The sequence below is a fragment of the Pararhizobium sp. genome (genome assembly GCF_965279435.1).
Lineage (GTDB): Bacteria > Pseudomonadota > Alphaproteobacteria > Rhizobiales > Rhizobiaceae > Pararhizobium.
This window is the reverse complement of record NZ_CBDIHY010000003.1, coordinates 1485172-1595833: the sequence shown is the minus strand read 5'-3', so window position 1 is coordinate 1595833 and position 110662 is coordinate 1485172. Positions and strand designations below refer to the sequence as shown.

General features: G+C 60.0%; 115 protein-coding genes, 1 tRNA gene and 2 pseudogenes (2 of these 118 running past the window's edge). 61 read left to right on the top strand and 57 right to left on the bottom strand.

Annotation, left to right across the window (positions count from 1 at the left end):
- The 5 genes from ACQY8Q_RS13200 to ACQY8Q_RS13180 all read left to right on the top strand — a co-directional run.
- Window positions 1-64 carry the final stretch of a TIGR02300 family protein gene (locus ACQY8Q_RS13200; protein ID WP_113246277.1) on the top strand. Its footprint begins 326 nt before the window's first position, so the window shows 64 of its 390 coding nt (coding positions 327-390); the start codon falls outside the window, past its left edge; it ends in the stop codon at window positions 62-64.
- A 656-nt stretch (window positions 65-720) separates the two neighbouring features.
- A complete protein-coding gene (locus ACQY8Q_RS13195; protein WP_428429777.1) occupies window positions 721-2010 on the top strand; it encodes a DUF882 domain-containing protein in 1290 nt (429 codons plus the stop codon).
- A gap of 352 nt (window positions 2011-2362) precedes the next feature.
- Window positions 2363-2438 (top strand) — tRNA-Ala (locus ACQY8Q_RS13190).
- 100 nt (window positions 2439-2538) lie between these two features.
- Window positions 2539-2793, top strand: a complete 255-nt coding sequence (locus ACQY8Q_RS13185) for a hypothetical protein (RefSeq protein WP_428426984.1) — start codon at window positions 2539-2541, stop codon at window positions 2791-2793.
- Window positions 2794-2950: 157 nt separating this feature from the next.
- Window positions 2951-3730, top strand: a complete 780-nt coding sequence (locus tag ACQY8Q_RS13180) for an SDR family oxidoreductase (protein ID WP_428426983.1) — start codon at window positions 2951-2953, stop codon at window positions 3728-3730.
- A gap of 65 nt (window positions 3731-3795) precedes the next feature.
- Here the strand turns inward: ACQY8Q_RS13180 and ACQY8Q_RS13175 are convergent, their stop codons facing one another.
- Window positions 3796-4122, bottom strand: a complete 327-nt coding sequence (locus tag ACQY8Q_RS13175; protein WP_428426982.1) for a DUF6894 family protein — start codon at window positions 4120-4122, stop codon at window positions 3796-3798.
- 78 nt (window positions 4123-4200) lie between these two features.
- Between ACQY8Q_RS13175 and ACQY8Q_RS13170 the strand changes: the two genes are divergently transcribed.
- Complete coding sequence (locus ACQY8Q_RS13170) at window positions 4201-4920, top strand: Crp/Fnr family transcriptional regulator (RefSeq protein ID WP_428426981.1); 720 nt, start codon at window positions 4201-4203, stop codon at window positions 4918-4920.
- Between the two features lie 16 nt (window positions 4921-4936).
- Here the strand turns inward: ACQY8Q_RS13170 and ACQY8Q_RS13165 are convergent, their stop codons facing one another.
- Genes ACQY8Q_RS13165 through tauA form a run of 3 tightly spaced genes read right to left on the bottom strand, consistent with a single transcriptional unit; the run spans window position 4937 to window position 7639 of the window.
- Window positions 4937-5779 carry an ABC transporter permease subunit gene (locus ACQY8Q_RS13165; RefSeq protein WP_428426980.1) on the bottom strand — a complete coding sequence of 281 codons (843 nt, stop codon included), beginning with the start codon at window positions 5777-5779 and terminating at the stop codon, window positions 4937-4939.
- Window positions 5776-6573: a taurine ABC transporter ATP-binding protein gene (locus ACQY8Q_RS13160; RefSeq protein ID WP_428426979.1), complete on the bottom strand. Its 798-nt coding sequence runs from the start codon at window positions 6571-6573 to the stop codon at window positions 5776-5778. Before ACQY8Q_RS13160 ends, ACQY8Q_RS13165 begins: the two co-directional genes overlap by 4 nt.
- Window positions 6574-6628: 55 nt before the next feature.
- A complete protein-coding gene (gene tauA / locus ACQY8Q_RS13155) occupies window positions 6629-7639 on the bottom strand; it encodes a taurine ABC transporter substrate-binding protein (protein ID WP_428426978.1) in 1011 nt (336 codons plus the stop codon).
- A gap of 218 nt (window positions 7640-7857) precedes the next feature.
- Between tauA and ACQY8Q_RS13150 the strand changes: the two genes are divergently transcribed.
- Window positions 7858-9225, top strand: a complete 1368-nt coding sequence (locus tag ACQY8Q_RS13150) for an LLM class flavin-dependent oxidoreductase (protein WP_428426977.1) — start codon at window positions 7858-7860, stop codon at window positions 9223-9225.
- Window positions 9226-9229: 4 nt separating this feature from the next.
- Here the strand turns inward: ACQY8Q_RS13150 and ACQY8Q_RS13145 are convergent, their stop codons facing one another.
- The 3 genes from ACQY8Q_RS13145 to ACQY8Q_RS13135 form a co-directional block, all read right to left on the bottom strand.
- Window positions 9230-9883 carry a methionine ABC transporter permease gene (locus ACQY8Q_RS13145; RefSeq protein ID WP_428426976.1) on the bottom strand — a complete coding sequence of 218 codons (654 nt, stop codon included), beginning with the start codon at window positions 9881-9883 and terminating at the stop codon, window positions 9230-9232.
- Complete coding sequence (locus ACQY8Q_RS13140) at window positions 9864-10943, bottom strand: methionine ABC transporter ATP-binding protein (RefSeq protein WP_428426975.1); 1080 nt, start codon at window positions 10941-10943, stop codon at window positions 9864-9866. Before ACQY8Q_RS13140 ends, ACQY8Q_RS13145 begins: the two co-directional genes overlap by 20 nt.
- Before the next feature lie 143 nt (window positions 10944-11086).
- The gene (locus ACQY8Q_RS13135; protein ID WP_428426974.1) at window positions 11087-11920 is read right to left on the bottom strand and encodes a MetQ/NlpA family lipoprotein; all 834 of its coding nucleotides are present in this window, start codon (window positions 11918-11920) and stop codon (window positions 11087-11089) included.
- A gap of 268 nt (window positions 11921-12188) precedes the next feature.
- On the opposite strand from ACQY8Q_RS13135, the gene ACQY8Q_RS13130 reads away from it, so the two are divergent.
- A complete protein-coding gene (locus ACQY8Q_RS13130; RefSeq protein ID WP_428426973.1) occupies window positions 12189-12617 on the top strand; it encodes an OsmC family protein in 429 nt (142 codons plus the stop codon).
- Window positions 12618-12629: 12 nt separating this feature from the next.
- Here ACQY8Q_RS13130 and ACQY8Q_RS13125 read toward each other — a convergent pair whose 3' ends face one another.
- Window positions 12630-13217, bottom strand: coding sequence for a DUF1349 domain-containing protein (locus tag ACQY8Q_RS13125; protein ID WP_428426972.1), 588 nt, complete (start codon window positions 13215-13217; stop codon window positions 12630-12632).
- 194 nt (window positions 13218-13411) lie between these two features.
- Between ACQY8Q_RS13125 and ACQY8Q_RS13120 the strand changes: the two genes are divergently transcribed.
- Genes ACQY8Q_RS13120 through ACQY8Q_RS13110 form a run of 3 tightly spaced genes read left to right on the top strand, consistent with a single transcriptional unit; the run spans window position 13412 to window position 16545 of the window.
- The gene (locus ACQY8Q_RS13120) at window positions 13412-14719 is read left to right on the top strand and encodes a UDP-glucose dehydrogenase family protein (protein WP_428426971.1); all 1308 of its coding nucleotides are present in this window, start codon (window positions 13412-13414) and stop codon (window positions 14717-14719) included.
- A 37-nt stretch (window positions 14720-14756) separates the two neighbouring features.
- A complete protein-coding gene (locus tag ACQY8Q_RS13115) occupies window positions 14757-15788 on the top strand; it encodes an NAD-dependent epimerase (protein ID WP_428426970.1) in 1032 nt (343 codons plus the stop codon).
- Window positions 15769-16545, top strand: coding sequence for a metallophosphoesterase (locus ACQY8Q_RS13110; RefSeq protein ID WP_428426969.1), 777 nt, complete (start codon window positions 15769-15771; stop codon window positions 16543-16545). The genes ACQY8Q_RS13115 and ACQY8Q_RS13110 overlap by 20 nt, the downstream gene beginning before the upstream one ends.
- 23 nt (window positions 16546-16568) lie before the next feature.
- On the opposite strand, the gene ACQY8Q_RS13105 is transcribed toward ACQY8Q_RS13110, so the two are convergent.
- Window positions 16569-17729 carry a fumarylacetoacetate hydrolase family protein gene (locus ACQY8Q_RS13105; RefSeq protein WP_428426968.1) on the bottom strand — a complete coding sequence of 387 codons (1161 nt, stop codon included), beginning with the start codon at window positions 17727-17729 and terminating at the stop codon, window positions 16569-16571.
- Window positions 17730-17985: 256 nt separating this feature from the next.
- Between ACQY8Q_RS13105 and ACQY8Q_RS13100 the strand changes: the two genes are divergently transcribed.
- The 3 genes from ACQY8Q_RS13100 to ACQY8Q_RS13090 all read left to right on the top strand — a co-directional run bounded on the left by ACQY8Q_RS13100 (window position 17986) and on the right by ACQY8Q_RS13090 (window position 20845).
- Window positions 17986-19173: a TMEM43 family protein gene (locus ACQY8Q_RS13100; protein WP_428426967.1), complete on the top strand. Its 1188-nt coding sequence runs from the start codon at window positions 17986-17988 to the stop codon at window positions 19171-19173.
- Window positions 19174-19326: 153 nt separating this feature from the next.
- The gene (locus tag ACQY8Q_RS13095) at window positions 19327-20115 is read left to right on the top strand and encodes a YdcF family protein (RefSeq protein WP_428426966.1); all 789 of its coding nucleotides are present in this window, start codon (window positions 19327-19329) and stop codon (window positions 20113-20115) included.
- Window positions 20116-20209: 94 nt separating this feature from the next.
- The gene (locus tag ACQY8Q_RS13090) at window positions 20210-20845 is read left to right on the top strand and encodes a trimeric intracellular cation channel family protein (RefSeq protein WP_428426965.1); all 636 of its coding nucleotides are present in this window, start codon (window positions 20210-20212) and stop codon (window positions 20843-20845) included.
- Window positions 20846-20878: 33 nt separating this feature from the next.
- Here the strand turns inward: ACQY8Q_RS13090 and irrA are convergent, their stop codons facing one another.
- Window positions 20879-21298, bottom strand: a complete 420-nt coding sequence (irrA, locus tag ACQY8Q_RS13085; RefSeq protein WP_113245451.1) for an iron response transcriptional regulator IrrA — start codon at window positions 21296-21298, stop codon at window positions 20879-20881.
- A 320-nt stretch (window positions 21299-21618) separates the two neighbouring features.
- Here irrA and fabA point away from each other — a divergent pair, with 320 nt between their 5' ends.
- The 4 genes from fabA (at window position 21619) to htpG (ending at window position 26204) form a co-directional block, all read left to right on the top strand.
- Window positions 21619-22134 carry a 3-hydroxyacyl-[acyl-carrier-protein] dehydratase FabA gene (gene fabA, locus ACQY8Q_RS13080; protein WP_428426964.1) on the top strand — a complete coding sequence of 172 codons (516 nt, stop codon included), beginning with the start codon at window positions 21619-21621 and terminating at the stop codon, window positions 22132-22134.
- Window positions 22135-22181: 47 nt separating this feature from the next.
- A complete protein-coding gene (gene fabB, locus ACQY8Q_RS13075; protein WP_428426963.1) occupies window positions 22182-23405 on the top strand; it encodes a beta-ketoacyl-ACP synthase I in 1224 nt (407 codons plus the stop codon).
- Between the two features lie 4 nt (window positions 23406-23409).
- Window positions 23410-24216, top strand: coding sequence for an enoyl-ACP reductase FabI (gene fabI, locus ACQY8Q_RS13070; RefSeq protein ID WP_428426962.1), 807 nt, complete (start codon window positions 23410-23412; stop codon window positions 24214-24216).
- 101 nt (window positions 24217-24317) lie between these two features.
- Window positions 24318-26204, top strand: coding sequence for a molecular chaperone HtpG (gene htpG / locus ACQY8Q_RS13065; RefSeq protein ID WP_428426961.1), 1887 nt, complete (start codon window positions 24318-24320; stop codon window positions 26202-26204).
- A 25-nt stretch (window positions 26205-26229) separates the two neighbouring features.
- Here htpG and ACQY8Q_RS13060 read toward each other — a convergent pair whose 3' ends face one another.
- The 9 genes from ACQY8Q_RS13060 to rbfA form a co-directional block, all read right to left on the bottom strand.
- Window positions 26230-26469 carry a hypothetical protein gene (locus ACQY8Q_RS13060; protein ID WP_428426960.1) on the bottom strand — a complete coding sequence of 80 codons (240 nt, stop codon included), beginning with the start codon at window positions 26467-26469 and terminating at the stop codon, window positions 26230-26232.
- A gap of 97 nt (window positions 26470-26566) precedes the next feature.
- Window positions 26567-27583: a class I SAM-dependent methyltransferase gene (locus ACQY8Q_RS13055; protein ID WP_428426959.1), complete on the bottom strand. Its 1017-nt coding sequence runs from the start codon at window positions 27581-27583 to the stop codon at window positions 26567-26569.
- A gap of 167 nt (window positions 27584-27750) precedes the next feature.
- A complete protein-coding gene (gene pnp / locus ACQY8Q_RS13050) occupies window positions 27751-29883 on the bottom strand; it encodes a polyribonucleotide nucleotidyltransferase (RefSeq protein WP_428426958.1) in 2133 nt (710 codons plus the stop codon).
- 364 nt (window positions 29884-30247) lie between these two features.
- Window positions 30248-30517, bottom strand: a complete 270-nt coding sequence (gene rpsO / locus ACQY8Q_RS13045; protein ID WP_113245459.1) for a 30S ribosomal protein S15 — start codon at window positions 30515-30517, stop codon at window positions 30248-30250.
- Between the two features lie 178 nt (window positions 30518-30695).
- Window positions 30696-31028: an SH3 domain-containing protein gene (locus ACQY8Q_RS13040; RefSeq protein WP_428426957.1), complete on the bottom strand. Its 333-nt coding sequence runs from the start codon at window positions 31026-31028 to the stop codon at window positions 30696-30698.
- A 35-nt stretch (window positions 31029-31063) separates the two neighbouring features.
- Window positions 31064-32773, bottom strand: coding sequence for a sensor histidine kinase (locus tag ACQY8Q_RS13035; protein WP_428426956.1), 1710 nt, complete (start codon window positions 32771-32773; stop codon window positions 31064-31066).
- Window positions 32774-32951: 178 nt separating this feature from the next.
- Window positions 32952-33887: a tRNA pseudouridine(55) synthase TruB gene (truB, locus tag ACQY8Q_RS13030; RefSeq protein ID WP_428426955.1), complete on the bottom strand. Its 936-nt coding sequence runs from the start codon at window positions 33885-33887 to the stop codon at window positions 32952-32954.
- Window positions 33888-33890: 3 nt separating this feature from the next.
- A complete protein-coding gene (locus ACQY8Q_RS13025; RefSeq protein ID WP_428426954.1) occupies window positions 33891-34346 on the bottom strand; it encodes a hypothetical protein in 456 nt (151 codons plus the stop codon).
- On the bottom strand, window positions 34346-34750 hold the full coding sequence (gene rbfA / locus ACQY8Q_RS13020; protein WP_113245463.1) for a 30S ribosome-binding factor RbfA: 405 nt from the start codon (window positions 34748-34750) through the stop codon (window positions 34346-34348). Before rbfA ends, ACQY8Q_RS13025 begins: the two co-directional genes overlap by 1 nt.
- Before the next feature lie 188 nt (window positions 34751-34938).
- On the opposite strand from rbfA, the gene ACQY8Q_RS13015 reads away from it, so the two are divergent.
- The 4 genes from ACQY8Q_RS13015 to fdhA all read left to right on the top strand — a co-directional run bounded on the left by ACQY8Q_RS13015 (window position 34939) and on the right by fdhA (window position 38614).
- Window positions 34939-35691, top strand: coding sequence for a type 1 glutamine amidotransferase (locus ACQY8Q_RS13015; RefSeq protein ID WP_428426953.1), 753 nt, complete (start codon window positions 34939-34941; stop codon window positions 35689-35691).
- A 133-nt stretch (window positions 35692-35824) separates the two neighbouring features.
- Window positions 35825-36580, top strand: a complete 756-nt coding sequence (locus ACQY8Q_RS13010) for a pentapeptide repeat-containing protein (protein ID WP_428426952.1) — start codon at window positions 35825-35827, stop codon at window positions 36578-36580.
- A 115-nt stretch (window positions 36581-36695) separates the two neighbouring features.
- Entirely contained in the window at window positions 36696-37151 is a 456-nt protein-coding gene (locus ACQY8Q_RS13005; RefSeq protein WP_428426951.1) for a GFA family protein, read from the top strand.
- Between the two features lie 272 nt (window positions 37152-37423).
- Window positions 37424-38614: a formaldehyde dehydrogenase, glutathione-independent gene (gene fdhA / locus ACQY8Q_RS13000; RefSeq protein WP_428426950.1), complete on the top strand. Its 1191-nt coding sequence runs from the start codon at window positions 37424-37426 to the stop codon at window positions 38612-38614.
- A 78-nt stretch (window positions 38615-38692) separates the two neighbouring features.
- Here the strand turns inward: fdhA and ACQY8Q_RS12995 are convergent, their stop codons facing one another.
- From ACQY8Q_RS12995 to ACQY8Q_RS12975, 5 genes are all read right to left on the bottom strand, one after another.
- A complete protein-coding gene (locus tag ACQY8Q_RS12995) occupies window positions 38693-38992 on the bottom strand; it encodes a CcdB family protein (RefSeq protein WP_428426949.1) in 300 nt (99 codons plus the stop codon).
- Window positions 38992-39222 carry a type II toxin-antitoxin system CcdA family antitoxin gene (locus tag ACQY8Q_RS12990; protein ID WP_428429776.1) on the bottom strand — a complete coding sequence of 77 codons (231 nt, stop codon included), beginning with the start codon at window positions 39220-39222 and terminating at the stop codon, window positions 38992-38994. The genes ACQY8Q_RS12995 and ACQY8Q_RS12990 overlap by 1 nt, the downstream gene beginning before the upstream one ends.
- A gap of 57 nt (window positions 39223-39279) precedes the next feature.
- Window positions 39280-41106, bottom strand: coding sequence for a translation elongation factor 4 (gene lepA / locus ACQY8Q_RS12985; protein WP_428426948.1), 1827 nt, complete (start codon window positions 41104-41106; stop codon window positions 39280-39282).
- Window positions 41107-41241: 135 nt separating this feature from the next.
- Window positions 41242-42768, bottom strand: a complete 1527-nt coding sequence (locus ACQY8Q_RS12980) for an MJ1477/TM1410 family putative glycoside hydrolase (protein WP_428429775.1) — start codon at window positions 42766-42768, stop codon at window positions 41242-41244.
- A 123-nt stretch (window positions 42769-42891) separates the two neighbouring features.
- Entirely contained in the window at window positions 42892-44166 is a 1275-nt protein-coding gene (locus ACQY8Q_RS12975) for an MFS transporter (RefSeq protein WP_428426947.1), read from the bottom strand.
- A 217-nt stretch (window positions 44167-44383) separates the two neighbouring features.
- Here ACQY8Q_RS12975 and ACQY8Q_RS12970 point away from each other — a divergent pair, with 217 nt between their 5' ends.
- The 3 genes from ACQY8Q_RS12970 (at window position 44384) to ACQY8Q_RS12960 (ending at window position 46031) form a co-directional block, all read left to right on the top strand.
- Window positions 44384-44959, top strand: coding sequence for a helix-turn-helix domain-containing protein (locus tag ACQY8Q_RS12970; RefSeq protein ID WP_428426946.1), 576 nt, complete (start codon window positions 44384-44386; stop codon window positions 44957-44959).
- Between the two features lie 5 nt (window positions 44960-44964).
- Entirely contained in the window at window positions 44965-45495 is a 531-nt protein-coding gene (locus ACQY8Q_RS12965; RefSeq protein WP_428426945.1) for an N-acetyltransferase family protein, read from the top strand.
- A gap of 158 nt (window positions 45496-45653) precedes the next feature.
- Window positions 45654-46031, top strand: coding sequence for a hypothetical protein (locus tag ACQY8Q_RS12960; protein ID WP_428426944.1), 378 nt, complete (start codon window positions 45654-45656; stop codon window positions 46029-46031).
- A gap of 57 nt (window positions 46032-46088) precedes the next feature.
- On the opposite strand, the gene ACQY8Q_RS12955 is transcribed toward ACQY8Q_RS12960, so the two are convergent.
- Together ACQY8Q_RS12955 and ACQY8Q_RS12950 are read right to left on the bottom strand one after the other, a co-directional pair.
- Window positions 46089-46799: an anti-sigma factor gene (locus ACQY8Q_RS12955; RefSeq protein WP_428426943.1), complete on the bottom strand. Its 711-nt coding sequence runs from the start codon at window positions 46797-46799 to the stop codon at window positions 46089-46091.
- On the bottom strand, window positions 46796-47347 hold the full coding sequence (locus ACQY8Q_RS12950; protein ID WP_428426942.1) for a sigma-70 family RNA polymerase sigma factor: 552 nt from the start codon (window positions 47345-47347) through the stop codon (window positions 46796-46798). Before ACQY8Q_RS12950 ends, ACQY8Q_RS12955 begins: the two co-directional genes overlap by 4 nt.
- A 241-nt stretch (window positions 47348-47588) precedes the next feature.
- Between ACQY8Q_RS12950 and ACQY8Q_RS12945 the strand changes: the two genes are divergently transcribed.
- The 3 genes from ACQY8Q_RS12945 to ACQY8Q_RS12935 all read left to right on the top strand — a co-directional run bounded on the left by ACQY8Q_RS12945 (window position 47589) and on the right by ACQY8Q_RS12935 (window position 50511).
- Window positions 47589-48377: a DUF4394 domain-containing protein gene (locus ACQY8Q_RS12945; protein ID WP_428426941.1), complete on the top strand. Its 789-nt coding sequence runs from the start codon at window positions 47589-47591 to the stop codon at window positions 48375-48377.
- Window positions 48378-48560: 183 nt separating this feature from the next.
- Complete coding sequence (locus ACQY8Q_RS12940; protein WP_428426940.1) at window positions 48561-49226, top strand: OmpA family protein; 666 nt, start codon at window positions 48561-48563, stop codon at window positions 49224-49226.
- Between the two features lie 187 nt (window positions 49227-49413).
- Window positions 49414-50511, top strand: a complete 1098-nt coding sequence (locus tag ACQY8Q_RS12935) for a helix-turn-helix transcriptional regulator (protein ID WP_428426939.1) — start codon at window positions 49414-49416, stop codon at window positions 50509-50511.
- On the opposite strand, the gene ACQY8Q_RS12930 is transcribed toward ACQY8Q_RS12935, so the two are convergent.
- Together ACQY8Q_RS12930 and epmA are read right to left on the bottom strand one after the other, a co-directional pair.
- Window positions 50508-51578, bottom strand: coding sequence for a lysine-2,3-aminomutase-like protein (locus ACQY8Q_RS12930; RefSeq protein ID WP_428426938.1), 1071 nt, complete (start codon window positions 51576-51578; stop codon window positions 50508-50510). The genes ACQY8Q_RS12935 and ACQY8Q_RS12930 overlap by 4 nt on opposite strands.
- On the bottom strand, window positions 51575-52645 hold the full coding sequence (gene epmA, locus ACQY8Q_RS12925) for an EF-P lysine aminoacylase EpmA (RefSeq protein WP_428426937.1): 1071 nt from the start codon (window positions 52643-52645) through the stop codon (window positions 51575-51577). The genes ACQY8Q_RS12930 and epmA overlap by 4 nt, the downstream gene beginning before the upstream one ends.
- 201 nt (window positions 52646-52846) lie before the next feature.
- Between epmA and efp the strand changes: the two genes are divergently transcribed.
- Window positions 52847-53416 carry an elongation factor P gene (gene efp / locus ACQY8Q_RS12920; RefSeq protein WP_428426936.1) on the top strand — a complete coding sequence of 190 codons (570 nt, stop codon included), beginning with the start codon at window positions 52847-52849 and terminating at the stop codon, window positions 53414-53416.
- 70 nt (window positions 53417-53486) lie between these two features.
- Here efp and ACQY8Q_RS12915 read toward each other — a convergent pair whose 3' ends face one another.
- Entirely contained in the window at window positions 53487-53816 is a 330-nt protein-coding gene (locus ACQY8Q_RS12915; RefSeq protein WP_428426935.1) for a hypothetical protein, read from the bottom strand.
- 21 nt (window positions 53817-53837) lie between these two features.
- Window positions 53838-54089, bottom strand: coding sequence for a GlsB/YeaQ/YmgE family stress response membrane protein (locus ACQY8Q_RS12910; protein WP_113314651.1), 252 nt, complete (start codon window positions 54087-54089; stop codon window positions 53838-53840).
- Between the two features lie 191 nt (window positions 54090-54280).
- On the opposite strand from ACQY8Q_RS12910, the gene ACQY8Q_RS12905 reads away from it, so the two are divergent.
- Together ACQY8Q_RS12905 and ACQY8Q_RS12900 are read left to right on the top strand one after the other, a co-directional pair.
- Window positions 54281-55180 (top strand): EamA family transporter, encoded by a 900-nt coding sequence (locus ACQY8Q_RS12905; protein ID WP_428426934.1) that lies wholly within the window; start codon window positions 54281-54283, stop codon window positions 55178-55180.
- Between the two features lie 85 nt (window positions 55181-55265).
- Window positions 55266-56507 (top strand): class I SAM-dependent methyltransferase, encoded by a 1242-nt coding sequence (locus ACQY8Q_RS12900; RefSeq protein WP_428426933.1) that lies wholly within the window; start codon window positions 55266-55268, stop codon window positions 56505-56507.
- Here the strand turns inward: ACQY8Q_RS12900 and ACQY8Q_RS12895 are convergent.
- A complete protein-coding gene (locus tag ACQY8Q_RS12895; protein ID WP_428426932.1) occupies window positions 56497-57318 on the bottom strand; it encodes a lipo-like protein in 822 nt (273 codons plus the stop codon). The two genes, ACQY8Q_RS12900 and ACQY8Q_RS12895, sit on opposite strands and share 11 nt — an antisense overlap.
- A 149-nt stretch (window positions 57319-57467) precedes the next feature.
- On the opposite strand from ACQY8Q_RS12895, the gene mbfA reads away from it, so the two are divergent.
- Window positions 57468-58451 (top strand): iron exporter MbfA, encoded by a 984-nt coding sequence (mbfA, locus tag ACQY8Q_RS12890; RefSeq protein WP_428426931.1) that lies wholly within the window; start codon window positions 57468-57470, stop codon window positions 58449-58451.
- Window positions 58452-58547: 96 nt separating this feature from the next.
- Window positions 58548-59393, top strand: coding sequence for a hypothetical protein (locus ACQY8Q_RS12885; RefSeq protein ID WP_428426930.1), 846 nt, complete (start codon window positions 58548-58550; stop codon window positions 59391-59393).
- 42 nt (window positions 59394-59435) lie between these two features.
- On the opposite strand, the pseudogene ACQY8Q_RS12880 reads toward ACQY8Q_RS12885, so the two are convergent.
- A pseudogene (locus ACQY8Q_RS12880) lies at window positions 59436-59626 on the bottom strand (transglutaminase-like cysteine peptidase); the annotation flags it as partial.
- Between ACQY8Q_RS12880 and ACQY8Q_RS12875 the strand changes: the two are divergent.
- Together ACQY8Q_RS12875 and ACQY8Q_RS12870 are read left to right on the top strand one after the other, a co-directional pair.
- A pseudogene (locus ACQY8Q_RS12875) lies at window positions 59615-59766 on the top strand (rubrerythrin family protein); the annotation flags it as partial. The pseudogenes ACQY8Q_RS12880 and ACQY8Q_RS12875 overlap by 12 nt on opposite strands.
- Before the next feature lie 141 nt (window positions 59767-59907).
- Complete coding sequence (locus tag ACQY8Q_RS12870; protein ID WP_428426929.1) at window positions 59908-60300, top strand: glyoxalase superfamily protein; 393 nt, start codon at window positions 59908-59910, stop codon at window positions 60298-60300.
- A 66-nt stretch (window positions 60301-60366) separates the two neighbouring features.
- On the opposite strand, the gene ACQY8Q_RS12865 is transcribed toward ACQY8Q_RS12870, so the two are convergent.
- Together ACQY8Q_RS12865 and ACQY8Q_RS12860 are read right to left on the bottom strand one after the other, a co-directional pair.
- Window positions 60367-60990, bottom strand: a complete 624-nt coding sequence (locus tag ACQY8Q_RS12865; RefSeq protein WP_428426928.1) for a transglutaminase-like cysteine peptidase — start codon at window positions 60988-60990, stop codon at window positions 60367-60369.
- A gap of 224 nt (window positions 60991-61214) precedes the next feature.
- Entirely contained in the window at window positions 61215-62018 is an 804-nt protein-coding gene (locus ACQY8Q_RS12860; protein ID WP_428426927.1) for an alpha/beta hydrolase, read from the bottom strand.
- A 216-nt stretch (window positions 62019-62234) separates the two neighbouring features.
- Here ACQY8Q_RS12860 and infC point away from each other — a divergent pair, with 216 nt between their 5' ends.
- From infC to ACQY8Q_RS12825, 7 genes are all read left to right on the top strand, one after another.
- Entirely contained in the window at window positions 62235-62771 is a 537-nt protein-coding gene (gene infC, locus ACQY8Q_RS12855; RefSeq protein WP_113245492.1) for a translation initiation factor IF-3, read from the top strand.
- Between the two features lie 223 nt (window positions 62772-62994).
- Window positions 62995-63198: a 50S ribosomal protein L35 gene (rpmI, locus tag ACQY8Q_RS12850; protein WP_112644609.1), complete on the top strand. Its 204-nt coding sequence runs from the start codon at window positions 62995-62997 to the stop codon at window positions 63196-63198.
- A 36-nt stretch (window positions 63199-63234) separates the two neighbouring features.
- The gene (rplT, locus tag ACQY8Q_RS12845) at window positions 63235-63639 is read left to right on the top strand and encodes a 50S ribosomal protein L20 (RefSeq protein WP_113245493.1); all 405 of its coding nucleotides are present in this window, start codon (window positions 63235-63237) and stop codon (window positions 63637-63639) included.
- Window positions 63640-63745: 106 nt separating this feature from the next.
- Window positions 63746-64831: a phenylalanine--tRNA ligase subunit alpha gene (gene pheS, locus ACQY8Q_RS12840; RefSeq protein WP_428426926.1), complete on the top strand. Its 1086-nt coding sequence runs from the start codon at window positions 63746-63748 to the stop codon at window positions 64829-64831.
- Window positions 64832-64908: 77 nt separating this feature from the next.
- The gene (pheT, locus tag ACQY8Q_RS12835; protein ID WP_428426925.1) at window positions 64909-67335 is read left to right on the top strand and encodes a phenylalanine--tRNA ligase subunit beta; all 2427 of its coding nucleotides are present in this window, start codon (window positions 64909-64911) and stop codon (window positions 67333-67335) included.
- A gap of 209 nt (window positions 67336-67544) precedes the next feature.
- On the top strand, window positions 67545-67991 hold the full coding sequence (locus ACQY8Q_RS12830) for a hypothetical protein (RefSeq protein ID WP_428426924.1): 447 nt from the start codon (window positions 67545-67547) through the stop codon (window positions 67989-67991).
- A gap of 323 nt (window positions 67992-68314) precedes the next feature.
- The gene (locus ACQY8Q_RS12825) at window positions 68315-69505 is read left to right on the top strand and encodes a TCR/Tet family MFS transporter (protein ID WP_428426923.1); all 1191 of its coding nucleotides are present in this window, start codon (window positions 68315-68317) and stop codon (window positions 69503-69505) included.
- Window positions 69506-70189: 684 nt separating this feature from the next.
- Here ACQY8Q_RS12825 and ACQY8Q_RS12820 read toward each other — a convergent pair.
- On the bottom strand, window positions 70190-70549 hold the full coding sequence (locus ACQY8Q_RS12820; RefSeq protein ID WP_428426922.1) for a nuclear transport factor 2 family protein: 360 nt from the start codon (window positions 70547-70549) through the stop codon (window positions 70190-70192).
- A gap of 150 nt (window positions 70550-70699) precedes the next feature.
- On the opposite strand from ACQY8Q_RS12820, the gene ACQY8Q_RS12815 reads away from it, so the two are divergent.
- Window positions 70700-71317, top strand: a complete 618-nt coding sequence (locus ACQY8Q_RS12815) for a hypothetical protein (protein WP_428426921.1) — start codon at window positions 70700-70702, stop codon at window positions 71315-71317.
- Here ACQY8Q_RS12815 and ACQY8Q_RS12810 read toward each other — a convergent pair.
- Together ACQY8Q_RS12810 and ACQY8Q_RS12805 are read right to left on the bottom strand one after the other, a co-directional pair.
- A complete protein-coding gene (locus ACQY8Q_RS12810) occupies window positions 71314-71757 on the bottom strand; it encodes an N-acetyltransferase family protein (RefSeq protein ID WP_428426920.1) in 444 nt (147 codons plus the stop codon). The two genes, ACQY8Q_RS12815 and ACQY8Q_RS12810, sit on opposite strands and share 4 nt — an antisense overlap.
- 19 nt (window positions 71758-71776) lie before the next feature.
- Window positions 71777-72721 carry an aldo/keto reductase gene (locus tag ACQY8Q_RS12805; RefSeq protein WP_428426919.1) on the bottom strand — a complete coding sequence of 315 codons (945 nt, stop codon included), beginning with the start codon at window positions 72719-72721 and terminating at the stop codon, window positions 71777-71779.
- A 173-nt stretch (window positions 72722-72894) separates the two neighbouring features.
- Here ACQY8Q_RS12805 and ACQY8Q_RS12800 point away from each other — a divergent pair, with 173 nt between their 5' ends.
- Entirely contained in the window at window positions 72895-73881 is a 987-nt protein-coding gene (locus tag ACQY8Q_RS12800) for a Gfo/Idh/MocA family protein (RefSeq protein WP_428426918.1), read from the top strand.
- A gap of 77 nt (window positions 73882-73958) precedes the next feature.
- On the opposite strand, the gene ACQY8Q_RS12795 is transcribed toward ACQY8Q_RS12800, so the two are convergent.
- On the bottom strand, window positions 73959-74189 hold the full coding sequence (locus ACQY8Q_RS12795; RefSeq protein WP_428426917.1) for a hypothetical protein: 231 nt from the start codon (window positions 74187-74189) through the stop codon (window positions 73959-73961).
- 187 nt (window positions 74190-74376) lie between these two features.
- Here ACQY8Q_RS12795 and xseA point away from each other — a divergent pair, with 187 nt between their 5' ends.
- The 4 genes from xseA (at window position 74377) to ACQY8Q_RS12775 (ending at window position 77855) form a co-directional block, all read left to right on the top strand.
- The gene (gene xseA / locus ACQY8Q_RS12790; RefSeq protein ID WP_428426916.1) at window positions 74377-75969 is read left to right on the top strand and encodes an exodeoxyribonuclease VII large subunit; all 1593 of its coding nucleotides are present in this window, start codon (window positions 74377-74379) and stop codon (window positions 75967-75969) included.
- A 1-nt stretch (window position 75970) separates the two neighbouring features.
- The gene (locus ACQY8Q_RS12785) at window positions 75971-76561 is read left to right on the top strand and encodes an NAD(P)H-dependent oxidoreductase (RefSeq protein ID WP_428426915.1); all 591 of its coding nucleotides are present in this window, start codon (window positions 75971-75973) and stop codon (window positions 76559-76561) included.
- A gap of 82 nt (window positions 76562-76643) precedes the next feature.
- Window positions 76644-76994: a MarR family winged helix-turn-helix transcriptional regulator gene (locus tag ACQY8Q_RS12780; RefSeq protein WP_037103841.1), complete on the top strand. Its 351-nt coding sequence runs from the start codon at window positions 76644-76646 to the stop codon at window positions 76992-76994.
- A 6-nt stretch (window positions 76995-77000) separates the two neighbouring features.
- Window positions 77001-77855 (top strand): NlpC/P60 family protein, encoded by an 855-nt coding sequence (locus tag ACQY8Q_RS12775; protein WP_428426914.1) that lies wholly within the window; start codon window positions 77001-77003, stop codon window positions 77853-77855.
- On the opposite strand, the gene ACQY8Q_RS12770 is transcribed toward ACQY8Q_RS12775, so the two are convergent.
- From ACQY8Q_RS12770 to ACQY8Q_RS12750, 5 genes are all read right to left on the bottom strand, one after another.
- A complete protein-coding gene (locus ACQY8Q_RS12770; RefSeq protein ID WP_428426913.1) occupies window positions 77856-78815 on the bottom strand; it encodes a 2-hydroxyacid dehydrogenase in 960 nt (319 codons plus the stop codon).
- Window positions 78816-78825: 10 nt separating this feature from the next.
- Window positions 78826-80454 (bottom strand): ABC transporter ATP-binding protein, encoded by a 1629-nt coding sequence (locus tag ACQY8Q_RS12765; protein WP_428426912.1) that lies wholly within the window; start codon window positions 80452-80454, stop codon window positions 78826-78828.
- Between the two features lie 8 nt (window positions 80455-80462).
- Window positions 80463-81617 (bottom strand): ABC transporter permease, encoded by a 1155-nt coding sequence (locus ACQY8Q_RS12760; protein ID WP_428426911.1) that lies wholly within the window; start codon window positions 81615-81617, stop codon window positions 80463-80465.
- Window positions 81617-82702: a microcin C ABC transporter permease YejB gene (locus ACQY8Q_RS12755; protein ID WP_113313275.1), complete on the bottom strand. Its 1086-nt coding sequence runs from the start codon at window positions 82700-82702 to the stop codon at window positions 81617-81619. Before ACQY8Q_RS12755 ends, ACQY8Q_RS12760 begins: the two co-directional genes overlap by 1 nt.
- 179 nt (window positions 82703-82881) lie before the next feature.
- Window positions 82882-84678 carry an extracellular solute-binding protein gene (locus ACQY8Q_RS12750; protein WP_428429774.1) on the bottom strand — a complete coding sequence of 599 codons (1797 nt, stop codon included), beginning with the start codon at window positions 84676-84678 and terminating at the stop codon, window positions 82882-82884.
- A 262-nt stretch (window positions 84679-84940) separates the two neighbouring features.
- On the opposite strand from ACQY8Q_RS12750, the gene mepA reads away from it, so the two are divergent.
- The 6 genes from mepA to ACQY8Q_RS12720 all read left to right on the top strand — a co-directional run bounded on the left by mepA (window position 84941) and on the right by ACQY8Q_RS12720 (window position 90981).
- Window positions 84941-86005, top strand: a complete 1065-nt coding sequence (mepA, locus tag ACQY8Q_RS12745) for a penicillin-insensitive murein endopeptidase (protein WP_428426910.1) — start codon at window positions 84941-84943, stop codon at window positions 86003-86005.
- 114 nt (window positions 86006-86119) lie between these two features.
- On the top strand, window positions 86120-86500 hold the full coding sequence (locus ACQY8Q_RS12740; RefSeq protein ID WP_428426909.1) for a methylglyoxal synthase: 381 nt from the start codon (window positions 86120-86122) through the stop codon (window positions 86498-86500).
- A gap of 49 nt (window positions 86501-86549) precedes the next feature.
- Entirely contained in the window at window positions 86550-87575 is a 1026-nt protein-coding gene (locus ACQY8Q_RS12735) for a glucokinase (RefSeq protein ID WP_428426908.1), read from the top strand.
- A gap of 101 nt (window positions 87576-87676) precedes the next feature.
- Entirely contained in the window at window positions 87677-89482 is a 1806-nt protein-coding gene (locus ACQY8Q_RS12730) for an ABC transporter ATP-binding protein (RefSeq protein WP_428426907.1), read from the top strand.
- A 17-nt stretch (window positions 89483-89499) separates the two neighbouring features.
- A complete protein-coding gene (gene dapB, locus ACQY8Q_RS12725; RefSeq protein ID WP_428426906.1) occupies window positions 89500-90318 on the top strand; it encodes a 4-hydroxy-tetrahydrodipicolinate reductase in 819 nt (272 codons plus the stop codon).
- A gap of 27 nt (window positions 90319-90345) precedes the next feature.
- The gene (locus ACQY8Q_RS12720; RefSeq protein ID WP_060637854.1) at window positions 90346-90981 is read left to right on the top strand and encodes a 2,3-bisphosphoglycerate-dependent phosphoglycerate mutase; all 636 of its coding nucleotides are present in this window, start codon (window positions 90346-90348) and stop codon (window positions 90979-90981) included.
- A gap of 55 nt (window positions 90982-91036) precedes the next feature.
- On the opposite strand, the gene ACQY8Q_RS12715 is transcribed toward ACQY8Q_RS12720, so the two are convergent.
- Window positions 91037-91909 carry a methylated-DNA--[protein]-cysteine S-methyltransferase gene (locus ACQY8Q_RS12715; protein WP_428426905.1) on the bottom strand — a complete coding sequence of 291 codons (873 nt, stop codon included), beginning with the start codon at window positions 91907-91909 and terminating at the stop codon, window positions 91037-91039.
- Between the two features lie 64 nt (window positions 91910-91973).
- Window positions 91974-92471 carry a DUF2244 domain-containing protein gene (locus tag ACQY8Q_RS12710; protein WP_428426904.1) on the bottom strand — a complete coding sequence of 166 codons (498 nt, stop codon included), beginning with the start codon at window positions 92469-92471 and terminating at the stop codon, window positions 91974-91976.
- Window positions 92472-92493: 22 nt separating this feature from the next.
- On the opposite strand from ACQY8Q_RS12710, the gene nth reads away from it, so the two are divergent.
- Window positions 92494-93258, top strand: coding sequence for an endonuclease III (gene nth / locus ACQY8Q_RS12705; protein ID WP_428426903.1), 765 nt, complete (start codon window positions 92494-92496; stop codon window positions 93256-93258).
- Here the strand turns inward: nth and ACQY8Q_RS12700 are convergent.
- Window positions 93251-93829, bottom strand: a complete 579-nt coding sequence (locus ACQY8Q_RS12700) for a TetR/AcrR family transcriptional regulator (RefSeq protein ID WP_428426902.1) — start codon at window positions 93827-93829, stop codon at window positions 93251-93253. The two genes, nth and ACQY8Q_RS12700, sit on opposite strands and share 8 nt — an antisense overlap.
- Before the next feature lie 82 nt (window positions 93830-93911).
- Here ACQY8Q_RS12700 and ACQY8Q_RS12695 point away from each other — a divergent pair, with 82 nt between their 5' ends.
- The gene (locus ACQY8Q_RS12695) at window positions 93912-94337 is read left to right on the top strand and encodes a VOC family protein (protein ID WP_428426901.1); all 426 of its coding nucleotides are present in this window, start codon (window positions 93912-93914) and stop codon (window positions 94335-94337) included.
- Window positions 94338-94343: 6 nt separating this feature from the next.
- Here the strand turns inward: ACQY8Q_RS12695 and ACQY8Q_RS12690 are convergent, their stop codons facing one another.
- Window positions 94344-95510, bottom strand: a complete 1167-nt coding sequence (locus ACQY8Q_RS12690; RefSeq protein ID WP_428429773.1) for an MFS transporter — start codon at window positions 95508-95510, stop codon at window positions 94344-94346.
- A gap of 117 nt (window positions 95511-95627) precedes the next feature.
- Complete coding sequence (locus ACQY8Q_RS12685) at window positions 95628-96230, bottom strand: TetR/AcrR family transcriptional regulator (protein WP_428426900.1); 603 nt, start codon at window positions 96228-96230, stop codon at window positions 95628-95630.
- Window positions 96231-96389: 159 nt separating this feature from the next.
- Here ACQY8Q_RS12685 and ACQY8Q_RS12680 point away from each other — a divergent pair, with 159 nt between their 5' ends.
- Entirely contained in the window at window positions 96390-97382 is a 993-nt protein-coding gene (locus ACQY8Q_RS12680; RefSeq protein ID WP_428426899.1) for an adenosine kinase, read from the top strand.
- A gap of 21 nt (window positions 97383-97403) precedes the next feature.
- Here ACQY8Q_RS12680 and ACQY8Q_RS12675 read toward each other — a convergent pair whose 3' ends face one another.
- A complete protein-coding gene (locus ACQY8Q_RS12675) occupies window positions 97404-97943 on the bottom strand; it encodes an SH3 domain-containing protein (protein WP_428426898.1) in 540 nt (179 codons plus the stop codon).
- A gap of 197 nt (window positions 97944-98140) precedes the next feature.
- Between ACQY8Q_RS12675 and ACQY8Q_RS12670 the strand changes: the two genes are divergently transcribed.
- A complete protein-coding gene (locus tag ACQY8Q_RS12670; RefSeq protein ID WP_428426897.1) occupies window positions 98141-99145 on the top strand; it encodes a 2-hydroxyacid dehydrogenase in 1005 nt (334 codons plus the stop codon).
- 4 nt (window positions 99146-99149) lie between these two features.
- On the opposite strand, the gene ACQY8Q_RS12665 is transcribed toward ACQY8Q_RS12670, so the two are convergent.
- Genes ACQY8Q_RS12665 through recF form a run of 3 tightly spaced genes read right to left on the bottom strand, consistent with a single transcriptional unit; the run spans window position 99150 to window position 101515 of the window.
- Window positions 99150-99620, bottom strand: coding sequence for a GNAT family N-acetyltransferase (locus ACQY8Q_RS12665; RefSeq protein ID WP_428426896.1), 471 nt, complete (start codon window positions 99618-99620; stop codon window positions 99150-99152).
- A complete protein-coding gene (moeB, locus tag ACQY8Q_RS12660) occupies window positions 99617-100378 on the bottom strand; it encodes a molybdopterin-synthase adenylyltransferase MoeB (protein ID WP_428426895.1) in 762 nt (253 codons plus the stop codon). Before moeB ends, ACQY8Q_RS12665 begins: the two co-directional genes overlap by 4 nt.
- Window positions 100379-100390: 12 nt before the next feature.
- On the bottom strand, window positions 100391-101515 hold the full coding sequence (gene recF / locus ACQY8Q_RS12655) for a DNA replication/repair protein RecF (RefSeq protein ID WP_428426894.1): 1125 nt from the start codon (window positions 101513-101515) through the stop codon (window positions 100391-100393).
- Window positions 101516-101741: 226 nt separating this feature from the next.
- Between recF and ACQY8Q_RS12650 the strand changes: the two genes are divergently transcribed.
- The 3 genes from ACQY8Q_RS12650 to ACQY8Q_RS12640 are packed head-to-tail and all read left to right on the top strand — an operon-like array spanning window position 101742 to window position 104948.
- The gene (locus tag ACQY8Q_RS12650) at window positions 101742-102203 is read left to right on the top strand and encodes a MarR family winged helix-turn-helix transcriptional regulator (RefSeq protein WP_428426893.1); all 462 of its coding nucleotides are present in this window, start codon (window positions 101742-101744) and stop codon (window positions 102201-102203) included.
- Window positions 102196-103401 (top strand): HlyD family secretion protein, encoded by a 1206-nt coding sequence (locus tag ACQY8Q_RS12645; RefSeq protein WP_428426892.1) that lies wholly within the window; start codon window positions 102196-102198, stop codon window positions 103399-103401. The genes ACQY8Q_RS12650 and ACQY8Q_RS12645 overlap by 8 nt, the downstream gene beginning before the upstream one ends.
- Window positions 103402-103406: 5 nt before the next feature.
- Complete coding sequence (locus ACQY8Q_RS12640; protein ID WP_428426891.1) at window positions 103407-104948, top strand: DHA2 family efflux MFS transporter permease subunit; 1542 nt, start codon at window positions 103407-103409, stop codon at window positions 104946-104948.
- A gap of 6 nt (window positions 104949-104954) precedes the next feature.
- Here the strand turns inward: ACQY8Q_RS12640 and ACQY8Q_RS12635 are convergent, their stop codons facing one another.
- From ACQY8Q_RS12635 to ACQY8Q_RS12615, 5 genes are all read right to left on the bottom strand, one after another.
- Window positions 104955-105674 (bottom strand): glutathione S-transferase, encoded by a 720-nt coding sequence (locus ACQY8Q_RS12635; protein WP_428426890.1) that lies wholly within the window; start codon window positions 105672-105674, stop codon window positions 104955-104957.
- Window positions 105675-105803: 129 nt separating this feature from the next.
- On the bottom strand, window positions 105804-106934 hold the full coding sequence (gene dnaJ / locus ACQY8Q_RS12630; protein WP_428426889.1) for a molecular chaperone DnaJ: 1131 nt from the start codon (window positions 106932-106934) through the stop codon (window positions 105804-105806).
- A gap of 338 nt (window positions 106935-107272) precedes the next feature.
- Window positions 107273-107707, bottom strand: coding sequence for an IS200/IS605 family transposase (tnpA, locus tag ACQY8Q_RS12625; protein WP_428426888.1), 435 nt, complete (start codon window positions 107705-107707; stop codon window positions 107273-107275).
- Window positions 107708-107877: 170 nt separating this feature from the next.
- Window positions 107878-109800 (bottom strand): molecular chaperone DnaK, encoded by a 1923-nt coding sequence (gene dnaK, locus ACQY8Q_RS12620; RefSeq protein WP_428426887.1) that lies wholly within the window; start codon window positions 109798-109800, stop codon window positions 107878-107880.
- A 316-nt stretch (window positions 109801-110116) separates the two neighbouring features.
- A protein-coding gene (locus tag ACQY8Q_RS12615) for a transglycosylase domain-containing protein (RefSeq protein ID WP_428426886.1) crosses the window boundary here: on the bottom strand, window positions 110117-110662 show its 3' portion. Its footprint extends 1698 nt past the window's final position; 546 of the gene's 2244 nt are visible here — the last part of the coding sequence; its start codon lies off the right edge, out of view; it ends in the stop codon at window positions 110117-110119.

Genomic DNA, 110662 nt, shown 5'->3' with positions numbered 1-110662 from the left:
TGAAGACGATGAGGACGGCCTGTCCGACCTGATCGGCGTATCGGACGACGACGACGAGGTCTAAGTTCAAGACCTGATCAACCGGCTGATTAAGATACCCATATGTCTCAAACTCTCGATAGAGGGAGTTTGAGACAGCCGGATTATTATGACTGATGATGAGCAAGCGCCTTTGCGCTCCTCGTTCGGACCGCGCATATGCCGATACCGTCATCTCCAGCGATAAAGCGGATACGGCCCCTCCCCCTGATCCAAATCACAAAAGTATCCTTGACGCGGTTCCGCCGCATCAAGAACTGGCGACGTGTCGCGATATGAGAAGCTCGGGATTAACACCCGGCAATTTTCGGGACGAGCGTCACCAAAACGAACTCCGATCGGTCCATCGCAGCGGGTGGGCTTCGCCTGCAGCATCAACCCGCCAAGCAGCGCTGCGCGATTACCGCGTCCGGCAGATTCGATGATCCGTTGCGCCAGATAGCCCCGAGTCCGTCCGGGAAACATAGATTGGTCAAATGCGAAATATTGAATCGTACGCGATCATCAACCGCTTGTTAGGATTTTGTTGACCATAATTCATGCCGGAGGCCGCATTGAACGCGGCCATTCCGAAGTGTTTGAGTCGATCAACCTGAGTCGAGGTTTGTAGTGTCAGCGTATGTACCGGACAAGAGTTCAGTCGGATATGTGGTCAATCGGGCGGCTGCACTGTTCTCCGAGATGGTACGCAACGCCACGCGGCTGGCCATGACGACCCTCTTTACGCTGATCGCGGTCCTTGGATCCGCAGTCACCGCCGCCGCGGAGGATCGCGCGCTGAAACTGTATTTCACCCACACGGGCGAAAGAGCCACGATCACCTACAAGCGCAACGGACGGTTCGACCCGAAGGGAATGGACAAGATCAACCGGTTCCTGCGTGACTGGCGGCGAAATGAACCGGCCCGCATGGATCCCCGCCTGCTTGACCTGGTGTGGGAGGTTTACGACCGCAGCGGCGCAAACGGCTATATCCACATCGTCTCTGCCTACCGGTCCCCGGCTACCAATAGCATGTTGCGGTCCCGCTCGCGTACCACAGGCGTCGCCAAGAACAGCCAGCATACGCTCGGCAAGGCCATGGATTTCTTTATTCCCGGCGTCAAGCTTTCGACAGTGCGTGCGCTTGCGATGCAGATGCAAGTTGGCGGCGTTGGGTATTACCCTACTTCGGGATCTCCGTTCGTCCACCTCGATGTCGGTAATGTCCGTGCCTGGCCCCGCATGTCACGCAAGGAGCTCGCGCGGATATTCCCGCACGGGCGCACGATGCATCTCGCAGCCGACGGCAGTTCGCTACCTGGCTATACACAGGCGGTGGCGGACTACAAGAAACGCGTCAGCCCCGCCTCGATCAGGGTCGCCAGCACGGCGCGGCAAGACAATAACGCAAAATCGCCTGCGGAAGCGTCGCGTGCGGATGGCGAACGGCGCGGCGTGCTGACAGCGCTCTATTCTGCGCCTCGAAGCAAAGCCCTGGATGCCCTGGCCGTGCAGACGGTTCCCGGCGGCCGCGTTGAAAAACAGCCATTCACGGATCTTTCCTCCTATACTGTTCCCATACCGTCAATACGGCCAGCCATTGCGACCGCCAGCACTCCGTCGCTGGACACGATCGAGACGGCTTCGATCGGACCTATCACCGCACTTCCAGCGATCGAAACACCCATTGCCTTGCAAGGCTCTGCCGGATTCGAGCCGTTCGCGACAGCGCACGCGACCTTGAAGACACGCATGGAAATAATCGGGTCCCTGCCAATGACCGGATCCTGGAAACGGGGAGCGGACTTCGGAGCGATCTCCGGCAAGTCGTTGATGACATGGGCGCTGCATTCCCCCGGCGATGTCATCGGCATGAGAGCCCCGCGCGTTTCAAGGCAAACGCTTCAGGTGACAGCCGGCGAAATCATCCCGATCGCCGATGCAAGAACGTTTAACACTGACCGCTTTGGGGTTGCTCCCGAAGGTTGATCGTGTCTGCACTTTAAAACCAGGTTCAGAGTGCGGCGCGTGTCCCTTTGCAACGTACACGCCCGCTCCGGGATATCGGATCAATTTCCCGGCAACGTGTTACACCGCAGAGATTGTAACCTTGTGGGCCTGAATAAGGCCCCCCCTAAACCTCACAGAATTCAAACAATTGGCGCCCGCGCCGGGTTTTCAACCTTCCTGCGGACGCCGGGTTCCGGGTTCACCGAATAAAAACGCAGCCCTTTGTCTTTTTCGGCTTGCCATCTTGAAAAAGCAGAAGTATGAAGCCGCCAACCGACTGGACAAACTGTTCGGACGGCGTTCCCGGAACCGGCTTTGCCGGACCCAAAATGGGGCTATAGCTCAGCTGGGAGAGCGCTTGCATGGCATGCAAGAGGTCAGCGGTTCGATCCCGCTTAGCTCCACCAAATTTTTCCAATCCCGCTTTTATAGTTTCCGCCTGATGTCAGTTGCCGATCAACGGGCCGCGCGATAGAGCTTGTTTGGGAACCAGCAAGGGGCATGTCGATGACCGATACACAATTTCAAAAAGGGCCTTCGACCTGGCGCATCGTTCTTGCTGCCATATTGGACTTCCTCACCGCATTTTTTGTATTGGGCTATCTCGTAGCTTCAATTTTTGGCGGGAAGACCGAGGAGGGTTTCAATCTCCAGGGTGGCCCGGCATTCCTGATGTTTGCGCTCGTCGTTGCCTATTTCGTGGTCTTTAACAAGTTCCTCGGCGGCACGATCTGGAAACGTATTTTGCGGGCGCAGCGCTGAACGACGGCTGTTATTGCCCAGGGCTCGCCGGCGGCGCCCCCAAGGTTAGTCGTGCTCCATTTTAGACGATCTCAATGAATATCCACACCCATTGACTATGCTCGCACGAGCCTATCCAACATTGCTTTTACAAGAGTAAGGCAATGAGGAGCAGATCATGGATCTCGGGATCAACGGCAAGCGGGCGCTCGTTCTCGGTGGCAGCAAGGGGCTTGGGCGCGGAATTGCCGGGGCGTTGGCGGCCGAGGGCGCCATTGTCGCTCTGACAGGGCGTGACCAGCAGGCAGCAGCGCTGGCGGCCACGCAAATCAGTGCTTCGGCCAGAGGCCTGGCGCTTGACCTTGCGGACGCTGGCGCCATCGATCCATTTCTTGACAGGCTTGCAGCTGAGTTCGGTGATATCGACATTCTCGTGCTGAACGGAGGCGGTCCGCCGCCGAGCCTTGCTTCGGAGATCGATCCGGCATTCTGGCGCGCCCAGTTCGATACGATGGTGCTGGCCGGCATGCGCATCGCCAACCGGTTGCTGCCCCCCATGCGGCAGAACGGCTGGGGCCGCATCATGGCCGTGGCATCCACCAGCATTCGCGAGCCCATCCCCGGCCTCACCGCCTCCAACGCCCTTCGTAGTGCCGTTGCCGGCTGGCTGAAGACGCTGGCGGGCGAAGTGGCAGCCGAAGGCGTTACCGTCAACATGCTTCTACCCGGGCGGCTGGCGACGGACAGAACGCTGAGCTTTGACAGGATGGACGCCGAAAGCGAAGGATTGAGCCTCGAGACCGTTGCCGCCCGCAGCCAGTCGGACATTCCGGTCGGCCGCTATGGCACTCCGGCCGAGTTCGGGGCGGCAGCGGCGTTTCTGGCCAGCCGTCAGGCCGGCTACATCACCGGTGTCGCGCTGCCGATCGACGGTGGCCTCAGCCGGGCAATGTTGTAGCCGCCCTTACCCCGCAGACACGGCATCGCCGTCCATTTCACGGATGGCCGGCGATGCCGATGCCCCTAATCGCCGATCTCATCCTCGAACCATGAGTTGCTGAAGGTCAGATTGGCCATTGAAACAGCTCTGCCTTTGTCATCGCGAACCACAACGGATATCGCGCCGTTTGGCTGCTCGCCAATTTCGTCCTGGACGACATCCAATAGAATCCTCGTAACTTCCCGCGTCACGCTTTCGCGGGTCGAAAGCTCCAACCCGTCTTCATCGCGGGTTGCGCCGTCGCCATTGTGCAGATCGAAAAAGTAACGGCTCGCCATTTTGATATCCCTTGAACGTTCAAAGAATTCGCAGAAATGAAAATAGTTCCTGAAATCAACAGGATTCGTCATTCATGTGTCAATGTTAAATGAGCCCCGGCCGTTTGTGGGATAGGTGGAGAGCCCATCCCTCACACGGCATGCCGCACATTGATCGATTCCCTCCTCCTCAATCTTCAAAGCCATGATGTGGTGTTGCCTCACGAGGTGGCGTTGCTCAGGAACCTGATTTGGCGCGACCGGCGCTTCAAGGTCGACGAGGAGATCGTGGTCGAGGGATCGCGGCCGGGCTACAGCACGCTGCTGATCGACGGCTTTGCGGCGCGCTATAAATTCCTGTCAGGCGGCACCCGCCAGATCACCGCCCTGCACATTGCCGGGGATTTCGTCGATCTGCATGCGTTTCTCCTGAAAACCATGGACCACGGCATCGTTGCGATGTCGCAATGCCATGTGGCGTTCGTCGAGCACGGCGACCTCAAGGCCATCACCGAAACCCAACCGCATCTCAGCCGCCTGCTTTGGCTGGACACGCTGGTGGATGGTGCCATCCACCGCGAATGGATCGTGGCCATGGGACGGCGTTCGAAGAAAGCCCATCTCGCCCATCTGGTCTGCGAGCTGTTCATGCGGCTGCAGGTGGTCGGGCGAACGACCGGCTACAATTTCCATTTTCCGTTGACGCAGGTGGAACTGGCCGATGTGCTGGGCATATCGCTGGTGCACCTCAACAAGACCCTGCAGATCCTGCGCAAGGCCGAGCTTCTCACCTGGATCGGTCAGATGATCACCATTCTCGACTGGACACGCCTGCAGGAACTGGCGCAGTTCGACCCGACCTATCTCAGCCAGACAGTCGAGCCCCGTTAGCGGAATTACATCGCTATCAGCGGTGCGCAGCCCAAGGCACGAACCAGCGTTCCAGCAAGCGCGCCAGGATTTCGAACAGGAACGCGATCGCGGCAATGACGATGATGCCGGCAATGACGATGTCGGTGACGAGGAATTGTGCTGCCGACTGGATCATGAAGCCGAGGCCGCGGCTTGCCGCCACCAGTTCAGCTGCCACCAGCGTCGACCAGCCGGCACCGAGTGCGATGCGGGTTCCGGTCAAGATCGACGGGATGGTGCTCGGCAGGATCACCTGCAGCAGGATTTGTAGCCGGCTCGCACCGAACGATCGGGCAGCATTGATGAAATCGGCCGGTGCGGATTTGACGCCGGCCGCCGTCGACAGGATGATCGGCGGCAACATGGCGAGCGAAATGACGGTGATCTTCGAGGCTTCTCCAATGCCGATCCAGATGATGATCAGCGGCAGATAGGCCAGTGGCGGCAGCGGCCGCAGGAATTCAACGATCGGATCGAGGATGCCCTTGCCGATGCGGCTGGTACCGATGGCAAGGCCAGCCGGGATACCGATGACGATGGCGGCGGCAAGGGCTGCGAAAATGCGCAGCAGGCTGGCCAGCGTATGTTCGGCCAGCGTCGAATCGACGAAACCGTTGATCGCGACGGAATAGATCGCCTTCAGCACGATCAGAGGCGACGGCAGGAAGAGCGGCGACACGACGCCATAGGCCGAGGCAAGGCTCCAGGCTGCGATGATTACAACGATGGTTGCCAGCGACACCGGCAGGGTGCCGAGGCTGCGCTTCGGCTTCTGCGCTTCGATCACAGCAGGCGCAGCCGGGGCAACGGGTGCAATGGTGCCGATATTGATGGTCATGCCGCTTCCTCCTCGCTATCCGCATAGATGAGCCCGGTCAGGCCATCGTGAAGGCGGCGGTATTCCGGTGAATCCTTGATATCCTGCAGGGATTTTCCACTCAGCAGCTGCCTGCCGAAGCTTGCCGGGATATCGGCGACGATGCGGCCCGGGTTGGGCGCCAGCACGACGACACGGGTGGCGAGCAGTATGGCCTCCTCGATACTATGGGTGATCAAAAGCGCTCCGGTCTTGCTGTCTGACCAGACCTTGAGCAGGAATTGCTGCAGGCGGGTGCGGGTCAGCGCATCGAGTGCGCCGAGCGGCTCGTCGAGCAGCAGGAAACGCGGCTGAGACGCAAGCGCGCGGGCAATGCCGACACGCTGGCGCATGCCGCCCGACAGCTCCCAGATATTCTTGGCACCAGCATTGTCCAGACCGACTTTGGCAAGCAGTTCATCGGCCAGCAGCCGTCGTTCGCCCTTGGCGACCCCCTTGAGCTTCAGCGGAAAGGCGACATTGTCGCGGGTATTGAGCCAGGGATAGAGGGCATCGTCCTGGAAGACGACCGCACGATCGGCGGCCGGGCCGATGATATCGACACCATCCACAGAGACGCGGCCGGACGTGGGCTTCAGGAAGCCGGCGGCAAGATTGAGCAGGCTGGTCTTGCCGGAGCCGGAGCGGCCGATGACCGCAATAAACTCATCCGAGGCGAGATGCAGCGTCACGCCATCAAGCACCAGCCGCGTCTGGCGGCTGTCGCGATCGGCCGGAAACGCCAGGGATACGGATTGCAGCGACAGGACGCTCATGATCACACCGTTGGTTTGCGGCGCTGGAATCCCGTCGGGCTCCAGCGCCTGTTTTTTAGAGACCAGCCTTGGCGGCTTCGACGACCCAGCGTGACGAGACGTAAGGCGCATAGTCCGGAAGAACCGCCGGAATCTTGCCCTGCTCCAACAGGAAGGCTGAGGTTTCCGCCACTGCCTTTGCCGTACCACCGCCGAGCAGATCGGCACCGGCCTGCTCTTCCAGCGTCGGGAAATGATAACCCTTCAGGAGAGCCGGAACTTCCTCGACCTTGGCGCCGGTCAGCTTGGCGATCTTTGCGGCTTCCGGCGAGGCGGCATTCCAGCTGTCCGGATTGGCAAGGTAGGCGGCATAGGCCTTGCCGGTCACCTGAACGAAGCCGGTGACGACGTCCGGATGCTCTTCGGCAAACTTCTTGCTGACGATCCAGGCATCGAAGGTCGGACCGCCCCATGAAGCAACGTCTGCGGAGGTCGCCAGCACGCTACCCGTTTTCTTAAGCTCGGACAGAACCGGATCCCAGACGTAAGCGCCATCGATATCGCCGCGCTCCCAGGCGGCTGCGATTTCCGGCGGCCGCAGGTTGAGAATTTCGACCGACTTCGGATCGACCTTCCAGTGCTTCAGCGCCGTCAGCAGGCTGTAATGGGCGGTGGAGACGAACGGTGTGGCGATCTTCTTGCCGGCAAGACCTTCGGGCTTGTCGATGCCTTTGACGGCCAGCGCTTCGGCTTCCGAGATCAGGCCGACGACGAAGATCGTCTCGATCGGAATTTCGCGACTGGCAGCGGCGGCCAGCGGCGAGGAGCCGACATAGCCGATATCGAGCGAACCGGAAGCGATCGCGGTGATCACATCGGCACCGCTGTCGAATTTCTGCCAGTTGATCTTGGCGCCGGTAACCTTTTCATATGTCCCGTCGGCCTGCGGCACACGTGACGGCTCGACGATCGGCTGGTAGCCGATATTGACGTTGACGTCGGCGGCGTAGGAGAAATTGCTCTGCGTTGTGAAAGCGAGAACGGCTAAGGTGGCGGTTCCCAAAAGGCGGCGTCGGTTGATTGTCATGTCCCTCTCCCGGCAATGGTTCAATGGCATTCCGCGCCGAAGGCTCCGGTGGAATGATGACTAATCATTGTAAAAATCATAGAATTTATAGAGATAAAAAATTCCCGGATTCGCGATGCTTTCGTAATGTGAATCTAAATTAACGAAGGACTTGGGTCTTTTCGCCGGAATGGTACAAAACAGAGAAAAACGCGACCGAAAGACAGGGAAACGGCAGGATGAAGACAATGCAGATCTACGCCTTCGACATGAACTGCGTCGGCCATATCAATCACGGCCTGTGGACGCATCCGCGCGACCAGTCGATGCGCTATACCGATCTCGACTACTGGACGGATCTGGCTATCACCGCCGAACGCGGCAAACTGGACGGGCTGTTCCTGGCCGATATTGTCGGCGTTTACGATGTCTACAAGGGCAGTCCGGCCACAACGATCCAGACCGGCGCGCAAATCCCGGTCAACGATCCGCTCATCCCGATTTCAGCCATGGCGCATGTCACCAAACATCTGGGCTTCGGCGTTACCGTCAACACGACCTACGAGCCGCCATTTCTACTGGCGCGGCGCATGTCGACGCTGGACCACCTGACCAAGGGGCGGATCGGCTGGAACATCGTCACCGGCTATCTCGACAGCGCCGCCCGCAGCATGGGTATGGAACGGCAGCCGGACCATGACGCCCGCTACGATGCAGCGGAAGAGTATCTCGAGGTGCTCTACAAGCTCTGGGAAGGCAGCTGGGACGACGACGCGGTGCTGCGCGACAAGACGGGTCGGATATTTGCCGATCCCTCCAGGGTGCGGGCCGTGAGGCATGACGGGCGCTACCACAAGATGGAGGGCATCCATCTCAGCGAGCCCTCGCCACAGCGCACGCCACTGTTGTTTCAGGCCGGCGCTTCGGCGCGGGGGCAGGACTTTGCCGGCAAACATGCGGAATGCGTGTTCATCGCCAGTGCAACGCCGCAAGCCGCCGGGCCGATCGTCGAAGGCTTGCGCCGGAAGGCAGAGGAATTCGGCCGTGGCCGCGATGCCTTGCGCATCCTCAATCTGTTGACCGTCGTCGTCGGGCGGACGGAGAAGGAAGCGCAGGACAAACTGGAAGATTATCGCCGCCACGCCAGCATCGAAGCCTCATTGGCGCACTATTCCAGCTCCATAGGCATCGATCTATCCAAATATGGGCTGGATGAGCCGATCGAGCAATTGACCACCAATGCCAACCAGTCGGCTCTTGCGGCCATCACCAAGCAGGCGGCAAAGCCCGTAACGGTGCGGCAGATCACCGAGCAGATGCTGCTGGGCAGCCGGATGAAGCCGGTGGTCGGCTCGCCGGAACAGATTGCCGATCACCTGCAGATGTGGATCGAGCAGGCCGGTATTGATGGCTTTAACCTCGCCCGGACTGTGACACCGGAGAGTCTTGCGGATTTCGTCGATCTCGTCGTGCCGGTGTTGCAGGAACGCGGACTGTTTAAGGCGGACTATGCTGAAGGACCGCTGCGGCAGAAACTGTTCGGCGGCGAAAATGGAAGGCTTGACGCCTCCCATCCCGCTGCCGCGTTCCGGTATCGGAAATCCTAGCCGGCTATTTGTGATCCAGCCTGGCGACGAGGCGGTCGCCAAGCCATTGGATGCCGCAGACCAGAATGATCAGCACGATCACCACGGCGATCATCACCGTCGTTTCGAACCGCTGATAGCCATAGCGGATGGCGAGATCGCCGAGACCGCCAGCGCCGATGGCGCCGGCCATGGCCGAGGCACCGACCAGGGTCACCAGCGTTACCGTGAAGCCGGAGATGATGCCCGGCAGGGCTTCCGGCACCAGCACTTCGCGGATGATCGTCCAGCGATTGCCGCCCATGGCGCGCACCGCATCGATCAGGCCACGATCGACCTCACGCAACGACACTTCGGCAATGCGGGCATAGTAGGGGGTGGCGGCAATTGCCAGCGGCACGATGGCAGCCCAGGTGCCGAGCGCTGTGCCGACGATCAGCCGCGTCAACGGGATCAGCGCGACGAGCAGGATGATGAAAGGAACGGAACGGAAGCCGTTGACGATGGCGCCGAGCACGCTGTTCAACCACGGCTTCTCGGCGATGCCGCCACGGGCGGTGGCAACGAGCGCCAGACCCAGCGGCAGGCCGGCAACCAGCGAGATGATGCCGGAGGCGCCAGTCATCAGGATGGTTTCCCAGAGCGAGCGGACAAGCAGTTCAAGCATGATTGGTGTCATAACCAAGCACCTCCACCCGCGCACCGCGAGCTTTTAGAAAATTCTGGACCTGTTCCGGCAATGCGGCGTCGCGTGTGGGAACGGCAATGAAGAACCGCGCCACGGGCTGGTCCTGGATGTGATCGATACCGCCGTGCACGAGGCGGAAGGATTGTGGCAGCGCTTGCGACAGATCGGCAAACAGCGCGCCTTGGGCTGCAGGTCCTGCCATATCGATGCTGAGGATCTGCTCGGATCCAGCCACCGGCGACAGCCGCGCAGCGATAGTGTCCGGCAGTTGCGGGCGGATACCGCTCAGCAGGCTTTGAGTGATCGGCGCCTGCGGATCGGCAAACACCGACCAGACCTGGCCCTCCTCGACGATGCGGCCGGCATCGATGACGGCGACCCGATCGGCGACGCTGCGCACCACTTCCATTTCGTGGGTGATCAAAAGGATGGTCAGGCCGAGCTTTCGGTTGATGTCCTTCAACAACGCCAGGATCGAGCGGGTCGTTTCTGGATCAAGCGCCGAGGTGGCTTCGTCGGACAAGAGCAACGCAGGCCTTGCGGCAAGAGCGCGGGCGATGCCGACGCGCTGCTTCTGACCGCCAGACAAGGACGAGGGATAGGCTTTCGCCTTGTCGGAGAGCCCGACGAGATCCAGCAGTTCCGCAGCGCGCTTCAGGCGCTCGGCCTTGCCGAGGCCTTCGATCTTCAGCGGCAAGGCAACGTTTTCCTCGACAGTCTTTGCCGACAGAAGATTGAAGTGCTGGAAGATCATGCCGATGCGGCGGCGCAGGGGCTGCAGGTCCTTTTCGCTCAGGCCGGTGATGTTGCGGCCCTCGATATGGATTTCGCCACTATCGGTCTGTTCCAGACCGTTCAGGCACCGGATCAGCGTCGACTTGCCGGCACCGCTACGGCCGATAATGCCGAGAATTTCGCCCTTGCGCACCGTCAACGATACCCCATCCAGGGCAGGCGTCGTGCCGAAGCGCCGCTTGACGTCCGTCAGCCGGACGACCTCATCGGCCAGCGGCGGTACCGCGATCGCAGACGCGGAAACAACAGAATTCATGCCTTGTCCTTCGTTGGGTTTTCGGCGTTGGGTTTTCGACGTTTGGTTTCGGGCGTCTCTATAACGCCCAAGGCGGCCCTGGCAAATCAATGCCAGAGCCGCCCGGTTTAGCGTACCCCTTCTCTCAAAGGTACGAAAGTTGATCAGTAGGCGCTGATGCCGGTACCCTTGTAGACCTTGTCGAACTCGGCCTTGACTGCGTCGTTCTGGTAGGAAGAGACCAGCGTCTTTACCCAAGCTTCATTCTCGCTGCCGGACTTCACAGCAATGAAGTTGCGGTAAGGGTTGTTGTCGACCGGTTCCTGGGCGATACGGTCTTCTGCCGACAGGCCGCTCTTCAGGGCCCAATCGGTGTTGACGACGGCGGCATCCAGATCTTCGATCGCGCGGCCGACGACGCCGGCGTCAAGTTCCTTGATTTCGACCTTCTTCGGATTTTCAACGATGTCGGTGATCGTTGCCAGGATGCCGGTGCCGTCCTTCAGCTTGATGATGCCTTCGTTCTGCAGCACGCGCAGCGCACGGCCTTCGTTCGACGGATCGTTCGGCACGCCGATCACGGCGCCTTCCGGCAGCTCGGCGATGGTCTTGAACTTCTTGGTGTAGAGGCCGATCGGCCAGACGCCGGTATAACCGACATTGACGATGTGATAGCCGTGCTGCTTGATCTGGTTGTCGAGATAAGGCTGGTGCTGGAAGGCGTTGGCATCGACTTCGCCGCGCTCGAGCGCCTCGTTCGGCTGGGTATAATCGTTGAAAACGATGGTTTCGATGGTCAGACCCTGCTTTGCAGCCTCTGCCGTGACAACGCGCCAGACATCTTCGTCCTCGCCGCTGATGATGCCGACCTTGATCGACTTGTCTTCGGCAAAGCTTGCGGACGGCGCGGCAAAGCCAGCGATCGCAGCGGCGGAAACGGCAAGAGCGGTCAGGGCCGCGCGGCGCGAGAGTGTGTGAAAGATGGTCTTTTTGGTCATTGTCAGTCCCGTCCTGTCAAATGAGGCGAAACGCCCCGGTGTGGAACGGTTATCGCAAAATCGGATGCACTGGGCGAAGCACGAACGCCTCTTATCGGGTGATGGCCGGGAAAACTCTTGCGGATGTCCGGCTATTTATGGACACAAATTTCCATAAAATCCGTAGACTAATTATTCCGGCAGGTTTTATTGGTCGCGGAAGCCAAAAAGGCTTCCAACACAGAAAATTGCATATCAAATGTGCTGCATGTGATTTTAGGAGAGCAAAATGGCGGAATTAACGACAAAAACCAGGCCGACAGGCGCAACCGCTGTTCTCGCCCGGCAGGGATTTCCGCAAGTGACATCTGCGACCGGCGGTGAAATCCAGATCGTCACCGGTCCGTCGCAGCCCGGCTTCAACCCGCTTGACCTGCTCTACGCATCGCTGTCGGCTTGTCTTGCGATGAGCGCCAGAATTGCCGCCAGCCGGATGGGACTGCTCGACCAGCTGAGCGAAATTCGCGCCGATGTGACTGGCGAAAAGGCAAGCGAGGGCCTGTCGCGGGTGGCGAAATTCAATGTCGTCCTGACGATCCGGGGAGATATCCATGAGGAAGCAAGACATGCGATTGCGCAGGCGGCTGAGGACGAAATATGCACGGTCAGCAACACGCTTCGTGGTGGAGCAGACTTTTCAATGACTGTTCGCGATTAGAGAGACCGCGATCTAGTCGTGGTCCACATCATGAAGAGTGCGGCTGATCGGTGCGCCGACGGCGATATCGCTGAACCTCGCTTCGAACCCGCCGCGCTCCGGCGAGCATGCGGTGATCCCGAACTCTGCATCCTCAGCTGAAAACGGGCAAAGCCGCGCCATTTGCCATGGCGCGCTCTGGTCGAACCGGAATTGAACGCGCACGGCAGTGTCATGACGCGTCAGCCGCACGAAAAGCGGCGCGGCGGGTGAAATGCCGGGCAGCGGAATCACCGACCAGTCCGACACGCCGCGGGTGACAACGACGCTGAAATGCATCAGGCCATCGGTATATTCTATGCCGCACTTGATCCAGTTGCGCTCGTCCAGCCGCAGCATCAGTCCGGCCTGGTCATAGAGAGTTTCGTAGGCGCCGGTGATTGTCGCAGAGCCGGTGAAATCACCGGTAACCGGACGCAGATAGGCATGACCGCTATCACGGTGGAAGCCGTAGAAAGTTTCCTGCCAAAAATCCGTTTTCGCATCGGTTTTCAGCGACAGCCCGGAAGCGTCACCGTCCCAGACAGCCGGTTCGTTGTGCCAGCGAAATACCTCGGCCACGTCTGCATTCCCTCCGCATATCGCTCCGTCTTGGCGGCAATCTAGCCATCTGCGACCGGCTGGCAAGCCCGGCGGGCGGGTGGCATGTCACAACCGGCATTGGCAAGGGGCGTCTGTTTGACTATGGATTTCGCCACGTGCGCATGTGACGCCGGGCCGTGATGTGCCTGTATGATGACTTTCTGGAGTTTGCCATGAAAATAACGATGATCGGTGCCGGTTATGTCGGTCTAGTCTCCGGTGTTTGTTTTGCCGATTTCGGCCATGACGTTGCCTGCATCGACAAGGACGCGGGCAAGATCGAGGCGCTGCTGGCCGGCCGCATTCCGATCTTCGAGCCGGGCCTCGAGCAGCTGGTCGCCGACAATGTCAAGGATGGGCGGCTGCGCTTCACCACCGATCTCGCCACCAGCGTTGCGCAGAGCGACGTGATCTTCATCGCCGTCGGCACACCGTCACGCCGTGGCGATGGCCATGCAGACCTGTCCTACGTCTACGATGCAGCTCGCGAGATTGCCGCGCACGTAACCGGCTTTACCGTCATCGTTACCAAGTCGACCGTTCCGGTCGGCACCGGCGACGAGGTTGAGCGGATCATGCGCGAAACCAACCCGGACGCAGATATCGCGGTGGTCTCCAATCCGGAATTCCTGCGCGAGGGTGCCGCCATCGACGATTTCAAGCGGCCCGACCGTATCGTCATCGGGCTGAACGACGAGCGCGCCCGGGGCGTGATGACTGAGGTCTACCGGCCGCTCTATCTCAACCAGTCGCCGCTGCTCTTCACCACGCGCCGCACCTCCGAGCTGATCAAATACGCCGGCAATGCCTTCCTCGCCATGAAGATCACCTTCATCAACGAGATGGCGGATCTGTGCGAAAAGGTCGGCGCCAATGTGCAGGAAGTCGCGCGCGGCATCGGCCTCGACGGCCGGATCGGTGGGAAATTCCTGCATGCCGGTCCGGGCTATGGCGGTTCGTGTTTTCCGAAGGACACGCTGGCGCTGGTCAAGACTGCCCAGGACCATGACAGCCCGGTGCGGTTGATCGAGACCGTGGTCTCGGTCAACGACAACCGCAAGCGCGCCATGGGCCGCAAGGTGATCGCGGCTGCCGGTGGCGACGTACGCGGCAGGAAGGTTGCGGTGCTCGGCCTCACCTTCAAGCCGAATACCGACGACATGCGCGACAGTCCGGCCATTGCCGTCATCCAGGCGCTGACCGATGCCGGCGCCATCGTCACCGGCTACGATCCGGAGGGCATGGAAAATGCAAAGCAGGTGATCAACGGCATCACCTATGCCGACAATCCCTACAAAGCGGCCGAAGGCGCGGATGCGCTGGTAATCGTCACCGAATGGAACGAATTCCGGGCGCTGAACCTCGACCGCCTGAAGACCTTGATGAACACGCCGATCCTCGTTGACCTCAGGAACATCTATCAGTCCGGCGAGGTCACCAAGCACGGCTTCGCGTATACTAGCATTGGCCGTCCGGAATAGTTGGTTCCACGGCGGACAAGACAGGCAAGGAGCCCGCATGCGCTATCTGATCACGGGAACGGCAGGGTTCATCGGGTTTCACCTGGCCAAGCGGCTGCTGGACGACGGGCACTTCGTGACCGGCTTTGATGGCATGACACCCTATTACGATGTCCGCCTGAAAGAGCGGCGCCATGCGATCCTGGCCCGGTCCAACGGCTTTAGGGCGGTGATCGGCATGCTGGAGGACAAGGCGGCGCTGGAACGGGCGGCCGAGATCGGTGAACCCGACGTCATCGTCCATCTCGCCGCCCAGGCAGGCGTACGCTACAGCCTTGAAAACCCCAAGGCCTACATCGATTCCAATCTGATCGGCTCCTGGAACATGCTGGAATTGGCCAAGGCCGTACAGCCCAAGCATCTGCTGATCGCCTCGACCTCCTCGATCTATGGCGCCAACGAGAAAATTCCGTTTGCCGAGACCGACCGGGCCGACGAACCGATGACGCTTTATGCCGCCACCAAGAAGTCTGGCGAGCTGATGGCGCACAGCTACGCGCATCTCTATGGCGTACCGACGACCGCCTTCCGCTTCTTCACGGTCTACGGCCCGTGGGGGCGACCGGACATGGCGCTGTTCAAATTCGTCAATTGCATCCTCAACGGTCGGCCGATCGAGGTCTACGGCGAAGGCCACATGAGCCGTGACTTCACCTATATCGACGATCTCATCGAAGGCATCGTCCGGTTGATGGGCGTGGTCCCGGGAGAACACAATCGCGTCGAAGAGATCGATACGCTGTCGCATCATGCCCCGTTCCGGGTGGTCAATGTCGGCGGTGGACAGCCGGTCGAGCTGATGCATTTTGTCGAGACGGTCGAAGCTGCCGTCGGGCGTCCGGCCGTCCGGACCATGCTGCCGATGCAGCAGGGCGATGTTCCCAGAACCTTCGCGGCACCCGATCTTCTCCACCGCCTTACCGGCTTCACGCCGTCCATTTCAGTGGAAGAGGGCGTGCGCCGCTTCGTCGAATGGTATCGCGCCGACATGGTGGCGACAGGGGCACCTGATGATCCGCAGCATCCTTGATTTCCTGCGCGACGGCACTCAAACGCCATCGCCGAAACAACGACGGAAGCTGTTCTTCGACACGGCTCCGGACCATATCTATGCCGTCGGCGATGTGCACGGTTACGACGATACGCTGGGCAGGCTCGAAGACCTGATCGTTGCCGATGGCGCCAGGCGCGCCGGCACCAAATGGCTGGTCATGCTCGGCGATTATGTCGATCGCGGGCCGAAATCCTCCGCAGTGCTCACCCGGCTGACGACCCGGCCGCTCGTTGGCATCCGCCGCATCTGCCTGACCGGCAATCACGAGGCGGTCATGCTCGATTTTCTCGGCAATCCCTCTGCAGATCACCACTGGTTGAGATTGGGCGGCCTGGAGACACTGTCTTCATACGGGCTGAACAGGCTTCCCGCCGGCCGCGAGGAGCAAAAAACGCTGTTGCGGTCTCTCATCCCCGTCGCACATGTCGCCTTCCTCGAATCCCTGCCGTCGATGCTGCAGGTCCCCGGCTATTGCTTTGTCCATGCCGGCTTGAAAAAGGGCGTTGCGCCCGCCGACCAGAAGGATGCAGACCTTTTGTGGCTGCGACCGGTGGCCTCTGACAATACCGCGGTAACCAACGGTTTCGTCACCGTGCATGGCCATACACCGGTGGCACGGGCGGAGATCGGTGGTCAGCGTATCAATGTCGATACCGGCATCTACATGAGCGGCGTCCTGTCGGCCGTGCGTCTTTCCCGCCGCGAGCCACCGGAAATCATCCAGAGCCGCTGAGCGCACTCATCGAACCATACAGATCAGAGCAAACCACGCGCAGCCAGATTGCGCATCAGGGCCGAAGGGCCGAACGTCCAGGGCGGGCATTCGGTCGAGAGCCGCACCGTGTTGGTCAGCGATCCCAGCTCGGCATTCGAAATCGTCACGACATCGCCGATCTTGTGGGTGAACCCCTGCCCCGGTGCGTCGCGGTCCTCGACCGGCGCAAACAGGGTGCCCATGAACAGCACGAGGCCATCGGGATACTGATGATGGCGGCCAATGGTCTGCGAGACCAGATCGAGCGGATCGCGGCTGATTTCCCGCATCGTGCTTGCCCCCTTCAGAACGAACCCGTCTGGACCGCTGATGGTCAGCGACAGGTCAGCCCGGCGTACATCGTCGATCGAATAGGTATCGTCAAACAGACGGATGAATGGACCGATGGCGGATGAGGCGTTGTTGTCCTTGGCCTTGCCGAGCAGCAGGGCTGAGCGCCCCTCGACATCGCGCAGATTGACGTCGTTGCCGAGCGTCGCCCCCTTGACGCGGCCCTGGCTATCGACGGCCAGCACGATCTCCGGCTCGGGATTGTTCCATTTCGAGATCGGATGCAGCCCGACCGACGCGCCCCATCCGACCGAGGCCAAAACCTGCGCCTTGGAAAATACCTCCGCATCCGGGCCGATGCCGACTTCCAGATATTGAGACCAGACGCCGACCTCGATCAGCGCCGCTTTCACCTTGGCCGCTTCCGGCGATCCGGCCTTCAGGTCACGCAGGCTATCGCCGATAATGGCAGTGACACGCTCGCGCATCGTTTCGGCCAGAGCCGGGTTTCCTGCAGCCTTTTCCTCGATGACCCGCTCGATCATCGACCGGGCGAAGGTCACGCCGCAGGCCTTGACCGCCTGCAGGTCGCAAGGCGCGAGCAGATGGATACTCGAGAGATCACCGGCAGCCTCCACTCTTGAGGCTGTCATGACAGCCTCAAGAGTGGACAGCCGTTCACCCTGACGGCCCGAAAGAAACCCGATGGGGTCGTCGAGTTCCAAAAGGTCGCGCATCGTCGGCACCTCTTTCGAGGTGATATCGATGAGATCGCCACCGCGCAAAACCACCAGCGCTGGACCCGCAACATCGGGCCGCCAGACGCGCCCGACGAATGTTCCCGTTCCAAACACCTCGTTGGCCGATGTCATGCCCCGTCCCTCCCGTACCAAGATCACGGCGGCAAGATACAAGCCGCTGGATTACGGACAAGGTGCGAAATGGAAAAACAACGCTGCTTGCAGGGAATGAATGCCGCGAAATTTTCGCGAAAGCCCCAAAGAGTGTTCACCGCAGGGTGCGATCGCTATATTTAATTTTACTGATTTTCTGCTAGCACCTGTTTCAGCGAATAAGCGTGTCGAACCAACCGTTAGACGGATGGGCACCAGCAGAGGGATGAGGGGCATGAGCTTTACGGAAACAACTACAAGATCGTGGTTTTCAAAACTGAAAAGTGGTCTTGCCGGACTGGTGATCGGCCCGATCCTGGTGATTGGGATGATCTGGCTGTTGTCATGGAACGAAGGCCGTTCCGTCCAGACCTATCGTGCTCTGGTGGAAGGTGCCGGCATCGTCGTTTCGATCGATAACGGCAGCGTAGACCCGGCCAATGAAGGCAAGCTCGTTCATGTGTCCGGCCCGGTCAAGCCGGATGGCACGCCCGAGGATCCGATGCTGGGCGTCTCGGCGGAAGGTGCTGCCGGGCTCAACCGCCAGGTCGAGATGTATCAGTGGATCGAAGATAGCAGCAGCGAGACGAAGAAGACGCTTGGCGGCGGCGAAGAAACCGTCACCACCTATAGCTACAAGAAGGAATGGCGCCCGCGCCCGGTCGATTCCTCCGATTTCAAGCAGAGCGACCAGCACCAGAACCCCGAGATGCCGATCGAGGGTGATCGCTTCACCGTTGCAACGGCAACGCTCGGCGCCTTTACTGTCGATGGCAAGGCTGTTGCCAATCTCGGCACGGAAAGCCCGGTCAAGCTCTCACCCGATGTCATCAATCAAGTCACCGCTGCGATCGGTTCCGACAAGCCGATCAATGCCAATGGCACCACAATCTACGTGTCGCAGAACCGGCAGACCCCGGCCATCGGCGACCTGCGCATCAGCTTCAGCCGCGAAGACATTGCCGAAGCCAGCTTTGTCGGTGCCCAGAAGGGCACAAACATCACACGCGACTACAAGACCTCGAACGGCCAAAACGTATTCCTCAGCGCCGCCGGAAAGGTTGACGCGCCGCAGATGTTCGATGCTGCCCAGAGCGAGAATACCCTGATCACATGGCTTATTCGCGGCGGCGGGTTGCTCGGCATGTTCATCGGCTTTGCCATGATGCTGTCGATCCTTGGTATTATCGCCGACGTCATTCCGTTTGTCGGCTCGATCGTCGGCTTCGGCACCTCGGTCATCGCGATCATCCTGACGCTTATCCTCGGACCACTGGTCATCGCCATCGCCTGGATCGCCTACCGGCCGGTGCTGGCCATCGCCATCATCGCCGCCGGCGTCCTGCTTGCGGTCGGACTGATCTATCTGAGGCGCAACAAGACGGTTGCCGTTCAAGTGCCAACGACGCTCGGCCGGGCCTGAAAGCCCGGACCACCCGCATCAACAAAGACCCGTGGCGGATAAACCGCCACGGGTCTTTCTGTCTGCATTTGACTGCATTGGCGAATACCGCCTTGGACTGATAGGTTCGCCCTCCCCGATCAAACACCTCTGAAAGAGACGGTAGCAGGCCTCATGTTTCTCGCATCAAAACTGTTCTGGCTGCTTGCCCAGCCGCTATCTCTGGTCTTCATTCTCCTGGTGCTGAGTTTCTTTTTTGCAGCCGGCGGCTTCCGGCGGCTGTACCGGTTTTTGTCCGGACTTGCCGCTACCCTGCTTTTCCTCACCCTCTTCACCAGCACCGGCACCGTGACGCTTCAGGTGCTGGAAAACCGCATTCCAAAGCCTGCAGGCCTGCCGGCTGATCTCTCCTGCATCATCATCCTTGGTGGAGCGTTCGAAAACGAGGTGATCGCCAAGCGGGGCGGTATCGAGCTCAATCAGGCGGCGGACCGCTTCGTCGAAGCACTGAAACTGGCGCAATCGTATCCGGCCGCGCGCATTCTGGTCTCCGGCGGTGACGGCTCGTTCAGCGGGCGATATGACGGCGACGCGCAGGCATCCGAAACCTTCTTCTCGACCTTCGGCATCGCTCCAGAGCGGCTGATCCGCGAAGACCAGTCACGCACCACCTTCGAGAATGCGGCCAATACGAAGCAGCTGCTGGAAGCGAACGGGTTGTCGAACTGCGCCCTTGTCACCTCGGCCTTCCATATGCCGCGCTCCGTCGGGCTGTTTCGTAAGCTCGGCATTGCCGTGACGCCATGGCCGGTGGATTATCGCACCAGCGGCGATGCACCCCTTCGCCTCGATTTCAGCCAGCCTTCCTTGAACGCGCAGCTGACGACAACGGCGATGCGCGAATGGACAGGCCTGCTCGCCTATTTCATCAGCGGCCGCACGCACGTTCTCTTTCCGCAATAGCCAACGATACGCTTTAAGACCCGCCGTTGACGCGACCACGTCATTGTGGTCCTTCTCGATTTTTGGCGGGCTCGATTTTCTGGCGGGGGGAAAAATGCCGATCCTGGAAATTCTCGACTATGCGGGGGTAGCGGTTTTCGCCGCGACCGGGGCGCTGTCGGCCTCGCGCAAGCAGCTGGATATTATCGGCTATATCTTCCTGGCTTCGGTCACCGGCATTGGCGGCGGCACGTTGCGCGATGTCATCCTTGGTGCGACGCCGGTTTTCTGGGTGACCAATCCGATCTACCTGCTCGTCTGCGGCTGCATGGGCCTTCTGGTCTTCTTCTCGGCCCATATGATGGAATCGCGCTACAAGTTTCTCGTCTGGCTCGATGCCATCGGGCTCTCGGCCTATAGCGTCATGGGCGCTGCCAAGGGGTTGGCTGCGACCGGCTCGCCGATCGTCGCCCTTGTCACCGGCATGCTCACCGCGACATTCGGCGGCATCCTGCGCGACCTGCTGACGGGGGAGCAATCGGTCCTGCTGCGTCCGGAAATCTATGTCACGGCTGCGCTTGTCGGCGCAGGTGTCTTTACAAGCGCCACCTGGTTCGGAGCCTCGCTGCTGATTGCCTCAACACTTGGCGTACTCACAGCCTTTGCGGTGCGCGGTGGTGCATTGCGATATGGCTGGACACTGCCGACCGGAGATCCCCGGCCCGGCCGTCATCCCGACGACGTCATGTAACGTCGTTGATGACGTGATGTAGAGAAGAGAAAATCAGCCGCGTTTGCGGCGCAGGCGGATGATCACGTCGACATGGGCGATTTCCATGCCCTCGGGCGGCTCGGGCAGATTGCCGATCGTCAGGCTGCTGACCGGAATATCGAGCACCTCGTTATGGCCTTCGACGAAGAAGTGATGATGGTCGGATACGTTGGTGTCGAAATAAGTCTTGGCGCTTTCCACGGCCAGAACACGGATCATGCCAGCTTCAGTAAACTGGTGCAGCGTGTTGTAGACAGTTGCCAGCGACACCGGAACACCAGCCGTCACGGCTTCTTCGTGCAGTTCCTCGACCGTCAGGTGGCGATCGCCCTTGGCAAAGATCAGGTCCGCAAGCGCCATGCGCTGGCGCGTCGGCCTGAGACCGGAGCGGCGCAGGCGTTCTTCCGAACAGATCTCGATGGCAGTCGTCATACGGACGGATCCAGATTTCCAAGCTATTGCAGAACACACTTACAGAGCCGATATAACTTTTGCCGAGAATGCTTTCAATAGTGAGCAAGCTCGCTGAAGGCATCAAGACGGTAAAAACCGCCTGATTCTTGGGGCAAAAGGCAATTATCTCTGGCTGTTGCAGCAGCCATCATGTATGCGACGGCGGAAATAGGCCTTGTGCTTGGCCAGACAGGAATATGCGAAACGACGCGCTTGGCTCATGCCGGAGCTTCAATTCGCACCCATCTTGCTCTAAACCAAGTCAACCAAAAACGGATCTAGCGGGGAAACCACAGTTCATGACGACCAGACAATCCAGCTTCAATTATGAAGAGATCCTGAAATGCGGTCGCGGCGAACTGTTTGGCCCGGGCAACGCCCAGCTGCCCCTGCCTCCGATGCTGATGGTTCACCGCATCACCGACATTTCGGAAACTGGCGGCACCTTCGACAAGGGTTACATCCGCGCCGAATATGACGTGCGTCCTGATGACTGGTATTTCCCATGCCACTTCCAGGGCAATCCGATCATGCCGGGCTGCCTTGGCCTTGACGGCATGTGGCAGCTGACGGGCTTCTTCCTCGGCTGGCTCGGCGAACCTGGGCGCGGCATGGCGCTTTCCACCGGCGAAGTGAAGTTCAAGGGCATGATCCGCCCGGAAACGAAGCTCCTTGAGTACGGCATCGACTTCAAGCGCGTCATGCGCGGCCGCCTCGTACTCGGCACCGCCGACGGCTGGCTGAAGGCCGATGGCGAAACCATCTATCAGGCAACCGACCTTCGCGTCGGCCTGTCGAAAGAAAAAGCTGCCTGAACTGCGGCATAGCCGCACTCAGCTCGATTAAAGAAGAGGTCATCCACATGAGACGGGTTGTTGTCACGGGTCTGGGCATTGTTTCCTCAATCGGAAACGATGCACAGGAAGTCACCACGTCGCTGCGTGAAGCAAAATCCGGCATTTCGTTTTCGAACGATTTTGCCGAACACGGCTTCAGGTGCCAGGTCTGGGGTGCGCCTAATCTCGACACGACCGATCTTGTCGATCGCCGCGCCGCACGCTTCCTGTCGCAGGGCGGCATGTGGAACCACGTTGCGATGAAGCAGGCGATTGCCGACAGCGGCCTTGAAGACAAGGATATCGGTGGCAACGAGCGCACCGGTATCATCATGGGTTCGGGCGGTCCGTCCACCCGCACGCTGATCGAAGCGGCTGAAATCACGCTGAAGAACAACAGCCCCAAGCGCATCGGCCCGTTTGCCGTGCCGAAGGCGATGTCCTCGACAGCATCGGCGACGCTTGCCACCTGGTTCAAGATCCACGGCGTCAACTACTCGATCTCGTCGGCCTGCTCGACCTCGGCGCATTGCATCGGCAATGCCATGGAGATGATCCAGTGGGGTAAGCAGGACGTCATGTTCGCCGGTGGTCACGAAGACCTCGACTGGACCATGTCGAACCTGTTCGACGCTATGGGGGCGATGTCCTCCAAGTACAACGACACACCTTCGACTGCCTCGCGCGCCTATGACATCTCCCGCGACGGCTTCGTCATCGCTGGCGGTGCAGGCGTCCTGGTTCTGGAAGAGCTGGAACATGCCAAGGCCCGCGGCGCCAAGATCTATGCCGAAATCACCGGTTATGGCGCAACGTCCGACGGCTACGACATGGTTGCCCCGTCCGGCGAAGGTGCCATCCGCTGCATGCGCCAGGCACTGGCAACGGTGAAGGGCGAAGTCGACTACGTCAACACGCATGGCACCTCGACGCCGGTTGGCGACAGCAAGGAAATCGGCGCCATTCGTGAAGTCTTCGGCAACAAAATCCCGCATATCCAGTCGACCAAGTCGCTGACCGGCCATTCGCTCGGCGCTGCCGGCGTGCAGGAATCGATCTACGGCCTGTTGATGATGCAGGCTGGCTTCATCGGCGAAAGCGCCCATATTACCGAACTCGACCCGGAATTCGACGGCGTGCCGATCGTGCGCAAGCGCATCGACAATGCCAAGATCGATACCGTCCTGTCGAACTCCTTCGGCTTCGGCGGCACCAATGCCACGCTCGTTTTCCAGCGCCATAACGGATAAATCCATGACCGGTATCATGAACGGAAAGCGCGGCCTCATCATGGGGGTCGCCAACAGCCACTCCATCGCATGGGGCATTGCGCAGAAGCTGGCTGGCCAGGGCGCTGAACTCGCTTTCACCTACCAGGGCGAAGCGCTCGGCAAGCGCGTCAAGCCGCTCGCCGCCGAACTCGGATCCGACTTCGTCATCCCCTGCGACGTCGAGGACATCGCTTCGGTAGACGCGGCCATCGACGCGATCAAGGAAAAGTGGGGCAAGCTCGATTTCGTCGTTCATGCTATCGGCTTTTCCGACAAGAACGAGCTGAAGGGCCTTTACGCCGACACCTCGCGCGAAAACTTTTCGCGCACCATGGTCATCTCCTGCTTCTCCTTCACCGAGATCGCCAAGCGCGCTGCAGGCTTGATGAACGAAGGCGGCGCGATGCTGACGCTGACCTATGGCGGCTCCACCCGTATCATGCCGAACTACAACGTCATGGGCGTCGCGAAGGCTGCCCTTGAAGCGTCCGTCCGCTATCTTGCTGGCGACTACGGCCCGCGCGGCATTCGCGTCAACGCCATCTCTGCCGGCCCGATCCGCACGCTGGCTGGCGCTGGCATTTCCGATGCCCGTGCCATGCTCTCCTGGCAGCAGAAGAATGCGCCGCTCCGCCGCACCGTCACCATTGAAGATGTCGGCAACTCGGCGCTCTATCTTCTCTCTGATCTGTCGAGTGGTGTTACCGGCGAAATCCACTATGTGGACTCCGGCTACAACATCACCTCGATGCCGGCTCTCGATACATTGGCCAAGGCGGACGCGGAGTAAAATCCGGGCCGCCCCCCTTTCCGTGCCTCTTGAATTTTGCATCTGCACTTGCCAGTTCAGAGCGCGCAAACCATCCAGATACACGTTGAGGACAGACACGCATGAGCAATGCCGCTGACAAACCCATCGAAAATCACGTCTTCGAAGCCGATGTCGCACGCCTGCTGCACCTCATGGTGCACTCGGTCTACTCCGACAAGGACGTGTTCCTGCGCGAGTTGATCTCCAACGCCGCCGACGCCTGCGAGAAACTGCGCTACGAAGCCATCAGCGCGCCTGAACTGCTCACTGACGATCCGACACCGCGCATCACCCTGACGCTCGATGCCGACAGCAACAAGCTGATCGTCGAGGACAACGGTATCGGCATGAGTCGGGACGACATGATCGAGGCGCTCGGCACCATCGCCCGTTCCGGCACCCGCGCCTTCATGGAGCGCGTTGAGGCGGCCAAGGCCGGCGAAGGCGCCCAGCTGATCGGCCAGTTCGGCGTCGGCTTCTATTCCGCCTTCATGGTTGCAGACAAGGTCGATGTGGTATCACGCCACGCCGGCAGCGCTCACGCCTTTCTCTGGTCGTCCGACGGCAAGGGCAGCTACACGGTCTCCGAAGCCGATCTGTCTGACGCCCCGGCACGCGGCACACGCATCACCATGCATCTGATGGGCGACGCCAAGAGCTATACGTCCAAGTGGAGCGTCGAGAAGATCGTCAAGGATCAGTCCGGCCACGTCCCAGTCCCGATCGACCTGATCGAAAAGCCCGGCGCGGACGCCGAGCGCATCGGTGACGGCACGGCTCTGTGGACGAAATCCCGCAACGAGATCACCAAGGAAGAATACGCCGATTTCTATCGCGGTGTTTCCGGCCAGTACGACGAACCGGCGCTGACCGTGCATTTCCGCGCCGAAGGCCGGCATGAATATACCGGACTTGCGTTTGTCCCGGAATCCAAGCCGATGGACATGTTCGATCCTTCGGCCAAGGGCCGCATGAAGCTCTACGTCAAGCGCGTCTTCATCACCGACGATGCTGAGCTGCTGCCGCGCTACCTGCGCTTCGTGCGCGGCCTTGTCGATACGTCCGACCTGCCGCTCAACGTCTCGCGCGAGATGATCCAGGAAAGCCCGATCCTCGCGGCTATCCGCAAGGGCCTGACCAACCGCGTACTGACCGCCATCGAGAAGCTGGCCGACAGCGACGCGGACGCCTTTGCCAGGCTCTGGGACGCCTTTGGTGCCGTCCTCAAGGAAGGCATCTACGACGACTTCGAACGCCGGGAACAGCTGATTGCGCTGTCGCGCTTCCGCACCAACACGTCGGACGAGGCGACGCGGTCGCTGGCCGATTACGTCAAGGACATGAAGGACGCGCAGGCAGCGATCTATTACCTGACGGGCGACAATCTCGACCGGCTGAAGGCCTCGCCGCAACTCGAAGGTTTTCGCGCGCGTGGGATCGAGGTCCTGTTGTTGACCGACTCCGTCGATAGCTTCTGGGTCACCGCTGCGCCAGATTTCGAAGGTAAGCCATTCAAGTCGATCACCCAGGGCGCTGCCGACCTGACGCAGGTTCCGACAACCGATGGCGAAACACCGACAACGCCGGAAACCTCCGAAGCCGTCACCGATTTCATCGCCTTTGCCAAGACGACGCTCGGCGATGCGGTATCGGACGTGCGGTCCTCCGACCGCCTGACGGAAAGCGCTGTCTGTCTCGTTGCGCCTGAGCAGGGTTATGACCGCCAGCTGGAAAAGCTGCTGCAGGGCTCCGGCAGGCTCGACATGATTGCAAAGCCGATCCTCGAGATCAATCCGGGCCACGCCCTGATCTCGGCACTGGCCGCCGGCGGCAGCGACGAATTCCGCACCGATGCCGTCCAGCTGCTGCTCGACCAGGCCCGTGTCCTCGATGGCGACAAGCCACAGGACCCACGCGCCTTTGCCGAGCGGCTGTCTCGGCTGTTTGAGCGGGCTCTGAAGGGCTAAAAAGCTTGTAAGATTAGGTGGGCCGTCAGGCGGCCCACCAGACCGCGAGCAGAACGGCGAGAATCCCAACAGCAAAAATGCCAAACATCGTCATCTGCTTGCGGGTATTGCCCAGCACCGCGGGATCGGCAGGCGCGCGGCCGGTCTGGAAGGCCAACGGCACTTCCGAGGCACCGCTTTTGCCTTCTCCACTCTTGATATCCTTGACGATGACTTCAGCGACGCCCTCGGTGACGGGCGGGCGGTGTCCATAGCTAGAAACCATTGGCACACTCCATCGATGCCTGCGCTATATCACGCAAGTGCGAGGACTAAAGGTGTACCCGTTTCGTCAATAAAGCAATTGCAAAAGCAAGTGCTGATCAGCGCTTGCCCCAGAGCACCTTGAAGCGCGCATTGCGGCAGGTTTCGCCCCATTCCTTGAATGTCTCGGGCATCACTGTCTCATAGGGCAGGCCGCGATTGGCGACCAGCATCAACCGTCCGCCGATCTTCAACGCCTTGGCGGCCGCCTTGATCATCGCAGCACCCAGTGCCGGATCGGCAGACTGCGTCTCGTGGAATGGCGGGTTCATGACGATCAGGTCGTATTTGTCGCGGGTTTCTTCCGAGGTCAAGTCCTGCCAGAAGAAGCGGGTCGGCACGTTCGGGCAATTGGCCTTCAGGTTGGCGCGAGCGGCTTCCAGAGAGTGATAATCGGCCTCGAACAGGTCGATGCCCTTCAGGCCCGGGGCCTTTTCGGCCAGCATTACCGACAGATAGCCCCAGCCAGCGCCGAAATCGGCGGCGTGACCCTTGAAATCGTCGGGAAGACGCGAGGCCAAGAGTTCTGAGCCGGCATCGATACGCTCATGCGAGAACATGCCCGGTGCAGTATCGAAGCGGCCTTCGACACGAACCGGCTTTTTGGAAAACTTGACAATGATATCGCTGGCGTCCTCCGGACGGCCGAACCAGAAGGCGATGCCATGATATTTCGGCAGGCTGTCGCCGCCCCAGCCGAGCTGGTTGACGCGCTTGCGCAGCGACTGGATGCCGTCGTCCTTGCCGCCGGCGACAACGATCAGGCCACCGACCTTGACGCGCTTCAGCGCTTCGGCGATCCGGTCCTCGTTCTCACCCTTGTGCTTGCCGCACAGGATCAGGGCCGCGTCATAGTCTTCACCCTCGACGACAGGAGACACCGATACCTTGGCGGCCTCCAGAGCCTTGTAGAGCGTCTTTGACGCCTGCACGGCGGTAATCGCGCCAAAGAATTCTGCCGGCAGCCGGTAGCCTGCCTCGGCTCCGAGGAACAGCACACGCTCGCCTTCGCCGGGTGCGGGAACAACGCCGGTCTCGAAAGGATGGAAAAGGGTCTTCAGCGTGTCGCGGCTCATGGTCGAGGTCCTCAGGCTTGTCAGGGACGGTGGAAAGCGATTTCCCGAAAAAGACAAACGGTAACGAAGGGAGCGAGAGACGGCCGGTCCGGACGGCTCTCAGGGAAAATAAGAAAGGGCGCAGAACGATCCGCTCCGCGCCCGTAGTCGATTAAACAGCCGAACGCTTATTCAGCAGCTTCGCCTTCGCCCTTGGCGACTTCCTTGCCGGTTGCCTGGTCGACAACCTTCATGGAGAGGCGAACCTTGCCGCGCTCATCGAAGCCCATCAGCTTGACCCAAACCTTGTCGCCTTCCTTGACGACGTCGGAGGTCTTGGCAACGCGGTCGGAAGCGAGCTGCGAGATGTGCACGAGGCCATCACGCGGGCCGAAGAAGTTGACGAAAGCGCCGAAGTCGGCGGTCTTGACGACCGTGCCTTCGTAGATCTGGCCGACTTCCGGCTCTGCAACGATCGAGTGGATCCACTTGCGAGCCGCTTCGATTTCCTTGGCGGAGGACGAAGCGATCTTGATCGTGCCATCGTCTTCGATGTTGATCTTGGCGCCGGTCTTTTCGACGATTTCGCGGATGACCTTGCCGCCCGAACCGATGACTTCACGGATCTTGTCGACCGGGATGTTCATGACTTCGATGCGCGGTGCGAATTCGCCGAGCTGCGAGCGGCCTTCGGTGATGGCGTTGGCCATCTCGCCGAGGATGTGCTTGCGGCCGCCCTGTGCCTGCTCAAGCGCGACCTTCATGATCTCTTCGGTGATACCGGCGATCTTGATGTCCATCTGCAGCGAGGTGATGCCGTCGGCAGTGCCGGCGACCTTGAAGTCCATGTCGCCGAGGTGATCTTCGTCGCCGAGGATGTCGGAGAGAACGGCGAAGCGTTCACCTTCGAGGATCAGGCCCATGGCGATACCGGCAACCGGCTTGGCCAACGGAACGCCGGCATCCATCAGTGCGAGCGAGGTGCCGCAGACGGTTGCCATCGAGGACGAGCCGTTCGACTCGGTGATTTCGGAAACGACGCGCAGTGTGTAGGGGAACTGGTCCGCAGCCGGCAGCATCGGACGGATAGCGCGCCATGCGAGCTTGCCGTGGCCGATTTCGCGGCGGCCCGGGGAGCCCATGCGGCCTGTTTCGCCGACCGAGTAGGGCGGGAAGTTGTAGTGCAGCAGGAACTTTTCCTTGTACATGCCGGTCAGGCTGTCGACGTACTGTTCGTCTTCGCCGGTACCGAGCGTGGCAACAACGATCGCCTGCGTTTCACCGCGGGTAAACAGGGCCGAACCATGGGTGCGCGGCAGGATGCCGACTTCGGAAACGATCTTGCGGACCGTGTCCAGATCGCGGCCGTCGATGCGGCTCTTGGTGTCGAGGATGTTCCAGCGAACGATCTTGGCCTGCAGGTGCTTGAAGACTGCGCCGATGACTTCGTTGGTGTACTTCGGCTCAGCGCCTTCCGGGAAGAAGTGTGCCTTGACCTTTGCCTTGACGGCGTCGACGGCAGCGTAGCGTTCAGCCTTCTGGGTGTTCTTGTAGGCAACGCGCAGTTCGGCTTCGGCGATACCGAGCATTTCAGCTTCGAGAGCGGAATGATCTTCCGGGGTGAAATCGCGCGGTTCCTTGGCAGCCACTTCAGCGAGCTTGATGATCGCGTCGATGACCGGCTGGAAGCCCTTGTGGCCGAACATGACGGCGCCGAGCATGATCTCTTCGTTGAGTTCCTTGGCTTCCGATTCGACCATCAGGACGGCGTCCTGGGTGCCGGCAACGACGAGGTCGAGGATCGACTCAGGCATTTCGTCGAGATGCGGGTTCAAGACGTACTGGCCATTGATGTAGCCAACGCGTGCGCCGCCAACCGGGCCCATGAAAGGAACGCCGGAGATCGTCAGGGCAGCAGACGCTGCAACCATCGACAGGACGTCCGGATCGTTTTCGAGGTCGTGCTGCATGACAGTGACGACAACCTGGGTGTCGTTCTTGTAGCCATCAGGAAACAGCGGGCGGATAGGGCGGTCGATCAGGCGGGAAACCAGCGTTTCCTTTTCCGACGGACGGCCTTCGCGCTTGAAATAGCCGCCGGGGATCTTGCCGGCTGCGTAGGTCTTTTCCTGGTAGTTGACGGTCAGCGGGAAGAAATCCTGGCCCGGCTTCGGCGACTTGGCCGAAACGACGGTGGCGAGAACAACGGTTTCGCCGTAGGTGGCCAGAACTGCGCCGTCAGCCTGACGGGCGATCTTGCCGGTTTCGAGCTTGAGCGGGCGGCCTGCCCATTCAATTTCGACTGTGTGGGTATCGAACATGTTTTGTCCTTCGTGTGCGGCAATGCCGCGCCGCAGCCAGTGTGGCGCGGGCGGCAGTGTTTTCGCTGATATGACACATCACGGGCAAGACAACGGGAGGCTTCCAAAATCGGCTGGCGCTCGTCCCATTCCCTCAAAGCCTGACGCTCCGGGTGCGTGGAAAACGCGCAAGCGCCGAAGCATCCTGCAATCCTGCCCCATGACAGGTCATCGGTTGGTTCCGCAGAGCCGGCCCATCCGGTCTGCTGGGGTGTCCGTTTCCAACAGCGCCGTTTCGGCTTGGCTGGAAGCGCAAACGCGGGGTGTTCCCCCGCAAAAAACAAACCGGCGGGCCCCTTGTTGAAGGGTCCCGCCGGTGTAAGGCTTAGCGGCGAATGCCGAGAGCAGTAATCAGCTTGGTGTACCGTGCCTCTTCCTTGCCCTTGACATAGTCAAGGAGCGAACGGCGGGTGGAAACCATTGCCAGAAGGCCACGACGCGAGTGGTTGTCCTTCTTGTGACCCTTGAAGTGGTCGGTCAGGTTGTTGATCCGCTCAGTGAGGATCGCAACCTGGACTTCCGGGGAACCGGTGTCGCCTTCGACGGTTGCGTATTCCTTGATAAGCGCAGCCTTGCGCTCTGCAGTGATCGACATCGTGTCATCCTTTCGATGTTTAGGATTTCAGGTCGCCAGCAGCCGGGATGTCGTCTAGCTGCGGCCGTGAAGGCAAAAGTCCGCAGAGAGCGGGTTCTGATGCTGGCGCTGCCTATAAACCATCCGGCATTAAAAAGAAAGAGGGCGGATAAAGGCACCGCAATCGCTCAACACGCCGTCATTGCGGCGGGGTACGCGGTTTCATCGGGGCTGATTTTGTGTTGTCACCGGCCATTGTACAATCGAGGTAGCTGGCAAACACCCAGCCGAGCATCCCGTCCGCGGCTGTTACCTTTGCCCACCGCTTGCCGGCAAGCGTCCGCTCCTCGACGATCACCACAGCAGTGCCGTTGGGCAGAGTGGAAAGGACGCTGCCTTGCGGCGCGGACCGCAGATTGAGGGGCGTTCCGGTCGGGTCCGCGACGGCGCAGCCGGCGGCAAAAGCGGCGGCCGTACCACCGGACAATACCGCGAAAACAACGAGCGCTGACTTGATGGTGTTCAGAAGCATATCCCCTCCACAAAAGAGCAGACCATCCGCACACCTTATGGCGAAACAGACAGATTGGCGCTCAGCTTTTCATCCGGGATTTTGACGCGCCATTCGATCCCGTCGTCATGCATGATCCGCTCAAGCTTGGCATCCAGCGCCATGCCGAGCATGCGCTCCAGCACCATCGTGCCAAAACCCTTGCGCATGCTGCCGCCCTCGGCCGGAGCAATGTCAGCGCCCTTTTCTCTCCAGACGAACAGGAACGTGCCACCGGAGACCGACCATTGCAGGTCGATCACACCGCTCGCATTGGCAAGCGCGCCATATTTCGTGGCGTTGGTGGCAAGCTCGTGCAAGGCCATGCCGAGCGTCTGCGACACCTGCGCATCCAGCCGCACCGGCGGCCCCGAAAGATGAACCCTGTCCGGATCGTCGGGCGTGAACGGCTGCAGCTGGTTTTGCGCCAGCTCGCGGAAATCCACACCCTGTGCGGCATTGGCGATCATCAGATCGGTCGAGCGGGCAAGGCCGGCGATGCGCTTGCGGAAGGTTTCGGCGAAATCCACCCGGCTTTCGGCTGCATTGAGCGACTGGTTGAGCATCGACTGGATAACGGTAAGCTGGTTCTTTGAGCGATGTGCCACCTCGCGCATCAGGAAGCGGATTTCGTTTTCCGCCTTTCTGCGCGCCTGTGCAGCTTCGGCCAAAGCCGCCGATACAGTTTCGATTTCGGCGATCATGTGCTTGCGCGCCGCGATCGGCCGACCTGCGCCCAAAAGATGCGCGTCACGCGCCAGCATCTTGACGCCCTGCGCCAGCAGCCGTGCGATGGTGGCGGATCCTGCTACGGCTATACCGGCGAAGAGAAGCCCGCCCACCGACAGCCAGAGATAGGACCAGAGCGCCGGCGCATCGACCTCAGCGCTCTTTGCCCAAGCAACGATCTTCCAGCCCGTCAGCACGGAAAATTCGGTAACCGTCCTGTATTCCACGCCATCGTGCGTCGCTTCGCCGACACCGACACGCAATGCCGGCACGATCTCCATGAAAAACGGCTTGCCGACCGCCAGCGCCTCATCCGACGAGGCAATTACGTTGCCAGCGCCGTCCAGCAAGGCCGCATTCCAGCCGGGCGACAGCACATCCCTATTGACCGCCTTCAGCATATTCTCGGCATTCTGGGTCAGGGTTAGCAGGTAGTCGTTATTGCCGAGCGGCGTGGTAATCGGAAGGTAGACGTTGAATACCCATCGTTTCGCCGTTTGCCCGAAAAACACATTCGAGACGAAAGGTCCGCCATTTCGGAAGGCCTGGTCGATGGAGGTTGGATCGGATGCCTTCGCCAGCGGACTTCCGAACGGTACCCGCGTATTGAAAAGCTGATTATGGGCGCGATCGATCACCAGCAGGTTGGAATCCGTTCCGGCAAGCGACGAGCGGGCGCGATCGTAGAATTGCCGGAGATTCTTGTTGTCGATCGTGCTCGCGGTAGACAGCACCTTCAGCGTGGTCAGCATGCTGTCGATTTCACGCTCCACCACACGCGTCACCGAACCGGTCGAGGCCTTGAGCAGAGCCGTGACCACGCGCTCCTGCTCATCGGTGCTGCGCTTCAGAATGATCAGCGAAAACAAAAAGGACGGAATAACGGCAACGAGCAGCAGTGCCGTCAGATAGAATGACAGCGGGCGTCTCAACCGCGAACGCAAAAGCGCCCTCCAGGGAGCACGCGGCGTACCTTTTCTATCCAGTCCGTCGCTCAAGCGTCCATCACCCAAATTCCAGCGCGAAGATCGGCAATGGGCCGATTTCGCTTCACGTCACACGCGGGCCACTCTCGAAGGAGTCTGCGAATCCCGAACACAGACCGGAACATGCGCCAGCGATTTCCGGAAGGCAACCGATGCCATGCTCCGAAATCTATGAGGTTCTATCGGCGTATCAAGCGGTGACGAAGACGCGCTTCGGTCGGAATTCGCCTTCGCCGATCTCGCCAATGGCAACCAGCTTGCCGCGCGAGGTCGCATAGGCTTCCGGTTCTGCGGTCGGCGCATCGCGGCCGCGAAGAATGATCGGATTACCCATTTTCAGGCGATGGGCCTGATCTTCGGAAATGGCGATATGCGGCAGGTTCGACAGGGCTTCACCGGTATCGATCAGGAAAGCATCGAGCGCTTCCAGCCGTTCCTCGTCGCTTTCGATCTTTTCCAGTGCGATCAGTTCAGCCAGCGGCACCATCGATTCTTCGGCAAACGGCGCCACGAAGCTGCGGCGCAGCGAGGCGATATGGCCGAAGCAGCCGAGATCGCGGCCGAAATCGCGCGCCAGCGAGCGCACATAGGTGCCCTTGCCGCATTCGATCTCGAAATGTGCCAGGTTCGGTGTGCAACCGAGCAGCGACAGGCGGAAGACTTCGACTTCGCGGGCCGGAATATCAACGGTCTCGCCTTCGCGGGCCAGATCGTAGGCACGGTTGCCATCGATCTTGATCGCCGAAAACTGCGGCGGTACCTGGCTGATGACGCCGGTATATGCCGGCAGAAGGGCGCGAATGTCTTCTTCGGACGGGCGGGCGTCGGATGACTGCGTCACCTCGCCTTCCAGATCGTCGGTCGAGCGCTCTTCGCCCCAGGCGACGGCGAATTCATAAATCTTGCGGCCGTCCATGACATAGGGAACGGTCTTCGTCGCATCACCCAGCGCGATCGGCAGCATGCCCGACGCCAGAGGATCGAGCGTGCCGGCATGACCGGCCTTCTGCGCCTTGAACAACCACTTGATCTTCGACACGGCCTCGGTCGAGCCGAAATCCAGCGGCTTGTCGAGGATCAGCCAGCCGGAAATCGGCCGGCCCTTGGGCTTGCGGGGTTTTGACATGGTTCAGGCTCTTTTTTTGCGGAACGTCGCTGCAGTCTTGGCAACGCTGCCATCCGGCATTTTCTGGCTGTTGCCCTTTTCAAATCCCAGGGCATAGAGACGGCGTGCGATCAGATATCCGGCAGCGACGGTGGCGCCATTGGCGACGCTATAATCGTCGCCCAGACCTTCAATCATCAAAGGCTCAATGGCACCGAGCGGCGGCTTGCCAGAAGCGGCGGCTTCAAGCAGCAGCTTTTCATTATAGGGCGAAACGACAATGGCTTCGAGCGCCTTCATCTCGCGATCGCCATGGGCGATGTCCTTGCCCTGGCGAAACGGCAGGCCGGACGCGACCAGCATTTCCACGAGCCGCACAGCTTCGGCATTGTCGAAGCGTGCCAGACCGTTGCGATAGAATGTCTGGCGCTGTTCGAACGTCCAGGCGTTGAGTTCGTCCAGAGTGATATGCTTTGCCATCACTGCTCGCCGTCTTCGTCCTTCAGATCGCGCATAACTTCCGGTGACCGCAGCAACTGGTCGATCTTCTTGTAATTGTCGAAGCTGGTATCGTCCTTGAAGCGGACTTCCGGCATGTATTTCAGCTGCCGGATATGCGGGGTCAGACGGCCTCGGATATATTTGGCATGGCGGTTCAGCGCTTCGATGACATTAGAGTGATCGGCAACGCCGAGCGGTGTCACGAAGGCTGTGGCGACGCGCAGGTCGGTCGACATGCGGACTTCGGAAATCGAAATCACCGTCGTCTCAAGCAAGGAATCGCGCACTTCGCCACGCTGCAGCACCTGTGTCAGGCCTGCACGTACCTGTTCGCCGACCCTCAGCATGCGCTGCGAGGGGGCAGAGGATGTCACTTTACTCATGGTTTTTCCGCTGTCTGGCGTTTCAAGGAACGCGACCAAGGCGGTCCAATGCTACTTTCAGGCCAAAAGGTCAAGGCTTTCCGGTCATTCGGCCGGTCGCGCCAGCGGCGAAATCGGGCCGCAACCCTCTTGAAAGCGGGCACGCGGCGTGGTCAACCTGATCGAAACGGCGAGCGGACGGAGACGGCATGCGGGTTCTGGTAGTTGAAAACATGGCGCATTCCGACCTTGGACAGGTTGGCGTGGCACTGGCCGAAGCAGGCGCCGAGATCGACCTGCACCGGCCGTTCACGGGGCAGGCCTTGCCCAGCGACATTCACGGGCATGATGCACTTGTGGTGCTTGGCGGCGAACAGAGTGCGGTCGATGATCACATCCATCCCTACCTGCCGGAGCTTGCCCGCTTGATGCGCAGCTTTGCCGATGCCGGCAAATCGGTGCTCGGCATCTGCCTCGGCAGCCAGCTTCTGGCCCGTGCCCACGGCGGCGATAATCTTCTCGGCGAAACGCGGGAATTTGGCTGGCACGAGGTAACGCTGACAGCGGACGGTGAACGTGATCCGGTGCTCAGCGCGGCAGGCCCTGCCTTCAAGAGCTTTGAGTGGCATTCCGACAGCTTTACGATCCCACCCGGCGCCGCGCATCTGGCCACAAACCCAGCCGTTGCCAATCAGGCTTTCCGCATCGGTCGCGCCGCCTATGGCATGCAGTTTCATTTCGAGGCGGGAACGTGCGTCGTCGAAGGCTGGAACCGGACCTTTGAAGCGGTGATCAACCGCATCGATCCGGATTGGCTGCAACACTATCCGGAGCATGCCGCCCGGCACGCGCACCAGGCGGACGCCGCCGGACTGGCGCTGGCCCGCGCCTGGGTCGCGACGATCCAGCCGGCAGAGGCTGCCGGCAACGGCACCCTCGAAATGGCAGGCGTCAGCGCCTGACATTATAAACCCCGATAAACCCTGTTGTGCCATTTGCTGTGACGGGTTGCGGTTCCTATCTACAACACGGGATACACTGTTATAAGCGCAAGAAGTTTGCCGGGCTGAGGCAGACGGAGGAGCAGAGAAGCGCATGACGATATTTTCCACCAGACACCGGAACCGGACTGCAACGGGCAAGACCGGGAAAATCCCGTCGTTTGCCGCCACATTGCTTCCGGCTATTGGGCTTGCAACCTTTCTTACCGCCTCTTCACCGGCAATCGCCGCCTATTGCGGCAGCACGCCGGAGCCGGGGCTGGACTGGAGCGAATGCACCAAGAAGAACCTGATGCTGCCCTCAAGCGAACTCGAAGGTGCCAACCTCTCCGGTACCGATTTTTCGCTGACCGACCTCAGCGGCTCGAACCTCGCATCGGCCAACCTCGAAAAAGCCAATCTGGTCCGCGCCTGGCTGGCTGGCGCAAGGGCTGAAAAGGCCAATTTCGCCCGCGTCGAGGCCTATCGCTCGAGTTTTGCCAACATTGCCGCCAACGGTGCATCGTTTGCCGGCGCCGAACTGCAGCGTGCCGATTTCAGCGGTGCTGATTTGACCGGAGCCAATTTCGAAAAGGCGGAGGTCGGCCGCGTCCTGTTCAAGGGTGCCGTGCTGACCGGCGTACGTTTTTCGCTGGCCAACCTGTCGCGCGCCAATCTCAGTGGCGCGACCTTCGAAGGGCCGCTGGACTTCGATCAGGCCTTCATGTTCCTCACACATATCGAAGGATTGGATCTTTCCGCAGCCAAGGGTCTCCAACAGGCACAAGTCGATCTGGCCTGCGGCGACAAGGAAACCAAGCTGCCGGAAGGGCTGACCACACCGACCGCATGGCCGTGCGCGTCAGACTGAGCCGGCTAACGAACGACATAGCTGGGCGCCACTTCCCCTCGCCTCGATCAATGGCAACACTGGACTTTAGTGGCTTCTCCGCTAGGTTCATTGCCTGAATGTGGAGGAGCGAATCATGAGCAAACTGACTATCCCACAGGAAGGTGGTTGCCGGTGCGGCCAAGTTCGGCTGAAGATCAGCGCACCGCCAATCATCACCATGGCCTGCCACTGCACCGGCTGCCAGAAAATGTCTTCCAGCGCCTTTTCGCTGAGCGCCGCCATCCCGGCCGAGGGTTTTGAAGTCATCGCCGGTGAACCGGTGATCGGCGGCCTGCACGGCGCAACCCGTCATTATTTCTGCCCGCACTGCCTGACATGGATATTCACCCGCCCTGAAGGCATGGACTGGTTCGTCAATCTGCGCCCGACCATGCTGGACGACACAAGCGGTATCGCCCCTTTCGTCGAGACATTCACCAGCGAGAAGCTACCCTGGGCGGCAACCTCAGCCGTGCACTCCTACGAGGCATTTCCGCTGATGGAGGCCTTTGCGGGACTGATACAGGAATTTGCGGAACGGACCTCCTAAAAGCGCTGCTGATACATGTTGCAATGCGGGCGGGTTGGCCGCTCGCATAAGCCCCGCAGACCAGTTTCGATCGAACCCCGGTGAACGGGCAGGATCAATCTGCCCGGTTCGGCAACTGCCAAACACCCTACCATGCAAGCCCATTCTAAAGTTCGCCGGTGGCCGTTCGACGTCGCGATCAGAACCGTTCTGCCGGGAATTGGCCTTACATTGACGTGAACTCGCGCCGAGAGGAGTCGGCCGGGTCAGCACTTCCAGTGGAGGAGATACCCATGAGCAGGAACAGAGGCGTAGTCTATCTGAAGCCCGGCAAGGTCGAGGTCCGCGACATCGACGATGCAAAGCTGGAAGCGCCGGATGGCCGGCGCATCGAGCATGGCGTCATTTTGAAGGTGATTTCGACGAATATCTGCGGCTCGGACCAGCACATGGTGCGCGGCCGCACCTCCGCCCTGCCCGGTCTGGTGCTCGGCCACGAAATCACCGGCGAAGTCATCGAGAAGGGTATCGACGTCGAGATGCTCGAGATCGGCGATATTGTTTCCGTGCCGTTCAACGTCGCCTGCGGCCGTTGCCGCTGCTGCAAATCGCAGGACACCGGCGTTTGCCTGACCGTCAATCCGGCGCGCGCCGGTGGTGCCTATGGCTATGTCGACATGGGCGGCTGGATCGGTGGACAGGCCAAATATGTCACCGTTCCCTATGCCGATTTCAACCTTTTGAAATTTCCGGACCGCGACAAGGCCATGGCGAAAATCCGCGATCTGACGATGCTATCGGACATTCTGCCAACCGGCTTTCACGGCGCGGTTAAGGCCGGTGTCGGTGTCGGCTCGGTCGTCTACGTTGCCGGTGCTGGTCCTGTGGGTCTGGCCGCCGCTGCGTCGGCGCGCATCCTCGGCGCCGCTGTCGTGATGATCGGCGATTTCAACAAGGAGCGTCTTGCCCACGCCAAAAAGGTCGGCTTCGAGCCGATCGACCTTTCGGCCAGTGACCGGCTGGGTGACATGATCGCTGAGGTTACTGGCAGCGATGAAGTGGATAGCGCCATTGATGCTGTCGGCTTCGAGGCACGTGGCCATTCAGGCGGCGAACAGCCAGCAGTCGTTCTCAACCAGATGATGGAAATCACCCGCGCGGCAGGCTCCGTCGGCATCCCCGGTCTTTATGTCACCGAAGATCCGGGCGCCGTCGATAGCGCCGCAAAGAAAGGCAGCCTGTCCATGCGCTTTGGCCTTGGCTGGGCAAAGGCACTGTCGTTCCATACCGGCCAGACCCCGGTTCTGAAATACAACCGTCAGCTCATGCAGGCGATCCTGCACGACCGGCTAAACATCGCCGAAATCGTCAACGCGAAGATCATCTCGCTGGAAGATGCCGCAGAGGGTTACGAAAGCTTCGATCAGGGCGTAGCACAGAAATTCGTGCTCGATCCGCATGGCGATCTCGCCAAGGTCGCTTGAACGGCTCGGCAAGGGCGTCCGGTATTTCCGGGCGCCCTGCACAATTCGGAAATCTTGCAGCTTCTGCAGAGGCCGAGATCAGAAGCCCTGAAACAGAAAGTCCGTAGCGGCGGTAATGGCGTCCGCATGATTTGTAAGGTCGGCCACTGTCTCTCCGATTTCGGAAACAGGAAGTGCCGCCATACGCTGCGTCGCCATAACATAAAGCTCCCCGTTGATCAGAAAACGGGGATTGAGCCGGGAAATCGACCAAGAAATGTCCCCGACCTGATAGAGAGGCACCATCACTCTGGAGGGCAGGTCGCTGAGTATGTTTGATTGAAGGTCAATAGCCAGGATAGGTTCTGACTTCAGCCGGTAGACTTGGAATCGCGCCATCAGAATTGGCGGTATTTCGCCAAGGGCAAACCATGCTTTTCGATATATTCATTCTCTAGCCGAATCGCCTCGGCATTTTCCAGCCGCCACAGACGCTCCTGCTCGGCTTTGACCGCACGCCCGATGCCATCCTCCGCCGCGCGCGACAAATTGATCTTGAGATCGCGTGCCTGCGAGACGAGGTCGCTATCGAGGGATAGATTGGCAGATTTGCGGGCGGACTGAGACATGGTCTTCTCCATCGGGCATGCGCCTAATATATGCGCATGCCCGATGGAAGAAAAGACCTACTCGTCGCTCATCTTCAGCGCTGCGATGAACGCTTCCTGTGGAATGTCCACCTTGCCGAACTGGCGCATGCGCTTCTTGCCGGCCTTCTGCTTGTCGAGCAGCTTGCGCTTGCGCGAGGCGTCGCCGCCGTAGCATTTTGCCGTCACGTCCTTGCGCAATGCAGAGATGGTTTCGCGGGCAATCACGTTGCCGCCGATGGCCGCCTGGATCGGGATCTTGAACATGTGCTTGGGGATCAGATCCTTGAGCTTTTCGCACATGTCGCGGCCGCGCCGTTCCGCAGCCATGCGGTGAACCATCATCGACAGCGCATCGACAGGCTCGCCGTTGACCAGCACCGTCAGCTTGACCAGATGGCCCTCGCGGTGTTCGGTCAGGTGATAGTCGAACGAGGCATAGCCCTTCGAGATCGACTTCAGCCGGTCGTAGAAATCGAACACGACTTCGTTGAGCGGCAGATCGTAGGTCAGCATGGCACGCTTGCCCACATAGGTGAGCTCGATCTGCAGACCACGCCGGTCCTGGCAGAGCTTCAGAATGCCGCCGAGATAGTCGTCAGGCGTCAGGATCGTCGCGCGGATCCACGGTTCATGGATTTCGGCAACCTTGACCACATCCGGCATATCGGCCGGATTGTGCAGCTCGCGCTCGGTGCCGTCGTTCATGAACAGCTTGTAGACGACGGACGGGGCGGTCGCGATCAGATCGAGATCGAACTCGCGTTCGAGACGTTCCTGAATGATTTCGAGATGCAGCAGGCCGAGGAAGCCGCAGCGGAAACCGAAGCCGAGCGCGGCAGACGATTCCATTTCGAACGAGAAGGAGGCGTCGTTGAGGCGCAGCTTGCCCATGGCGGAGCGCAGATCCTCGAAATCGGCAGCATCGACCGGGAACAGGCCGCAGAACACCACCGGCTGGGCCGGCTTGAAGCCCGGCAGCATCTTGGCCGTCTGGCGCTTGTCCTCGGTGATGGTGTCGCCGACGCGGGTGTCGGCCACTTCCTTGATCGAGGCGGTGATAAAGCCGATCTCGCCGGGGCCGAGCGCCTCGACATTGACCATCTTCGGCGTGATGACGCCGACGCGCTCCACCTGATACTTGGCGTCCGCACCCATCATCCGCACCGTCATGCCGCGCTTCAGCGTGCCGTCGAGCACGCGCACGAGAACGATGACGCCGAGATAGGCATCGTACCAGCTATCGACGAGCAGCGCCTTCAACGGGCCGTTCTCGCCTTCTTCGCTCTTTGGCGCCGGCAACTGGTGCACGATCGCTTCCAGCACGTCGGGAATGCCGAGGCCGGTCTTGGCCGAGATCAGCACGGCTTGGCTGGCGTCGATGCCGATGACTTCCTCGATCTGTGCGCGGATACGGTCAGGTTCGGCGGCCGGCAGGTCGATCTTGTTGAGAACGGTGACGATCTCGTGATTGTTGTCGATCGCCTGATAGACGTTGGCCAGCGTCTGGGCTTCGACTCCCTGCGACGCATCCACCACCAGCAGCGAGCCTTCGCAGGCCGACAGCGAGCGCGAGACTTCGTAGGCGAAGTCGACATGGCCGGGGGTGTCGATCAGGTTGAGGACATAGGTCTCGCCATTGTTGGCGACATAGTGCAGGCGTACGGTCTGCGCCTTGATGGTGATGCCGCGCTCTTTCTCGATATCCATCGAGTCGAGAACCTGCTCCGACATCTCGCGGGCGGCCAGGCCGCCGGTCGACTGGATCAACCGGTCAGCCAGCGTCGACTTGCCGTGGTCGATATGGGCGACGATCGAGAAATTGCGGATATGCGACAGGGGCGTCTTTGAAGGTGTTGTGCTCATGCGCCCGCATACAATGGAACCTTGGAAACTGCAAAGAATTTTACCGATTTCCGCCGACCAAATGCAATGAACGCCGCCTTTTGCCGCAAGGTTGCTGCAAAAGGCGAAACCCGTGATCGCCTCGAATGCCGGTTCTCAGAAGATCAGGAAATCGTCGGCCGTGAGTTTGAGACCAGGGGTCAACTGTGCAATCTGGATCGCCACGCCCTTACCCGTTCCGTCGGCGTCATAAAAAAGATCGCCGGTTTTGCTGTTGTAGATGATCCGGTCGCCGGCATCCGCCGCCTTGCTGCCGATGACAAAGGCCGAGGCTTTCAACGGGCCGGCCGGAAGCTTTGAAAAGATGGTGTGGTCCAGCAGCAGCAGATCATCGGCAACACTGAAATCAGTCAGCTTGTCGATATTGCCAGCGGCAAGCTTGGTATCGAAGAGGAAATGATCCTTGCCGCTTCCGCCGGTGAGGGTGTCTTTCCCGGCGCCACCATAAAGCTTGTCATTGCCAGTTCCGCCGGAAATCCTGTCATTGCCGGTTCCGCCCCACAGCCTGTCGTTGCCAGCGCCGCCCAGCAGCGTGTCATTGCCTTCACGCCCGTTGATTTTATCGTCACCGCCAAGGCCATCGATGGTGTCGGCGAGTTTCGAGCCCTTCAGCGTGTCCGCCTGCGCGGTGGGTTTGATATAGGCGGGGTCGCCGTCATGGGTGTCGATCAACCGGTCGAGATCGCGCTCGGGAGCGGCGAACGGAATGAATCCGTCTGCCAGGACCATCTTGTTGAACGCTGCGACGCGGTCGCTGCCACTGATATAATCGACCACGAAGACCGGTATGCCCTTGTCGATAAAGTCGCGCTTGAGGATGGCGATCGTCTCCTTGTCGGGCTTCAGCGGATTGTTCTCGTCCTTGTCACCACGATAATAGAGATCCTCGACCGCGATTCCGCCGATGACATCGAGATAGGCTTTTCTGCGCGCACTATCGGATCCCAGGTCATTCAGAATCCAGGCGCCGTTCTGGGGAATGACGAAAAAGTCCGGGTTGGTTTTGCGGGCGTGCTCCGTCAGGGCGACCACGAAATCGACCATCCGCTGTGCTGCCTGTTTCTGATTAACGGGATCACCAGGCTGGCGGACAGCCTTGGGAACTTCCGCACCCCAGAAATAATAGGCGTCGATGATGTCGAGATAGGCCGCATCGAACCCGGCCTTGACGATGGCGTCGAGATCGCCGGTCTTCCTGCTATTGAACATGGTGTTCTGCCAGTCGGCGTCCCAGTACCGAACCTTGCGCGATTCCGGCCAGTCGGGATTGACCGGCCCCAGCCAATCCGGTGCCTCGCTGGTCAGCTTGCCGGTGGCATTGCCATTGACCGTCCAGTCCTTGTCCCAGTAGTCGCGAAAATCGGAAGCCTCGCCGATGGAGATATAGGAGACGACCACGGACCTCCCGCCCATGCCGTCCTTCATGCGGGCCACCTCGTCGATGGTAAACCGTCCGTTGTTGGTGCCATCGCGCGAGGAATCGATGACCAGCAGATCATGAGTGGCGGAAACCAGCAGGTCGATGTTTTGCGGCGAGCCATTGAGCCCCTGCAACTGGTAACCCCAGTTGTCGACCGCAACGGTGCCGGTCGACGTCTTGAACATGAGCGCAAGTAAAAGCATGAGCACGATGAAGTCCCGATTTCTGTTTCCATCGGAATGAATAGGCGATTTCCGGCGGATCGGGATAGCCGGTTCAGGCAAATAGCATCAACGAAGTCTTCACAGGCCCACGCCAGGAAAGGTTCATAGAGCGCCGCCGCCGGTCTTCTCACCCTCGACCATCGCGCCTGCATTCGGCATCTGCGCGCTCTTCATCTCGAAATTCTCGCGCAGATGCTGCGGCACCGTTTCGCGGAATTTGAGGCGCATGGCGACGAAGGCCGCGTAGGCAAGCGCCGTGCCCATCGCTGCATAGATGAAGGTCTTCGGGCCGAAGACCGGTGTCAGCAGCGTGATCGACAGGGGAATGATCGTGGCGGCGATCGACCAGCACATCAGTAGCGTCGAGGCGAGCGGCACGAAATCGGCAGGTGCCGTGCGATCATTGGCATGGGCATTGGCGATTGAATAGACGGTTTCGACCGCACCGGCAAAAACGGCGAAGACCAGCATCAGCAGGATCAGGTTGGTAAACGAGACGGAGAGCGCCACGACCGCGGCGGCCGCAATCAGCAGGCAGACGAGGATCAGCACGATGCGCCGGTCGATCCGGTCCGACAGCACGCCCATCGGATATTGGATGAAGATCAGCCCGAACTGCATGACCAGCATCAGCAATGCCACATCGCCCTGGCTGACCGAATTGGCGGCGGCATAGATCGGGGTAAAGCCCTGCACGGCCATGGACAGCCCGCCGGCAGCGAGAACGCCGACGAAGGCGACGGGAGAGTTGCGCCAGACCATCGGCACGTCGACGCTGACTTTTGCGGGTGGCGGCGGATTGGGCAGACGCGTCAGGCCGATCGGCAGGATCGCCATGGTGGTGAAGAAGATCGTGAGTAGCGGCGCCAGATTGCCATCTGCCGGAATCTGGCCGAACAACCAGGCACCGGCGCCAATGGCGATGACATAGACCATGTAGAACACCGACATCGCCTTGCCGCGCCAGCTGTTGGCGCTGGCATGGTTGAGCCAGCTCAGCGAGATGATGAAATTGATATTGCCCGCCGCCCCATAGACGCCGCGCGCAAAAACCCAGAGCAGCGGGTGAAACCCGAGCGCGATCAAAAAGGCGGAAAGCAGAACCAGTGCCATCGAGCACGAAAACGCCCGCGCATGGCCGACCCTGCGGATCATCGGTCCGGCAACCACGCAGCCCGCGAGACCGCCAAAGGCAAGAGCCGTCACCGCAGCACCGGCCACCCAGGGCGGGCTGTCGCCCTTCGCCAGAAGGAACGGCACATAGGCGAACATCATGCCATTGCCGATGCCGACACAAGCCATGGAGGCAACGATACTGGCGATCGACAGCACGGATGCGCGCGGCTGTTCGGACCGGATTTCTTCTGTCGCCGCCATTCACCCTCTCAAGCTTTCAACAGGCGGCACTGTCGCCGCCTCTCCACGTCTTCACTAAGATATTGATCGCAAGGCAGTTTCCCCAAGAGACCTGCGCAACAGCACTCTACCCGGTTGGCTCAAATTTGAATGTCGCCAAAACGGCATAGGCCGACTTTATTTCAAGGGACCAGCAATTCTCATTGACTCCATTATAAGAACAATTAATTCTCTTATAATGGAAAACTCAAACGGTTTCGAAACAGATATTGCCGAGCGGATGAAGGCGTTGAGGCTGGCGCAGTCGATGACGCTGGACGATCTCGCCACCCGCGCGGGCGTCAGCCGGGCGATGATCTCGCGTATCGAGCGCGGCGAGGCAAGCCCGACCGCCCAGCTTCTTGCCCGGCTGTGCAGCGCGCTGGGCACGACATTGTCGCGATTTTTCGCCGATGGTGAAACTGCTAGCGATCCGCTCTCGCGCCGGGATGAGCAGCGCGTCTGGCGCGATCCGGAAACCGGCTATCTGCGCCGTTCGGTTTCACCGGATGGCACCGGTTCGCCGGTCGATATCGTCGAGGTCGAATTTCCGCCGGGTGCGCGCGTGGTATTCGAACATCAGCAGTTCGACGCCGGGCTGACGCAGCATCTCTGGCTGTTCGAAGGCAAGCTGACCATGACCGCCGGCGAAGAGACGCATGTGCTGGAAGCTGGCGACTGCCTATTCATGCGGCTTGCCGAAGCCCACATCTTTCACAATCCGCATGGCAAGCCCGCGCGCTACGCCATCATTCTCAACCGCAGCAAAGTCTAATCCCGATGTCCAAGATCACGATCCGCACGCTTACTTCTCCCGGCACCACGGCCGCCCTGCCCGCCCTTGCCGATATCCTTTCCGATTGCGTCGAAGGCGGCGCCTCCGTCGGTTTCATGTCGCCCTATACGCCGCAGGACGCGATGCCGTATTGGCAGGGAGTTGCACAGGCCGTCGCCGAGGGCAGCACCGTGCTGATCGTCGCCGAGAAAGACGACGAAATCCTTGGCACGGTTCAGCTCGGCATCGGCATGATGCCGAACCAGCCGCATCGCGCCGACCTGAAGAAGCTGCTTGTCCATCGCAAAGCCCGCGGCCTTGGCCTTTCCCGTCTGCTGATTGAGGCAGCCGAAGAGGCGGCAAGCAGACACGGACGGCATGTCCTGGTGCTCGACACCGCCACCGGAAGCCCGGCGGAAACCATCTATGAAAAATTCGGCTGGCAGCGCGTCGGCGTCATTCCGCAATATGCCCTGATGCCGGATGGCAGCTATTGCGGTTCGACGTTCTTCTACAAAACGCTGGCCGCAGATTAACGTGCGGGGTGGCGCAAACTCCACTTATCCTTGTCACCAAAAATGGCCATATCGCGCCGGAAAAACCACGTTTTCCGGCCAATCAGCCCATTCCGCACCCCTTGATCTTCGTGGTAGCTAATTTTCAGCCGCAAGGCGGATATTCTTAAGGGGAACTCATGAAAACCATTCTTCAGCGCGCGGGTCTGGCCGCGTTTTCCATTGCCATGCTTCTCGGCGGCATCTCCGCTGCCTCGGCAGCCGATGTCACCTTCGAGATGAAGAACAGCCATCCGAATGCCGTCGAAGTCGAGCTTTATAGCCAGGACCGCGACCATGTCTGGCCGGGCAACAACCAGGTTTACCTGCTGGATGACGGCGAAACCAAAGAGATCCCGCTATCCTGCGACCAGGGCGAAAAGATCTGCTATGGCGCCTGGATTTCCGGCGACAAGGAAACCTATTGGGGTACAGGTCCGGACAATGCCGAAACCTGCACGGATTGCTGCTACACCTGCACGGGCGGCAACACCGAAGAGATCGACCTGACCCAATAGTCGATCAAAAGACATTGGCGGGCGCTCCTGAACGGGCACCCGCCAGCCTCATCACTTTCAACGCGGCATCTTTGCAAAACCCTTGACCAGAATAGGCCCTGTCGGCCGGCCTGTCGGCGAGCCGCCCGCCTGCTCCATGGTAATCTCGTAGAGTTGCGCTTCCTGCGGCTGCGGCAGTACGGGACCGGCAAGAACGATTTCCTGCGAGCGCGGCAAAAGCCCCAGCGATACCGGCCCCAGTTCTTTGGACGGAAGCGTCCAGACCTGCATGGTGCGGCCTTCCGGCACCGTGAAATCGACAAGCGGCGTTACCCGTGCCGACGCATTGCCGAAATCCTCGACAATTGCCTGCGGCTCTCCCGTTGCATCCAGAAGCACGGCAACCACGCGTGGCTCCTGCTGCGACAGCAGGCTCCAGCCCAGACCAACCGCCAGAAGCATCGACGCGGCAATGCCGCCAAGGGCAGTACGGCGCCATACGGAACCGTTGTTGTCATTTGCTGGCGCCGGTTGGGCAAGACCCGCAGTGATACCGGCCTTTGGCTCGTCCAGCGTTGCAGCGATGCGCCCCCACAAGCCTTCCGGTTCGGCACCGGGCTTTGCCAGAAGATCCAGTGCCAGAAAACGGTCGCGGCTTTCGGCGACGGCGGCTCGCAAGGCTGCGTCGGTTTCGATCTCCACGTCGACGCGAGCATGATCGGCTGCGTCCAGAAGGCCGAGAACATATTCGTCGGCCAGTTCGTCGATATCCTGCTTACCAGCGCTCATGCCATGCACTCCCGAAGCGAGGCCAGTCCCCGGCGAACCCAGGCCTTGGCTGTGCCGAGCGGCACCTTCAGCCGCCCGGCGATCTCGCCATGGGTGTAGCCGGATATATAGACCATCAGGATGCTCCGGCGCTTGGTTTCGTCGAGCCGCGACAGGCACTCGCGCAACCGGTTCTGGCGATCGAGGTCAGCCCAGACATTGGCTGCATGATCCATGTGTTCTGCATCATGCAGATCGGCGAGATTGTCCGGCTCGGTGAATTCCAGCCGCTTGCCGTCGCGCACGAGATTAAGCGCCCGGTTGCGGGCGATGGCATAGATCCAGCCGCGCGCCGATCCGCGATCCGGTGCATATTGTCCGGACTTGGTCCATATCTGGATGAAGGCTTCCTGCACGACATCTTCGGCGAGGTCACGCCGGCGCAGGATACGCTGGGCAACGGCCACAAGCCGCGCGCCTTCCAGTTCAAAGATCGTCCGCAGTGCATTGCGATCGCCCTTGGCGCAACCGGCCAGCGCGTCTGCCAATTTCTCCTGATGCTCCTGCATTCTACTCCCACTGTCTCCTGCGCCGATCGCGCATGCGTCCCGGTTGCGTGCATTGCATCGACAGCCGTTGCTCGAGTGTCCACATAGGCGTTGTACCCGGCACGGCGACCTCTGGATGCATTTCACAAAAATAAAATTTCAGCCGGTGCATCCAAACCCGGCCTCCCATGTGTCTACCGGTTGGAAGGCGGCCTGAGATTGGCGCCTCCTGTGACGATTTCAGACAACAAGGAGACTTCGGATGAAGACCATGAAGACTGCATTGATCGCCTCCACGGCCCTGCTTGTCAGCGGCGGCGCCGTCCTTGCCGCGCCGGTTCTCGGCCTGACCGGAGACAAAACGCTCGTCCTGTTCGACACCGCCAACCCGGCCGTGACCAAGACCATGGACGTTACCGGCGTCGACAGCCTCGTCGGTATCGATTTTCGCCCGTCCAACAAGACCGTGATCGGCGTGACGCCGGACAGCCGGATCGTCACCATCGATCTTGAAACGGGTGCGGCAACCGAGGTTGCCAAGATGAACACGCCGCTGCCGATCGACGATGCGGCCGTTGTGGTAGACTTCAACCCGATGGCCGACCGGCTGCGCTTCATGACCGGCACGACCAATCACCGTGTTCACCCTGACACAGGAGAAGTCACCGTCGATGGCAAGCTCGCCTATGAGGATGGCGACATGCACAAGGGCGAAAAGCCGAATATCGTTGCTGCCGCCTACATCAATTCCCACGGCAAGCCGGAAAAGACCGGCATGTACAATATCGATGCGACGATCGGGGCGTTGATAAAGCAGACCAAGCCGAATGACGGCACGCTAGCCGCAATCGGCAAGCTCGGCATCGAGGGGGCAGCCCCGACCTTCGCCTTCGACATCCAGACCACGGCGGATGGAACCAACACCGCCTGGCTTGCCAACGGTACCAAGTTCTACACCGTCAATCTGGAAACGGGTGCAGCGACGGCAGCGGGCGAGATCACCGGTTCTGCGGGCGCGCTCCGCGACATCGCCGTTCTGCCTGCGATTTAGCGATGAGAGATACGGGCGGGTTGGCAGCTCTGCCAGCCTACCCGGCTGACAAATTTGACGTCTCCGGTAGCGCTAACCTGCCGCCGGAGACAGAAAGTTCATTTCCCAAAAGGCTTGCTCTTCATCTTCCTGCCGCAATCGGTAGTATGAAGCAGAGTAGATCTATTAGGGACCCGTGATTCCATGATGAAGAAAATCGCCGTTCTGGCCATCGCCGCCGTCTATCTTTCCGGCTGCACCACCACCGACCCGTATACCGGTGAGCAGAAGATGTCGAACACCGCCGGTGGCGCGCTGATCGGCGCGGGGCTGGGTGCAGCAACCGGCCTTCTGGTCGGCGGCAGTTCTGCCGGACGCCGCGACGCCGCCCTTGTCGGCGCCGGCATCGGCGCGCTCGGTGGCGGCCTGATCGGCAACTACATGGACAGCCAGGAATCGGAGTTGCGCGCGCAGCTGCAGAACACCGGCGTTTCAGTTACCCGCGTCGGCGACCGCATCGTTCTCAACATGCCGGAAAACATCACCTTTGCCACCGATCAGGACCAGATGAGCCCCAGGGCCTATCCGACACTGAACTCGGTCGCGATCGTGCTGCGCAAGTTCAACAAGACGCTGATCGATGTCGATGGCCATACGGATTCCACCGGTAGCGCCAGCCACAACCAGGATCTTTCGGAACGGCGCGCTATCTCGGTTGCCAACTATCTCGGCTCGCAGGGCGTGGATCAGCGCCGCATGTCGGCGGTCGGCTACGGTCCCGACCGGCCTATCGCTTCGAATGGCAGCCCGGCAGGCCGTGCGCAGAACCGCCGCGTCGAGATCTCCATCGCGCCGATCAAACAGAATTAATCCTGTTCATCGCCTTCGAAAGCCGGTCGCTGTAAAGCGGCCGGCTTTTTTGTGCGCTAAATCCTGGTTCGACGCTGAAACGCTCCAAAAATGGACCGTCGAGAGCGCGCGACTCCTGCGTGCGCACCATTGACGCGAGGTGCATGGCAAACCTAAAGTCGTTTCTTGCGAATGTGAGCAGATTCGAATGCGCGTCAACGCCGGACTCCTCTCTCAAGCGCTGGACCAGGTCCAGGCTGCAATTTTCGAACCCTCTCTGTGGCTGCCGACGATCGAGGCCATCAGCAGGGCGAGCGGCGCTTTGGGCGCCAACATCATGGAACCATCGGGGCGCGGCACATTTGGCGCCGCACTCAGCACGGAAAATCTCGACGCACTTCTGGAAGGCTATGTGCGAGACGATTGGGGATCGCGGGATTTTCGCGCAAACCTGTTGCAGCCGATCCACCGCGCGGGCGTGGTACTTGAGGCTGATTTCATTTCAAGAGAGCAGTACGATCGCCATGAATACTATCGGTTCATGCGGAAATACGGCGTTGGCGATTGCGTTCTGATGGATATCTCCCCGGCCAGGGACGAGCTGTATTTCGTGCTGCAGAACAGACTGACGGATGATTCTCCGCAAACCAGCGACATGCCGCATTTTCATGCCATCCGGACACGGCTGCTGACAGCCGTGCAACTCGCCCAGCACATCGAGGCCAGCAAGGTCATGGGCATGGCGGCCGCGTTCGAGACCTCGAACATCGGCTGCATTTTCTTCGACCGGAAGGGCCTTGTCACATTGACGAACCCGAAAGCCGATGCGCTGTTTTCGGATGATTTGCGTATTGTGAGAGGGGAAGTGCGCACCGGGTCCACAAACGAGACGGCGCGGTTTCACCGCGAACTCAAGATCGCGCTGCAGGCGACTGGATCAGCCGTCGAGAACTTATCTGCAGTCCGCCTGTCGCGTCCCGGCAAACGGCCGCTCATTGTGCGTTTCGAACGGTTTGGCGCCCAGCTTGCCGATATCTTCGCGCATTCCTGCGCCATGGCCCTGATCGAGGATCCGGACGACGAGATACGGCAGAACCCTGAAACATTGATGGCGCTGTTCGACCTGACCCCAGCCGAGACGCGGATATCGTTGCTGGTTGCCAGCGGCATGAGCGCCGTTGACATCGCCCGCCAGCATGGCATCGGCTATGAAACGGTCAGAAGCCATATCCGCTCGATATTCCAGAAAACCGGCACCGGAAGGCAATCGGAACTCAGCGCCCTGTTCGGCAAAATCCGCCTTTAAAGAGGCTGCTTAGCGGCCGATTCCGGCGGATAGACATGGGCCTCGCCGTTGAAATCCGATACCGTGTAGCAGCCGCCGCCATTATCCGCGATGGTCGAGGCACTGACCACCGTCTTGCCGTGGCCGCCCGGAATATCGAGGATATAAGCGGGCTGGCAGAGGCCGGAAACGCGTCCGCGCAGGGAGGCAACCAAAGCCTGCCCTTCCTCGATCGTCAGCCGGAAATGGCTGGTTCCGGGGGCTAGATCGGGGTGGTGCAGATAATAGGGCTTGATGCGGTTTTCGACGAAGACGCGCATCAAGGCCGCCAGCGTGTCGGGATCGTCGTTGACGCCCTTGAGCAATACCGACTGGCTGACCATGACAATGCCGCTGTCGACCAGCCGGGCGCAGGCGGCCCGCGCATCCACAGTCAATTCGCGTGGATGATTGGCGTGCAGCGCCAGATAGGTGGTCTTTCCGCTGGCCTTGAGCGCTGCGATTAGTGCAGCATCGACACGTTCGGGCTCGACGACCGGCACACGGGTGTGAAAACGGACGATCTTCACATGCTCTATCGATGCCAGCCGCTCCATGATCGACGCCAGCCGGCGCGGCGACAGCACCAGCGGATCGCCACCGGTGAGAATGACTTCCCAGATTTCCGTATGCTCGGCAATATAGGCAAACGCATTATCCATCGCCTGCGATGCAAGTGTGCCAAGCCCTTGCGGCCCGACCATTTCGCGGCGGAAGCAGAAGCGGCAATAGACCGGACAGACATGCACGGCCTTCAACAGAACGCGATCCGGATATCGATGGACGATGCCTTCAACGGGGCTATGGGCGCCATCGCCGATCGGGTCTTCGCGTTCCTCCGGCAAGCGCAAAAGCTCTGCCGTATCGGGAATGAACTGGCGGGCAATCGGATCATTGGGGTCGTTGGGGTCGATCAGGGCTGAGATCGCCGGTGTGACCGCCACCGCGTAGCGGGCGGCAACCTCCTCCAACCCGGCGCGCCGGTGGGCTGGAACAAGGCCCGCGCCCTGCAGGTCATCGATCGTCTTTAGGGAGCGAAGTGCTGTCACTTGCGACCCTCACGCAACAGTTCGGTGTCCGCCACTGGCGCCCAGATCACCTGGTCGATCCGCGAAGCACCGGTTGCCAGCATCACCAGCCGGTCAAAGCCGAGCGCACTGCCGCTGGCCTGTGGCATGATTTCGAGTGCACTCAAAAAATCCTCGTCCAATGGATAGGTTTCGCCATAGACGCGGCTCTTTTCCGCCATCTCCATGCCGAAGCGGCGACGCTGTTCGTTCGCATCAGTCAGTTCGCCAAAGGCATTGGCCAACTCGACACCGCAGGCATAGAGCTCGAACCGTTCAGCGACGCGCGCATCGTGCGGCGTGGGCCTCGCCAGCGCTGCTTCTGCGACCGGATATTCATAAAGGATCGTTGCGCGGCCGAAACCGAGATTAGGCTCGACCTTCTCGACGATCACCCGGCTGAACATATCCGCCCAGGTATCATCATCCGCGACCCGCAACCCGGCGGCGCGAAGGGTTTCGGCCAAGCTTTCCCGATCGGTTTCGCCGCCCGGATCAATGGACGAGAGGAGATCGACGTCTGCGAAGCGTGCAAACGCCTCGGCAACGGTAATGCGCTCCGGCTTCACAAACGGATCGGCCAGCGCACCGCGATAGCTCAGCTGCTTTGCTCCCACCGTTTCGGCAGCCAGACCAAGAATATCGGCACAGTCGCGCATCAGCGCTTCGTAGGTTTCACCGGCGCGGTACCATTCGAGCATGGTGAATTCCGGGTGGTGCAGCGGCCCGCGCTCGCGGTTGCGATAGACATGGGCGAAGCAGGCGATGCGCTCCTCGCCGGCAGACAGCAGTTTCTTGCAGGCAAACTCCGGTGAGGTGTGGAGATAGAGCGCCACCGTGCTGCCGTCGTGATGGATCGCCTGCGTTGCAAACGCATGCAGATGCGCCTCATTACCCGGCGACACCTGCAAGGTCGCGGTATCCACCTCGATGAAATCGCGCGCAGCGAAAAACCCGCGCAGCGCCGCCTGAATCCGGTTGCGGCCGATCAGGAAACCACGGCGGTCGGCATGGACGTCTGGCGTCCACCAGGGAGATGCAGCAGGCATGAAGGTCGTGTTTCCGTTTTCTCTCGGGCAGTCGACATTTCGCGGCAGTTACACGGGTTTCTTCGAGCCGGATCCGCTGTCACACTGGCAATTTACCCAAATATAGGATAGGTGCGGCCCGAAAACGCATTCTGGCGTCTGTGACGCGCATATTTCGTGCGCTCCTCTACGACGCATCAAGCTCAGTTACAAGGAAGACTTATGGTCAAGGTAATCGCCTCTTCAGTCCGCAAGGGCAATGTTCTCGAAGTCGACGGCAAGCTCTATGCCGTTCTGACCGCCGCGAACTTCCATCCCGGCAAGGGCACGCCGGTGACCCAGGTGGACATGCGCCGCATTTCCGATGGCGTGAAGGTTTCCGAACGCTGGCGCACCACCGAGCAGGTCGAGCGCGCCTTTGTCGAGGACAGCGACCACACCTTCCTTTATGAGGACGGCGAAGGCTACCACTTCATGAACCCGCAGACCTACGATCAGGTCGCCGTTTCGCCTGACGTCATCGGCGACGACAAGGCCTATCTGCAGGAAGGCATGGCTGTTCAGCTGAAAATGTATGAAGGCCTGGCGCTGGCCATGGAACTGCCGACCCGCATGACGCTCGAAATTGTGGAGACCGAGCCGGTCGTCAAGGGTCAGACGGCATCGTCGTCCTACAAGCCGGCGATCCTGTCGAACGGCGTTCGCACCATGGTTCCGCCGCATATCGGCGTCGGTACACGCGTCGTCATCCTGACGGAAGACGCATCCTATGTGGAACGCGCCAAGGATTGATCGTTGATCTCTGGAACACAAAAAAGGGCGCGGTTTCAACCGCGCCCTTTTTCTTTGCCGCAATCAAAAGCTAGTGCTTCAATTCCGGATAGATCTCCGACACTTCCTCTGCGTCGCTGGGGGTATCGTCATATCCCTCGAGCGTCACCGAAATGCTGTCGCCGACATCCAGTCCACCTTCCCGGCGCACTGCGATGCGTGAACCATTGTCGCGCACCAGAATAGCCTCGCCATTGAAGCCCTGCTTCAGCAACCAGTCACGCGGGGCGTTCAGACGGATGCGGACCTGACGGCTGTCGTCTTCCTCGCGGGCTTCGACGAGTTCATAGGAAACCGGCTGCGAATTGCCGTTGATTTCCAGCTGGCCATGGCCACTGCCTTCGGCTGCGAATGTCAGCATGATAGTCTCCTTTGGACGCGTTTATCGGCGAACGGCCCGGCCCACCGCGATGAGAATGCAGGCGCCGATAAAGCCGATAACCAGATAGGCGAGCCAGCCGGTGAAACCCATATTGGCAAAGGCAAGAATGGCATTCAGCACGATGGCGCCGACAATGCCGAGAATGATATTCATGAACAGGCCCATGTTGGATTTCATGAACTGTTCTGCCATCCATCCGGCAAAACCGCCGATGATGATTGCTGCAATCCAGCCTACGCCGTTGACGTCCATGTGTTTGCCCTCGCTTGAACAGAGTTATTGCTGCAACCGATAACGGGCTTGCGGGCAATATGTTCCAAGTTACTCCGTGAGCACTATCAAATATCTTATATTAATCGTCACAAATATGAATTTGCCGCAGATGCCAGCATTCGTTAGAGCCGTTCAGGGCGTTATCGCACCGCCTGCAGGAGAACGGCGTCTTGGATCAGCAGGCAGCGGCAGTAGTCGACGGAAACAACGGCATCGTTCCACCCGCATCGGGCAGCGGCGCAACTGCCGCGCTGACCGGCGGGCTGATGTGCCTTCTGTCGATGTCGAGCGTGCAGTTCGGTTCGGCGCTGTCAGCACCGTCGATTGCCGCCTACGGTCCCTTCGGCACAACCTGGCTGCGCCTGGCCTGGGCCGCCGTTATGCTTGCCATCATCGTGCGTCCGCCGATGCTTCGCTACACGCAGGCGCAGTGGCAGATGGCCGGGCTGCTCGGCGCCTGCATGGCGGGTATGACGCTGTGTTTTTTCGCGGCAATCGAACGCATCCCGCTTGGCCTTGCCGTTGCCATCGACTTTCTCGGCCCGCTCGCAGTTGCCACCTTTGCCTTCGGCCTTGGCTGGCGGTTGGTCTGGCCGTTGATCGCCGCTGGCGGGGTGCTTTTGCTGGCCCATGACGGCAGTGGCTGGATTGGCGATACCACGGGCGTTCTCTTCGCCTTTGGTGCCGCCACCGGGTGGGGGCTTTACATCATCCTGATGAAGAAGGCGGGCAACGCATTCGAAGGATTGCAGGGCCTGTCCATGTCGCTGATCGTGGCGGCAATCGTCGCCACCCCGTTCGGGCTGATCGACCTGCCGCGCATGACGATGGACGGCGTGGTCACCATCGCCGGACTTGCCCTTCTGGTTCCGCTGATCCCCTATGCATTGGAAATGATTGCGCTGCGGCGGATGAGCACGTCTTCCTTCGGCATCCTGATGAGCCTGGAGCCGGCACTTGGTGCCTTTGCAGGCTTTCTCGTTCTCAGCCAGCCGATGACGGCATTGCAGATCATGGGCACCGTTCTCGTTGTCGCAGCGAGCGCCGGAGCCACTGCCACCGGCCGTTGAGCGGTTCGGAATTATTGCCGCGCTTTTTGCAAACCCGGTGATAGAGTGGCGCTGCGCAAGCGTCACTTTTTCAATCGAGGTGTGCATGTTCCCACTATCGCATATGATGAAAGCATTCATTCGCAAGGGCCAACTGACCGTCATCGACGCCGATGGCAAACCGCATGTTTTCAAGGGTGAGCCCGGTCCGGAAGTGACCATGCGGCTGACCGATCGCAAGCTCTACCGCACCCTCGTCTTCAATTCGGAACTGGCCGCCGGCGAGGCCTATATGGATGGAACGCTGCGCTTCGAGGAAGGCTCGACACTTCGCGATTTCCTGACGCTGTTCTCGATCAACCGGCTGTCGCTTGGCTCCTATCCGATCCAGAAAGCCCTTCGCGCCATCAAGATGCGCTTCCGCAAGCGCCAGCAGTCCAACGTCAAGGGTGAGGCCCAGCGCAACGTCGCCCATCACTATGACCTCGGCAACGAATTCTACAAACTCTTCCTCGACGAACACATGCTCTATTCCTGCGCCTATTTCCGCGAACCGGACGAGACGCTGGAGCAGGCACAGCGCAACAAGCTGAGGCTGCTCGCCTCCAAGCTCTGCCTGCGGCCCGGCATGAAAGTGCTCGATATCGGCTGCGGCTGGGGGGATCTGGCGCTCTATCTCGCCCAGCTCGAAGATGTCGAAGTGCTCGGTGTCACGCTGTCGAAGGAGCAGCAGGCGCTGGCGACGCAGCGCGCCAAGGATGCCGGGCTGGAAGGCCGCGTCCGCTTCGAACTACGGGATTACCGCGAGGTCAACGAGACCTTCGATCGCATCGTCTCGGTCGGCATGTTCGAACATGTCGGCGTCAGCCATTACGATGAGTATTTCAAGAAGCTGAATACGCTGATGCCGGACGACGGCATCGCCGTGCTGCATTCGATCGGCCATATGAGCCCGCCCGGCATGGCCAGCGCCTGGCTGCGCAAATATATCTTCCCCGGCGCCTATTCGCCTGCCTTGTCCGAAGTCTTCGAGGTGGTGGAACGCAACAGCCTGTGGGTCAGCGATCTCGAATTCCTGCGTGTCCATTATGCGACGACGCTGAAGCACTGGGTCGAGCGCTTCGACAAGAACCGCGACAAGGTCGTCGAGCTGTATGACGAGCGCTTTGCCCGGATGTGGGAATTCTATCTGGTCAGCTGCGAAATGATGTTCCGCACCGGCAGCCAGCTGGTCTTTCACATGCAGCTGTCGCGCTCGCGCGATGCGGCACCGATCGTGCGCGACTACATCACCGACCGGCAGAAGGCCTATATCGTCCGCGAGCAGACTCTCAACATCACCCTATGAGCGCCTGATCGTCATCCGCCTGCCATTGCAACCGCTTGTAGTCGAAGCCGTATTCCAGCGTCGGCTTGACGATGGCGAAATAGGGCGAAAGGTCGAAGTCGCGCGGCGTGTAGAGCGAGTGATGGCGGATATGCAGGATTTCGGCGCGTGAATAGGTCGATGTTGCCGACGCCCGGCCGGGTGCGCGGGTAATCTCCGGCAGGATCGGATAGCGGATCTGCTCGAAGGCCTGCGCGATCAGCGTCGAGCAGATGGCGCGCGTTGGGTCGCCGGACCCGAAGGCCAGCATGCGGCGGCGAAACCGCACAGGCACCGGCGGTGTCGGCATGAAATAGCGCAGCATGTCGAAAATGTTCTTCATGTCGTATTTCAGGCCGAGCCGCGAGATCATGAAGGATAGCACTGCGTTGCGATCATCTGGCGTCAGCCCGACAGGCCGGCAGATGCGGGTGTTATAGGTGCAGTATTTCCTCAGCGGCACCGCAACGCAACCTTCACCCAGATTGACCTCGATCAGCTGTGGACGATCGATGACCGGCAGGGTTGCCTGATCGAGCGTCAGCGGAATTTCATCCCCTGCAAAGAAGGCTGCATGCGACCAGGTCGACTGGGTGAGATACTTGATCGTGTTCGAGACCTTGTGATTGCCCTCGATCAGCAGGATATCGCCCGGCCGCAGCGTCCGGGCCAGCGTTTCGGGATCGGACGGTGTGTAGGGCTCGTAGCCCGATGTCCGCGCCGTCAGCCTTCCCGCCATCGCCATGCCGATGCGATCGAGAAGCGTATCCTTGCTGGTCAGAAGCGGGTTCATGCGCAAGCAGCCTTCTTCCGGGCGTTCATCCTGCTGTTTATGTAGGAATTTATCCGGCCACCTGTCGAGTCACACTGCCGCGTTTGGGGTTGACCTTCGCGTGAAGCGGTTCTAAATTTAGAATTATTCTAAACTAGGTTGACCGCATCATGTTTTCCCGCCTGCTTTCGCGCTCCAAGCGTCCTCTGTCCTCGCTGTCCGAACAGGAAGTTCTGGCACTCGCCATCTCCTCGGAAGAAGACGACAGCCGCATCTATTTTGCCTATGCCGACACGCTGAAGGACAAGTATCCGGATTCCGCCAAAGTCTTTGAGGACATGGGCGAGGTGGAAAACACCCACAAGACCATGCTGATCGACATGCACCGCCGCCGGTTCGGCGAGCGCATTCCGCTGATCCGCCGCGAACATGTCAGCGGGTTCCCGGCCCGCAAGCCTGACTGGCTGCGCCACAACCAGTCGCTCGACGCCATGCGGCGCGAAGCGGAAGAGATGGAAACGCAGGCCTATAACTTTTATGTCGAGGCGGCAAAAAACACCTCCGATGCAGCAACCCGGCAATTGCTGGGAGACCTCGCGCTCGCCGAACAGGGCCATGAGGACATTGCCCGCATGCTAACCGACAAGCATGTGCCGGAAGGCGCACGCAAGAAAGAAGACGAGGCGGCACACCGCCAGTTCCTTTTGACCTATGTGCAGCCGGGTCTCGCCGGACTGATGGATGGCTCGGTCTCGACCCTGGCACCAATCTTCGCCGCCGCCTTTGCCACGCAGGACACCTGGCAGACCTTTCTGGTGGGCCTGTCCGCCTCCGTTGGCGCCGGCATATCTATGGGCTTCACCGAAGCAGCGCATGACGATGGCAAGCTCTCCGGCCGTGGCTCGCCCCTCAAGCGCGGTCTTGCCTGCGGCATCATGACGACGCTCGGCGGTCTCGGCCATGCGCTGCCCTATCTCATCCCGCATTTCTGGACGGCCACGATCATTGCTGCCGTCATCGTCTTCTTCGAACTCTGGATCATCGCCTTCATCCAGAACAAATACATGGAGACACCATTTTTACGCGCTGCCTTCCAGGTGGTGCTCGGCGGTGGGCTGGTATTGGCGGCGGGTGTTCTGATCGGCAACGCGTGAGAGGCCACCTATAATTGCAGATCTCCAGCATTTCAATTGCGAATCAGCGATGAAGTATGCACTTCTCCATGTATTCTAATGCTATGGGGGCACGGCATGAAAGTACTTATTCAATCCATTATTCCGATTGTCGCAATAACTGTTTCCGGTTGTCAAACCGTTGAGCAGCAATCACTCGATGAAGATGCGTCGAGGCAGGTAGTTTCATTCTCGGACAGAGTGAACGGATTCGGAATATATAGATTATCTGTCGACCAATATGGAGACCTTCACGCACTACCTCTATGTCCAGATGATATGGCTAACAAGGAACTTCTTGGTCGGCGAGATGGAAAAGGACTTCCAGACGTAAATGGCGCAATAGAAACGGACATATCAAAGAAATCCAGCGATAAGCTGACGGATCAAAAACCACTGGACAGCATCAATATTTCTCTAAAGCCTTCACTGAAACGAGAAATACTTAACGGAAATATTGATGCTAGTCTTACGTTCGATTTCGCAAAAATCTCTGGCGCTCGGCGCGTCGTCGAAGGATATTCCGCAGAAAAAAAGAAGCTTTACGTCACAGCTGGTCAAGACACCGAAAGGTTAACGGCCGAGTATATAAAATCATCTGTAAATGGGGCCTGCGCAGATTTGCTTAATAATGACACCTTGGCGAAGATCAAAGGGGTTCCAGTCTTTGTTTATGCTATTGCCGTAGCCGACAAGATTTACACACAAGGTGCGAAATTTCTTCCGATCTTAAAAGCGGAGGTCACCTCAGGAAAAATAAAGGACAGCAGCGTGTCCGGAACCATCGACCTAAACCCGAACACGAAACTCGAGGAAGCATCAAATGTCGTCTTTGGATACAAGTATTTTATCATAGGCGCCAAGACCTATAAGACCATACCGGAAATAAAGCTGGATCCAGCCCTATCCGCCAAGCGCTATTAGGGCCTAAAGGAAGATCAAAAGTTTTCTCTACCTCAGCTCAAATCAGTTGCCGACCGAACGAACCAGCACTTCGCGCCATTCTCGATCGTCACCCAGCGGCCGGTGTTGAAGGACGCCTGGCACTTCAGGAAGCGATAGGGCGTCTTACTCCAGAGCTTCACGTCGTTTTCGAGGTTGTCGAGAATGAAGTCACCCTGCGCGGTGCGCGCGGTCAGGACGGCACGATCGTCGCCGCCGTCATCGTCTTCGAACTCTGGATCATCGCCTTCATCCAGAGCAAGTATATGGAAACGCCATTTTTACGCGCCGCCTTCCAGGTGGTGCTCGGCGGTGGCCTCGTGCTGGCGGGGGTGTCTTGAGCGGCAATGCCTGAGCGGCGGCTTTGCCGCTCAGGATTTTCCTGTTAAAGGCTACGGGCGTGAGCACCGTCTCATCGATCGAAAAAAGGAGTACGGGTCTCATTGCGGCACTGTCCGCCTGGCGCCCGGAATTCTCCCAGATATGAGGTGAAGCGATGGATGACATCGCCGATCACGGTATTCGCTTCGGGCGAATTGCCGCCATGCTCCCGGTCAAGGACATGGGCAAAGCCCATGACTTCTACGTCAACGTCCTCGGTTTCCGGAAAACTTTCGAAAACGGCAATCCGGTCGGCTTCATGATCCTTGAGCGGGACCAGGCCGAACTGCATCTGACCCTGCAGCCGGATCACAAGGCTGCGACCTTCAATGTGGCGCACATGATGGTGGGGGATGTCGATGCCCTGCATGCGATTTGCCGGAGCCATGGACTGCGCATCATCAAAGGCCTCCAGAACAAGGACTACGGCCTTCGGGCCTTTGTCTTTGAAGATCCGGACGGCAATCGGATCGATGTCGGTCAGGCTCTGCCGGTGAAACACCGCTGATCAAAAACAAGAAGGGCGCGACCTCCACAGGTCGCGCCCTTGTTCAAATTCACACTTTGGCGGCAATCAGTTCCCGACCGAACCGACCAGCACTTCCGCACCATTCTCGATCGTCACCCAGCGGCCCGTATTGAACGACGCCTGGCGCTTGAGGAAGCGATAGGGTGTCTTGCTCCAGATCTTCACTTCATTTTCGAGATTATCGAGGATGAAGTCACCTTGCGCCGTGCGCACGGTCAAGACGGCATGGCCTTCGCCATCCGGCTTGCGGACAACGGTGATCAACAGGTCAGACGGAGAGAAACCTTTTTCCATCAGGCGCTTGCGCTTCAGGAGAACAAAATCCTCGCAGTCGCCGGCGCCGGTGTCCGGATAGGCCCAGACCTCGTCCTTGCCGTACAGGTCCATGTCGGTGATCGGGGTGATTTCGATGTTAACGGCGAGATTGACCTCGCGAATGACTGACCAGCCGAAATCGGTGACGCGTGGTGCTACCGTCGATTTGGTCTTGATCTCGCATTCCGGACGGTGGGTCTGGCAGAACTCGTAATGGCCGATCGGCTGCGAGGTAATGGCGCCGGTCTGCATCGACAGCGCGGTTACCGACGGCGCCGGGACGGCAATGCCTGCCGAAGCGAAAACAGCCGCAAGTGCCACGACCACTTTCCTGATGCCCATCAACTGCGCCATGCGTGTCCCCTGTAGCGCGGCTTCTTCTGAAACACTCCAGAAAGAATCCCCGCGAAAGCCTGAAATCTGTGGTCAGCTTTCGCGGTGAAACCCCGCCGCGCGCCGCTCTAATTGTTAACAAAGAGTTAACAGCGCGGCCGAAACGAAGTCAATCTGCTGAATCGGGGATCGCCGGATATGGTTAAAATGCCCGGCAAGGCCTTTGGCGACAGGGTTTTCGGTGGTTAACCGGTGGACATGGCATCCACGGCGGCCAGAATGCGCTCGATGTCCTCCAGCCGCGACAGGCGATGGTCGCCGTCGCGAATGAGCGTCATCACAACATCATCTGACGGCAGGTGCTCCATCAGTTTCAAGGCATGACCATAGGGAACGTCGGGATCCTGCATGCCCTGCAGGATATGCACCGGGCAGCCGGTCTCGATAATACCGGTTAGTACCCGGTTTTTCCGTCCGTCCTCGATCAGTTGCGCCGTGAAGATATTCGGATCCGGACCATAGGGCGTCGGCTCTTCGAAATAGCCGCGCTCGGTAAGCGAGGTCCGTTCGGCGTCTGACAGGTTCGGTTCGATCAGGTCGCTGGTGAAATCAGGCGCCGGCGCGATCAAGACGAGACCAGCAATCTTTGCACCTTGACCCCGCGCCCGCAGTTCGGCAATCAGCCTGAGCGCCACCCAGCACCCCATCGACGAGCCGACCAGCACCATGCGCTCCGGTCCAACATGATCGATGACCGCGAGACTTTCCTCCAGCCACCGGGAAATCGTCCCGTCGGTAAAGGCACCGCCCGAGGCGCCATGACCGGAATAATCAAACCGGACACAGGCGGAACCCAGATCAGCCGCATGACGCTCCAGCTCGACGGCCTTGGTGCCGGTCATGTCCGACCGGTAGCCACCCAGCCAGATCAGCGTGGGCAGAGTATTACCGCTCTTTGCCGGCAGGATGCGCATGGCGATGCGGCGCGATTCGCTGCCCGTACCGACTTCAAGCGTGTCGGGATCGGCGTTCCACATTGGCGATGACATGCTGTTTTCCTTGTTTTTAAGCGGTTCGCGTTGATTTTCTTTCTAAAACAGATTCTCCGAATGCCTGACAGGTGGTGATTTTCGTGAAGAGCTGTGTTATTGACTTTTCCGCAGCAATTTACACATGAAGACCAATCGGCAGTTGGACGGCATTTTGCCGGGACAAAGCGCTATCAACCGACATTGCATTCGTAACAGCTCGAGGAGAGTACGACCATTCGCAGACCGTTCAAAACGGACGCCCCTGTCAAAGACGGGCCCCGCTCTAACAAGGAAATCCGGTCCCTCCGGGTTCAGCTCATCGACGCCGAAGGTGTAAACCACGGCAGCATTCCCACCGAACAGGCGCTCCGCATGGCGGAAGAACTAGGCCTCGACCTCGTCGAGATTTCGCCGAACGCGGAACCGCCGGTGTGCAAGATCCTTGATCTGGGCAAACTGAAATACTCAACGCAGAAGAAAGCCGCCGAGGCACGCAAGAAGCAGAAGATCATCGAGATCAAGGAGATCAAGATGCGTCCGAACATCGACACGCACGACTACGACGTCAAGATGCGCGCGATGAACCGCTTTTTCGAAGAAGGCGACAAGGTCAAGGTGACCCTGAAATTCCGCGGCCGCGAAATGGCGCACCAGGAACTGGGCATGAAACTGCTCCTCCAGGTCAAGGAAGACACCACGGCAATCGCCAAGGTCGAAGCCGAGCCGAAGCTGGAAGGCCGTCAGATGATGATGGTTCTGGCTCCGAGGTAAGCGCCTCGCTTCCAGGCCGCGACCTGATGAAAGCCGCCGGACTGGCGGCTTTTTCATTTTGACGATGGGCAAACGGGAAATATCCCGAGTCCCATTGCACTTTTCGGGCGCTTCGGTTACAAGCCCCCGTCCGAACGGTCCGGCAGGGCATGCCGTGGCCGTTCTTTACGCTGGAGACGACCTCGTCAGTCGATCTCAAAACCAAGAAGAATGGAGTAGCAAAATGCCCAAGATGAAGACGAAATCCTCGGCCAAGAAGCGGTTCAAGATCACCGCGACCGGCAAGGTGATGGCAGCTGCCGCAGGCAAGCGCCATGGCATGATCAAGCGGTCCAACAAGTTCATTCGTACCGCCCGCGGAACGATGGTTCTGGCCGAGCCCGATGGCAAGAAGGTCATCAAGAACTACCTGCCCAACGGTCTCTAAGACGTCTGGCACTTTGGATTTTAAGGAGATCATATCATGGCACGTGTAAAACGCGGCGTAACATCCCACGCCAAGCATAAGAAGACACTCAAGGCAGCCAAGGGCTTCTACGGCCGCCGCAAGAATACCATCCGCGCAGCCAAGGCTGCTGTGGATCGCTCGAAGGCATTTGCCTATCGCGACCGCAAGGTCAACAAGCGCAACTTCCGCGCTCTCTGGATCCAGCGCATCAACGCTGCCGTTCGCGAACATGGCCTGACATACGGCCGTTTCATCGACGGTCTGTCGAAGGCTGGCATCGAAGTCGACCGCAAGGTTCTCTCCGACATGGCTATCCATGAGCCGGCAGCATTCGGCGCCCTGATCGCCGCTGCAAAGAAGGCGCTGGATTACCTCAAGGAAGCCGGCACCAAGAACGAGTTTGAAAGCGCGGTTCGTTAAGACCAGCGCTTCCCAAGCCTTTCAATATTAGTTGGGAAACCCGCGCTGGCTCGGCTGGCGCGGGTTTTTCTTTGACCGATCACGGCAATGAACCGGGAAATGAACGATGTCCGATCTGGAAACACTGAAAGACAATCTGCTGGCCGAAGTGACCGCTGCCGGTGACGAAGCCGCGATCGAAGCCGTGCGCGTCAATGCGCTTGGCAAGAAGGGCTCGATCTCCGAGCTGCTGAAAACGCTTGGTACGATGACGCCGGAAGAGCGCCAGACGCGCGGTGCCGCCATCAACGCGCTGAAGACCGATGTCTTTGCCGCGATCACCGCCCGCAAGGCCGAACTGAAGGACGCGGCAATTGCCGAGCGGCTGGCCCGCGAAACCGTCGATATCTCGCTGCCGGTGCGCTCCTCGCCTGCAGAGCGCGGCCGTATCCATCCGATCAGCCAGATCATCGACGAGATTACCGCGATCTTCGCCGACATGGGCTTCTCGATTGCCGAAGGTCCGGATATCGAAACCGACTATTACAATTTCACCGCGCTGAACTTCCCCGAAGGTCACCCGGCCCGTGAGATGCACGATACGTTCTTCTTCAATCCCGACGAGAAGGGCGAGCGCAAGGTCTTGCGCACGCATACCTCGCCGGTGCAGATCCGCACGATGGAGGCCTCGAGCCCGCCGATCCGCATCATCATCCCGGGCAAGACTTACCGTCAGGATTCGGACGCCACCCATTCGCCGATGTTCCATCAGGTCGAAGGCCTCGTCGTCGACACCAAGTCGAATGTCGCCAACATGCGCTGGATCCTGGAAGAGTTCTGCAAGACCTTCTTCGAGGTCGATGACGTGACGATGCGGTTCCGCCCGTCGTTCTTCCCGTTCACCGAGCCGTCCTTCGAGGTCGATATCCAGTGCGACCGTTCCTCCGGGCCGATCGTCAAGTTCGGCGAAGGCACCGACTGGATGGAAATCCTCGGCTGCGGCATGGTTCATCCGAACGTTCTGCGCGCCGGCGGCCTTGATCCCGATGTCTACCAGGGCTTTGCCTGGGGCATGGGTCTCGACCGCATCGCCATGCTGAAATACGGCATGCCGGACCTCAGAAACTTCTTCGACGCCGACGTCCGCTGGATGAGCCATTACGGTTTCCGCCCGCTCGACATGCCGACGCTGTTTGGCGGGTTGAGCGCGTAAGACTGTCGATTGAACAATTTCCGCGAAGGCTTCCGCAGACGGAAGCATTTGCAAGACATTAGGACACGAGTGAAATCATGAAATTCACACTCTCCTGGCTGAAAGACCATCTGGAAACGGATGCCACCCTTGAACAGATCTGCGCGCGTCTGACGGCGATCGGGCTCGAAGTCGAGGATGTCGATGACAAGGCGGCGTTCAAGCCCTTCGTCATTGCCAAGGTCGTCTCGGCCGAAAAACATCCGCAAGCCGACAAGCTCAGGGTACTGATGGTCGATACCGGCACCGGCGCCCCGATCCAGGTTGTCTGCGGCGCCCCGAATGCACGCGCCGGCCTGATCGGTGCCTTCGCCGCGCCCGGCGCCTATGTTCCGGGTATCGACGTGACGCTTGCAGTCGGCACCATCCGCGGCGTCGAAAGCCATGGCATGATGTGCTCGGAAAAAGAGCTGCAGATGTCGGACAGCCATGACGGCATCATCGACCTGCCGGAAGACGCACCCGTCGGCACCAGCTTTGCCGCCTATGCCGGGCTCGACGATCCGATGATCGAGATCAACCTGACGCCCAACCGGCCGGACTGCACCTCGATCTACGGCATTGCCCGCGATCTCGCCGCCTCCGGTCTCGGCACGTTGAAGACAGCGCCACAACCGGCCTTCAAGGCCGAAGGCGACACCACCACCAAAGTCACGCTCGATCTCGGCGAAGACAGCTATCTCTGCCCGGGCTTTGCGCTCCGTCTGGTGCGTGGCGTCAAGAACGGCCCGAGCCCGAAATGGATGCAGCAGCGTCTGCTCGCCATCGGCCTTCGTCCGATCAATGCCTTGGTCGACGTTACCAACTACATGACCTTCGACCAGGGCCGACCGCTGCACGTCTTCGATGCAGCCAAGGTCAAGGGCAACCTTACCGTCCGCCGTGCCGTTGAAGGCGAAAAAGTTCTGGCGCTCGATACGCGCGAATACACTCTTTCGCCGGCTAACGTTGTTATCGCTGATGACAACGGCATCGAGTCGATCGGCGGCATCATGGGCGGCGAGCATTCCGGCTGCGACGAGAACACTGTCGATGTGCTGATTGAATCCGCCCTCTGGGACCCGATGAACATCGCCAAGAGCGGCCGTTCGCTGGGGATCATCACCGATGCGCGCTACCGTTTCGAGCGTGGCGTTGACCCGGAATACATGGTTTCCGGCCTTGAGCGCGCCACCCAGCTGGTTCTCGACATCTGCGGCGGTACGGCGGCAAAGACCGATGTGATCGGCTATGCCGGCTACACGGCCAAAGTCGTCGATTTCCCGGTGTCCGAGGTTAAGCGCCTGACCGGTCTTGAGGTCAGCTCGGAAGAGGCGATTTCGATCCTCAAGGGCCTCGGCTTCGGCGTTGAAGGCTCCGGTGAACGCGTTTCCGTCTCCGTCCCCTCCTGGCGTCCCGATGTCGATGGCAAGGCCGACCTCGTCGAAGAAGTCATGCGCATCCATGGCGTCGACAATATCAAGCCTGAACCGATCGAAAGCCTTGGCGCCGTCAATGGCAAGATCCTGACGACCCTGCAGATCCGCACCCGGCTTGCCAAGCGGTCGCTGGCCGCCCGCGGCATGCTCGAAGCCGTCACCTGGTCGTTCATCTCGAAGGCGCAGGCCGAGCTTTTCGGCGGCGGCGCAGCCTCGTTGTCGCTGGCAAACCCGATCGCCGCCGACATGTCCGACATGCGGCCATCGCTGCTGCCCGGTCTTTTGACCGCCGCCCAGCGCAATGCCGACAAGGGCTTTGGCGACGTGGCGATCTTTGAAGTCTCCGGCACCTATGAGAACGACACGCCCACCGGGCAGCGGCGTGTTGCCGGCGGCATCCGCCGTGGCACCGCCTCGCTTGCGGGTGCCGGCCGCTCCTGGTCGAATGCCACCAAGGGCGGTGGCAAGCCGGTCGACGTGTTCGACGCCAAGGCTGATGCCATTGCCGTTCTCGAGGCCTGCGGCGTGCCGATGGGCAATGTCCAGTTCGAAGCCGGCGGCCCGTCCTGGTATCATCCCGGCCGCTCCGGCACGATCAAGCTCGGCCCGAAGATCATCCTCGGCACCTTTGGCGAGTTCCATCCGAAGGTGCTGGAAGCGCTCGACGTGTCCGGCGCCCTCGCAGGCTTCGAAGTCTTTGTCGACGCCATGCCTGAGCCGAAGAAGAAGGCCACCCGCACCAAACCGGCGCTGGAGCTTTCGCCCTTCCAGGCCGTCAAGCGCGATTTCGCCTTCGTGGTCGACAAGTCCGTCGAAGCCGGTGCGATCCTGAAGGCCGCATCAAGCGCCGACCGCAAGCTGGTCACCGGCGTCAACGTCTTCGACATTTTCGAAGGCGCATCCGTTGGCGAAGGCAAGAAGTCCGTCGCCATCGAAGTCGTCATCCAGCCGGCAGACCGCACGCTGACCGACGAGGATTTCGAAGCCCTCACCAGCAAGATCATCGCCAACGTGACGAAGAACACCGGTGGAGTTTTGCGGGCTTGAGAATGAGACACCAGAGGGGTGAGCTTCCTGCTCCTCTGGTTGTCCGGGGCTTGGCCGCCAACCGTCCAAGGGTAATTAAGCCGCTGGTCTATTGCTCCCAGCGTTGAAAAATCTGACATGTGGTTGAGGCTCGATATCGAGTGCTTTTGCATCAGAATATCAAAGTGAGCCGACAAACCAATTGCGAGGCTCCGATAAGGAGACATGCGATGGGCACAAAGACCCTGAAAGAAATCGTAAGTGTCCTGGAAAACGACGCAACAAATTACGCCGTTTTTCTTGAGTCGTTTGAGATGTCACTGACGCAGCCATCGACCTCAGTCGCCCAGATTAAAACAGCTTTGGGGGAAGGGGCGGTTTTGAGCAGCATTGAAGAAGTCCAAAATGCATCTGTCTGGACCGTGGTGGAAGAAGCCTTGCTCTATGCTGGCGACCCTGGTGCTGGACCTTCCGCAGCTGTAATGGCATCTGAAAAGCTCGCTTCCTTGATGGATGCGCTCAAGAAACAGGTCGGTGAGCTGGTCAAAACGGCGACAAAAACCGAGTCTTTTTCGCTACGGGATGGGCATCCGGCATATCCCGTATTTTGGGACTTCGCGCTGCTTTTCCAAAACGCGACAAGTGCAACGATCTTGATGGGGTCGAGCTCTGACTAGCTGAGCAATCAACCGACACCAACAAACACCTGCGTGCCAAATGGCGCACCTCTTTACCGCAGCTAAAAACGAACTTGCCGTGCGCAATCGCTCGATGTAAACAACATCCGTCGCGAAAAGCGGCCGCTTCCCTTGATCCGCTCAGTAGCGGAGTAAACAGGTGGACGAATTGTCGTCCAGGTGGTCAAGCACACGCCATCCCTGCGCATTTTGGCATGGATCGGCCAGCGTTTCCCATAAACCACACGCCGGACCTCCGTCAGGCCCTATTGCACGCATCGGCGCTGATCGCGTCTGCATGCCTGCGTCGATCGGATCGCGCCATGAACAGGCCTCTACTTGTCATTTTTACCGCCATTGTCCTTGATGCCATCGGCATCGGTCTCATTTTTCCCATTCTGCCCTCGCTGCTGCAGGAGGTCACCCACACCCAGAACGTCGCGCCCTATATCGGCACGATGACCGCGCTTTATGCGGTGATGCAGTTTATCTTTGCCCCGGTGCTCGGTGCGCTCAGCGATCGGCTGGGCCGCCGGCCGGTGCTGTTGATTTCGCTTGGCGGTGCGGCCATCAACTATCTCTTTCTGGCTTTCGCATCCAATCTCTGGATGCTGCTTATCGGCCGCGCCATCGCCGGCCTGACCAGCGCCAACATCGCCGTGGCGATGGCCTATATCACCGACATCTCTGCCGAGGACCAACGCGCCCGGCGCTTTGGTCTGTTCAACGCCATGTTCGGCATCGGCTTCATCATCGGCCCCGTTCTCGGTGGCGTCCTTGGCGATCATTGGCTGCGGCTGCCGTTCATCGCAGCCGCGCTGCTCAACGGCTGCAATCTGCTTCTGGCCTACTTCATCCTGCCGGAATCCCGTCCGCCAACACGCGAGACACTGGATCTCGGCGCACTCAATCCGTTGCGCCCCTTGCGCTGGGTCTTCTCGATGAAGAGCGTGCTGCCGATCGTCTTCATTTTCTTCATTTTCAGCGCCACCGGCGAGGCCTATGGCACCTGCTGGGCGCTGTGGGGCAGCGACGCCTTCCATTGGAACGGTCTGTGGATCGGTCTGTCGCTCGGTGCCTTCGGTATCTGCCAGACGCTTGCCCAGGCATTCCTGCCGGGTCCGGCCGTAAAACTTCTCGGCGAACGGACAGCTATTCTGGCCGGGGTCACCGGCACCTGCATTGCCCTCATCGTCATGGCATTCGCCACGGAAAGCTGGATGATCTTCGCGATCATGCCGGTGTTTGCGCTTGGCGGTATCGGGGTGCCAGCGCTGCAGGCCCTCGCGACCCGGCAGGTCGACGAGCGGAGCCAAGGCCAGTTCCAGGGCGTGCTGGCCTCGGTTGTCAGCCTTGCCTCGATCGTGGCCCCGCTGGCCTTTTCGAGCTTTTATTTCGTCTTCAGGCAACAATGGCCCGGCGCGATCTGGCTATCGGTCGTCGCCGTCTACGCGATCGGCATGCTTTTGGTGCTTGGCCTGCGATTGAAGCCCGGGGCGGCAATGGCACCATAAGGCCGTCGCTCTCCGCAACAGATTGGAAGCAGATCCTGACGGGGATACGCGGCAGTCCATCAAGACGGACTGCGCGCTGGAAAACGGGTGTGGTGGACGTTCATACCCCTGAAATACTTCATGTTTCCAGCCTCATAGAATGAGCGGCCGGAGCCACGCGACCCGACCGAGAGCTTTTTTCATCCCCGCAAATCCCCGCGATCAGAACCTGTGTCATCATCATCGCGTCCTGTCATCGGCGAGACCGCTAGGCGTAGCGGTGAGACAGGGCCGGTGCCGGGCGGAGGACAGACGTAAGCCTTTCTCCGGTGGATGGTCAGAAAGTGGTTTCCCTCCCGTCTGCAAAATGGCGGGGCGTGCCTGTGAGGCACACATGAGGACCGGCGAGCGGTATTGCGACAGCAGTATCTTTCCTGGCGCGGCGGCAACGTCAGCGTCACCCCGTATCAAAAGGGCGCCGTCATCCCCGCAGAGAAACCGGAGTTGCCATCGTCGAACACTGAACGGGGCGCTGGAAGGCGTCATATACCTTACTTTGTCCCGGCACTTTCCAGCGCCCCGGCCAAGTCAACCGAACCAGCAGACCCACGGCGGATTTCCGGGCGTGGTTATAGACCGTTGAGGAAGGCGGCGATCTCCCAAGGAAAGGACAAGAACCGCAGCAACCCTTTGGCCAAGTCCCCCCTATCGGTGCAGATGAAACAGCTTGTTGACGATCACCCAGCGGCCGTCGATCTTCAGCAGCGACAGGTAATCTGTAAACCGCATGCCGCCGAATTCGTCGGCTACCTTGACGAAGGCGGCGTCGCCTTCGATGTCGGTGATCTCGATATCCATCAGGGGCTGGGTTCCGGGAGGGGCCGGCGGCTCGGCGAGGGTAGCCGCGATGAAATCGTCGCGGGACATCCATTCGACGGCGCCCTGGTAATGGCCGATGATCTTGGCATCCGGATGGAACGCCTTGCGCAGCGCCGCCTCGTTGCAGAACGCCATGCCATCGACATAGAGGTGAACGACTGCACCGATAGACTGCTCGTCGGACATGCTTCTCTCCCTTGCTGACCGCCGATCCTAGCATGAAGGCGCGAGCGAATGAAGGCGAGACGGCGGATCGTTCCAAGACTTGGCGCACGGAAAACGGGTGGCTTGGTCTACGGCTGCGGCATAGTCTTTACCAAAACCAAGGAGCATCCGATGAAAAAGCCGGGATCGATGAAAGCACTGGAGGATATGGGCCGGGCGCGGCTGTCGGAAAACTTCTTCCTGCGCGACTTCCTGCATTCTGAAATTGCCGATTTCTACGGCATGCCGAATATTCCCGACGATCCGCAACTGGCAATCGCCGCCGGTACAAAACTCTGCGAGGAGCTTCTGGAGCCGTTGCAACGGACATTCGGGCGGCTGCACATCCGCTCCGGCTACCGGTCGCGTTTGGTCAACGAGTTCGGCAATCGTCATAAGCTCAACTGCTCAACCAATGCGGCAACGGCCGCCGACCATATCTGGGACATGCGCGATGCCGACGGTTGCATGGGCGCCACCGCCTGCATCGTCATCCCCTGGGTCTGGGACCGGCGCGCCGCCATTGGCGGCTGGCAATCGCTGGCCTGGTGGATCCACGATCACCTGCCCTATGCCTCGCTCTGCTTCTTCCCAAAGCTCTGGGCCGTCAACATCCAGTGGCATGAACGGCCGGTACGGCGCATCCGCAGCTATATCGCGCCGGCGGGGCTTCTGACCAAGGCGGGCATGGACAACCATTCCGGCGATCATGCGGATTTTTACAAGGCCTTTCCGGTACTCAAGAGCTAGAAGCTCATCCGGTAGCGCACGTGGCCATCGGCTTCGGTATAGTGATCGTAGAGTTTTCGCGCCGTCTCGTTGCCTTCGTCGGTGTGCCAGTACAGGCGCGCCCAGCCGTTGGTTTTGGCTTTGGTGACAAGGTCGTCGAGCAGCGCCTTGCCGATGCCTTGTCCACGCGCAACCTCGTCAAGGAATAGATCCTCCAGATAACAGACCGGCTCCTTGACCCAGGTTGCCTCATGCAGGAGGCAGATGGCGAAGCCGACCGCCCGGCCATCCAGAACGGCGACCCGCATAAACAGCGGTGTCGCCGGGTCGATGATCCGTGCCCAGGTGGTAGCCGTCACCTCTTGGGATACGGCAACCTTGTAGAAGGCGACATAACCTGCCCAGAGCTTGCGCCAATCGGCCTCGTCACCTGCTTCAGCATCGCGGATCTCAACACTCATGGTCCACCTCCCTTTGCGTCTATTCGCTGGCTTCGTTGAGCAGCCGGACGGCTTCGTCGGACAGGGTGATCGAAGCCGATTTCGTTAGGCTTTGAAGCTGCTTCAGGCTGGTGGCACTGGCGATCGGGGCCGTGACGCCCTTGCGCGCCATGATCCAGGCCAGCGCAATTTCCGCCTGCGTATTACCGGTATCGGCCGCCACTTCATCGAGCGCACCGAGGATGCGCATGCCACGTCCGTCGAGATATTTGCCGACCCCACTGCCGCGCGCCGAGCCTTCCAAATCCTTGTGCGAGCGATACTTGCCCGACAGGAAGCCCCGCGCCAGGCCGAAATAGCTGATGACGCCGATATCCTCGGCGATGCAGAGATTGCGCAAAGGCCCATCGAAGGATGCCCGGTCATAAAGATTATATTCCGGCTGCAGCACGTCGTAGCGCGGCAGGTTCTGACTTACGGAGATATCCAGCGCCGCCCGCAACTGCTCGGCATTCAGATTGGAGGCGCCGGCATGGCGGATCTTGCCCTGCTGCAGAAGCTTGTCATAGGCGCCGAGCGTTTCCTCATACGGCGTCTCGTCATCCGGCCAATGCGAGAGATAGACATCGATATGATCGGTCTGAAGCCGGCGAAGGGAATCCTCCACCGCCTGCATGATCCACGTTGCCGAAAGGCCCTTTTTGCCCGGACCCAGGTCAGAGCCGACCTTGGTGATGATGACGGCTTCGTCCCGGACACGGCCCTTCAACCATTTGCCGATGACCATCTCGGACTCGCCGCCCGCATTGCCGGGAACCCAGGAAGAATAGACGTCTGCGGTATCGATCGCATTGAAGCCCGCGTCGAAAAAGGCGTCGAGCAATTGGAAGGAGGTTTTCTCATCGGCGGTCCAGCCGAAGACATTGCCGCCGAAAACCAGCGGCGCGATCGGCAGGCCCGTGCGGCCAAGGGTTCGCTTTTGCATAGGGTCGCTCCAGATTGTTTGGGATCATCGCTTGGGAGGCGTGAAGTCTGCACCAAGGACATAGGCGGGGTACAGTGCTTTTACATGCGGGGCGGCAATTTTATTCCGGCATGGATAGCTTGATAGGCACGTACCTCGGAGATACTGTGCCGCCAAAACGGAGAGGACACATCATGTTGCGTTTCGGTATTCTGTCGACGGCCAAGATCGGCCGCGAACTCGTTGTTCCCGCCATTCAGGACGCTGAAAACTGCGTCGTCACCGCGATTGCCAGCCGCGACCTGTCCAGGGCGCGCGAGATGGCCGATCGCTTTTCGGTGCCGCATGCTTTCGGCTCCTACGAGGAAATGCTTGCTTCTGACCTGATCGACGCTGTCTATATTCCGCTGCCGACCTCGCAGCATATCGAATGGACGATCAAGGCCGCCAATGCCGGAAAACACGTGCTCTGCGAAAAGCCGATGGCGCTGAAGGCATCGGAAATCGACGCCGTGATCGAGGCGCGCGACCGCAACAAGGTGCTGATCTCCGAAGCCTTCATGGTCACCTACAGCCCCGTCTGGCACAAGGTCCGCTCGCTGCTCAAGGAAGGCGCGATCGGCAAGCTGCGGCATGTGCAGGGCGCTTTCACCTACTACAACCGTGATGCTGGCAACATGCGCAACAAGCCGGAACTCGGCGGCGGCGGATTGCCGGATATCGGCGTCTACCCGACGATCTCGACCCGTTTCGTCACCGGCAAGGAGCCTGTCCGGGTTCAGGCGAACACCGACCGTGATCCGGAATTCGGCACCGACATCTATTCGAGCGTGCGGGCCGATTTTGGTGATTTCGAGCTGAGTTTTTACATCTCCACCCAGCTCGCCGCCCGCCAGATCATGGTGTTTCACGGCGACAAGGGTTTCATCGAGGTCAAATCCCCCTTCAACGCCGACCGTTACGGCGCCGAAGAACTGGAACTGACAAACCAGAATCACTCGCAGTCGCAGCTTTTCCGTTTCCAGGACGCCCGCCAGTACAAGCTGGAGGCAGAAGCCTTTTCGCGCGCTGCGAAGGGGGAAGCGGAAGAAGTCGTGACGCTGGAGAGCTCGGTCAACAACCAGAAACTGATCGACGCCATCTATCGCGCCAGCGAGAAGGACGGCTGGGAACCGGTCTAAGCCCGCTTCACACCAAACAGAAACCCGCCGGCAACAGCGCGGCGGGTTTGCATGACCGGCATCGCGGATCCGGATGTCTATGCCTCGGAGCGCAGCGCCACGACCAGCGCGGTCAGAAATGTTGCGGCCATACCTGCATTATACGCCAAAATCGCCAGCCCGAGTGCGAGCAGCGACACATTCCCCCACGAACAGAGCGCTGCCAAGACAAAGGCAATGATGATCAGCCAGGGCGTCATCAAATAACAAATCAACGATCGCGTGCCCGCCGCCAACAATCCGATTGCAAATGCGGTCAAGATTATCATCCGACCCTCCCGCCATAATCATAATGCGGCAACACTGGGGCGGATGGGCTAAAATTGACTTAAATTTCAACGTGTCAGGCGCCATGCGCCCGGTTTGGACGGTATGAAACCGCAGGTATGGTGAAAGCTTTGTTGAGAGCAGCGCCAAAGGCTGGCTATCCGCCGCCGGGCACGGCAAAATAGCCGGATGAACTCGTTCTTCGAATCCGATTCGCCCTCCAATCTCGCCGAGTATTCGGTCTCCGAACTGTCCGGCTCCATCAAGCGCACGGTCGAGCAGGCCTTTGACCAGGTGCGGGTGCGTGGCGAGATTTCCGGCTATCGCGGCCCGCATTCCTCGGGGCACGCCTATTTTTCCCTGAAAGACGACAAGGCGCGCATCGATGCCGTCATCTGGAAGGGCACGATGAGCCGGCTGAAGTTCCGGCCGGAAGAGGGCATGGAAGTGATCGCCACCGGCAAGGTGACGACGTTCCCCGGCTCCTCCAAATACCAGATCGTCATCGAAACGCTCGAGCCTGCAGGCGCTGGCGCCCTGATGGCGCTGATCGAGGAGCGCAAGCGCAAGCTCGGTGCTGAAGGCTTGTTCGATCCCTCGCGCAAGCGGCCGTTGCCGTATATGCCGAAAATCATCGGCGTCATTACCTCGCCGACCGGCGCCGTCATCCGCGATATCCTGCACCGCATTGCCGACCGCTTTCCAGTCCATGTCATCGTCTGGCCGGTGCGAGTACAGGGCGAAGGCTCCGGCAATGAGGTGGCTGCTGCGATCGAAGGTTTTAACGCCTTTACCGCTGGCGGCCCGATCGCCCGGCCCGACCTTTTGATCGTTGCGCGCGGCGGCGGTAGCCTGGAGGATCTCTGGAGTTTTAACGACGAAGCCGTGGTGCGGGCGGCGGCCAATTCGCAGATTCCGCTGATCTCCGCCGTCGGCCACGAGACTGACTGGACCTTGATCGATTATGCCAGCGACCAGCGGGCGCCGACGCCGACAGGGGCTGCGGAAATGGCCGTGCCAGTAAAGGCCGATCTGGAGGCTGCAACCTCGGCACTCTCCGCACGGCTGAAATCTGCCGTCGGGCGGCAGATGGATAATCGCCGCCAGAGCGTGCGGGCGTTGACCCGTGCCCTGCCCTCGCTCGATCAGTTGCTGGCGCTGCCCCGCCGCCGTTTCGACGAGGCATCCGTAGGATTGGGCCGCGGGTTGCAGATGAACACCGCCAACAAGCGGCGGAGCTTTGAGCGGATCGCCGCGCATCTGCGGCCGGACGTTCTCTCGAACCGGATCAACGAGAGACGCCAGAAGCTTGGCGAGCGGATGATCCGCGCCGAGCGCATCGTCGAGCGCCTGCTGCAGCGCTCCGCCTCGCGGGTATCCTCCGCCGATGTTGCGCTCCGCACCCTGCCCGCCCGTTTGCTGAGCCAGATTCACCGGTCTCAGGATCGCCTGACCGGCCTTTCCGGCAGGGCCGACAGCGCGCTTCTGGCCGACCTGCGGCGCCGGCGCAGTGCGGTGACGGCGCACGACCGCATCCTGCAATCGCTATCCTATCGCAACGTGCTGAAACGCGGCTATGCGCTGGTGCGCGACGAAACCGGTGCGCCGGTGAAGGGCGCTGCGGCCCTGTCTCTCAACCAGACGATCGCCATCGAATTTGCTGATGGGTCTATCAATGCGGTGACGGTCGAGGGGAGCGCCACACCGCCACCACAGCCGGCAAAGAAACGTGCCGACAAACCGGCGGACGCAGCACCGTCCAAACAAGGCAGTCTGTTCTAGGATGCATATTCTCCTCGTTCTCGCCCATCCGCTCGCCGACAGTTTTGCCGCAGGTGTTGCGGCCACTGCGAAGGCGGCACTTGAGAAAGGCGGCCATAGCGTCGATCTGCTCGATCTCTACCGTGAAGACTTCGATCCACGTTTGCTGGAAGCAGAGCGGCGCGGATATTTCAATACGCCTTATGACACTGCGGCGGTCGATGGAATCGTTGTGCGGCTGAGAGCCGCCGATGGACTGATCCTGGTTTTTCCGCAATGGTGGTTCAATTTTCCGGCGATCCTCAAGGGTTTCTTCGACCGGGTCTTTGCACCGGGCGTCGCCTTCGACCACGAGCAATCCGGCGGCCGCATCCTTCCACGCCTGACCAACATCAAGCTGTTCTGGGCGCTGACGACAACAGGCTCGCCCTGGTGGGTCGTCAAGCTCTACATGGGCAACCCGGTGCGCCGCCTGCTGAAGCGCGGGATCGCAGCCTTCTGCGCCAAGGATGTCAAATTCCGGATTATCTCGCTGCACGACATGGACCGGGTGAGCCCGGCACAACGCGCCGCGCATCTGACAAGGGTTGAAAAGGCGCTCAAGCAGATTTGAGTGCGCCGAACCTTCACGAAAAGAAACGGTTCCGTAACGGTCTTGCCGCTAAAATAGAGGTTGGTTGAACCGAGGGCGCCCGATGCCGGTGGAATTATCAGCTTCGCAGGCTTTGAACCTCTGGCATAGCGTCTCGCTGGAACAGGTGCGGATCGATAATCGCGACCTGACGCTCCGGCAGATTTCCATTCTGCTGCATATCTACCTTGTTCCACCGCCGCATACGGTGCGTGGGCTGGCCGGAATTCTCGGTGTCACCAAGCCGGTGATTACCCGCGCACTCGACACGATGGGCGATCTCGGCCTTGTGACCCGCAGTCGCGACGAGCGCGACAAACGTAATGTGATCATCAAGCGCACGGTCGATGGTGCGCTTTATCTTGAAAAACTTGGCGATCTGATCATTGATCAGGGACGCAAACTGTCTATCTGAGGATTTATGTCTGATCTTCCCGACCGTCGGCTGAACGCCTACCGCACCGATCTTGCTGAGGAGCGCCTTCGCGGCGTCGTCGAGGCGCCCAGCTATGTCAGTGGCTCACCGGGGCTGATCTGCGTGCCGGTGGTGCAGATGCGGGCAAGGCCGGAACTCGAATGCGGCACCGATACGGAACTGCTGCTCGGCGAAACCGTCCGCGTTCTCGATACCGACGCCGGCTGGGCCTGGGTGAAGTCCGATTTTGACGATTATGTCGGATATATTCCCGATTATGCGGTTTCACCTGTCGTGCGCAGCCTCACCCATATTATCACCGCCCCGCGCACCTTCATCTACTCCGGACCGGACCTGAAATTCCCGACAGTGCAGGCGCTCTCCATGGGCAACCGGATCGCCGTCATCGACGAGCGTGAGACGCGCGGCACCCGCTATTTCCTGCTGGAAGGCGGGCAGGCAGTGATTGCCAACCACTGCGTCGAGGTCGGACAGCCGCTTTCGGGAGACTATGTCGCTATCGCCGAGCGTTTTCTAGAAACCCCCTATCTCTGGGGTGGCCGCTCCGGATTCGGCATAGACTGCTCCGGCCTCGTACAACTCTCGATGATGATGACCGGCAGACACGCGCCGCGCGACACCGATATGCAGGCCAGCGGACTTGGCACCGAAATCGACCGCAGCGAACTCACGCGCGGCGACCTCGTGTTCTGGAAGGGCCATGTGGCGATCATGGAAGACGAGAAGACGCTGCTGCATGCCAACGGCCATACGATGACCGTCTCGCATGAGGGACTTGAAGAATCGATTCAGCGGATCGGCTGGCTCTACAACAAGCCGACGGGGTTCCGCCGGCCTTGATCAATAGCCGGCTGTGCGATCCACCAGATGCTCCAGCGGCAGGCCGCTTTCAAAGCGGTCCATCTGTTGCTCGGCATGGACAAACAGCGCCTTTACGTCTGACGACGCTGCCACATGCGGCGTCACATAGACATTGTCCATGTCCCAGAACGGGCTGTCGCTGGCCAATGGCTCCTGCTCGAACACGTCGAGTGAGGCACCGCCAAGAACGCCCGACTCGATCGCGGCGATGATATCGGCGCTCACCTGACTGCCGCCACGGCCGCCATTGATCACAACCGGCGCACCAAAAGGTCCCTTGCGGCTGAGCTCTGAAAACAGCGCGGCATTCAGGATGCCTTTTGTCTCGGCTGTCAACGGCAGCAGGCTGACGAGGAAATCGGTCTTGGCCAGAAAGGCATCCAGCGCATCGCCGTCAAACGTCTCGACGCCATCGATTGTCTTTTTCGAGCGCGACCAGCCGATGGTCTTGAAGCCCATGACGCCAAGTTTGCGAATGGCGTCCTGACCGAGGATGCCGAGGCCCATGACACCGACGGTCACGTCAGCCGCTTCCGGCTGGCTCAGATCCTCCCAGACATGCGCCTTCGCCCGCGCCTCGTAGGCGCGGTGCTGGCGAAGGTGCATGAGGCAGTTCATGACCACCCATTCGCTCATCCGCGTCGTCAGGCTGCGATCGACAAAGCGGACCAGCGGCACATCAGGCAGACCCGGCAGCGTCAGGACGTGGTCAACGCCGGCACCGCCGGAAAACACCACCTTCAGATCAGGAGCGCGCGAAAACAGGTCCGGATCGGATTTCCAGACGACGGCATAGTCGATGCCGGAGAGATCGCGGCCGTTGTGGGCGGGGTCGGCGAGATTGATGACCTCGCGTCCCGGGAACGCACCTTTCAGGCCGTCCTCCACTTCGCGCGGAATGAATTTCAGATCGACGATGACGGGGCTTTTCGCGGACATGACACAGACTCTATTGGCGGACGGCGGGCACATCGACCGCTTCCATGTTGAAGGCGGCGGCCATCAGCGCCTTGGTATAATCTTCCTGCGGCGCCGTGAAGATTCGCTCGGAAGGCCCCTGCTCGACGACCTTGCCGAGCCGCATGACGATCATGTCATTGGCAAGGGCACGCACGACCTTGAGGTCATGGCTGATGAAGAGATAGGCCAGCGAATGCTTCGCCTGCAGATCGCGCAGCAGATCGACGACCTGCGCCTGTACGCTCATATCCAGAGCCGACGTCGGCTCGTCGAGCATGACGAACTGCGGTTTCAGCACCATAGCGCGGGCAATGGCGATACGCTGACGCTGGCCACCGGAAAATTCATGCGGGTAGCGCCAACGCGTCGCCGCATCGAGGCCGACTTCTTCAAGGGCTGCGGCGACACGCGCGTCGCGTTCCTTTTCCGAAAGGCCCGACTCATGCACCTTCAACCCCTCGGCGATGATGTCGCTGACGGCCATGCGCGGGCTGAGCGAGCCGAAGGGATCCTGAAAGACGATCTGCATGCGATTGCGTAGAGGGCGCATCTGCTTGAACGAATAGCCGGCTATCTCGTTACCGATGAAACTGATCCGCCCCTTCGACGAGATCAGCCGCGTCAGCGCCAGGCCAAGCGTTGTCTTGCCGGAGCCGGATTCACCGACGACGCCAAGCGTCTGGCCGGCGCGCAGTGTCAGGTCGATGCCATCGACCGCCTTCACATGATCGACCACCTTGCGCAGGAAGCCGGCCTTGATCGGGAACCAGACTTTCATGTCCTGCGCCGCCATCACCACCGGTTTCGACGTGTCGGAAACGGGCGGCACGCCCTTGGGCTCGGAGGCCAGCAGGTGGCGGGTATAAGCGTGCTGTGGATTGGCGAAAATCTCGGCCGTCGGACCGGTTTCGACGATCTTGCCCTTGGTCATGACGCAGACACGGTCGGCGATCTTGCGAACGATGCCGAGGTCATGGGTGATGAACAGCATCGACATGCCATGATCGTCCTTAAGCTTTTTCAAAAGCTCGAGGATCTGCGCCTGTACGGTCACGTCGAGTGCCGTGGTCGGCTCGTCGGCGATCAGAAGCTCCGGCCGGTTGGCGAGCGCCATGGCGATCATCACGCGCTGGCGCTGGCCGCCGGACAATTCATGCGGATAGGCAGCGAGCCGCTTTTCCGGTTCGCGGATGCCGACCTGATTGAGCAGTTCCAGCACGCGGGTCCGCGCTGCGGCGCCGGTGATGCCCTGGTGCAGGTCGAGAATTTCGGCGATCTGCCGCTCGATCGAATGCAGCGGGTTGAGCGACGTCATCGGCTCCTGGAAGATCATCGTGATGTCGTTACCGCGCACCTGGCGCAGTTCGGCATCGGAAGCCGTCATCAGATCCTTGCCGTTAAACAGGATTTCGCCGCTCGGGTGGCTGGCAGCAGGATAAGGCAGAAGCTTCAGGATCGAATTGGCCGAAACCGATTTCCCCGAGCCGGATTCGCCGACCAGCGCCACCACTTCGCCACGCTTGATATCGAAGGAAACGCCATCCACCGCCGTCGTTGTCCTGCCGCCCTGATGGAAGGCGACCGAAAGATTGCGCACGGAAAGGAGGGTGTCTGTCATCGTGGCGCTCACCGGAAGGTCTTCCTTGGGTCGAAGGCATCACGGGCGGCTTCGCCGATGAAGATCAGCAGCGACAGCATCACCGACATGACGACGAAGGCGGTCAGCCCGAGCCAAGGGGCCTGCAGGTTGGACTTGCCCTGGCTGATCAGTTCGCCGAGCGAGGCGGAACCCGGCGGCATGCCGAAGCCGAGGAAATCGAGCGAGGTCAGCGTTGTGATCGAGCCGGAGAGAATGAACGGCAGGAAGGTCAGCGTCGCCACCATGGCATTGGGCAGAAGGTGGCGGAACATGATCGTCCGGTTGTTGACGCCGAGAGCGCGGGCGGCCCGCACATATTCGAAATTGCGCGCCCGCAGGAACTCGGCCCTGACGATACCGACGAAACCGACCCATGAGAACAGCAGCATGATCCCAAGCAATATGAAGAAACCCGGCGGCAGGATCGCGGCGATGATCAACAGGATGTAGAGCACCGGCATCGAAGACCAGATTTCTATGAAGCGCTGCATTAGAAGGTCCGTCCAGCCGCCGAAATAGCCCTGTACGGCACCGGCAGTGACGCCAACGACCGCGGAGGCAATGGTCAGGGCAAGGCCGAAGAGGACGGAGATGCGGAACCCGTAGATCATCCGCGCTGCAACGTCGCGCGCCTGGTCGTCGGTACCCAGCCAGTTGAGATTGCCGAGCGTGCAGCCGGGATCATTTTCGCCCTGCGGATAACCGGAGCAGCGCTCGACCTTGTCCATCAGCCAGAACGGCTTGGTGGGCGCCGAGTGCGGAATGTTGGAATTGGCCGTCTGATAGGAATAGCGGATCGGCGGCCAGATCATCCAGCCATTGGCCTTGATCTCGTCGGAGATCTCTGGCGCGCTATAGTCGGTGATCGCCAAAAACCCCAGATCGCCGAGGAATTTTTCTTCCGGATACTGGACCAGCGCCGGAACGAGCAGTTCGCCCTTGTAGGAGACCAGAACCGGCCTGTCATTGGCGATGAACTCGGCACCGAGGCTGAGACCGAACAGGACGAGGAAGATCCAGAACGACCAGAAACCGCGGCGGTTGGCCTTGAAATTATCCCAGCGGCGGCGGTTGACCGGCGACAGGCGGCCCGTGCGCCCAGTCACCAAAGTTGGATCGGCGGAGACGATGTCGGCAGCCATCAGACGTCCCTCCTGTCGAAGTCGATGCGCGGATCGACCCAGGTATAGACGAGGTCAGACAGCAGGCTGACGAACAGGCCCATCAGAGAGAATATATAGAGCGTTGCAAAAACGATCGGATAGTCGCGCTTGACGATGGCGTCATAGCCCAGACGCCCAAGACCATCGAGCGAGAAGATATATTCGGTCAAAAGCGAACCGGTGAAAAAGGCGGTGATGAACGCGCCGGGGAAGCCGGCGATGATGATCAGCATGGCATTGCGAAAGACATGGCCGTAGAGAACCTGGCGCTCGTTCAGCCCCTTGGCCCGCGCTGTCGTCACATACTGCTTCTTGATTTCGTCGATGAAGGAATTCTTGGTCAGCAGCGTCGTCGTCGCAAAGGCCGACATCAACAGCGTGATCAGCGGCAAGGTCATGTGCCAGAAATAGTCGAGGATCTTCTGCCACCAGTTCAACTGGGCGAAATTATCCGACACGATGCCGCGCAAAGGGAACCAATCGAAGAACGAACCGCCGGCAAACAGCACGATCAACAGGATGCCGAACAGGAAGCCCGGCACCGCATAGCCGACGATGATCACGCCCGATGTCCAGACGTCGAAGGTCGAGCCATCGGACATAGCCTTCTTGATGCCGAGCGGGATGGAAATCGCGTAGGAAAACAAAAGGATCCAGAGCCCGAGCGAGATTGAAACCGGCATCTTGTCGAGGATCAGGTCGATGACCGAGGTGTTGCGGAAGAAGCTCTCACCGAAATCGAAGCGGATATAATTCCACATCATCTGGCCAAAGCGCTCAAGTGGCGGCTTGTCGAAGCCAAACTGCTTTTCCAGCTTCTTGATGAATTCCGGATCAAGCCCCTGCGCGCCCCGGTATCTGCCGGAGGAATCATCGGAGAACGACTGCCCAAGATCACCACTGCTCCCGGATAACCGGTCGCCGCCCTGCTGGCCGGTCAGATCGGAGATCACCTGCTCGACGGGGCCGCCCGGCGCAAACTGGATGACAGCGAAGGAGATGGCCATGATGCCGACGATCGTCGGGATCATCAGGAGAAGACGGCGCAGGATATAGGCACCCATCAGCGTTGCTCCCGCCTGCCGCCGTTTCCAGCAACACGATCCGATCCGCAAGCGGCCTGCCACCTGTTTTCAGTCAATCCGTTCGTCTCCTTGAAGGCGCCCTTGCCAAACCGGCCAGGACGCCCAAACTGATTCGCATATTTGCATATGGAGTACATGGTGAGCCCTACGCAAGGCTTTCATGGGGTTCCGGCAGGCTTCGACCACCAGACATCCGGGAATCCCATGCCGTAATAGGGCAATTCCGCCGGATGGGTTAGGTGGCTCCAGTAGGCGACTTGTACCGACTTGGAATAGAACATCGGCACTAGGTAGTGATGGGCCAGCAGGACACGGTCGAGCGCGTGGGTGGTCGCCACAAGCTCGGCGCGGTCCGGCGCGAAGATGATCCTACGGATGAGTTCGTCGATCGCCGGATCGGAAATGCCCGCGTAGTTCCTTGAGCCCGGCTGATCGACCGAAGCCGACCCCCAGTAATCGCTCTGCTCGTTGCCCGGCACCAGCGTCTGCGACCAGATGCCGTAGATCATGTCATAGTCGAAGCTTCTGATGCGGTTGGTATATTGTGAGGCGTCGACCGTGCGGATACGGGCATCGATACCGATATCGTTCAGGCTCTTGATATACGGCAGAACCGTGCGCTCCTGAGACGCATTGGAAAGGAGGATTTCGATGCCGAAAGGTTCGCCGGTCTTTGCGTTGACCAGCTTATTGTTCTTCAGTTCGTAGCCCGCCTCCTTGAAGAGGCTCATGGCCTTGCGCAGGTTCTCACGCGCCTTCTGCGGATCGCCGGCCACCGGATTCGTGTACGGCGTGGTGAAAACGTCAGCAGGAACCTTGTCCTTCAGCTCCTCTAGGATTTCCTTCTCGCGCCCCTCCGGCAAACCTGAGGAGGCGAGCTCGGTGCCCCAGAAATAGCTGTCGATGCGGTTGAGCCTGTTATAGGCGAGAGTGCGGTTGAGATTCTCAAAATCATAGGCGTAGTTTAACGCCTCGCGCACTCGCTGGTCCTTGAATTTGTCCCGGCGCAGGTTCGGCACAAAGGCCTGCATGATGCCGATGGCGCGCAGAGGGTTTTGGATTTCCTCGCGAATGATGCGGCCATCCTTTACGGCGGGAAAATCATAGGCCGTCATCCAGTGGCTGGAGCTGTTATCTTGGTAGAAATCAACATTGCCGGCGCGGACAGCCTCGAACTCGATGGTCCTGTCGCCGAAGAACGTGTAGGTGATCGCACCAAAATTGTTCTGGCCGACGTTCACATTCAGGTCCTTGCCCCAATAATCGTCACGCAATTCGAAGCGGATCGAACTGCCCGCGTCGAACGACGCGATCTTGTAAGGGCCGGATCCCATAACCGGCTCCAGCGTGGTGCGGCTGATATCGCGCTTGTTGCCCTTGGCATCCTGGCCTTCCCACCAGTGCTTCGGTACGATCGGAAACTGGCCGAGAATGTTCGGCAGCTCACGATTGTTCTTCTCGTCGAAACGGAAGGTGACGTCGCGCGCGCCGCTCTTTTCAGCCGAGACCACATGGCGGTAATAGTTGGAGAGAAGAGGATTATGTTCCTTCGACATATCGAAGGAGAAGATAACGTCTTCCGGTATCACCGGCGTACCGTCCGCCCATTTCGCTTCAGTGCGCAGCCGGAACGTCGCGGAAGAAAAGTCGTCGGGATAGGAGACGCCTTCGGCGAGCAGCCCGTAAGAGGCGGTGATCTCATCTTCGGCGGATTTCAACAGCGTATCGAAAACTAGCGACGCAACGCCCGCCGCCGCCTCGCCCTTGGAAAGGATCGGGTTGAAGGTGTCGTAGCTCCCGGTTGCGGAGAGCTTCAGCACGCCGCCCTTGGGCGCATCCGGGTTGACATAATCGAAGCGGGCAAAGCCGTCCTTGTGTTTCAGGTCGCCAATCGTGGAAATGCCGCCGTGCCAGACCGGCTCCTGAGCCACCACCGGTCCAGTTGCCAGAAACATGGTCGCGGCCAATGCCAATATGCGTCTGAAATTCATGCCAACTTGCCTCTTCCGTTTTTCATTTTTTCGCTACTTGAACGACAGAATAGGCAAAATCCGGGCAATTGACAGAAGCCGCCTCAAATCGGGCATTTTTTTTGGGTCACGGTTGTGTGTCCGGCAAGGCTGACACAAAGACGGTGTGTCAGTGTCGGCACGGCAAATCGCAGTTGGGCATCGCTTATGCGCGGATCGCCACGCAATATCAGGAAACGGACGGCATATGGCACCGACAAAGGCAGGCTTTCTTCGGCATCTCGGATCGGCGGCACTGGCCGGACTGATCGGGCTGAGCCTTGTGGCAGGCGATGCAGCGGCCGCCGACAATACGCCTGCAAAGCAGATTTTCGGCAAGGTGCAGCTTCCAAGCGAGGCGGCAGCGAACCCAATCGGGTTTTATGCCAAGGGCTGCATGGCCGGCGCCGTGGCGATCCCCACGGACGGGCCGACATGGCAGGCGATGCGTCTGTCGCGCAACCGCCGCTGGGGAAATCCGGCAATGATCCAGCTGCTGGAAACGTTCTCGCAGGATGCGGTACGGCTTGGATGGGGCTCCGGCATCCTGATCGGCGATATTTCGCAGCCGCGCGGCGGGCCGATGATTACCGGGCATGCTTCCCACCAGATCGGGCTCGACGCGGATATCTGGTTTCAGCCCAAGCCTGCGCAGTCGCTTTCCGCGCAGACGCGCGAGGACATGCCGTTCATCTCGATGCTCGACAAGAGCAAGTTTCTGACCGTCAATTCAGACCGCTGGACACCAACCCACGCCAAGCTGGTGATGCAGGCGGCAAGCTATCCGCAAGTGGAGCGTGTTTTCGTCAACCCGGCGATCAAGAAGAAGCTGTGCGAGACATGGACCGGTGACCGCGACCTGCTGGGCAAGGTGCGTCCGGTCTATGGCCATGACGAGCATTTCCATATTCGCATGTTCTGCCCGCCGGGCACGCCAAGCTGCAAGGCGCAGGCGCCGGTCGCAAGCGGCGACGGATGCGACAAGTCGCTTGCCTGGTGGTTCACCAAGGAACCCTGGGCTACACCGAAAAAAGACCCCAATGCGAAACCGGTAAAACCGCGCTTCACAACCCTTTCGGATTTGCCGAAAGCCTGCACGGCCCTGCTGGCTGCACCTGCAGCTTCGGAACAGTCGGCCACTTTCGGCTCGGCTTACGTGGCGCCGCAGCCATCACCTGGCGATGCGGCGATCCAGCAGGCCATCCATGCGGGAAACAGCGACCTGCCGGACAATGACGTTCCGGTCCCCCTGGCTCGCCCTGCCATGCAATAGGCTTGAGGCGCCGAAACTTTCGGCGCTTTTCAACTGCCGGGCAGTGCTGTAGAGAAAATCAAATCGATTTAATTCGAGATTTTTCCTGATCGGTGTGATGCCGGGAGTTCTGTGATGGCAAGCCAGACATGCGTGGCGCTGATTGCGCACGATGAGAAGAAAGACGACATGGCCGCGTTTGCGCAGGCCAATGAAGCCGTCTTTGCCGGCTGGAAAATCGTTGCCACCGGCACCACGGGCGGCCGGGTGCAGGAGGCATGCCCGAGCCTTAATGTGATCCGGCTGAAGAGCGGCCCGCTTGGTGGCGACCAGCAGATCGGCGCGATGATCGCCACCGGCGACGTGCAGATGCTGATTTTCTTCGTCGATCCCCTCACCGCCATGCCGCACGATGTCGACGTCAAGGCGCTGATGCGGCTTGCCACCGTCTACGATATTCCGATGGCTTTGAACCGGGCGACGGCAGAACGGTTGATCGACTTCAACCAACCCTGATACAGCTCTTTTCCAGCCTTCAGTCCGCACGATCATAACGGAACCCTCCATGCCCACGCTCCCAGATACCGACAGCGGCCTCACCTTTCCGATCCTGATCGGTGATATCGGCGGCACCAATGCCCGCTTCGCCCTGCTCCTCGACGCTTTTGCCGAGCCGAAGCTGTTTCCGATCATTCCGACGACTAGCTACGCCAGTATCGAGGAAGCGCTGCAGACCAGTATTCTCGACAAGACCTCGGTTCAGCCGCGTTCGGCGATCATCGCTGTGGCAGGCCCGGTCAAGGGCGACGAGATACCGCTGACCAATGCCGGCTGGGTGATCAAGCCGAAGGACATGCTGACGGCGCTGTCGCTGGAAGACGTGATCATCATCAACGATTTCGAGGCGCAGGCGCTTGCCATCGCTTCGATCGGTAACGAGGGCCGCGAACAGATCGGCCCGGGCTCCATTCTCGAATCCGCCTCATGCGCCGTGCTTGGCCCAGGCACCGGCCTTGGCGTTGCGGGTCTCGTCCATGCCCAGCACACCTGGTTTCCGGTTCCCGGCGAAGGCGGCCATGTCGATGTTGGTCCGCGCACCGAGCGTGACTATCAGATCTGGCCCTTCCTCGAGCCGATAGAGGGACGCATTTCTGCCGAACAATTGCTGTGCGGCCGCGGCATCATGAACATCTACCGCGCCGTCTGCGAATCAAAGGCGTGGGACCCGAAGCTTGCCGATCCGGCAGCCGTGACCACCAATGCGCTTGCGGGCAGCGACGAGGCGGCAGTGGAGACTATCTCGTTGTTTTCCACCTATCTCGGCCGCGTCGCCGGTGACATGGCGATGATCTTCATGGCGCGGGGCGGCGTGTTCCTTGCCGGCGGCATTTCGCAAAAGATCCTGCCGGCACTGAAGAAACCGGAATTCCGCCTGGCCTTCGAGGACAAGGCGCCACATTCGGCTTTGCTCAAGACCATCCCGACTTTTGTGGTCACCCACCCGACCGCAGCCCTGTCCGGCCTTGCCGCCTATTCGCGCACGCCTTCGCGCTTCGGTGTGGCAATGGAGGGACGGCGCTGGAGAACTTGAGGCCTCGGCTTAGGGCCAGACTCGCCAAACAGGGATCAAGGTACTATAGAGCCCGGTGAAATACCGCGCTCCAAAGCGCGCCGGGTTTTAAGGAAACCAGCTTGAAGCAAGCCAAAACAAAGCTCCCCGCAATCGATCGCGAGACCATTACCAGCGTCCTCAAGCGTGTGATCGCGGAAAATGGGCGGGCTCACCTGCGTGGCTACGGCATTGCCATCGCCTGCCTCGTCCTTGTTGCCGCGACCACGGCGTTTACCGCCTGGGTCATGGAATCGGTCGTCAACGAAGCCTTCGCCAACAAGCGCGCCGATATCGTCCTCTATATCTGCGGTGCGATCTTTCTGGCCTTCGTGCTGCGTGGCTTTGCCACTTATGGCCAGGCTGTGGCGCTGTCGAAGATCGGCAACAATATCGTTGCCAGCTACCAGCGCCGGCTCTATTCGCACCTGATGGCGCTGAGCGTCGGCTATTTCAGCGATACCCGCTCGGCCCGCATCTCCGCCCAGATCAGCCAGAACGTTTCCGGCATTCGCGACGTGCTCAACATGACGGTGACGTCGCTTGCGCGCGACTTTCTGACATTGGTGGCGTTGATCGGCGTGATGATCAGCAAGGACTGGCTGCTGACGCTGATCGTTTTCGTCGTCGCACCGCCGTTGCTGATCGGCCTTCGCTACATCTCCCGCCGGTTGCGGCTGGCGACGCGCGAATCGGTGGAGATCAACAGCCACGTGCTCGGCGCAATGCAGGAGACCATCCAGGGCATCACCATCGTCAAGGCGTTTACGATGGAAGACCAGCTCAGGACCAAGGTCGAGGCGATCATCGACAGGGCAGAAAACCGCGCCAACCGCATCGCCCGCCTCAGTGAGCGCACCGCGCCGATGACGGAAACGTTTGCCGGTTTTGCGATTGCCAGCGTCCTGGCCTATGCCGCCTTCCGCTCGATCTACGATGGTATCCAGCCGGGCGCTTTCTTCGCCTTCGTGACGGCGCTGCTGATGGCCTATGATCCGGCCAGGCGCCTGGCCCGACTGCAGGTTTCGCTGGAGCGCGCCGTCGTCAATGCACGGATGATCTACGAAATCCTCGATATGGTCCCGCATCAGCGTGACCTGCCGGACGCTGGCGATTTGCAGATCAAGACAGCCACCATCGAATTCAAAAACGTCCGTTTCGCCTATCATCACGGCGACGATATTCTGAAGGGTGTCAGCTTCATTGCCGAAGGTGGCAAGACGACGGCGCTTGTCGGACCGTCCGGTGCTGGGAAATCGACCGTCATCAGCCTCATTCCGCGTTTCTACGACCCATCTGGCGGCGAAATCCTGATCGACGGGCAGGACATCGCCCATGTCACCAAACAGTCGCTGCGCAACGGGCTCGCCTATGTTTCGCAGCAGCCTTATCTGTTTGAAGGCTCGATCCGCGATAATATCCGCTATGGCCGCCCCACGGCCACGGATGCAGAGGTCGAGGAAGCCGCGAAACTGGCCTATGCGCATGATTTCATCCGCAACCAACCGCAGGGATATGACACTGCGGTCGGTGAAAACGGTGTGACCCTTTCGGGCGGCCAGCGCCAGCGGCTGTCCATTGCCCGCGCGCTGGTGCGCAATGCACCTATCCTGCTTCTCGACGAAGCGACTTCGTCACTGGATACCGAATCGGAGGCAGCCGTCCAGAAGGCGCTCGATCACGCCATGAGCGGCCGCACCGTGGTGGTGATTGCCCACCGCCTGTCGACCGTCGTCAATGCCGACAAGATCATCGTCATGAAGGACGGGATCGTTGCCGAGGAAGGCACCCATGAGGCGCTTGCGCAGCGCAGTAACGGCCTCTACGCTCGCCTTCACAATCTACAGGGCGAAACGCCGTCACAGGCGGAAGCAGAAACTCTCATTTGACAGGAACTGGGACGGGCATGAGCGGGACAGACATGAAACTCGTGGTGGTCGGGGCTGCAGGCCGGATGGGCCAGACGCTGATCCGCACCATCCATGCCATGCCGGGCGCCACCGTCTTTGCCGCCGTCGAGCGGCCGGGTTCGGCTTTCATCGGCCGGGATGCCGGCGAGATTGCCGGGCTTGGACCGACCGGCGTCGTGATCACCGACAAGCCGCTCGAGGCCTTTGTCGAGGCCGAAGGCGTGCTCGATTTCACCGCGCCTGCCTCCTCGGTGGACTTTGCCGGCCTCGCGGCCCAGGCCCGCATCGTCCATGTCATCGGCACCACCGGATGCTCGGTGGACGATGAGAAAAAATTCAAGGCGGCCGGGCGGCACGCGCGGATCGTCAAATCCGGCAATATGAGCCTCGGCGTCAATCTTCTCGGCGTGCTGACACAGCAGGCGGCCCGCGCGCTTGGTCCGGAAAGCTGGGATATCGAAATCCTTGAAATGCACCACAAGCACAAGGTGGACGCGCCGTCCGGCACAGCACTGTTGCTTGGCGAAGCCGCCGCCAGGGGCCGGGAGATCGGCCTTGCCGAACATTCCGTGCGGGTGCGCGACGGCCATACCGGCGCGCGTGTCACTGGCGCCATCGGTTTTGCCACACTGCGCGGCGGCTCCGTCATCGGCGAGCACTCTGTCATCCTTGCCGGCGAAGGCGAGCAGGTGACATTGTCCCATTCGGCAACGGACCGGGCGATCTTTGCCCGGGGCGCCATTACTGCAGCACTCTGGGCGCGTAACCAGAAACCCGGCTTCTATTCCATGCTCGACGTGCTCGGGCTGTCCTGACCCCTAAAACTCCCCGGAGGAATTTCTATGAGCGGCACCCTCGTCCTTGTGCGTCACGGCCAGAGCGACTGGAACCTGAAAAACCTGTTTACCGGCTGGAAGGACCCCGACCTGACGCCGCTTGGCATCGAGGAAGCCAATGCCGGTGGCAAGGCGCTGGCCGATTACGGCATCAAGTTCGATGTTGCCTTCACGTCGGTGCTGACACGCGCTCAGCATACGCTGAAGCTCATTCTCGACAATCTCGGCCAACCCGATCTGGAAACCATCAAGGACCAGGCGCTGAACGAGCGCGACTACGGCGATCTCTCCGGTCTTAACAAGGATGATGCCCGCGCCAAGTGGGGCGAAGAGCAGGTGCACATCTGGCGCCGTTCCTATGACGTACCGCCGCCGGGCGGCGAAAGCCTGAAGGACACTGGCGCCCGCGTCTGGCCCTATTACATGACCGACATCCTGCCACGCGTGCTGGCCGGCGAAAAGGTCCTGGTTGCCGCCCATGGCAATTCGCTGCGCTCGTTGCTGATGGTTCTCGACCGGCTGGACCGCGAGCAGATCCTCTCGGTCAATCTCGCGACCGGCGTGCCGATGGTCTACAAGCTGAAGGCCGATTCCACCGTCGCTTCCAAGGAAGTGCTTGGCGACATGTCCGGCGCGCATTAAGCGCCTGAATAGATCGAACTCAATGAAAAGGGCTGCGCAAGCGGCCCTTTTCACGTCAGACCTTGCCGGCCTCCCAGCCGAGCATCGCCCGCTTTCGGGTGAGGCCCCAGTGATAACCGGTGAGCGCGCCGCTTTTGCCGAGGGCCCGGTGACAGGGAACGACGAACGAGATGGGGTTGCGGCCGACGGCAGCGCCGACGGCCCGAGAAGCGGTGGGCTGGCCGATATCGCAGGCGATATCGGAATAGGTGACAGCCTTTCCCATCGGGATCTTCAACAGTGATTCCCACACACGGATCTGGAAATCGGAGCCGATCAGCACGACGCGCAACGGTTCTTCAGCGCTCCATTCCCGAGCATCGAAAATACGCGCCGCATAACCCGCGGTGGCTGCGCTATCCTCGATAAACTGGGCATTAGGCCAGCGGCTGGCCATATCCTCGAAGCTGGCTTTCTCATCACCGGCATCGTTGAAGGCAAGGCCGGCCAATCCGCGATCGGTGACCATCACCAGTGCCACGCCGAACGGGCATGGATGGAAACCGTAACGGATGGTCAGCCCGCCGCCGCGTTGCTTCCACTCGCCCGGCGACATCGCCTCATGGGTGACGAACAGGTCGTGCAAGCGCGAGGGACCGGACAGGCCGAGCTCGAAGCTGGTTTCCAGAAGCGGCAGCTCCTCCTGGCGCAGCAGGCGCTTGGCGTGATCGAGCGTCACTGCCTGAAGGAACGCCTTGGGAGAGAGCCCTGCCCAGCGGGTAAAGGTCTTTTGTAGCTGTGTTGGCGACTGGCCGAGATCGCTGGCAATGGCGTCGAGAGACGGCTGATCGCGATAATTCTCGGTCAACAGCTCGACCACGCGGCTGACGGTTTCATAATCGCTGCCCTGCGGCGTGATATCGGTGGGAATCGATGTCTTGATATCCATGGTCGTATCTCCTTGAGACCAGAGATAATCACTCGGAGCGGGCCATCGCCACCCGATTCTTGATCTATCGGCGTTTCACCGTCGCCAAGGCACCGGAAAAAGCGGTGGCGAAGGTTTCGCGATCATCGCGGTTGAGGAAAGAGCCGATATCGGTGGTGCGCTGCCGGTCGCTGAGCTGCATCGACACGATGCCGATTTCCTGATGGCGGGAAATGTTGAACCGCGTCCAGAACGGGTTGAACCGGTGCTCGGTCATCCGTCCGGCCGGCGTGAACTTGCGCACGCAGACGTCGGTGCGCGAAACGCGGATTTCCTCGCGGGCGCGGGCGGAGCGATAATTCAGCCAGAACGCACCGAACAGAAGAAGAAAATCCAGCCCGAAGAAAAAGACGATCGGCCATGCGCCGATGACCACGAAAACGACGATATGGACGAGGCTCATCAGGGCGGCGATGAACAGGAAAACCTTAAAACCCCTGATTCCGAGCGAACGATAGGGTGTCAGCTCAGCGGCGAAAACCGGCTGCTCCTCACTCGACATCTCGGCGTTGCCATCGATCATGACGAATGACTATAGATGCATCATGAAAAACGTGAAGCCACAATCAGCAGTCAAGCCGGCGAAAGCAAAATCCGCGACAACCGGCCGCGCCAGGACAAGGCCGAAAACGATCTACAGCAGGGAAGAGATCGAGGAGATTTTCCGCCGTTTCTCGATCCAGCGGCCCGAGCCGAAGGGCGAACTGGAACACGTCAATCCGTTTACGCTGGTTGTTGCGGTGGCTCTGTCGGCACAGGCGACGGATGCGGGCGTCAACAAGGCGACACGGGCGCTTTTCGCCATTGCCGACACGCCGGAAAAGATGGTTGATCTCGGCGAGGAGCAGGTTCGCGAGCATATCAAGTCTATCGGGCTTTACCGCAACAAGGCCAAGAACGTCATCGCGCTCAGCGAAAAGCTGATCGCCGAGTTCGGCGGTGAGGTGCCGCGCACCCGCGAAGAACTGATCACCCTGCCCGGCGTTGGCCGCAAGACCGCCAATGTGGTGCTATCCATGGCGTTCGGTCAGGCCACCATGGCGGTCGATACCCATATTTTCCGCATAGCCAACCGGCTCTGTCTGGCACCGGCGAAGACCCCGGACGAGATCGAACATCAGTTGATGCAGATCATCCCCGATCACTATCTCTACCACGCCCATCACTGGCTGATCCTGCACGGGCGCTATTGCTGCAAGGCGCGCAAGCCGGAATGCCAACGTTGCGTCATCGCCGACATCTGCAAGGCGGCGGAAAAGACCAGCGAGATGCCGGCGCCGCTGGTCGAACTGCCAGCCCAGATCATCTGATGGAAATGCCGTCGATCAGGCTGGCGATTGCCGTCTCGTAGTCGTCGCGCCTGCCGCCTGCTTCGATGGCTAAAGCGGCGCGGTCAAAGGATGCGGACAGAAGCTGGGCGAATGCATCCAGCAGCGTGGCATCCTTGCCGTTTGTCGTAAACAGATCTGCCAGACCCGCCTTCAAACTCCCCTCGACATGCTCAGCATCGATATCCTGCAGGCTGTGAAGGCCAAGAATGGCAGGGCCTTCGAGTAGGAGAAGCCGTGTGCGGCCTGGCACAGCCATCGCATCAAAATAGCCGCGTGCGCCCTGCAGCAACGCATCGCGGGCGTTGCTGGATCCGGCGGCTTTAGCCTCGATCTCGCCGCCCACCTGACGGGCTTCGTCTGCAACGATGGCCGCAAACAACGCCTTCTTGTCCTCGAAATGATGATAGAGAGCGCCCCGCGTCACGCCGGCGGCGCTGGCGATCTCGGGGGTCGCCGTGTCGGCATAGCCTTTTTCGACGAAAAGTGTGCGGGCTGCCGCCATCAGGGCGAGGCGCATGCTTTCGGTCCGTTCCTTATTGCTGCGTCGCATTTTCCACCTTTACATACAATCTGAATGTATGTTAATTACAAAACATACAGACTGTATGATAATTTCGCACGGAGGAAAAGAGATGAAAATCACCAGCTATTATCCCGTCATTATGACCAGCGATGTTCAGGGCACGGCAGAATTCTATATCCGGCATTTCGGCTTCGAAGCGCTGTTTACAGTCGATTGGTACATGCATCTGCAATCGACTGAGAACGAGCATGTGACACTGGCCATTCTCGATGGCAGCCACGAAACAATCCCGGAAAGCGCACGCGGCGCAGCGTCCGGGCTTCTGCTCAATTTTGAAGTTGAAGACCCGGATGCCGTTTATGTGAAATTCCAGGCGGCGGGCCTGCCGATCCTCCTAACGCTGCGCGATGAGGATTTCGGCCAGCGGCATTTCATCACCGCTGATCCGAACGGCGTACTGATCGACGTGATCAAGCCGATCCCGCCAACGGCGGAATATGCGGCGCAGTATACTGCGTCCGTGCTGCCGGCCTGATCACGCTTAGGCCGTCGGTCTACGCTCCGTCAGCGAATAAAGGAGCGCCGAGACCGGCAGTGCCAAGCCAAGCATCGAGGCGGCCCACCAGCCGCCTTGCGCATAAAGCCAGCCACCAAGCGCCGAACCGACGGCACCACCGGCAAAGAACGTCGCCATGTAAAGCCCGTTCAGGCGGCTGCGATATTCGGCGCCGAGCATGAAGATCGCGCGCTGGCCCATAACCAGATTGGTAACGACGCCAAAATCCAGCAGGATCGCAGCGAAGGTGAGAAGGCCGAGTGCCCATGCTGACCCCCCCGGAGCGATATGCGTGACGAGGAACGCGGCTGCGACGGAGATCATCGACAGGCGGGTTGCCGGAAAACTCCAGCCCTTGTCTGCAAGACGCCCGCTGATCGGCGCGGCGATGGCGCCGGCGGCACCGGCCAGTGCGAACAGCGCAATCTCCCCCTGCGATAGGCCGAATTCCGGGCCGGACAATAGCAGCGGCGTTGTCGTCCAGAACAGGCTGAAGGCGGCAAACATGAAGGCATGATACAATGAACGGCGGCGCAAGACCGGCGTGGTTGCGACCAACTGGCCCATCGACGCGAGCAGTGCGCCGTAGCTCAAACCCGTATCTGGAACACGCGGCGGCAGGGCGCGGGCGAGAACCAATGCGAGTACGACCAGCACCACGGCCGAGATGAAGAAGACCATATGCCAGGGCAGGAACTCGGCGATGAAACTTGAGGCAGGGCGCGCCAGCATGATGCCGACCATCAGGCCACTCATGACGTTGCCGACCGCCTGGCCGCGATGGGCCTCGGGCGTCATATGTGCCGCATAGGGTACGATGATCTGGATGGCGACGGACCCGAGCCCGATGAAAAATGCCGAGGCCAGAAACGGCAGCGGCGTCGAGGCGAGTCCTGCCCCGACCACGGCCACTATTCCGAGCGCCATGACCGAAAGGATCAGCTTGCGGTTTTCAAAGAGATCACCCAGCGGCACGATCAGCAGAAGGCCAAGACCATAGCCGATCTGCGTCAGCGTCACGATCAATCCCGCAGCCCCGGGAGACAGACCGAGCGACGCGCTGATCGGGCCGATCAGCGGTTGCGCGTAATACAGGTTGGCGGCAATCAAGCCGCAGGCTGCGGCCAGAAGAAACATCATCGCCGATGACATCGCCTTGGGTTCAGTAGCCTTGAATTCGGGGCCCTCGGTTTCGGAGGCAATGCCTGCCGGGCTTGCAATACTGGTCACAGTCGTCTCCAAATCCATATCTAATGAAATTCTAAATGATCAGCCGAGCAGCCGCATCGCCACATCGGCGACCGCCGTCATCTCAGCGCGGTTGCGGCCGGTTTTCCCGACGATGCGCATGCCCTGCAACAGGCACAGCAGCGCGCGGGCGGTATCGGCCGCATCGATGCGCGTGGACACCGATCCATCCGACTGGCCAAGCAGAATGCAGTCCTTCATGATGGCTTCATTGGTCGCGTGCGCGACAGTGACGCGTTCGGCGGCAACCGGATCGGAAGCGGCCAATTCCGCTGCCGTTGTTATGACCAGGCAACCCCGTTGACCAAATTCGCCATGGGCAGCTTCGGCGTAAAATTGCAGGGCGGCGCTGATCTTGTCGCGCCCGAGAGGAAAGGGCGCAATCGCTGCTTTGAGCTTGGTGCCGCGCAAAACCCGGTAGCGGTCGAAGGCGGCGAGCAGAATGCCGCGCTTGTCCTTGAAGGCCTTGTAGATGCTGCCAGGCGTCAACTGCATTGCATCGGCAAGATCGGCAATGGACGTACCGTGATAACCGTGCACCGAGAAAACATCGATAGCCCTTTCAAGTGCGGCATCGATGTCGAACTCCCGGGGGCGACCGCGCGGGCGTTGGTCCTGTTGCATTTCAGCTGTGGTTTCCATGCGCGCCATATAGGAAATGATCGTTTCCTATATCAAGTAAAATTTGCGTGTAACCGCCGTTTTTCGCTTTCCGCTTCCAAACTGCCGGAAATCCGCTATTACCGGACACCGACTGACACAAACAATCCAGGCGGTTTCCGGATGACAAAATTCGACGTGCTCACGATCGGCAATGCGATTGTGGATATCATTGCGCGCTGCGACGACGCATTCCTTGTCCACAACGGCATCATCAAGAGCGCGATGAACCTGATCGATGCCGATAGAGCGGAACTGCTTTATTCGCGCATGGGACCGGCACTGGAAGCGTCCGGCGGCAGCGCCGGCAATACGGCGGCGGGCATTGCCAGTCTGGGCGGCCGGGCAGCCTATTTCGGCAAGGTCGCCAACGACCAGCTGGGCGAGATCTTCACCCATGACATCCGCGCCCAGGGCGTGCATTTCGAGACCAGGCCGCTCGACGATCTTCCGCCGACCGCCCGCTCGATGATCTTCGTCACCGAAGACGGCGAGCGCTCAATGAATACCTATCTCGGCGCCTGCGTCGAACTCGGACCGGACGATGTCGAACCGTCCGTGGTCGCCGAAGCGGCCGTCACCTATTTCGAGGGCTATCTGTGGGACCCGCCGCTGGCCAAGGATGCCATCCGCGAATGTGCCCGCATTGCCCATGAAAACGGCCGCGAAGTGGCAATGACCCTGTCCGACAGTTTCTGCGTCCATCGCTACCGGGCCGAATTCCTTGATTTGATGCGCTCCGGCACCGTCGATATTGTCTTTGCCAACCGCGCCGAGGCCCTGGCACTGTACGAGACGGAAGACTTCGAGCACGCTCTGTCGATGATTTCCAAGGATTGCAAGCTGGCCGCAGTGACGTTGAGCGAAGAGGGTTCGATCGTCGTCAAGGGCAATGAGCGGGTCAAGGTCGAAGCAACGACGGTCAGCCGCGTTGTCGATACGACGGGTGCGGGCGATCTCTATGCTGCCGGTTTCCTGCATGGTTACACGACGGGCCGGACATTGGCCGATTGCGGCAAGCTCGGCAGCCTTGCGGCCGGCATCGTCATCGAACAGATCGGTCCACGCCCGATGATCTCGCTGTCTGCAGCAGCAAAGGAAGCCGGTCTACTCTGACCGGCTCTCTCACGATAAATCCTATTTGAACGCTTCGCCCGGATAGGCGCCCCAGATTTCGCCCTGTGAAATCCAGCCATCGCTGCCTTGCGCTTCGGCGCGGCACCATTCGCCGTTGCACTCGCCGACATGGACGACGACGCCCGGCTCGATGCGTGCAATGATTGCGCCGCCCGCCTGCGGGTCGCGGCGCATGTTGACGAACACGCCCTCGCCCTTGCCGCGCATCCATGGGGCGGCAACCGCCGTCCGGTCACCCGAGAGCAGCGCCTGGTTGACCCAGCCTTCGGTGCCATCAGCATCGCGGATCTTGCGCCAGTTGTCATATTCCTGGGTCACCTCGACCGGCACGCCTGACCTGAGGTAACGCCAGGCAACCGCGTAATCGACGCTTGGACCAACACGCAGATTGACGCTCTTGGATTTCAGGCTGACGAAGCGCGGCAGCGGCAGGCCGCTGGCGCCCTTGGCCGCCTGGGCAAAGGCCGGTGCTGCCTCGATCGCGACGAGTGACAGGGTAACTGCGGTGGCGAAAGCGAGCCTGGAAAGGAACTGACGCATGACGAAATCCATTTTCCAAAAAGATTCAGAAGCTTGCAGTTAAATCTCTGACCAACCCCGTCGAAGACAAGCAAATCGTCTGGGAACATCTCGAGTTTTGTTTGTCTTCCCCACCGGGTCTGGTAGAAAATGGAACTGCAGGGAGAACGATCACTCATCTTGGTTAAAAACCCGTCAACAAGGCGAAGCAGGCAGCGATGACCGCGAAGAAAAAACCCAAGGTCTATATCACCCGTAAACTGCCGGATATCGTCGAGACGCGCATGCGCGAACTGTTCGACGCGGAGCTGAACATCGACGATACCCCGCGCACGCAGCCCGAGCTTGTGGCGGCAGTGAAGCGGGCTGACGTTCTGGTTCCGACCCTCACCGACCGGATTGACGCGGCGCTGATCGAGCAGGCCGGGCCGCAGCTCAAACTGATTGCCAGCTTTTCAAACGGTGTCGACCATATCGATGTCGATGCGGCAGCGCGCCACGGCATAACCGTCACCAACACGCCGAACGTTTTGACCGAAGACACGGCCGACATGACGCTGGCGCTCATTCTTGCCGTGCCCCGTCGTCTGGCCGAGGGATCGCGGATCCTCACCGACAGGAAAGAGGAATGGGCCGGATGGTCGCCGACCTGGATGCTCGGCCGCCGCATTTCCGGCAAGCGCATCGGCATTGTCGGCATGGGTCGGATCGGCACGGCCGTTGCCCGCCGCGCCAAGGCATTCGGGCTGTCGATCCACTATCACAACCGACATCGTGTCAGCACCGAGACCGAGGAAAAGCTCGAAGCCACCTATTGGGACAGCCTCGATCAGATGCTCGCCCGCGTCGATATCGTCTCGGTCAATTGCCCCTCCACACCGGCGACCTACCACCTGCTTTCGGCCCGGCGGCTGGCACTGATGCAGCCGACCAGCTACATCGTCAACACGGCCCGCGGCGGTATCGTCGATGAGGTTGCGTTGATCAAATGCCTGCGTGAAGGCAAGATCGCCGGTGCTGGGCTCGACGTGTTCGAGAACGAACCGGCCGTCAACCCGAAGCTCGTCAAGCTTGCCAGCGAGGGCAAGGTCGTGCTGTTGCCGCACATGAGTTCGGCGACGCTCGAGGGCCGCATCGACATGGGCGACAAGGTGGTGATCAACATCCGCACCTTCTTTGACGGCCACCGGCCGCCGGATCGCGTCCTGCCCGGCCGGGATTGATCCCTCAGAGCGTTTTGCGCATCTCGACGAAGGTCGGACGGGCAAAACCGGGATGGCAGCCTTCCGCAGTGCGGACAAAGCCCAACCTCGCGAAGACAAGGTGGTTTTCCGTAAGCTCTATCCGTGTTTCGAGGCGCAGGCAGGACAATCCATATACGGTAGCCTGGGCCTCGGCCGCCTGCAGCAATAGCCGCCCGACACCCTTGCCTTGCGCATCCGGGGCGACGGCAAGCTTGCCGATATAGAGACAATCCGGCGGCTCCGGCTTGCAGAAGATGCAGCCCAGCAACCGGCCGCTCTCGATAGCCGCATAGGCTTTCTCAACCCTCGCCTTTTCGATCAGCGATGGCAGCGTCAGCAGTAACGCAGACGATGACGGATCGATGCGGGGCTGCATATAGGCAAAGGAGGAGAGGATGAGCGCCAGAAGCGCGTCCCAATCGCCGAACGTTTCATCGATCGGCACGAGGTTCACCGCGTTCTCCGGCTGTACTTGATCGTCTCGAACCGTGCGGCAAGCCCGTCATACATCAGCAGGCGGCCGATCAGCGGTTCACCGGCGCCGGTGATGATCTTGATGACCTCCATAGCCTGCAATGTACCAAGCACGCCGGTCAGCGCACCGACGATACCGGCCTCGGCGCAGGACGGAACGACACCCGGCGGAGGTGGTTCTGGAAAGAGATCACGGTAGCCCGGGTTCTGGCGGCCGTCTGCGGCCGTTTTCCACGGCTGAAGCACCGTCAGAGAGCCATCGAAACGGCCGACGGCGGCGGTTACCAAGGTGATTTCCAGGCGCTCTGCTGTATCAGCAGTGAGATAGCGGGTGGCGAAATTGTCGGATCCATCGACAACGATGTCATAGGCGGACAGCAGTGCATCGGCATTGGCCACGTCCAGCCGCTCCACATGCCGGATCACCGTCACATGTGGGTTGATCCGCTGGAGTGCATCCATGGCGCTGTCGGCTTTCACCCGGCCGATATCCGGTGTGCCGTGAATGATCTGGCGCTGCAGGTTCGACAGCGATACCGTGTCGTCATCAACAATGCCCAGCGTGCCGACACCGGCGGCTGCGAGATATTGCAGGACCGGCGCACCAAGCCCGCCGGCACCGATGACCAGCACACGCGCCGTCTTCAGCGCCTGCTGCCCGGCCCCGCCGATTTCCGGCAGGATGATGTGGCGGGCATACCGCTGGATTTCTTCGGAGTTCAGAGGTTGCTTGCTCATGATATCGAACTCTCACCCGGAAACGGTGCCGTTGGCAACGGTGAGATAACGTGCGCGGTCGCCAAGGGCCGAAAACATCGACTGGTCCGTGCCGGTCATGAAGGCCTGACCGCCGAGATCGTCGACCAGATCAAACAGCGCCGCCCGTCTGCCCTCGTCAAGATGGGCCGCGATTTCGTCGAGCAGCAGCACCGGCGCGTGACCGGTCATGTTGCCGACCAGGCGGGCATGGGCGAGGATTAACCCGACCAGCAGCGCCTTCTGTTCGCCTGTCGAGCAGCGGGCTGCTTCCATATTCTTGGCACGGTGGCGGATCAACAGATCGCTGCGGTGCGGGCCATCCAGCGTGCGGCCGGCGGCGGCATCGCGGTAACGGCCAGCCCTCATCATTTCCAGATATTGTTCTTCCAGATCGAAGGCCGGGCGATGCCATTCGCCATCGAGAAAACCGGACAGTGCCAGGTCCGCAGCCGGAAACACGCCGCCTTCGTGGTTCTTATCGACCAGCCCCGCTAGAAGCCCGAGCATCTCCTGCCGCGCCAAGGCCATCGAGATGCCCAGTTCGGCCATCTGCCGCTCAAGCCCCGTCAGCCAGACCGGATCAGGGCGCCCTTCCGACAACAGCTTGTTGCGGCTGCGCATGGCGCGTTCATAGTCGGTGGCGCGGCGGCCGTGTTCGGGATCGAGCGACAGTACAAGCCGGTCGAGAAAGCGGCGGCGGTCACCAGAGCCGCCGGTGAACAGGCCGTCCATGGCCGGTGTCAGCCAGAGCACGCGCAAATGATCGAGCAATTCGTCGACCGTCTTGACTGTCGTCCCGTTCAACCGGAGGCGTCGTGTCTGGCCTTCCTCAGCGCCTGCCGTGCCCGTGCCGATCTCGACCGTGCCGTCCATGCCCTCAAGCTCTGCAAACACCGAGAAGCCGGTTTCAGCACCGACCCGCGCCACATCGGCATAGGCGGCGCGGCGCAGCCCACGTCCGGGCGACAGGAAGGAGACCGCTTCCATCAGGTTGGTCTTGCCCGCACCGTTCTCGCCGGTCAGCACCACATGGCGGGTGTCGAGGTCGAGCGACAGCCCCGCATAATTGCGGAAATCACTGAGCTTCAGTCGGGAAAGCGAAACCTTGTGCGGCATGGGGAATCCGGTTGTGTGTCGGGGTGAGAGCTAAGCCGAGAGGAGGCCGATGGCAAGGCGGAACATCGGTGCGTATCAAACAGCAGGCGGTGGGCGGGCACAGGGCGGCGCATTCACCGAGATGTGACAGCAGAATGCCACAACGCACACATGTCTAGTTGCGCAGGTTCGAACATTCAAATAAGATTGCTTATCTTATGTATGCTAATGATATGGCACTCCTTCCATGAACCTTACCCCTACCTTGGGTTTTCTGCTTCACGACGTCGCCCGGCTGCTGCGCAAGCGTTTCGAGCAACGCGCAAAACACATGGGCCTGACGCGATCGCAGTGGCAGACGATCGCCTATCTGGCCCGCAATGAAGGCATTCATCAGAGCGGCCTCGCCGAACTGTTGGAAGTCGAACCGATCACACTGATGCGGGTGCTCGACAAGCTTGTGGACCGCGGCTTCGTCGAGCGGCGGCGCCACGAGACCGACCGCCGTATTTCGCTTCTCTACACCACCGAACTTGCCCGCGGACTTTTGTCCGACATGCGCGCCATCGGTGACGCGACACGTTCCGAAGCTTTGCAAGACATACCCGACGAGGACCGTGAAAAACTCGTCACCATTCTCGACCTGATGAAATCCAACCTCCTGCAGGCCTGCCGCGAGCCGGCCGATAAAGAAACCCACCATGGCTGACACATCCTCCCTCCGCGTACCTGCCAATGCCAATGCCACCGCCCTTGAAACATCCGAAGGCGTGACGGCCGAGGCAAAGATCAACACAGCCCCTCCGGCCCCGGCTGAACCGGCTCCCGCCATCACCCCGGTCCGCCGCCGCAGCCTGAAGCGGCCGATCCTGTTTGCGCTGCTGCCAATCGCGCTTGTTGCAGGCGGTTATTTCTATGTGACCGGTGGCCAGATCATGGAGACGGACAACGCCTATGTGCAGGCGGATATGGTCGGCGTTTCCACCGACGTCGCCGGGACTGTTGCCTCCGTCGGCGTTCAGGAGAACCAGGAGGTAAAGACGGGCCAATTGCTGTTCCAGCTGCAGCCGGATTCGTTCCGCATTACGCTGGAAGGTGCGCAGGCCAAGCTCGCCGCCTCCCGCAATGAACTTTTGAACCTCAAGGCAAGCTATGCCCAGACGCTGGCGCAGATTGCCCAGGTCGAAGCCGACATTCCGTTTTATCAGACCGCCTTTGACCGGCAGCAGACCCTGATCACCAATGCCGCCGCATCGCACGCGACCTATGACCAGGCCAAGCACGATCTCGACGCTGCCAAACAGAAGGTCACAGTGGCCAAGGCCCAGGCCGAAACGACGCTGGCGCAGCTCGGTGGCGATGCCAACCAGCCGATCGAACAGAACCCGCTCTATCTCGAAGCCAAATCGGCAGTTGATGATGCGCAGCGCCAGTTGAACGATACGACGGTGCGCGCACCGTTTGATGGCGTTGTCACCAACGTCAACGCACTGCAGCCCGGCAGCTATCTGGAGGCCGCACAGCAGGCGTTCTCGCTGGTATCCACCAGGAACATGTGGATCGCGGCCAATCCGAAGGAAACCGAGCTCACCTATGTGAAGCCCGGCCAGCCGGTGACCATCACCGTCGATACCTATCCGGGCGTCGAATGGAAGGGCAAGGTCGCCAGCGTCAGCCCGGCCTCGGGCGCCAGCTTCGCGCTGCTACCGGCGCAGAACACCTCCGGTAACTGGGTGAAGGTCGTGCAGCGCATTCCGATGCGGGTGACGATCGACGAAACCGCCGGCAAGCCGCCGCTCCGCGTCGGCATGAGCACGCTCGTCGCCGTCGATACCGGCCGTGCACGCGGCCTGCCGGATATGATCCAGAAACTTCTCGGCCATTCGACCGCCAACGCCCACGAGTAACGGCCATGAGCAGCATTGCATCTGCGGCAACGACGCCTGTCGCCAATCGCGGCGCCATCACAGCCTGTATTATCCTTGCGGTGATCATGCAGGCTTTGGACACGACCATCGCCAATGTGGCGCTGCCTTATATTCAGGGTAGCGTGGCGGCGAGCGCCGACCAGATCAACTGGGTGCTGACCTCCTATATCGTCGCAGCCGCGATCATGACGCCGCCGTCCGGGTTTCTGGCGGCGAAGTTCGGCCGCAAGCGCGTTTTGCTGGTGGCGATCGTCGGCTTCGTCGCGGCTTCAGTGCTTTGCGGCCTCGCCCAATCGCTGCCGCAGATCGTCGGTTTCCGCCTGCTGCAGGGCCTGTTCGGCGCAGCCCTCGTGCCTTTGTCGCAAGGCATTCTGCTCGACATCTATTCGGCTGAAGAGCGCGGATCGGCGATGGCGCTGTTCGGCGTCTCGGTCATGGTCGGCCCGGTGCTCGGCCCGGTCATCGGCGGCTGGCTGACGGAAAATATCAGCTGGCGCTGGGTGTTCTACATCAACGTGCCGATCGGTGCGCTGGCCTTTGCCGGCATCAGTATCTTCGTCAAGGAAACCAAGCTGGACACGCAGGCGAAACTCGACTGGTTCGGCTTCGGCATGCTTAGCCTCGGCATTGCCTCGCTGCAGCTTTTCCTCGATCGCGGCGGCCAGCTCGACTGGTTTTCTTCGGGCGAAATCCTGATCGAAGCCATCGTCTGCGCCAGCGCCTTCTATCTGCTGGTGATCCATACGCTGACGACGGAAAAATCCTTCATCAATCCGCGCCTTTTCCTCGACCAGAACTTTGCCGTCAGCATGCTGTTCATCTTCGTCGTCGGTGTTACCTATCTGGCCTCGCTGGCGCTGATGACGCCCTATCTGCAATCGCTGATGGGCTATCCGGTCGTCACCGCCGGCATCGTCATGGGGCCGCGCGGGCTGGGCACGATGGTCTGCATGTTCGTCGTCGGCCGTCTGATCGGCAAGGTCGATACCCGAATTCTACTGTTCATCGGATTGGCGATCACCGCCTGGGCGATGTACGACATGATCGGCTGGACGCCGAATGTCTCGCAATGGACGATCATCTCCGTCGGTTTCATCCAGGGCGCCGGGCTCGGATTCCTGTTCGTGCCGCTGACGACGATCGCCTTTGCAACACTGCCCGCTGAAATGCGCGGCGACGGCACCGGGCTCTACAATCTCTCCCGCAATATCGGCTCCAGCGTCGGCATCGCCGTCGTCTCGGCACTGCTGATTGAAAACACGCAGGCCAACCACGAAGCCATCGTTTCGTATGTGACGCCGTTCAACCATGCTTTCCAGGCACCGGCGGCGGCTGGGCTCGATCCGATGACGGCGGTGGGGCGCGCCTCGCTCGACAGCATCATCACGCTGCAGGCGACGATCATCGCCTATATGGACGACTTCAAGCTCTTGATGATCATGTCGCTGGCGGTCATGCCGCTGGTCTTCCTGCTGCGCAAGCCCAAGGCTCCACCGGCAATCGACCACAGCGCGGTCATGGAATAGGCGGCGTTAACGCCGGTCGAGCTCCGGGTAATAGCGGAAAATGCCCTGTTCGTTGAAGGCAAGCCGGCGTTCCGAGGCCAGATAGGCCTTGATCTGCGGCAGCTCGCGGACTTGGGCGTTGAGCGCAACAAGAAGCGGATAGTCCGGCTCTACCGCCGTCATCTCGGCTGGAAAAGCATAACGCAGCCCCTCGATGAGGTGGAACAGTGACAGATCGACATAGGTCCGCGCCTCGCCCAAGGCATGCACCTGCCCTCGGCTGTCCTTCGACAGCTGCCTTTCAAAATAACCAAGGAATTTCGGCAACCGTTCCTCGCGAAAATTCTCGGAGCGCCGCAGTGCTTCGTCCTTCTGGTCCTCGTAGTAGAGCGACACACCGATCGGATGATGGGTGTCGTGGATTTCGGCGACGAAATCGGTGATGCTGAGCTGTAGCCCATGCGCGGTTATCCGCCCAGTTTCATCCTCCGGTGCGAGACCGAGCCGGTTTCCCAGATAAAGCAGGATATTGGCAGCGTGGGAGATGACGAGGTCTCCGTCTTTCAGGAAGGGCGGAGCAAGTGGCGTGACGCCCGCCGTCCTCGTCTTCATCATCGCCATCATGCGGGCCATGCCGCCGTCGTTGCGGGCGACATCGATATAGTCCGCGCCCGCCTGTTCCAGCGCCAGACGAACGAACTCACCCCGGCCGGGGATGCCGTCCCAATAATAGAGCTCGTAGGTCATGGTACACCTTTCGCGTTGGGATACAGCGTGGCTGCGTTAGCGGCCGCAGACAAAAAAGCCGGAGGCATCGCTGCCTCCGGCTATCATATATTGCCGATTATCCGTTCGGCCAGTCGCCGATTGCGGCGATTACTCGATGTCGAAGAAATCCTTCATGCGGGAGAAGAAGCCCGCCGATTCCGGATTGTTTTCCTTCGATGAGAGTTCCTCGAACTCCTTCAGCAGCTCGCGCTGACGCTTGGTGAGCTTCTGCGGCGTCTCGATCTGGATCTGGATGTAGAGATCGCCGACCTGGCTGGAGCGCAGCACCGGCATGCCCTTGGCCTTCAGGCGGAACTGCTTGCCGGCCTGGGTGCCTTCCGGCACCGAAACGCGCGACTTGGTGCCGTCAAGCGTTGCCACGTCGAACTTGCCGCCAAGGGCTGCCGTCGTCATCGAGATCGGCACGCTGCAATAGAGGTCGGCACCGTCGCGCTGATAGAACTCATGCGGCTTGACCGAGAGGAAGATATAGAGATCGCCGGAAGGTCCGCCGCGCAGGCCCGCTTCACCCTCGCCGGACAGGCGGATGCGGGTGCCGTCTTCGATGCCGGCCGGGATGTTGACCGAGAGTGAGCGTTCTTCGGTGATACGGCCCTGACCGTGGCATTTGCCGCAGGGGTCGGCAATCGTCTGGCCGCGGCCCTGACAGGTCGGGCAGGTGCGCTCGATCGAGAAGAAGCCCTGGGCGGCACGTACGCGGCCGGAACCCTGGCAGGTGGCGCAGGTGGTCGGCTTGGTGCCGGGCTTGGCGCCCGAGCCGGTGCAGACGTCGCAGGTGATCGAGGTCGGCACACGGATCTGCGCCGTCTTGCCAGCATAGGCCTCTTCCAGTGTGATTTCCATATTGTAGCGCAGATCGGCGCCGCGCTCGCGGCCGCCAGACGAGCGCCGCTGCCGCCCGCCGCCCATCATCTCGCCAAAGATGTCTTCGAAGATATCGGAGAAGCCGCCCGCACCACCGCCCATGCCAGCGCCGCCGCCACCCATACCGCCCTGTTCAAACGCTGCATGACCATAGCGGTCATAGGCTGCCCGCTTCTGCGGGTCCTTGAGCACTTCGTAGGCGAGGCTGATCTCCTTGAACGTCTTTTCAGCTTCCGCATCGCCAGGGTTCTTGTCCGGATGATACTTCATTGCGAGTTTGCGGAAAGTGCTCTTGAGCTCCTTCTCGTCTGCTGTTTTCGCAACGCCGAGCGTTTCGTAAAGATCACGTTTCATACTTGCAGATTGTCCTGTTGAATAGGCGCGTCAAAACCGGCTGCCCGGCGGTCGCCAAATTTCCTTGCAACAGGATTTAGTAAACCTTCAAGCGCGATACCATAGGCAATACACGATCCCGGCCGCTTTTTGTCGGAAAAGCGCAGAATCAGGTTGCTTTACCTTTGGCCTTTGCATTGCCGCAACGCTGGTTCCGGCCGGTGAACGGCTAAAAATCCGATTCTGTTGTTTCTCAGCGCCATGACGAGCAGACAGACCCCGAAACAAGTCAGTACCTCCACCAGAGGTGGAGGTTTGAAACGCTGCGCTTGAACCACTAGAAGTGGTTTTGTTAGCGCTTAGTAGCTACGATTGAAGAGGTCGGCAAAGTCGGAAGCTTTGTCGGCCTTTTCCTGATTACGGATATATTGTCTGACGACCTGCTCGTTGTAACCGGTCGTCGAGACGTAATAGCCGCGCGCCCAAAAATGATATCCCTTATAGCGCCGCTTGCGGGCGTACTTATTGGCAACATAAAGAGCTGTCTTGCCCTTCAGAAACCCAACAATATGCGCCACCGAGTATTTCGGCGAGATCGATATCAGCATGTGCACATGGTCCGGCATCAAATGGCCTTCCTCGATCTGGCAACCTTTCTGCAGCGCCAACCGGCGGAAGTGCTCACCCAGCTCACGGCGCAAATCCCCGTAAAGCCTCTTCGTCCGATACTTGCTTCCAAAGACCACATGATATTTGCAGTCCCAAGTCGCGTGCGATAGCGATTGTTCGTCCATATAACCTCCTGATTTGACTGTCTTGGCCACGCCAATGGTTCAAGCAGGAGGTCTCTCAACGACTGTGTAGAACTCGTCCAGTCCTCCACCGGAGGTGGAGGTTTACTTTGAATGCAAAAAAGCCCGGAACCTTGCGGCTCCGGGCTATCTGATGGGTATTCGAAGAAGGCTTATGCGGACTTCTTGCGATCGTCCTCGTCTTTGACTTCTTCATAGTCGGCATCGACGATATCGCTATCGCGGGCTGCATCGGCCTCTGCATCCGCATGGGCCGTTTCAGTCTGCTGCGATTCGTACATCGCCTGGCCAAGCTTCATCGAGGCTTCGAGAAGCGTCTGAGTCTTGGTCTTGATGTCTTCAGCATCCGGCTCGGAGGCTTCGACGGAAGACTTCAGCGATGCGATGGCATCCGAGATCGCAGTGCGTTCGACTTCCGTGACCTTATCACCGAATTCCTTCAGCGACTTTTCCGACGAGTGAATCAGGCTTTCGGCCTGGTTCTTCGCTTCTACACCTTCACGACGCTTCTTGTCGTTCTCGGCATTGGCCTCGGCATCCTTGACCATCTTCTCGATATCCGCGTCGGACAAACCGCCCGATGCCTGGATCCGGATCTGATGTTCCTTGCCGGTGCCCTTGTCCTTGGCCGAAACCTGCACGATGCCGTTGGCGTCGATATCGAAGGTGACTTCGATCTGCGGAACGCCACGCGGTGCCGGTGGAATGCCGACCAGGTCGAACTGACCAAGCAGCTTGTTATCCTGGGCCATTTCGCGCTCGCCTTGGCTGACGCGGATGGTCACGGCATTCTGGCTGTCTTCGGCCGTCGAGAAAGTCTGCGACTTCTTCGTCGGGATCGTCGTGTTGCGTTCGATCAGGCGGGTGAACACGCCACCCAGCGTTTCAATACCGAGCGACAGCGGGGTCACGTCGAGGAGGAGAACGTCCTTGACATCGCCCTGCAGAACGCCGGCCTGAATGGCGGCGCCCATGGCAACCACTTCATCCGGGTTGACGCCCTTATGTGGCTCCTTGCCGAACAACTGCTTGACGACTTCCTGTACCTTCGGCATGCGGCTCATGCCACCGACCAGAACGACTTCGTCGATCTCGGCTGCGGTAACGCCGGCATCCTTGAGGGCTGCCTTGCACGGTGCAACGGTACGCTGAACCAACTCGTCAACCAGGCTTTCGAACTTGGCGCGCGACAGCTTCATCGTCAGATGCTTCGGACCGGTAGCATCCGCCGTGATGAACGGCAGGTTGATTTCGGTCTGCTGCGACGAGGACAGTTCGATCTTGGCCTTTTCAGCAGCTTCCTTGAGGCGCTGCAGAGCCAGCTTGTCGTTCTTCAGATCGATACCCTGATCCTTCTTGAATTCAGCTGCCAGATATTCGACCAGACGCATGTCGAAGTCTTCACCGCCGAGGAAGGTGTCGCCGTTGGTCGACTTCACTTCGAAGACGCCGTCGCCGATTTCCAGAACCGAGATATCGAACGTACCGCCACCCAAGTCGTAAACGGCGATGGTCTTGCCGTCCTTCTTGTCGAGGCCGTAAGCAAGAGCTGCTGCGGTCGGCTCGTTGATGATGCGCAGAACTTCAAGACCAGCGATGCGGCCGGCATCCTTGGTTGCCTGGCGCTGCGCGTCGTTGAAGTAAGCCGGAACGGTGATGACGGCCTGTGTGACCTTTTCACCGAGATAGGATTCCGCGGTTTCCTTCATCTTCTGAAGGATCATGGCGGAGATCTGCGACGGGGAATAACCCTTGCCCTGCGCTTCGACCCATGCGTCGCCATTGTCGCCCTTGATGATGTTGTAAGGAACGAGGGCCTTGTCCTTTTCGACGAACTTGTCGTCGTAACGGCGGCCGATCAGGCGCTTGACCGCAAACAGTGTATTTTCCGGATTTGTGACGGCCTGACGCTTGGCCGGCTGGCCGGTCAGACGTTCACCATCGTCGTTGAATGCAACGATCGACGGCGTGGTGCGTGCACCTTCCGCATTCTCAATGACCTTCGCGTCCTTACCGTCCATGACGGAGACGCAGGAGTTGGTCGTTCCCAAGTCAATACCGATTACTTTAGCCATGTCGTTCTCTCCTTGCAGCGGACTGTCAGAACCCGGTCAGGCATTCATGCGACAGCCCCTAACGGGATGGTCTGTGGAATATTCGCGGCGATAGCCACGGTGATGGGGCGTATATAAGGAGCAGTGTTTCGGACTGCAAGGCATCTTGAACGGCGAAAACGCGCAAAAACAAAGCGCCGCAGGGCAAAAAGAGCGAAAGCTCAACCTGCCCCGAACGGCGGCATTTCACGTTCATACCTGATTTCTGGAGCCCGCGCACGTCAACCCGCAACGCATCTTCACTTATGTCAGAAGGTAGGAACGAAAGTGGGGATCGTCAACCGCCGGTCAGAAGATCAAATAGCGTTGTTCGACGCGTCCCTCCGGTGGTTTGTCCGACATCGGCCGGCGGTGTAAGCCCGGAGTTCGCAGCCTGGGCAGGCTGATCGAAATTCTGGTTGCCGGCTGCCTGTCTATTGGCGACGGGCGCCTGCGGAAACTCGTCCACCGCCCCATCACCGAACGTGCCGGAAATGACATCACCGACGCTCTCCGGGACTGCCGGATTGTCGTCGAATGTCGGCTGAATGCCGGTGGTCCCGAAGATCGGCGAAGGCGACAGGCCTTCGTGGGCGGCCATCATGAAATCGTGCCAGGCCTTGGCCGGAAGACCGCCGCCGGTGACCTTCTTCATCGACTTGCCGTCATCGTTGCCGAACCAGACCCCGGTGGTCAGATTGCTGGTGAAGCCGACAAACAGTGCATCACGGAAAGACTGCGTCGTGCCCGATTTACCGGCCGCCTGCCAGCCCTTCAGCTGGGCAGCCTTGCCGGTACCATGATCGATCACGCCGACCATCATCTGGTTCATCTCGCTGACAAC

Bases quoted from the DNA above. Each gene is read 5' to 3' on its own strand.
- tnpA (WP_428426888.1), bottom strand. From the start codon at position 107,707: ATGGACGAACAATCGCTATCGCACGCGACTTGGGACTGCAAATATCAT.
- xseA (WP_428426916.1), top strand. From the start codon at position 74,377: ATGAACTCGTTCTTCGAATCCGATTCGCCCTCCAATCTCGCCGAGTAT.
- ACQY8Q_RS12830 (WP_428426924.1), top strand. From the start codon at position 67,545: ATGGGCACAAAGACCCTGAAAGAAATCGTAAGTGTCCTGGAAAACGAC.
- fdhA (WP_428426950.1), top strand. From the start codon at position 37,424: ATGAGCAGGAACAGAGGCGTAGTCTATCTGAAGCCCGGCAAGGTCGAG.
- pheT (WP_428426925.1), top strand. From the start codon at position 64,909: ATGAAATTCACACTCTCCTGGCTGAAAGACCATCTGGAAACGGATGCC.
- ACQY8Q_RS13150 (WP_428426977.1), top strand. From the start codon at position 7,858: ATGAAGACAATGCAGATCTACGCCTTCGACATGAACTGCGTCGGCCAT.
- ACQY8Q_RS13025 (WP_428426954.1), bottom strand. From the start codon at position 34,346: ATGGCAAAGCATATCACTCTGGACGAACTCAACGCCTGGACGTTCGAA.
- ACQY8Q_RS12975 (WP_428426947.1), bottom strand. From the start codon at position 44,166: ATGGCGGCGACAGAAGAAATCCGGTCCGAACAGCCGCGCGCATCCGTG.
- ACQY8Q_RS12795 (WP_428426917.1), bottom strand. From the start codon at position 74,189: ATGATAATCTTGACCGCATTTGCAATCGGATTGTTGGCGGCGGGCACG.
- ACQY8Q_RS12685 (WP_428426900.1), bottom strand. From the start codon at position 96,230: ATGCAACAGGACCAACGCCCGCGCGGTCGCCCCCGGGAGTTCGACATC.
- ACQY8Q_RS12870 (WP_428426929.1), top strand. From the start codon at position 59,908: ATGGATGACATCGCCGATCACGGTATTCGCTTCGGGCGAATTGCCGCC.
- fabA (WP_428426964.1), top strand. From the start codon at position 21,619: ATGACGACCAGACAATCCAGCTTCAATTATGAAGAGATCCTGAAATGC.
- ACQY8Q_RS13130 (WP_428426973.1), top strand. From the start codon at position 12,189: ATGGCGGAATTAACGACAAAAACCAGGCCGACAGGCGCAACCGCTGTT.
- ACQY8Q_RS12910 (WP_113314651.1), bottom strand. From the start codon at position 54,089: ATGGACGTCAACGGCGTAGGCTGGATTGCAGCAATCATCATCGGCGGT.
- ACQY8Q_RS13010 (WP_428426952.1), top strand. From the start codon at position 35,825: ATGACGATATTTTCCACCAGACACCGGAACCGGACTGCAACGGGCAAG.
- ACQY8Q_RS13120 (WP_428426971.1), top strand. From the start codon at position 13,412: ATGAAAATAACGATGATCGGTGCCGGTTATGTCGGTCTAGTCTCCGGT.
- ACQY8Q_RS13140 (WP_428426975.1), bottom strand. From the start codon at position 10,943: ATGAATTCTGTTGTTTCCGCGTCTGCGATCGCGGTACCGCCGCTGGCC.
- rplT (WP_113245493.1), top strand. From the start codon at position 63,235: ATGGCACGTGTAAAACGCGGCGTAACATCCCACGCCAAGCATAAGAAG.
- ACQY8Q_RS12765 (WP_428426912.1), bottom strand. From the start codon at position 80,454: ATGACAGACACCCTCCTTTCCGTGCGCAATCTTTCGGTCGCCTTCCAT.
- ACQY8Q_RS12820 (WP_428426922.1), bottom strand. From the start codon at position 70,549: ATGTCCGACGAGCAGTCTATCGGTGCAGTCGTTCACCTCTATGTCGAT.
- ACQY8Q_RS12810 (WP_428426920.1), bottom strand. From the start codon at position 71,757: ATGAGTGTTGAGATCCGCGATGCTGAAGCAGGTGACGAGGCCGATTGG.
- ACQY8Q_RS12695 (WP_428426901.1), top strand. From the start codon at position 93,912: ATGAAAATCACCAGCTATTATCCCGTCATTATGACCAGCGATGTTCAG.
- ACQY8Q_RS13095 (WP_428426966.1), top strand. From the start codon at position 19,327: ATGTTTCTCGCATCAAAACTGTTCTGGCTGCTTGCCCAGCCGCTATCT.
- ACQY8Q_RS12670 (WP_428426897.1), top strand. From the start codon at position 98,141: ATGACCGCGAAGAAAAAACCCAAGGTCTATATCACCCGTAAACTGCCG.
- irrA (WP_113245451.1), bottom strand. From the start codon at position 21,298: ATGACGACTGCCATCGAGATCTGTTCGGAAGAACGCCTGCGCCGCTCC.
- ACQY8Q_RS13100 (WP_428426967.1), top strand. From the start codon at position 17,986: ATGAGCTTTACGGAAACAACTACAAGATCGTGGTTTTCAAAACTGAAA.
- ACQY8Q_RS12715 (WP_428426905.1), bottom strand. From the start codon at position 91,909: ATGGATATCAAGACATCGATTCCCACCGATATCACGCCGCAGGGCAGC.
- mbfA (WP_428426931.1), top strand. From the start codon at position 57,468: ATGTTTTCCCGCCTGCTTTCGCGCTCCAAGCGTCCTCTGTCCTCGCTG.
- ACQY8Q_RS12915 (WP_428426935.1), bottom strand. From the start codon at position 53,816: ATGCTGACATTCGCAGCCGAAGGCAGTGGCCATGGCCAGCTGGAAATC.
- ACQY8Q_RS12990 (WP_428429776.1), bottom strand. From the start codon at position 39,222: ATGTCTCAGTCCGCCCGCAAATCTGCCAATCTATCCCTCGATAGCGAC.
- ACQY8Q_RS12980 (WP_428429775.1), bottom strand. From the start codon at position 42,768: ATGCTTTTACTTGCGCTCATGTTCAAGACGTCGACCGGCACCGTTGCG.
- ACQY8Q_RS12800 (WP_428426918.1), top strand. From the start codon at position 72,895: ATGTTGCGTTTCGGTATTCTGTCGACGGCCAAGATCGGCCGCGAACTC.
- ACQY8Q_RS12945 (WP_428426941.1), top strand. From the start codon at position 47,589: ATGAAGACCATGAAGACTGCATTGATCGCCTCCACGGCCCTGCTTGTC.
- pheS (WP_428426926.1), top strand. From the start codon at position 63,746: ATGTCCGATCTGGAAACACTGAAAGACAATCTGCTGGCCGAAGTGACC.
- ACQY8Q_RS13060 (WP_428426960.1), bottom strand. From the start codon at position 26,469: ATGGTTTCTAGCTATGGACACCGCCCGCCCGTCACCGAGGGCGTCGCT.
- ACQY8Q_RS12900 (WP_428426933.1), top strand. From the start codon at position 55,266: ATGTTCCCACTATCGCATATGATGAAAGCATTCATTCGCAAGGGCCAA.
- ACQY8Q_RS12885 (WP_428426930.1), top strand. From the start codon at position 58,548: ATGAAAGTACTTATTCAATCCATTATTCCGATTGTCGCAATAACTGTT.
- ACQY8Q_RS12780 (WP_037103841.1), top strand. From the start codon at position 76,644: ATGCCGGTGGAATTATCAGCTTCGCAGGCTTTGAACCTCTGGCATAGC.
- ACQY8Q_RS13015 (WP_428426953.1), top strand. From the start codon at position 34,939: ATGCGGGTTCTGGTAGTTGAAAACATGGCGCATTCCGACCTTGGACAG.
- ACQY8Q_RS13145 (WP_428426976.1), bottom strand. From the start codon at position 9,883: ATGACACCAATCATGCTTGAACTGCTTGTCCGCTCGCTCTGGGAAACC.
- ACQY8Q_RS12645 (WP_428426892.1), top strand. From the start codon at position 102,196: ATGGCTGACACATCCTCCCTCCGCGTACCTGCCAATGCCAATGCCACC.
- ACQY8Q_RS12755 (WP_113313275.1), bottom strand. From the start codon at position 82,702: ATGGGTGCCTATATCCTGCGCCGTCTTCTCCTGATGATCCCGACGATC.
- ACQY8Q_RS12805 (WP_428426919.1), bottom strand. From the start codon at position 72,721: ATGCAAAAGCGAACCCTTGGCCGCACGGGCCTGCCGATCGCGCCGCTG.
- dapB (WP_428426906.1), top strand. From the start codon at position 89,500: ATGAGCGGGACAGACATGAAACTCGTGGTGGTCGGGGCTGCAGGCCGG.
- rbfA (WP_113245463.1), bottom strand. From the start codon at position 34,750: ATGAGTAAAGTGACATCCTCTGCCCCCTCGCAGCGCATGCTGAGGGTC.
- ACQY8Q_RS13135 (WP_428426974.1), bottom strand. From the start codon at position 11,920: ATGACCAAAAAGACCATCTTTCACACACTCTCGCGCCGCGCGGCCCTG.
- ACQY8Q_RS12720 (WP_060637854.1), top strand. From the start codon at position 90,346: ATGAGCGGCACCCTCGTCCTTGTGCGTCACGGCCAGAGCGACTGGAAC.
- ACQY8Q_RS12955 (WP_428426943.1), bottom strand. From the start codon at position 46,799: ATGAGCGCTGGTAAGCAGGATATCGACGAACTGGCCGACGAATATGTT.
- ACQY8Q_RS12735 (WP_428426908.1), top strand. From the start codon at position 86,550: ATGCCCACGCTCCCAGATACCGACAGCGGCCTCACCTTTCCGATCCTG.
- ACQY8Q_RS12965 (WP_428426945.1), top strand. From the start codon at position 44,965: ATGTCCAAGATCACGATCCGCACGCTTACTTCTCCCGGCACCACGGCC.
- ACQY8Q_RS12895 (WP_428426932.1), bottom strand. From the start codon at position 57,318: ATGAACCCGCTTCTGACCAGCAAGGATACGCTTCTCGATCGCATCGGC.
- ACQY8Q_RS13175 (WP_428426982.1), bottom strand. From the start codon at position 4,122: ATGACGAATCCTGTTGATTTCAGGAACTATTTTCATTTCTGCGAATTC.
- rpsO (WP_113245459.1), bottom strand. From the start codon at position 30,517: ATGTCGATCACTGCAGAGCGCAAGGCTGCGCTTATCAAGGAATACGCA.
- ACQY8Q_RS12770 (WP_428426913.1), bottom strand. From the start codon at position 78,815: ATGTCCGCGAAAAGCCCCGTCATCGTCGATCTGAAATTCATTCCGCGC.
- ACQY8Q_RS12950 (WP_428426942.1), bottom strand. From the start codon at position 47,347: ATGCAGGAGCATCAGGAGAAATTGGCAGACGCGCTGGCCGGTTGCGCC.
- ACQY8Q_RS13185 (WP_428426984.1), top strand. From the start codon at position 2,539: ATGACCGATACACAATTTCAAAAAGGGCCTTCGACCTGGCGCATCGTT.
- epmA (WP_428426937.1), bottom strand. From the start codon at position 52,645: ATGCCTGCTGCATCTCCCTGGTGGACGCCAGACGTCCATGCCGACCGC.
- fabB (WP_428426963.1), top strand. From the start codon at position 22,182: ATGAGACGGGTTGTTGTCACGGGTCTGGGCATTGTTTCCTCAATCGGA.
- nth (WP_428426903.1), top strand. From the start codon at position 92,494: ATGAAAAACGTGAAGCCACAATCAGCAGTCAAGCCGGCGAAAGCAAAA.
- ACQY8Q_RS13110 (WP_428426969.1), top strand. From the start codon at position 15,769: ATGATCCGCAGCATCCTTGATTTCCTGCGCGACGGCACTCAAACGCCA.
- ACQY8Q_RS12690 (WP_428429773.1), bottom strand. From the start codon at position 95,510: ATGTCATCGGCGATGATGTTTCTTCTGGCCGCAGCCTGCGGCTTGATT.
- ACQY8Q_RS13105 (WP_428426968.1), bottom strand. From the start codon at position 17,729: ATGACATCGGCCAACGAGGTGTTTGGAACGGGAACATTCGTCGGGCGC.
- ACQY8Q_RS13195 (WP_428429777.1), top strand. From the start codon at position 721: ATGGTACGCAACGCCACGCGGCTGGCCATGACGACCCTCTTTACGCTG.
- ACQY8Q_RS12680 (WP_428426899.1), top strand. From the start codon at position 96,390: ATGACAAAATTCGACGTGCTCACGATCGGCAATGCGATTGTGGATATC.
- ACQY8Q_RS13180 (WP_428426983.1), top strand. From the start codon at position 2,951: ATGGATCTCGGGATCAACGGCAAGCGGGCGCTCGTTCTCGGTGGCAGC.
- moeB (WP_428426895.1), bottom strand. From the start codon at position 100,378: ATGAGCAAGCAACCTCTGAACTCCGAAGAAATCCAGCGGTATGCCCGC.
- ACQY8Q_RS12700 (WP_428426902.1), bottom strand. From the start codon at position 93,829: ATGCGACGCAGCAATAAGGAACGGACCGAAAGCATGCGCCTCGCCCTG.
- ACQY8Q_RS12970 (WP_428426946.1), top strand. From the start codon at position 44,384: ATGGAAAACTCAAACGGTTTCGAAACAGATATTGCCGAGCGGATGAAG.
- ACQY8Q_RS12815 (WP_428426921.1), top strand. From the start codon at position 70,700: ATGAAAAAGCCGGGATCGATGAAAGCACTGGAGGATATGGGCCGGGCG.
- ACQY8Q_RS12710 (WP_428426904.1), bottom strand. From the start codon at position 92,471: ATGATCGATGGCAACGCCGAGATGTCGAGTGAGGAGCAGCCGGTTTTC.
- ACQY8Q_RS12825 (WP_428426923.1), top strand. From the start codon at position 68,315: ATGAACAGGCCTCTACTTGTCATTTTTACCGCCATTGTCCTTGATGCC.
- recF (WP_428426894.1), bottom strand. From the start codon at position 101,515: ATGCCGCACAAGGTTTCGCTTTCCCGACTGAAGCTCAGTGATTTCCGC.
- ACQY8Q_RS12750 (WP_428429774.1), bottom strand. From the start codon at position 84,678: ATGTTTCTGGCAACTGGACCGGTGGTGGCTCAGGAGCCGGTCTGGCAC.
- rpmI (WP_112644609.1), top strand. From the start codon at position 62,995: ATGCCCAAGATGAAGACGAAATCCTCGGCCAAGAAGCGGTTCAAGATC.
- ACQY8Q_RS13160 (WP_428426979.1), bottom strand. From the start codon at position 6,573: ATGAGCGTCCTGTCGCTGCAATCCGTATCCCTGGCGTTTCCGGCCGAT.
- ACQY8Q_RS12640 (WP_428426891.1), top strand. From the start codon at position 103,407: ATGAGCAGCATTGCATCTGCGGCAACGACGCCTGTCGCCAATCGCGGC.
- fabI (WP_428426962.1), top strand. From the start codon at position 23,410: ATGACCGGTATCATGAACGGAAAGCGCGGCCTCATCATGGGGGTCGCC.
- ACQY8Q_RS12760 (WP_428426911.1), bottom strand. From the start codon at position 81,617: ATGGCTGCCGACATCGTCTCCGCCGATCCAACTTTGGTGACTGGGCGC.
- ACQY8Q_RS12865 (WP_428426928.1), bottom strand. From the start codon at position 60,990: ATGGCGCAGTTGATGGGCATCAGGAAAGTGGTCGTGGCACTTGCGGCT.
- efp (WP_428426936.1), top strand. From the start codon at position 52,847: ATGGTCAAGGTAATCGCCTCTTCAGTCCGCAAGGGCAATGTTCTCGAA.
- ACQY8Q_RS12995 (WP_428426949.1), bottom strand. From the start codon at position 38,992: ATGGCGCGATTCCAAGTCTACCGGCTGAAGTCAGAACCTATCCTGGCT.
- dnaK (WP_428426887.1), bottom strand. From the start codon at position 109,800: ATGGCTAAAGTAATCGGTATTGACTTGGGAACGACCAACTCCTGCGTC.
- truB (WP_428426955.1), bottom strand. From the start codon at position 33,887: ATGTCAAAACCCCGCAAGCCCAAGGGCCGGCCGATTTCCGGCTGGCTG.
- ACQY8Q_RS13040 (WP_428426957.1), bottom strand. From the start codon at position 31,028: ATGCTTCTGAACACCATCAAGTCAGCGCTCGTTGTTTTCGCGGTATTG.
- dnaJ (WP_428426889.1), bottom strand. From the start codon at position 106,934: ATGAAACGTGATCTTTACGAAACGCTCGGCGTTGCGAAAACAGCAGAC.
- ACQY8Q_RS13115 (WP_428426970.1), top strand. From the start codon at position 14,757: ATGCGCTATCTGATCACGGGAACGGCAGGGTTCATCGGGTTTCACCTG.
- ACQY8Q_RS13005 (WP_428426951.1), top strand. From the start codon at position 36,696: ATGAGCAAACTGACTATCCCACAGGAAGGTGGTTGCCGGTGCGGCCAA.
- ACQY8Q_RS12960 (WP_428426944.1), top strand. From the start codon at position 45,654: ATGAAAACCATTCTTCAGCGCGCGGGTCTGGCCGCGTTTTCCATTGCC.
- ACQY8Q_RS12940 (WP_428426940.1), top strand. From the start codon at position 48,561: ATGATGAAGAAAATCGCCGTTCTGGCCATCGCCGCCGTCTATCTTTCC.
- ACQY8Q_RS13165 (WP_428426980.1), bottom strand. From the start codon at position 5,779: ATGACCATCAATATCGGCACCATTGCACCCGTTGCCCCGGCTGCGCCT.
- ACQY8Q_RS13090 (WP_428426965.1), top strand. From the start codon at position 20,210: ATGCCGATCCTGGAAATTCTCGACTATGCGGGGGTAGCGGTTTTCGCC.
- tauA (WP_428426978.1), bottom strand. From the start codon at position 7,639: ATGACAATCAACCGACGCCGCCTTTTGGGAACCGCCACCTTAGCCGTT.
- ACQY8Q_RS12785 (WP_428426915.1), top strand. From the start codon at position 75,971: ATGCATATTCTCCTCGTTCTCGCCCATCCGCTCGCCGACAGTTTTGCC.
- ACQY8Q_RS13055 (WP_428426959.1), bottom strand. From the start codon at position 27,583: ATGAGCCGCGACACGCTGAAGACCCTTTTCCATCCTTTCGAGACCGGC.
- ACQY8Q_RS12650 (WP_428426893.1), top strand. From the start codon at position 101,742: ATGAACCTTACCCCTACCTTGGGTTTTCTGCTTCACGACGTCGCCCGG.
- pnp (WP_428426958.1), bottom strand. From the start codon at position 29,883: ATGTTCGATACCCACACAGTCGAAATTGAATGGGCAGGCCGCCCGCTC.
- mepA (WP_428426910.1), top strand. From the start codon at position 84,941: ATGGCACCGACAAAGGCAGGCTTTCTTCGGCATCTCGGATCGGCGGCA.
- ACQY8Q_RS12935 (WP_428426939.1), top strand. From the start codon at position 49,414: ATGCGCGTCAACGCCGGACTCCTCTCTCAAGCGCTGGACCAGGTCCAG.
- ACQY8Q_RS12635 (WP_428426890.1), bottom strand. From the start codon at position 105,674: ATGACCTACGAGCTCTATTATTGGGACGGCATCCCCGGCCGGGGTGAG.
- ACQY8Q_RS12740 (WP_428426909.1), top strand. From the start codon at position 86,120: ATGGCAAGCCAGACATGCGTGGCGCTGATTGCGCACGATGAGAAGAAA.
- htpG (WP_428426961.1), top strand. From the start codon at position 24,318: ATGAGCAATGCCGCTGACAAACCCATCGAAAATCACGTCTTCGAAGCC.
- ACQY8Q_RS12775 (WP_428426914.1), top strand. From the start codon at position 77,001: ATGTCTGATCTTCCCGACCGTCGGCTGAACGCCTACCGCACCGATCTT.
- ACQY8Q_RS12675 (WP_428426898.1), bottom strand. From the start codon at position 97,943: ATGCGTCAGTTCCTTTCCAGGCTCGCTTTCGCCACCGCAGTTACCCTG.
- ACQY8Q_RS12860 (WP_428426927.1), bottom strand. From the start codon at position 62,018: ATGTCATCGCCAATGTGGAACGCCGATCCCGACACGCTTGAAGTCGGT.
- lepA (WP_428426948.1), bottom strand. From the start codon at position 41,106: ATGAGCACAACACCTTCAAAGACGCCCCTGTCGCATATCCGCAATTTC.